The sequence below is a fragment of the Sphingobium sufflavum genome, assembly GCF_021403115.1.
Taxonomy (GTDB): Bacteria; Pseudomonadota; Alphaproteobacteria; order Sphingomonadales; family Sphingomonadaceae; genus Sphingobium; species Sphingobium sufflavum.
In genome coordinates, this window is sequence record NZ_JAJSSH010000005.1 from 56561 (window position 1) to 169485 (window position 112925).

Sequence of the window (112925 nt, forward strand, 5' to 3'; positions counted from 1 at the left end):
GCGCCGCTCGTGAACGCCATGGTGCCCGCATCGATGGCATACAGGCTTTTTCCCATCCCCATGGCTGCTCGCAACTGGGTGACGATCTTGCCGGAACGCGCGCCTTGCTGGCGGGCCTTGCCGCCAACCCCAATGCAGCGGGCGTGCTGCTGCTCGGCCTCGGCTGTGAATCGAACCAGTTGGACATGCTGACGGAGGCCGTGCCGGAAAGGCTTCGCGGCAAGATACGCACGCTGTCCAGCCAGGCGGTGGGCGATGAACTGGCCGTAGCAGGCGAATTGATCGACACGATGGTGGAGGAAGCCGCCACCGCCCGGCGCGAGTCGATGACGCTCGACGATCTGGCGGTTGGCCTGAAATGCGGCGGGTCGGACGGCTTCTCCGGGCTGACGGCAAACCCGCTGCTGGGGCGGTTCAGCGATACACTGTCCGCTGCGGGCGGGCGGGTGATCCTCACCGAAATTCCGGAGATATTCGGCGCGGAGAAGGCGTTGCTCGATCGCGCCGTCAGTGCGGATGTGTTCGATGCGGGCGCCGGTCTCGTGAACCGCTTCAAACGTTACTATCTCGATCAGGGACTGCCGGTGTCGGAGAACCCATCCCCCGGCAATCTCGCAGGTGGCATCACCACGCTGGAGGAAAAGTCTCTGGGCGCAGTGCAAAAGGCCGGCCATGCCCCGCTCGTCGACGTCATCGACTATGGCGAGCAGGCGGAAAAGCCCGGCCTCACCCTGCTGGAGGCCCCCGGCAATGACGCGGTTTCCTCCACCGCCCTCGCGGCGGCAGGGGCTACCATGGTGCTGTTCACCACGGGGCGCGGCACGCCGCTGGGCTTTCCCGTGCCCACCATCAAGGTCGCATCCAACCATGGCCTTGCCCAGGCCAAGCCGCGCTGGATCGATTTCGACGCGGCGCAGGTGCTGGACGAGGGACCAGCCGCAACCGACGCGACATTCCTCGCCCACATCCTTGGCGTCGCCAGCGGCGAGCCATGCGCGGCAGAGCGCAGCGGACAACGCGCCATTTCGGTTTGGAAGCGCGGCGTTACCCTCTGATGACCACGGCAAATAGCTGAGGCTTCTTGCCAATGACACCGGTTTCCATTACGCATTTTTGAAGAGTGGCAAAATGACAAGGACCATGAATTTGAGCGGAGAGGCCCAACCGATAGCCGAAGCCTTTGTGGCGGCACGACGCGATGCGCGCGCGCTGGAAAGCTATCCGGGGCAGCAGCCCACCGACCTTTCAGCAGCCTATCGGATTCAGGACATGGCGCTGGCCATCGACGGACGCGCCGTCATCGGCTGGAAGGTTGGCAGGATCAATCCGCCCGCCGACGCAGCACTGGGTGCCAACCGCCTGTCCGGCCCGATCTTTGCGGATAGCGTGGTCCACGCGGCAGATGACGATGGTCCCGACATGCCGGTGTTCACGGGCGGCTTCGCCGCGGCCGAGGCGGAAATATTGCTCCATCTCGCGCCCGGCTGGAATGGAGAGGTGCCGGAAACCGATGCGGACACGCGGGCGCTGCTGGACGATGTGCGGATCGGCATAGAGATCGCCAGTTCGCCCTACCCCGGCATCAACGCCGATGGCCCGCCGGTGACCGTCTCCGACTATGGCAATAATGCCGGTCTGGTGATCGGCGCGTCCCTCGACCAATGGCGGGAACTGGACCTGTGCGCCATTCTCGTCCGGATGATCATTGATGGAACCGTCGCGGGCGAGGCAACCGCCGCGACCATGCTCGACGGCCCCTATGGCGCTGTCCGCTTTCTGCTCGGTAACCTGAAGGCACGCGGCATCGATGCCAGCAAGGGCCTCTGGATCTCGTCCGGCGCGATCACGGGCGTCCATCCCGTTCTCGTCGGCCAGCATGTTACGGCGCAATTCGACGGACATGGCATCGTCACATGCAGGATAACGGCCGCGCAAGGCCAAAACGACTAAGAACCGGTACTGCCGGACCAAAGGGAGAGGCTCGGTCGATGAAGGAAAATATAAGCCAGTTGGCCAAACCGGCCGGGCGTTATCGGTGGGTCATCGTCGCCCTGCTTTTTACGGCCTGCGCCATCAACTATATCGACCGGCAGATGATCGGCGTGCTCAAGCCCACTCTGGAAAAGGAGCTGGGCTGGAGCGAGACGGACTATGCCGACATCGTCTTCTATTTCCAGCTCGCCTATGCCTTTGCCTATCTGGCCTTCGGCAAGATCGTCGATGTGCTGGGCGCGCGGCTCGGCTATGCCGTCGCGGTCATCATCTGGACGGCCGGGCATATGGCGCATGGTCTCGCCTCCACCGCCATCCAGTTCACTCTGGCCCGGACGGTGCTCGGCATCGGTGAGGCGGGCAATTTTCCCGGCGGCGTCAAGGCCGTAACTCTATGGTTCCCGCGTCAGGAACGCGCCTACGCCACCGGCCTGTTCAACGCCGGAGCCAATGTCGGCGCCATCCTGACCCCCCTGCTGCTCTGGCTGATCGTCGATTACTGGGGCCTCGGCTGGCGCATGGCCTTCTACCTTACCGGCATTTTCGGCGTCGCATGGCTCATCGCCTGGTGGACGATCTATCGCTCGCCCGAAGAGAAGCCACAGGTCAGCGCGGAGGAACTTGCCTGGATACAGCAGGACGGGCCGCAGACCACAACGCAGGTCGCGATTCGCCAGATTATCGGTCGGCGCGAAACATGGGCCTATGCCCTTGGCAAATTCTGCATCGACCCGATCTGGTGGTTCTTCCTGTTCTGGCTGCCCGGCTATCTGGGCGACCGCTATGGCCTCGACCTCAAGACCTTCGCGCTGCCGGTCGCGGCCATCTATCTCATCTCGGACTTCGGCAGCATCGCCGGCGGCTGGATGTCGTCTCGGCTGATCGCACGCGGCCATAGCGTGAATTTCAGCCGCAAGGTGACGATGCTGCTGTGCGCCCTCGCCATCCTGCCCATCTGGTTCGCGCAGGATGTGTCGAGCGTCTGGGGCGCCGTGTTGCTGATCGGACTCGCCACGGCAGGGCATCAGGCTTTCTCGGCCAATCTCTACACCCTGCCATCCGATATTTTCCCGCAGGCGGCAGTGGGTACCGTCATCGGCTTTGGCGGCACCGTGGGCGCCATCGGCGGCATGTGCATGGCCAAGTTCACCGGCTACATCCTCGACGCTACACATAGTTACGAACTGCTCTTCGCAATCGCCGCGAGCGCCTATCTCGTCGCGCTCCTGCTCATCCACCTGCTCAGCCCCCGGCTCGCGCCCATAAACCTGGAATGAACAGGCCCCGGAGCCGCCAGACGAAACAGGCGGCTCCCGTTCCATAGCAATTCCTGCATCAATCGATGCCATATCCAGTCTGGATGGCATCGGTCGTCAGCATTAGTCGAAAGACAGGACGCTGACGAAGAGGATGACCATGACGAAAATGACTCCCCGCGAAATGGCCGATGTCATCGGTCAGGGCCTGCTGACCTTCCCCGTCACCCATTTCGACGCGGACCATCGCTTTGCGGAAACGCCCTATCGCGATCATTGTGGCTGGATGCTAGAACATGAAGTGGCCGCGCTGTTTGCGGCCGGTGGCACGGGCGAGTTCTTCTCGCTGACCCCGACCGAGATCGACACCGTCGTGCGCGCCGCCGTTGAGGAGACCGCGGGCCGCGTCCCGGTCATCGCGGGCGCGGGCTATGGCACAGCGATGGCCATCGAGATGGCACAGGCCGCCGAGCGCGCGGGCGCCGACGGCATCCTGCTCCTCCCCCCATATCTCATCGGATCGAAGCAGGAAGGACTGGCCGCGCATATCGAGGCGGTGTGCAAGTCCGTCTCCATCGGAGTCATCCAGTATAATCGCGCAAACGCCATCCTTCAGGAAGATGAGCTGGCCAAACTGGCCGACCGTTGCCCCAATCTGGTCGGTTATAAGGACGGCGTGGGCGATCTCGAACTCATGATGCGCGTCTATGCCAAACTGGGTGACCGGTTGACCTATATCGGTGGCCTGCCCACGGCGGAAACCTATGCCCTGCCCTATCTGGAGATGGGCGTGACCACCTATTCCTCCGCCATCTACAATTTCATGCCGGCATGGGCGGTCGACTTCTACAAGGCCGTCCGCGCCAAGGATCAGGCCGCCGTGCTGAAAGGCCTCAACGATTTCGTGCTGCCCTATCTGAAGATCCGCGACCGGGGCAAAGGCTATGCGGTGTCGATCGTGAAGGCCGGACTGCGGTCGGTCGGTCGCGACGCCGGGCCGGTCCGCCTGCCGCTGACCAATCTCAACGAGGCGGAGCAGGCGGAGCTCGACGCCCTGATCGCCCGTGCCAATGCACCCTATGCAGGCGCAGGCCATGTCAGTGCAGCCTGAAGACGCCGTCTTCGCCATAGCGCCCGCCACCGGCGAGCGGCTGGAACCGGGCTATCCCGTCGCCAAGCCAGCGGACGTGGAGGCGGCGTGCATGGCCGCCGCCGCCGCCTTCCCCACCTATCGCGCCACCCGCCTCGAAAATCGGGCGATCTTCCTCGACGCCATTGCCGAAGAGATTATGGCGCTGGGCGACGATTTGATCCTGCGCGTCATGGCGGAAAGCGGCCTGCCGCGCGCCCGGCTGGAGGGGGAACGGGGCCGCACCTGCAACCAGCTTCGGCATTTTGCAGGCGTGTTGCGCGAAGGCAGCTTCCTGGAGGCACGGATCGACCCGGCACTGCCCGACCGCCAGCCCGCGCCGCGCCCGGACCTCCGGCTCCAGAATGTGCCGCTTGGTCCCGTCGCGGTCTTCGGTGCCTCCAACTTCCCGCTCGCCTTCTCGGTCGCGGGCGGGGACACCGCCTCCGCGCTGGCGGCGGGCTGCCCCGTCGTGGTGAAGGCCCATAACGCCCATCCCGGCACATCACGCATGGTCGCCGATGCCGTCCATCGCGCGGCGGTCCGTTGCGGCATACCGGCGGGCACCTTCGCCCTCATCTTCGGCCTGTCGAACGAAGTCGGCGGCGCTCTGGTCGCCGATCCCCGCATCAAGGCCGTGGGATTCACCGGGTCGCGGACAGGTGGCCTCGCTCTGATGCAGATTGCGGCCGCACGCCCCGAACCCATCCCGGTCTATGCGGAGATGAGCAGCATCAACCCGGTCCTGATCTTCCCCGGCGCGCTGGCCGAACGGGCAGAGGCCATCGGCACTGCATTCGCCGCATCACTGCAAATGGGTGCGGGCCAGTTCTGCACCAATCCGGGCCTCGTCATCGCGGTCGATGGCGCGGGCATCGACGCCTTCATCGCCAGCGCGAGAGCAAGCATCGAAGGGGCCGCACCGCAGACCATGCTGACGCCCGCCATCCATGCCGCCTATGGAGACGGCATCGCATGGCTCTCCGGCCATGACGAAGTGGAGACGCTGGCAAAGGGCGGCGCGGCATCGGGGCCGCATCAAGCCCGGCCGATGCTGTTCCAGACGGATGCCTGGTCATTCGACGCGGATGAGCGGCTTGGCACAGAGGTTTTCGGTTCCGCCTCTCTTCTCGTCCGCGCAGAAAGGCTGGACGACATCCACCACCTCATCGCGGGGCTGGAGGGCCAGTTGACCATCGCCATCCACATGGCGGACTCGGACAGGGATGCGGTCGCCGCGATCCTCCCTCTGCTGGAGACGAAGGCGGGGCGTATCCTCTTCAACGGCTTCGGTACGGGTGTCGAGGTGTCCCATGCGATGGTGCATGGGGGGCCATTCCCCGCCACCTCCGATGGGCGCAGCACCTCAGTCGGCAGCCTGGCGATCAAGCGTTTCCTGCGGCTGCTCTGCTATCAGGACATGCCCGTCGACCTTCTGCCCGAACCCTTGCGCGACGATAATCCCCTGGCGCTGTGGCGCATGACGGATGGAGCGATGGGCCGGGCATAAAACAAAGAGGAAGGGATGGCGGATCGTGCGGACGTCGCCATCCCTCCTCGTCAACGGGCAGACTTGAGAGAGAAGACATGACACAGGAAAAACGGGATGCAATGCCGCCCAAGGGCTGTGACTATTTCGGCAAGGAAATAGTGGATCGCATGATCCATCATGTCGACAAACGGACGGATTCGTCGCTCACCCATCACCTCGGCATCAGCTACAACACCTGGCGAAAATTGCTGAATGGCGAGCCTGTCAGAATTTCACTGGCGAACAGGCTGAAAGCTCGCCTCGACCTTCTCGAACAACGGCAACGTCCCTGAAAGCCCAAGGCGATGTTACCGAGCCGACATGCTATGAAGCGAAATGACGCATCCATAACTTCGACCCCGCGTCGAAATCCCATATATCCGCTCGCAGCCGGGCAGGGCCGGCGGCCTTCATTCCCCCTGTCGTTCGACCGATCGAGAATAAAGCGCGAACCCAGAAGCTTATCGATGGATGCCGATACCTCCAGTTAAGGTGCAACCATAGGTCGCGGTTACGACACAGCCGCAGTTCGCTCCCCATTGTGGTCCAAGGGAGGAGCAGCTTGATGTCATCAGCGATGCCGGGCTGCTCCAGTGGCTCAAATAGCCACGAAACAACGTCGATCGATCAGAGCCAGTATGCGACCATGGCCGGCACCCTTCCGCTTGAAGCCCGGCTCCTCGCTGCATCTTTCCGGGCTTGACGCGCCATGCCACTTTTTTGCATCGCTCATCGGGGGTTCACCTCACGACCCTGCTTCTGCCACAATCCCCGTGCAGGTTGACCTATCGTTACCGGCACCCTAACTGCCGCGCGGACAGGGATTAGTCAGTCGGACATCTGCCCAAGGGCCGGTGCGGACATGTGGAATCGGATGAACTACCAGCGGCGCAAGCTCCTTTTGTCGATCCATGATGTGGGTCCAGCCTTCGCAGACGAAGTCGGTCGCCATGCCGACCGGCTCGCCGCGGCGGGCGTCGCGCATCGCTATGCGATGCTCGTTGTCCCCAACCACTGGGGAAAGGCGCCACTGATGGGCAGCGATTTCGGCACGAAGCTGCGCGACTGGGCATCCGCCGGGGTGGAGATGTTCGTGCATGGCTGGTTCCACCGTGACGAGGCGCGCCATGACGGCGCCGCCGATCGCTTCCGGGCCAAGCATATGACGGCGGGCGAAGGTGAATTCCTGGGCCTGACCCGTACGGAGGCCGCGCGCCGCATGGCCGATGGCCGCAAGCTGATCGAGGACATCATCGGCCGCCCGGTCACGGGCTTCATCGCCCCCGCCTGGCTCTATGGCGACGGCGCGCGCGAGGCGCTTCGCGACAATGATTTCGCTTTGGCAGAGGATCATATGCGCGTCTGGTCCCCCCGCAGCAACGCCGTGCTGGCACGCGGCCCGGTTATCACCTGGGCCAGCCGCAGCCGCGCGCGCATCGCTTCCTCTCTGTTCGCCGCCGGGGCCTTGCGCTGGGCGCTGAAGCCTGCCTCGGTCGTCCGTGTCGCGGTGCATCCGGGCGATGTCCATGTCGACGCGCTGAACCGCAGCATCGACCGCACCATCCGCACCTTTACCCGATCGCATCGCCCCGCGCGCTATGCCGACTTGCTGGAGCGCGCCGCATGAGCGCCGAGACACCTGCCCCCCTCACCCCGGACATCGACCCTGCACCGTTGCAGGTCGCGTCGCGCAACTGGACGCGCTTCCTCGGCCCTACCATCTCTCTGCTGGTGCTGGCCGCCGTCGTGTACCAACTGCGGTTCCTCGACATTGGCGCGCTGTGGAAGCTGCTGCCGACCAGCATCGCCTTCTGGGCGGCTTTCCTCGTCGCCTATATGATTACGCCGCTGGCCGACTGGACGATCTTCCGGCGACTGTGGAACCTGCCCGCGCGCGGGATCGCCGCGCTGATGCGCAAGATGGTCACGAACGACCTGCTGCTCGGCTATCTGGGCGAGGTGTCCTTCTACGCCTGGGCGCGGCGCAATGCGTCGATCACGGCGGCCCCATTCGGCGCGATCAAGGATGTCGCCATCCTGTCCGCACTGGCGGGCAATCTGGTGACGCTGGTGCTGGTGCTGCTGTGCTGGCCCTTCATGGGATTCCTGCATCGCAATGTGCAGGACAACAGCATCGAATATAGCATCCTGTTCGTGCTGGGCCTGTCGCTGGTCATCACCTTCTTCCGCAACCGGCTCTTCTCGCTGCCCGCGCGCGAACTGTGGATCGTCACCGGCATCCATATGGTCCGCATCCTCGTCAGCCTGATCCTGACGGCCTATATGTGGTACTGCCTGATGCCGGACATCGACCTGGTCTGGCTCCTGCTGCTCAACACCATGCGGCTGCTGCTGTCGCGCCTGCCTTTCGTCCCGAACAAGGATCTGGCGTTTGCCGCGCTGGCGGCCTTCTTTGTCGGGCATGACAATGTTCTGGTCACGGCGATGACGCTGATGGCCAGCATCTCGCTTGCCGCCCATCTTCTGGTCGGCGCTGTTTTGGGGGCAATGGATCTGGTCACGGAAGGACGAAACGAGACATGATGTCGTTACTGATGCTTGCCGCCACCATCGCCAGCTCGCCGGACCTCGGCAAGGCGGAAGGGCAGTGCCGCGCGAATGAGGCTGGCCCGGCCTTTCTGGTCGACGTGACCGGCCTGAAGGATCGCAAGGGCAATCTGAAGCTGGAACTCTATCCGGCCAACGATCAGGATTTCCTGGCAGACGACAATATCCTGCTGATGGCGGGCAAGGCGTTCCGCCGGGTCGAGATGGAGGTGCCCAAGTCCGGCGCTGTCCAGATGTGCATCCGCGCGCCCGCAGCGGGCACCTATGCGCTCAGCCTGCTCCATGACCGCGATTCCAACCGCAAGATGGGCCTGTCGATCGACGGAATCGGCTTCCCCAGCAACCCCAAGCTGTGCTGGGGCCAGCCCAAGTCCGGCGATGCAAAGGCAGTAGTGGGCAATGGCCCGACGCGCGTGGCGGTAACAATGCAGTATCGCCGTAACCTCGTCTGCTTCGGCCCGGTCAAGAACTGATCGGCCGGTCCATGCGGCCCATGCGGATCGTCGATGTCTGTGCCTTCTACACACCCGCCGGCGGTGGGGTGAAAACCTATGTCGAGCAAAAGCTGCGCGCGGCCGAACGCTTCGGGCATGAGGTCATCATCCTCGCCCCCGGCGACACGACGGGCACGGTCAGCAGCAGCCGCCACGGCACGGTGGAGACGCTGGCCGGACCCCGCTTTCCGCTCGACCGGCGCTATGGCTATTTCAATGACGAGAAGGCCCTGCACGCCCGGCTCGACGCGCTGGCGCCGGATCTGGTCGAGGCCAGCTCACCATGGGGCAGCGCGGCGATGGTCGCCCGCTGGCAAAGCCCCACGCCCCGCGCCCTCATCATGCACGCCGACCCGCTGTCCGCCTATGCCTATCGCTGGTTCTCGCCGGTGGCGAGCGAGGCGATGATCGACCGGGGGTTCGACTGGTACTGGCGGCACCTGCGCCGTCTCGACAAGAAATTTGACATCATCGTCAGCGCCAGCCCCGGCCTGTCCGGCCGCCTGACCGCGGGCGGCCTGCACCGCGTCGCCACCATTCCCATGGGCGTGACCGGCGGCGTCTTCTCCCCCACCATGCGTGACACGGGCCTGCGCGAGCGGCTGCTGGAGCGGTGTGAACTGGGGCCGGACGCGCTCCTCCTGCTCGGCGTCGGTCGCCATGCACCGGAAAAGCGGTGGCCCATGGTCATCGAGGCCGTTACCGCCGCCAGCTACGACCGGCCCATCGGCCTGGTCATCATCGGCGACGGGCGGCATCAGGCGCGCGTGGTGAAGGCCGTGGCGCACAACCCCCACATCCATCTGATGGCGCCCACCAGCGACCGCGCCATGCTCGCCCGCCTCTACGCCAGCGCCGACGCGCTGGTCCATGGGTGCGAGGCAGAGACGTTCGGCATGTGCGCGGCGGAGTCATTGGCCAGCGGTACGCCGATCATCGTTCCCGACTCAGGCGGCTCCTCCGACCAGTGCGGAGAGGGGATGGGCGAACATTATAAATCGCGTGACGGGGCCTCCATGGCCGATGCGATCCGGCGCTTCTCCGACAATGGCCGGGGCTATTATATGCCCGCGACAAAGGCCGCCGCCGCGACTGTGCGGACGGAGGAGGATCATTTCCGTTCGCTGTTCGCCGCCTATGAGGAGATATTGTCACGCCCGGCACTGGCCGAACCGCCCCTCCCTGCCCATGTTTGATATGATGCCTGATATGCCGCCTGATCCGGGGCCTGACATCCCCGCCAAACCGTGACCAAGGAATAGCGCCATGCGTATCCTCCCTGCCGCCCTTCTGCCCCTTGCCGCCCTTGTCGCGCTCAGCGGCTGCGAGAAGGCACCGCTCTATGTCGATCAGGCGGTCGTCCGCCTCTCGCCCAACGCGGAATCGCCGTCCGCCGGTTACTTCACCGTCCATGCAGGCGCCGACCCCGTCACCCTGCGCGCCGTGACGTCGGAAGCCGCCGTGCGCGTCGAGATGCATGACAGCGTCGTGAAAAACGGGCTGATGACCATGCAGCAGATCGACCATGTCGATATTCCCGCCAAGGGCGTGTTGCGGTTCGAGCCGGGCGGTCGCCACCTGATGCTGTGGCAGGTCGATCCCTCAGTGGCACAAAGCGGCAAGGTGACGCTGACCCTGCTCTTCTCCAACGGCGACCGCATATTGGTGGACGCCGCCGTGCAGAAAACCGGCGAAGCCGCGCCCGCCCCGGCTTCTGCCCATTCGAACGGCATGCAGGGTCATGACATGATGAAAGACCATGACATGGCCAATATGGGCAATATGGCCCACTGACCGGCGCGGCCCTGTTTCCGCACCGGCGGGAGCAGGGCTAGCTATGGCTTTAGAGGCGCGCCCGATTTCGCCGCCGCACAAGCATCAGCCCGTACCGTCGCGGCCCACAGCCTCCCGACCGAGCGCCTCCCGAAACACCGCCAGCCGCTCCACCGCTGCATCCAGCACGGCGTCGCCCTTGACAAAGCAGAGCCGCAGATAGCCGGTACTCGCCCGGTCGGCGTAGAAAGCCGCGCAGGGGATAGACGCCACCCCCGCCTCCCGCACCATCCGCTCCGCCAGAGCGGCGTCCTCCACTGGCAGGCCCGACGCCGCCAGATCGACGGTGACGAACCATGTGCCGCTGGCGGGCAACAGCCGATAGCCCGCCCGCTCCATCCCCGTCACGAACCGCGCCTTGGCCCCGGCATAGATCGCCCGGTGCGCCCGATGCCAGTCCTCGTCCAGCGCTAGCCCCTCCGCCACCGCCCATTGCAGCGGCGTCGCAGTCGTGAAGGTCAGGAACTGGTGCTGGGCCGCAATCGCATCGGCCAGCGGTGGCGCGGCGCAGGCCCAGCCGACCTTCCACCCGGTGAGCGAGAATATCTTGCCCGCCGACCCGATCTTCACCGTCCGCCGCCGCAGCGCCTCGACCTGCATCGGCGCGACATGGGCGCTGCCGTCCAGCAGCATCGCCTCCCACACCTCATCGCAGATCAGGATGAGGTCATGGCGCTCACACAGCGCCCCCACCACCGCCAGTGTTGCCCTGTCGAGCAAGGTGCCAGTCGGATTATTCGGCGTGTTGAGCACGAGCACCCGCGTGCGTGGCCCGATCGCCGCCTCCAGCGCGGCGATGGACAGGCTCCAGTCCGGCGGCGTCAGTTCCACCAGCCGCGCGACGCCGCCCGCCCGCCGCACCAGCGGCAGATAGGCGTCATAGAGCGGCTGGACGAGGATCACCTCATCGCCCGGCTGCACGAGCGCCAGAAAGCTGGCCGCCAGCGCCTCCGTCGCGCCCGACGTGACCACGACCTCCTCCGGCTGGAGGTCCAGCCCCTGCGTGCGCGCATAATAGTCCGCAATGGCGTGGCGCAGGTCGGGCAGGCCCCGCATCGGCGGATATTGGTTCGACCGCTGGGTCACCGCCCGCGCCGCCGCCGCGATCAACTCCGGCGGCTCCGGGAAGTCAGGATAGCCCTGCCCCAGATTGATCGCGCCCAGTTCCTGCGCCAAGCGCGACATGCGTTCAAAGATCGTCGTCGCTGCCATGATTCGCGGTTCTCCGGGCGGAATGGGCCGCCCGTGTCTTAATCGCGCCCGAGCCGTCGGCAAGTCTCGCCGACGGTCATCCCTGCATCAGGGTCGCTCGACCGCGACAGGCAGGGCGACCCCAGTTCCCTCTCCATCCCGCGCCGTCGGAGCAGGCCGCTGCGGCAGGCGAATACGGGGGACCACCAGCATAACCCCCACGGCCAACACCGCAAAGCTCAGGAAGATCGCGTCATAATTGCCCGTCAGGTCGAAGATCAGGCCAAAGATCGGGGGCGTGGACAGCAACGCGCACAAGGTCACGAAGCTCATCAACCCGCCGACCCGGCCCGCCGCGCCCGCGCCATAGACGCGCGGAATGAACAGCCCCTGCGTCGGCACCATCAGGCCGCCGAACAGGCCGATCAAGCCCACGCCGGTCGCAATCACCGCATAGCCCATGTCGGCGCGGGTGAGCAGGATCGCGCCGGTCGCAAACCCCGCCAGACTGACGAACAACAGTGTCCGCATGTTCAGCCGGTCCGACACCACCGCGAAGGAAAATTTCGCCACGAATCCGCAAGCGGAATAGATGGAGATCAGCAACGCCGCGACGGTTGGCTTGATCCCCTCGTCCAGCGCCAGCGGCACCAGGTTCGTGACCATGCCCTTCATCCCCGACAGCACCACCGCGAACACCAGCGCCGCGCACCAGAAGGTCGGATCGGCCAACACCTGCCGACTCGTCAGGACCGGCTGTGCCGCCAGCGCCCGCACCGCCTCCGGGTCCGGCTCCACCCCATCGGGATGCAGCCCGCGTTCTGCCGGGGTGTTGATGACCAGCGCCACCGCCGGGAAGGTCATCAGGCCGATAATCAGGCCGAGCAGGCGAAAGGCGTCACGCCATGAGAAAAAGTCGAGCAGACCCTGAATCAGTGGCGGAAAGAAAAAGCCGCCCAGCGCCACCCCGGTGATCGCAATGCCGATCGCCGCCCCGCGCCGCCGGACGAACCAGCGGGAGATCAGCACCGACGCCGCCATCGGCCCGATCAGCACATTCGCCGGGGCCATGAACAAGCCATAGACGATCAGCACCTGCGTGAAACTGGTGGCAAAGGACAACGCCACGAATCCGACGGACAGCAGCCCCGCCCCCAAGAACATCATCCCGCGCAGCGACCGGCGGTCCATCTGGCTGCCCAGAATCGGTGACAGAGCGCCGCCAACCATCGACATGATTGTCATCGCCAACATCAGCACCATGCGACTGGGCTGGAACTCCTTTGCCAGCGGCACCGCGACCACGCTGTACACCGACGCGATCATTGCTCCCGCCGCCAGCAGGACCAGACAGGCACCCACCTGACGCCAGCCTATGATAAACTTCCTCACGGGCCGTCCTCTCCTGCCTCTTATGAAAGCGGCCTTATGACCCGAATCCCCCTTTTGGAAAAGCATGTCATATTCGGGAACGATAATTAGTCGCTGGGCGATGAGTTGGGCGGTTTACCTACGGCACGAAACGGACAGCATTTCCTGCGTTGAGGAGCAGACAGTCCCTCTTGTCCTGCAACGACAGGGCATCCCGCAAGGGCATGAGTCTGCCCGTCACTCCACACCCGATCCAGCGCAACGGTGATGATTGCGTTGCCGACCTTCCAATGACCACCAAGACATTATCCGGAAACGAGAGAATCGAGCCTGTCCGGCCCATAGCCTCAGCCGTACCCAACAGACCCCAAACAGCACAAAAGCCGCTGACCATTCCGGTGCAGCGGCGAAAGCCATTTCATAGCATGAAAAAGGAATTGGTGGAGCCTAGCGGGATCGAACCGCTGACCTCCTGCATGCCATGCAGGCGCTCTCCCAGCTGAGCTAAGGCCCCATCCATTCGTGCCGGTCTGGGTAGACCCGGCGGGTGAGGCGCTGCCATTAGTCAGCAGCGCCGAGGCTGGCAAGCCTCTTTTTCCGCCATTCGCAAAAAACTTTGCAAATGGCGGAAATTCTCAGACGTCGTCGTCGCCCTGCGCGTCGGACGCATCCACGCCCAGGTCGTCGTCGCCGCCCAGGTCCACGTCATTGTCCGGCGATGCCTCTTCGTCATCGACGTCGATATCAATGTCCAGATCGTCATCAACCTTTTCGGCCGCGACCACCTTCTTCTCTTCATAGGGCATCGGCTGCTTGGACTTCAGGACCGGCTCCGGCGTCCACTGGTTGCCGCACTCGATGCACGTAACCGGCTCTTCCTTTTGCAGATCGTAGAAGCGCGTGGCGCACTTCGGGCAGGTCCGCTTAGTTCCCCATTCAGGCTTCACCATGTGCCGCCTTGTCCTTTCAGAAAATCACATGCGGGCCACCGGGAACATCCCGGAAGCCGCGAAACGTGGCGCGCCTTGCCATAGCAGGCCCGCGCTGTCAAAAGCCGACGCGATTTTTTGCAAAAAGGACCGGCCATTCCACCGCCGGGCCGAACGACCGAAAGCCGGCAAAACCCCCATGAGCGCGCCCCATTCCTCCTCGTCACCCGCACCGGGTCATTTTTCGCCCGCCCCGCCCCTGTCCGGCACCGTCACTGTGCCGGGGGACAAGAGCATCTCGCACCGTTCGCTGATGCTCGGCGCGCTGGCGGTCGGCGAAACCCGGATCGCGGGATTGCTGGAGGGGGAGGATGTGCTGTCCACCGCCGCCGCCATGCGCGCGATGGGCGCGACCATCACCCGCGACGATGACGGCACATGGCGCGTCCGCGGCGTCGGCGTGGGCGGCCTGATGCAGCCGGTCGAGGCGCTCGACATGGGCAACAGCGGCACCTCCACCCGCCTGTTGATGGGCCTGATCGCCAGCCATGGCATCACCGCGACCTTCACCGGCGACGCCTCGCTCAGCAAGCGCCCCATGGGCCGCGTGACCGACCCGCTGTCGCTGATGGGCGCCGCGTTCATGGGCACGCCAGGGGCCAATGGCGCCCTGCGCCTGCCGCTCACCATGCGCGGCCTCTGCCCCGCCGTACCCATCGAATATCGCCTGCCCGTCGCGTCGGCGCAGGTGAAGTCCGCGATCCTGCTCGCCGGCCTCAACACCCCCGGCATCACCCGCGTCATCGAACCCGTCCCCACCCGCGACCATAGTGAACGGATGCTGCGCGGCTTCGGCGCCACGTTGGAGGTGGAGGTGCAGGACGACGGCACCCGCATCATCTCCCTGACCGGCGAGGCGGAACTAACCGCGCAGGACATCATCGTACCCGGCGACCCCTCCTCCGCCGCCTTCCCGGTCGTGGCGGCGCTGCTCGTCCCCGGCTCGCATGTCACCGTCACCAATGTCGGCCTTAACCCGACCCGCGCGGGAATTTTCGAGGTGCTGAAGGCGATGGGTGGCGACCTCACCTACATCAACGAACGCGAAGTGGGCGGCGAGCCGGTGGCCGACATCGTCGTGCGCCATTCGACGCTGACCGGCATCGACGTGCCGCCGGACATCGCGCCCAGCATGATTGACGAATTCCCTATCCTGTTCGTCGCCGCCGCGCTGGCGAAGGGCACGACGCGGACCAGCGGGCTGGACGAGTTGCGCGTCAAGGAATCGGACCGGCTCACCCTGATGGCGCAGGGGCTTGCCCGCATCGGCGCGCGGGTGGAGGAGGTCGAGGACGGCCTCGTCATCCATGGCACCGGCGGCCTGCCTCTGGGTGGCGGCAATGAACCACCAGTCATCGCCGCCTCGCTGGATCATCGCATCGCCATGAGCTTCGCCATCGCCGGGCTGGTGACGACGGGCGGTCTGACCGTGGACGACATGCGCCCGGTGGCGACCAGCTTCCCGACGTTCGAGCCGTTGCTGAGCAGCCTCGGCGTGGTTCGCGCATGATTATCGCCGTCGATGGTCCCACCGCATCGGGCAAGGGCACCCTCGCCCGCGCCCTGGCGGCCCATTATGGCCTGCCCTGCCTCGACACCGGCCTGCTCTACCGCGCGGTCGGCGCCCATTGCGCGGCGCTGGGCGGCGACCCGGACCGGGAGGAGGAAGCGTTGCGGGGGAGCACCTTCCCGGAGGCGTTGCTGGACGACCCCGCCCTGCGCACCGAAGCCGCCGGCGCGCTGGCCAGTCGCGTGTCGCGGCATCCGGCGGTGCGGCAGGCGTTGCTGGACCGGCAGCGCGCCTTTGCCGCCCAGCCGGGCGGCGCGATCCTCGACGGGCGCGACATCGGCACGGTGATCGTGCCCCATGCGGACGCCAAGCTGTTCGTCACCGGATCGCTGGAGGCGCGCGCGGGCCGCCGCCATGCGGAGATGGTCGCGCGGGGCGTCGACGTCACCCTCGCCGCCATCACCGCCGACCTCGCCGAACGGGACGCGCGCGATGCCGGGCGCGCCGCCGCGCCCCTCGTGCGCGCGGAGGATGCGGTCTTGCTAGACACCAGCAATCTCGGTATAGACGCAGCCGTCCGAGAGGCTATCGCGCTCGTGGACGCGCAGTTGGAACGTCACACAATATTGTGACCAGGGTTGAGGCGCCGGTGATTCCGTGCGCCCTTTTCCGTTTCCGGCCCGTGCGACCCCGACCTCGCCAGCCTGGAAGATGTCGCTCGTGACATACGGTCCGGGCGGCGGTTTGGCCACGGTTCCGACGCTTCATCCCCGATGCGGCCCGGAATCGAAAAGACCGCCGGAGACAACCGGTCGGCCAGCAAAACATGTGAAGGAAGAACTCTACATGGCCTCTACGGCATTCCCCTCGCGCGACGATTTCGCCGCGCTCCTCAATGATTCCCTCGGTGGCGCAGAAGGCGGCTTCGAAGGCCGCGTCGTTAAGGGCACCGTCACCGCCATCGAAAACGACATGGCCGTCATCGACGTTGGCCTGAAGAGCGAGGGCCGTGTTGCCCTGCGCGAATTCGCCGCCCCCGGCCAGAAGGCCGACCTGAAGGTTGGCGACGAAGTCGAAGTCTTCGTTGATCGCGTCGAGAACAGCCATGGTGAAGCGATGCTGTCGCGCGACCGCGCCCGCCGCGAAGCCGCATGGGACAAGCTGGAGTCGGAATTCGCCGAGAACAGCCGCGTCGAAGGCGTCATCTTCGGCCGCGTCAAGGGTGGCTTCACCGTCGACCTCGACGGCGCCGTGGCCTTCCTGCCCGGCTCGCAGGTCGACATCCGCCCTGTCCGCGACGTCACGCCGCTCATGGACATTCCGCAGCCCTTCCAGATCCTCAAGATGGATCGTCGTCGCGGCAACATCGTCGTTTCGCGTCGCGCCATCCTCGAAGAGACCCGCGCCGAGCAGCGTTCGGGCCTCATCCAGAATCTGGCCGAGGGTCAGATCATCGAGGGCGTGGTCAAGAACATCACCGATTACGGTGCGTTCGTGGATCTGGGCGGCATCGACGGCCTGCTGCACGTCACCGACCTCAGCTACAAGCGCATCAACCACCCGTCGGAAATGATCAACATCGGCGACACCGTCCGCGTTCAGATCATCCGCATCAACCGCGACACCCAGCGCATCAGCCTCGGCATGAAGCAGCTGGAGAGCGATCCGTGGGAAGGCGCATCGGCCAAGTATCCGATCGGCGCCAAGCTGTCGGGCCGCGTCACGAACATCACCGAATATGGTGCGTTCGTCGAGCTGGAGCCGGGCATCGAGGGTCTGGTTCACGTCTCCGAAATGTCCTGGACCAAGAAGAACGTCCACCCCGGCAAGATCGTTTCGACGAGCCAGGAAGTCGACGTCATGGTTCTGGAAGTCGATGAGGACAAGCGCCGCATCAGCCTCGGCCTCAAGCAGGCCCAGAGCAATCCGTGGGAGAGCTTCGCAGATCGTCATCCCGTCGGTTCGACCGTCGAAGGTGAAGTCAAGAACGCGACCGAATTCGGTCTGTTCATCGGTCTGGACGGCGACGTCGACGGCATGGTCCACATGTCCGACATCGCATGGGGCATTTCCGGCGAGGACGCTCTGAACCTGCACCGCAAGGGCGAGAGCGTGACCGCCATCGTTCTCGACATCGACGTCGAGAAGGAGCGCATCAGCCTCGGCATGAAGCAGCTTGAAAAGGGCGCACCCACGGTTGGCGGCACGGCCGTTGCCGGCGGCACCGGCGGCCTCAACAAGAACGCCACCGTCACTGTCACTGTCCTCGAAGTCCGCGATGGCGGCCTGGAGGTTCAGGCTGGCGAAGGCGGCGTGACTGGCTTCATCAAGCGTAGCGACCTCGGCCGCGACCGCGACGAGCAGCGCCCCGACCGCTTCCAGCCCGGCCAGAAGTTCGATGCGCTCGTCATCGGCTTCGACCGCAGCAAGAAGCCCAACTTCTCCGTCAAGGCGCTCCAGATCGCCGAAGAGAAGCAGGCTGTTGCCCAATATGGTTCGTCCGACAGCGGCGCATCGCTGGGCGACATTCTGGGCGAGGCCCTGAAGGCCAAGAACTAAGCTTTATGACTGTGTGAAGCCGTCCCGACACATGCTGTCGGGGCGGCTTTCGCCATGAGGGAGACGCCTGTCTCTTTTTGTGGCAGAAGGGCGAAATTCGGCCCGAATGATATGTGTAAATTCATACATTTACCGATTAGAACTTGGTATAGATTGACGCACCGTCCAGGGGACGGGTTTGGCATTGGTTATGGTCGGCTGGGGGGTCAGCGATAACCAATTTGGTTTAAGGGGTGGGAATAATGATCCGGTCGGAACTGGTTCAAAAGCTTGCGCAGGAAAATCCCGATCTGTCGTTACCGACAATCGACAAGCTGGTGGACCTTGTCTTCAAATCCATAGTCGATCGACTCGCGTCCGGAGGACGTGTCGAACTGCGCGGTTTCGGCGCCTTCACGACACGTGCGCGCGATGCCCGCATCGGCCGCAATCCGCGCACCGGCGACGAGGTTTCCGTCCCCGCCAAGCGCGTGCCGCATTTCAAGCCCGGCAAGGAAATGCGCGAACGCCTCAACGCCGACAGTTGAGTCGAGCGCCGTCCGTCGATAATCCGGCCAATCCTGCACAGGGGGCTTGGTTTCGGGGGCATGTGTTTCTATACGATCCCGGCCCATGTGCGGGCGTGGCGAAATCGGTAGACGCAACGGACTTGAAAGACGCCAACTAACGAGTGCGCGCGCGGAAACGCGCGATGTAGAACTGCTCAAATTCGGGGAAACCTTTGGCATGGCAATCCCGAGCCAAGCCCGGCGTCGTTTCGATGCCGGGAAGGTGTAGAGACTAGACGGGCAGCGCCTAAATCTGCGGGTTATCCTGCGGACAGGGCGAAGGGATAGTCCAGACCACGAACATGCCGGGATGCAAATCCGGCATGGCGGCGAAAGCCGTAGCGGTAAGAAAATCCGTCGGGCTTTGCCCGTGGGGGTTCAAGTCCCCCCGCCCGCACCATTTCCCGGACGAGCCGGGGCAGTTCCGCCGGACGCAGCGCTGCCCTGGCTATCCGGGGAGAGGGCCAAATCTTCCTGGCGCTGGCCATGCCGACAATCGGCGTCGCCAATAACCAGCGCCCCAGTCGCACCGGGACCGAGAGAACGCAACCATGCGCCCCGTCCCTTCGCACCCTATCCCTGATGGAGAGAGCCGACCGGCCCGCACAGACAAGGCGGACCGATCATGCCATGCCACCTCCCACGGATTGAACCGCGATGATGATGTTCCGATGCCCCGCCCTGTTCCGCTGATCCCGTCGCTGGGCCGCCACGTCACCGCGCGCACCGTGGACGAGGTGGAATGTGCGGTGTCCGTCCTGCTCGCCATTCTCGTCGCGCATCTGCTGGGCGCCAGCCATATCAGCTGGGCTGCCTATGCCGGCTATATGGTCATGCGCGGCCATGTGATGGACACATTGTCGCGCGGCATGCTGCGGATCAGCGGCACGTTGACCGGTGGGCTTCTGGCGCTCGCGCTCGCGCCCCTGCTCGTCGCCTCCATGCCCTTTGCCACGCTCGCGCTGTTCGTCGTGGGCGCGGGCAGCCTCTACGCGACATTGACGGCGCGGCGGGCCTATGGCTGGCTCTTCCTTGGCCTGACCTTCGCCATGGTGGCGCTCGACAAGATGGAGCATCCGGAGGTCGCCTTCGATGCCTTCGTCCAGACCCGGCTGGTGGAAACCATGGCGGGCACTTTTGCCTGTATGGCGGTCAGCCTCCTCTCCGCCATCACTCTGCGCCGTATCTGGCCTGCGCCCCGTGCGCCCAGCGAGCCATGGCTGGGCTGGCATGCCGACGCCTTTGCACTGGCGGTGCAGGGCGGTCTGGGGCTGGTCCTCCTCACGCTGATCGGCACATGGCTGTCTCTGCCCGCCCTCGCCCAGAGTGCGATCACCATCATGGCGGTGGTGCTGGTGCCCCTGAACCGCAATGGCGACCGCCGCGCGACGCCGGTGCGGGCGCGCATCCGCCACCGTTTCATCGGGTGCATCGCCGGGGCCATCGTGTCCGCCCCCATATTGGTCTTCGCCGCCGGGTCTCCCACCATCTTGATCCTCGGCACTGTCATCGGCGTAGTGCTGGGCCGCCATCTGGAGAATAGCGATCATCCGATGCGCTATGCGGGCATGCAGTTTGCGCTGGCGATCCTCGTGATCCTCGTTCCCGACAGCTATGCCGATGCCGCGCTGGAACCGGGGCTGGAGCGGCTGCTGGGCATCGTCATCGGCATGGCGCTCCTGGAGCCGGTGATGCTGACATGGAACCTGTTCGCCCGGCGCGGCGGCAGCGCACAGGTTGCGGGTGGCGACCGGCAGAGCGACATCTGATCGCCCGAAGCCGTTCTGCGGAATGGCTTGAGACGGTAGCCTAGCGCATCCCCTTCAGGGTGAGCACGATCTTTGAGAAGAATAGTGCGCGATCGGCCAGATGGAGAGGGCGATCGACGATTCAGGCCACAGCCCGCATCTGCGGCCGCGGTAATCGGCCCCAGCGAATGGCGACCTAAAAATACGGCCATCACAGGAAACGTTGCGCGGCTACCGGCTCCGCCTTCCTCCCTCGCCCCCCCCTGATCGCCCCGGCTCCATGCCGCTCGACGAGAACAATCTGCGTATCGTCAAGGGCCGTGAGTGGAATCCGCTCCTCCCGCTCTCTCACGGCGCCATCCCGCGCGCCCAAAGTGATGCCGTCGATCGCGATCCGCCCGGAAGCGGCCACAAGATAGGCGCGGCGGCCCGCCAGATCATGCTCTATCCTGTTCCCCCGCCCGAACGGTTGCGCCCAGCACGCAGGCATCGGCGTCGATGGGCAGGCCACCCCGGCCCACCCGTCCGCTTGCCACGGTCGCGAATCGCCCCGTCTGGTTCGCCTTTGGGAAAGCGGTTGAGGCCCAGCGAGGGCTGGCGTCGGGCGCGCGCATGTCTATCCACAGCTGGAACAGGCGGGTGGGTTTATCCTCCCTGTTGAATTCGCAATGGAAAATGCCGGTCCCCGCACGCATCACCTGCACATCCCCGGCGACGGTGCGTCCTTCATTGCCCAGGCTGTCCTTGTGCATGATCGCCCCCTCCAGCCATAGGTGATGATCTCCATGTCCCGATAGGGATGGAGCGGAAGGCCGCCACCGGATTAAAAATATCGTCGTTCCAGACCCGATGGGGACGATGGCCCGGTGCTTCGGGTTGCCCGCACCGCCGAGGTCCGAGAAAGGCCGAGGTTCGATCATATCGTCCAGCGCGTACGACTATGGCGCGCGCCTCTGTCGGTGACGCCCTATTAAATTGACTCATGGTCATGTTTTATGCGCACCGCAATCGGTGATCCGTACCGAAATCCGATGCCCCTCTCCCAAACGAAAAAGCCCGGCCGCAACGGGCCGGGCTTTCCTGTTCCTATCGCGGGGAGCCGATCAGGCGGCGTCGCTGGCCTTCTTGTCGGCGAAGACGCGGACCGGCTCCTTTTTGCCGTCCACCACTTCCCGGTCCACCACGACCTCGGCCACGCCACTCATCGAGGGCAGGTCGAACATGGTGTCGAGCAGGATCGCTTCCAGAATGGAGCGCAGGCCGCGCGCGCCGGTCTTGCGCTCGATCGCCTTCTTGGCGACCGCGACCAGTGCGTCGTCCGTGAAGCTCAGCTCCACATTCTCCATCTCGAACAGCTTGCGATACTGCTTCACCAGCGCATTCTTCGGCTCGGACAGGATCTGAACCAGCGCCGGAATGTCGAGGTCTTCCAGCGTCGCGATGACCGGCAGACGGCCCACAAACTCCGGGATCAGGCCGAACTTCAGGAGATCCTCCGGCTCGCTCTGCTTCAGAAGCTCACCCGTGCGGCGCTCCTCCGGCGCGGCGACATGCGCGCCGAAACCGATGGACTTGCCCTCCAGACGATCGCCGATGATCTTCTCCAGCCCGGCGAACGCGCCGCCGCAGATGAAGAGGATGTTCGTCGTATCGACCTGCAGGAACTCCTGCTGCGGATGCTTGCGGCCACCCTGCGGCGGAACGGAGGCGGTGGTGCCCTCCATCAGCTTGAGCAGGGCCTGCTGCACGCCCTCGCCCGACACGTCGCGCGTGATCGACGGATTCTCCGCCTTGCGGCTGATCTTGTCGATCTCGTCGATATACACGATACCGCGCTGCGCCTTCTCGACATTATAGTCGGACGCCTGGAGCAGCTTGAGGATGATGTTCTCCACATCCTCACCCACATAGCCGGCCTCGGTCAGGGTCGTCGCGTCGGCCATGGTGAAGGGCACGTCGAACGTCTTGGCCAGCGTCTGCGCGAGCAGGGTCTTGCCGCAGCCGGTCGGGCCGACCAGCAGGATGTTCGACTTGGCCAGCTCCACATCACCGGACTTGGTGCCATGGTTGAGGCGCTTGTAGTGATTGTGGACCGCGACGGAGAGGACGCGCTTCGCACGCATCTGCCCGATCACATAATCGTTCAGCACGTCGCAGATTTCCTGCGGCGTCGGCACGCCGCCATCTCGCCGTCCGACGAGACCGCCCTTGGTCTCCTCGCGGATGATGTCGTTGCACAGCTCGACGCATTCATCGCAGATGAACACCGTCGGCCCTGCGATCAGCTTCCTGACCTCATGCTGCGACTTGCCGCAGAAGGAGCAGTACAGCGTGCTCTTCGAGTCGGAACCGGTAAGCTTCGTCATTCATCGCCTTTCTTCGTCCGCTGCCCCGCCGCCGTGGCGGGGAGCGGACCGACTTGGCCAAGGTCATCCTAAACCGCGTCACATTCTTTTCACAAGGGTGCACTGCCTACGCAAGTCCCGTAAACAATTGCCCCTATCCCTGTCGATCATGCGTCAGCGGGGGCTTCCGTCACGGGACGGCGATCGAAAACCTGATCGACCAGCCCGAAAGCCTTGGCTTCGTCAGCCTCCAGGAAGGTGTCGCGATCCATCGCCCGCTCCACCTCCTCCAGCGACTTGCCGGTGTATTTGACGTACAGATCGTTGAGGCGACGGCGAATCCGCAGGATTTCCTTGGCCTGAATCTCGATATCCGACGCCATGCCCTGCGCGCCGCCCGATGGCTGGTGCACCATGATTCGCGCATTGGTCAGCGCGACGCGCATGCCCGGCTCACCGGCGGCGAGCAGGAAGCTGCCCATCGACGCGGCCTGACCGATGCAGACGGTGCCGACCTTGGGACGGATATATTGCATGGTATCGTGGATCGCCATGCCCGCCGTCACCACGCCGCCCGGCGAGTTGATGTACATCCAGATGTCCTTCTTCGGATTCTCCGACTCGAGGAACAGCAGCTGGGCGGTGATGACCGAGGCCATATGATCCTCGACCTGACCGGTCACGAAGATGATGCGCTCGCGCAGCAACCGGGAATAGATATCGAAGCTGCGCTCGCCCCGATTCGACTGCTCGATCACGATGGGAACGAGAGCAGCCATGGGGTCGGTCATAATATCGTGCATGATCGTCTTTCGATTGTTGCCCTTGCCGGGCTTACATCGGAGTTCTTGACGATCCCTTCAAGTGGTTTGGAATTTTCCGACGCCGCACAGACGTTCGGGGCGTCAGATTGTTCCAAATCCGCCCCGGCGATCACCGCCCGGCCGCCGATGCCGAGGGGGCGGGATGAGCCAGATAGGCCAGCCGCCGCATTTCCAGCCGCCCGCGCGTCACCGTATCGAGGATCAGGCCCGACATCAGGCTGAGGGCGGACAGGATCACCAGCCCCACGGTCAGCACCGCCGTCGGGAAACGCGGGACGAGTCCGGTGTGCAGATAGGTCAGCACCAGCGGCGCAGCGAGCAGCAGCGCCACCGCCAGCAACAGCCCCGAAATCGCGCCAAAGAACCATAGCGGCCGTTCCGTGCGATAGAGCTGCACCATCATGCTCAGGATGCGCCAGCCGTCGCGATAGGTGCTCAGCTTCGATTCGGACCCTTCCGGCCGCGCGGCATAGGCCGTCATCCGCTCGCCCACCGGCATCCGCAGTTCCAGCGCGTGGACGCTCATCTCCGTCTCGATCTCGAAACCGGCGGACAGGACAGGAAAACTCTTCACGAACCGGCGCGAAAAGACGCGATAGCCGGACAATATGTCGGTGAAACTGCGGCCGAACAGGCGGCGCAGCAGGCCGGTCAACATGCGGTTGCCCAGCACATGACCCCGGCGATAGGCGGCATCGACCTCGGACCGGCGCGCGCCGACCACCATGTCGAGGTCGCCCTCCAGCATCTCCGCGATCATCGCGGGCGCGGCGGCGGCCTCATAGGTCGCGTCGCCATCGGCCATGACATAGATGTCGGCCTCCACGTCCGCGAACATGCGGCGCACGACGTGGCCCTTGCCCTGCTGGCGGACGGACCGCACGACCGCGCCAGCGGCCTTCGCCACCGCGCAGCTATCGTCGGAGCTGTTGTTGTCGAAAACATAAATGGTGGCGTCCGGCAGGGCGGCGGCGAAACCCGCCACCGTCTGCCCGATCGCCACCGATTCATTATAGCAGGGGAGCAGGACGGCGATGCGCGGTCCCGCGCCTGCCGTCCCGGAAATGGTTCCTGACATTATCCGCTACTATGATGCGCGGATTATTCGGCGTCCGCCTTCTTCTTGGCGGGGGCCTTCTTGGGCTTGGGAGCCGCTTCGGCAGCGCCTTCCTCAGCCGGAGCGGCGGCAGCCTTCTTGGCCGGAGCCTTCTTGGGCTTGGCCGCAGCGTCGTCGGCCTTGGCTTCGCCCTCGGCTACAGGCTCCGCGTCCGCCTTCTTGGCCTTGGCCTTCGCCTTGGGCTTTTCGGCGGCATGGTCGTGGTGGTCATGGCCGCAGTTGGGGCCATGGACATGACCGCCCTCTTCGCCCTCGATCTCCGACTCCAGTTCCTCGCGGCTCACGGCGCGATCGGTGATCGCGGCCTTGCCGAACAGGAAGTCGACGACCTTGTCCTCATACAGCGGCGCGCGCAGCTGGGCAGCGGCCATCGGCTCGTTGCGGACATATTCCACGAACTGCTGACGCTGGTTGGGCTGGTACCGCTGGGCTTCCTGCGCGATCAGGCGGTTCATTTCCTGCTCGCTGACTTCCACGCCATTGGCCTGGCCGATTTCCGACAACAGCAGGCCGAGGCGGACCCGGCGCACGGCGATGCCGCGATAGTCTTCCTTCTCCGCTTCCATCTCGGCGAGGGCGGCGGCGGGATCTTCCTCATGACCGGCTTCATGCTGAAGCTGCGACCAGATCTGCTCGAACTCCGCCTCGACCATCGTCGGCGGCACGTCGAAGCTGTGCGCGTCGGCCAGCTGGTCGAGCAGCTTGCGCTTCATATGGGTGCGCGTCAGGCCGTTATGCTCCTGCTCGATCTGGGCCTTAAGCAGCTCCTTGAGCTTCTCCAGGCTCTCCAGGCCGAGCGACTTGGCAAACTCATCGTCCGGCGCGCCAGCCGCCTTCACCTTCACCGCCTTGATGACGAGGTCGAAGGTCGCGGGCTTGCCGGCGAGGTTGGCCGCGCCATAATCTTCGGGGAAGGTGACGGCGATCTGCTTCTCGTCACCGACCTTCACGCCGACCAGCTGGTCCTCGAAGCCGGGGATCAGGCTGCCCGAACCGATCACGACGGGCATGTCCTGGCCGGTGCCGCCGTCGAAGGCGACGCCATCGGCGGTCTTGCCGACGAAATCGGTGATGACCTGGTCGCCCTCGGCCGCGGCATGGCCCTCGGCGCTGTCCTCGAAACGGGGATTGCCGCTGGCAATGCGCTCGACAGCCTCATCGACCTGCGAATCGGTGACTTCGACGGTCAGGCGTTCCAGCGTGATGCCGTCGGTCGAGGGGGCCTCGATCACGGGCAGCACTTCCAGCGCGACCTTCAGCTCGACATCCTTGCCCAGCGCGATCTCACCCACCGGCTCGACCGAAGGCTGCATCGCGGGGCGCAGCTTGTTGTCCACAATCACCTGCTGAACGCCGGCCTGGATCGCCTTGTCCAGCGCCTCGCGCTGGAGCGATTCGCCGTGCATCTTGCGCACCAGATTGGCGGGCACCTTGCCGGGGCGGAAACCGGGCATCTTCATCTGGGGAGCCAGCGCCTTGACTTCGGCCTCGACGCGGGCGTCGATGTCCTGGGCGGTGACGGTCAGGGTATAGGCGCGCTTGAGGCCTTCGTTCAACGTCTCGACAATCTGCATCTTTTTCGTTCCGAACTTCCAGAAAGGCTGAATTGCGTTGGCGCTGCACGAGGGCAGGCGACACTGGTGCGGGCGAAGGGACTCGAACCCCCACATCTTGCGATACCAGAACCTAAATCTGGCGCGTCTACCAGTTTCGCCACGCCCGCATCGGTCGCCGGTCGGCGCGTCCTATAGCAAGGCGAAACAAAGGGCAATCCCGGTGATGCGTAGCAGCCCGCCACAATATGGGAAGCATATCATGACCGCCTGATGACAGCCATGGGACGGGTCAGCGCCGACGACATCGCTTCCCCCGCCATCATGCAGGCTGTCTCACCCCCACCCCGCACCACCGGAGCGAAGGAACCTTTACCGCCCGCACCCGATTGAGAGCAGGGACAAGGAGACAGATATGGCCAGCCAGCCCGAAATCCCGCCGCCCGACACCATTCAACCCCAATCCCCCCCGGAAACCCCGCCGATCGAGACGCCGGACGAGGCCCCCTATCGAGATCCGCCGGAGATCACGCCGGAGACGCCCAATGTGGACAATCCGGGGCGCGGACCGGACGAACTGCCGCCACCCCTGCCCGACTGATGTGACCTGAAGCGTTTTCGAAGCAGAGGCAGGTGAAATCATCGGCCGCCTCGGAAAACGCGGAAAATCAAAAGATTAGAGCGCGGAGGCGATGCAATCGGGTCGGAACCTGCCCTAAAAGCGCGCGGATTCCATGATCGCCTCGGCCTGTGGCAGGCCGGTGGGGAAATAATGCAGTTCCGGGCCGTAGAAATTGCCCACGAACAATTGCTTGCCGACTACTGCCAGCCGGGCGACGCCGCGCCGCTTCAGTTCGTCGTTCGGCAGGCTGTAGCGATAGCGCACGACGACGCCTGCATGTCCGCCAAAACTGGCCGGTTCGCTGCTCTCCACGGCAAAATCGGTCAGGTTGTTCTGCACCCGAAAACTGCGTTCGAAAAAGTCGGTCAGGTCGGGAAGCAGCATGGTGCTGTCGAAACGCGGCATGGGATTCTGCTTCGCGCTCCGCTCCCGATACAGGGGCAGGCCGCTCGGAACCGCCGCGAAAAACTCCAGCCCGTTGAGACCAAAGCCGTCCTGCGTCCAGGCGACCCCCTGCTTGCCCGGTCGCGCGCCCGCCTGATTCCAGTCTGCCGTGGGCGTCACCACCATCGTGCCAACCTGCACGGGCTGCTTGGCCGCCAGCAACTTCCACCCCGCCGGCGCCGGTGTCGCCATCGCGAGAGAGAAAAGTCCCAGCAGGGCCGTGTAAAGTCCAGCACGCACCATCAATTCTCCACCAAAAGCCGGATCGCGGCGGCATCGCCTGCATTCGGGCTGCGTTTCAGATATTCGGCAAGGGACGCCTGCCCGTCTGTCCTGTCACCTAGTCGCATCGCGCACAGGCCCAGCCCCCGCCAGGTTTCCGGCGGCGCCAGCGGCTGGACCACAGCCTGCTGGAAGAATCCGCGCGCGGTCGCCAGGTCGCGGGGATTGCCCCGCAAACGGTACAGTTCCCCGCGCAGGAAATAGAGTTGCGCGTCCCAGCCCAGCGCATCCCCGCGCGACCGGATCACATAGTCGGCGCCCGCAAAGTCATTGCCCTTGATGAGGGGATCGAAAAGATCGCGCAGGTACGGCGCGGTCGCCTCCTTATAGGGGTCGCGGCGATCCTCCCCGACATCGCCCGCTTCGCCCTCCTGCTTTGCGAAGAAGGCGAACCGCTGCATTTCCGGCGGATGACTGTCGAGAAGGCCGGGCGTCAGATGCTTGATCTTGCGCAGGCCCCGCTCCTTGCGCAGGGCATCCTGTTCATCCACCAGCCGTTTCCAGATGCCGGATGCCCGCAGGCGATAGGGCGATGCCCGCACCAACTGGGCCGACAGCGCATCCGCCTCGCTCTCCTGATCCCGGCCATAGCTGACGAAGCCGATGATCAGGCTGTTGCCTGTACTGGCGAAGCTGGTCCTCGAAACCGCTCCGGCAAGGCTGATCCACGCGAGCGCATCCGCCGTGCTCCGTCCCTTGCGAAACCGGCCTAAGGAATGCCGCCGCTCGAAATGGGCGAATTCATGCCCCAGCACCGCCGCCAGTTCCGCCTCGGAATGGACCCGCGCCAGCAGACCTGTATGCACGACCATCAGGCCGTTGGGCGCCATACTTGCGTTGAAGCTCTCGTCCCTGACGATATAGGTGCGCATCGCCCCGCATCGGTCGGCACCCACGGTCCGGCACAATATGCCATGGACATAGGCGGTCAGCGTCTCGTCGCGCAATATGGCGGGCGAATCCCGAAACCGCCGTTCATATTCGTCAAGCTGCATCCACAGGCCACGCTCATCCACGCCCTGCGGCTCATAGGCCCCGGCATAGGGCGGCCGTGTAAACTCCCCCGCCCCCGCAACAGCCCCCGCGCCAGAGGACATCATCGCCGCCAGACCAAGGCCGAACACCGACAGGGACGCCATCCAGCGATGGCCCCGCGTCATGGCGCGGCCGCCACCTGCACGCCCGGCTTCAGGCCGGGAAAATCCTCCAGCAACTGCCCGACACGCTTCTGCATGCCCAGCGCATCACGAACATCACCGCCCATCTGGCCATCGGCGTTCAGCCAGACCAGATCGCCCGTCTCCAGATCGACCAGCCCGGCATAGCCCAGATGCACGCCGGACTGCACACCCACGCCGACCAGCCCCGCCGCCAGAAACTGGAACATCTTGCGGCCCAGCGAGCCATATTGGTCCTCGGTCGTGATGAACAGGCCATAGCGGGCGCCGGTCAGTTCGGCGATCTGCTTGGTCTCCTTGCCCAGCGTCCATTCGAACGGCTTGTTCTTGCGGGTGGGCAGGCGGTTGCCGGGGAAAAACTGATAGACCATGACCGAATTGGCGACCGCGCTGAACAACGCCCGATGCGCCGCCACCGAATCCGCCGCCGCACCGACCAGATCGGGTTCCTCGACAATCTCGTTCGCAAAGTCGCTCTGCCGACGCCGCAACTCGGTCACGAACAGGTCGCGCGCCTTGGCCGTCCAGTCGGCATTGGATTCAGGCGTGCCGCCGGTCCCCTGCTCACCAACCTGGATGGTCGGGCGAAAGAGCAGGATTTTCTGCCCCTTCAATGCTTCCGCCGAAAAATTCGGCCGGACGGCGCCCCGCTCCTGCGCGAACGCCATCGGACCGGTCAGGCCCGTCCAGGCGAGCAGGATTGCGATTGTGAGATTGCGTTTCATGATTCCCCCCTGGGAGGAGAAACCAAAACGCCAAAGCCTTCGCAAGCCTAGCCTTTTCAATTCACATCCGAAACGGATAAATCCCGTCGGATCAACCCAGCGCCTTCTTCAGCAATTCATTGACCACGCCCGGATTGGCCTTGCCCTGCATCGCCTTCATCGTCTGGCCCACGAAGAAGCCGAACAGGGCTTCCTTGCCGCCGCGATACTGCTCGACCTTGTCCGCATTGTCGGACAGGATTTTCGCGATGACGGCGTCGATCGCGCCGGTGTCGCTGGTCTGCTTCAGGCCTTTTTCCTCGACGATCTTGGCCGCCGGCTCGCCGGTTTCCAGCATGATCTCGAATACCTGCTTCGAAATGGTGCCGGAAATCGTGCCGTCCGCGACCAGCGCCAGCAGTTCCGCGCCCTGCTGCGGCGAGACGGGGCTGTCGGCCAGTTCGCGGCCCAGCCGGTTCAGCGCGCCATACAGCTCCGACATCAGCCAGTTGGCCGACGCCTTGGCCACCGCCGCCTCGTCCTTCTTCTGGATGGCCGCGCCCGCGGTCAGCAGCGCCTCGAACCAGCGCGCCGTGTCCGCCTCCGCCGTCAGCACCGCCGCATTATAGGCGGACAGGCCCAGCACCTGCTCATAACGGGCGCGCTTGGCGTCCGGCAGTTCGGGCAGGCTGGCGCGACATTCCTCGACAAAGGCGTCGTCCAGTTCCAGCGGCAACAGGTCGGGGTCGGGGAAATAGCGATAGTCGTGCGCGTCCTCCTTGGACCGCATCGACCGCGTCTCGTTCCGGTCCGGGTCGTACAGGCGGGTTTCCTGCACGATCGTGCCGCCCGCCTCGATCACGTCGACCTGACGATTGGCCTCATGCTCCACCACGGCCATGACGAAGCGGACGGAGTTGACGTTCTTCGTCTCCGTGCGCGTGCCAAATTCCTCGCCGGGGCGACGGACGGAGACGTTCACGTCCGCCCGCATCGACCCCTGGTCCATATTGCCGTCGCACGACCCGACATAGCGCAGGATCGTCCGCAGCTTCGCCAGATAGGCGCCAGCCTCCGCCGGGGACCGCATGTCGGGCCGCGACACGATCTCCATCAGCGCCACGCCCGACCGGTTGAGGTCGACATAGGAGCTGGTCGGATGCTGGTCGTGCATCAGCTTGCCGGCATCCTGCTCGACATGGATACGCTCGACGCCGATGCGCTTGACGGCGCTGTCCGGCTTCTTGTCGTCCAGCGTGATCTCGATCTCGCCCTCACCCACCAGCGGGTGGTAGAGCTGGCTGATCTGGTAGCCCTGCGGCAGGTCGGCGTAGAAATAATTCTTGCGGTCGAAGCGCGACCATTTGTTGATCTGCGCGCCGATGGCGATGCCTGTGCGCACGGCCTGACGGATGCACTCGCGGTTGGGCACGGGCAACATGCCGGGCATGGCGGCGTCGACCAGGCTGACCTGGCTGTTGGGTTCCGCGCCAAAGGCGGTGGCCGCGCCGGAGAAGAGCTTCGACTGGCTCGTCACCTGGGCATGGACCTCCAGGCCGATCACGACCTCCCACTCACCGGTTGCGCCCTGGATGCGATAGCTTGATTCGGTCACGTCAATTCCATGCGATTGAAGTTGTCGGCATTTCTGCATCCCCTAGGGCCATATGACCCCGGCCCGCAACAGACATGTCGCCTGTCCCGTTCATGGACCATGGGGCCGCGCCGCCCTCCTCCACCCATCGTCACCCGATTGTCATGCGCCCGACAGGCGTATAGGACGGGGATGAGCCAAAGTATCCGCCACCATTTGGGGAAGCATGCAGGGAATTGCCGCGCGCACTGGGCGAAGCCTGATCGTCTTTACCTGGGATGGTGGATCGCTGGACCATATCGGTCTGGACGCGGACCCCCGTTTCGACATTCTGCTGTTCGACTTCACCGGCCGCGCGACACCGCCGGACCGCGACTGGCCGTTCCTGTCCCACCGGACGGAGTGCAAGGGCGACGTGCTGCGCGTCGTCAGCCGCTACCTGCGCCAACAGGGGGGCAGCCCGGAATATGTCGCCCTGTTCGACCATGACATCCGCACCAGCATCGGCGGGATCAACCGGCTGCTGGACATAGCGCGGCGGGAGAAGCTGGACAGCTTTGCCCCCGCGCTCAGCCCGGACAGCTATTTCTCCTATCCCCGCTTCCTCGCCTGCCCGCAGAGCAGCGTGCGCAAGACCCGGTGGGTGGAGGTGATGATGCCCTTCTACCGCACCGAACTGTTCCTGGCGGCGGGGGATTTCTACGAACGGTCGATCACCGCCTATGGCATCGACAGCTTCGTGATGCCGATGTTCCAGAAGATATTGGGCATGGACAATGTGGCGATCATCGACCTCGTCACCGTCACCCATATGCATCCGGTGTCGAGTGGATCGCGCTGCTGCTCCAACGGCCTGACCCCCTATCGCGAGCGGATATTGGCGCGGCGGCAATGCCTGTCCTGGCTGAAGGCGAACCGGCCCGACCTGATCGGGACGGCGTGGTTCTACGCCACCTTTGCGCCGCTGGATGGCCCGGCGCGATTCTGGCTGCTGCGACTCGGCTGGCCCTGGCATCAGGCGTGGCGACTCCTGCGGTCGCTGCCCTCCCCGCAACGGCGGACCCGCGCCCATGCGCTGCCGCCGGTAACCCCCTCCTGACCTGACCCTACCCCGCGTCGGCCTGCACGGGACCATGTACGGGGCCACGCGCGAGACCCCGTCCGAGACATTGCTCCACAAAGGCCAGGTAATCGCGCGCGATCTGTGGTGAGGAGAAGCGTTCCATCGACTGCGCGACCTGATCCGCCGGCGGCGCCACCAATTCCCCCGCCACCATCGCGCGCAGGGCGTCCGCCACACCCGCGACATCGCCGGGCTGGAGCAACAAGCCCAGCTTGCCCCCCTCCAGCACCTCACACGGGCCGCTGGGGCAATCGAATGTCGCGACGGGCACACCCGCCATCAGCGCCTCGGTCAGCACGATCGCGAACCCCTCGAACACCGACGTCAGCGCAAAGCCGCAGGCGCGGGCCAGATAGGGGCGCACATCCGGTTGGAACCCGCCAAAGATGACATCGTCGCCCAGCCCCAGCCGCTGCACCAGATCCCGCAGCCTGCCCTCCAGTTCCCCCTCGCCCAGGATCAGCAGCCGCGCACGACCCGCCAGCCCCGACCGGGCAAAGGCGCGAATCAGGGTCGCATGGTCCTTCTGCCGGGTCATCCGACCCGCCGTCATGACGACCGGCCGGTCGAACCATGCCTCATGCTCCACCGGCAGGGGCAGCGGCGGCTCCCGCTCCGGTATCGGGTTATAGACGAGATGGGTGCGGTCGGCGGGAATGGCGAAATGCGCCTGCACCTGTTCGCCCAGCGCCCTGGACACCACATGGCAGCCCAGCACGTCGCGATACAGCCAGCGTTCGGGACCATGGCCGAACCAGCGCCGGACCCAGAACCGATGCGCGCGGGGAATGTCGAGCGCAGCATGGACGCTCAGTGCCAGCGGGATCTCCGGCACCCATTTGCGCGCCAGCCCCGCCATGATCTTGGCCGTGTGGACAAAGGCGATCAGCAGGTCGGGCCGCGCCCGGCGGCAATAGCGCACGATATGCGGACCGCACAGCATCTCGTTCGGCGCGCGCAGGTCCACCCGATATTGCCGGGCGATGGGATGATCGACCAGCGACCCCTCGTTCACCGCGACCAGCAGGTCGACGGCATATCCCGACCGGGCCAGCACATCGACCAGAAACAAGGCCACCCGTTCCGCACCGCCGCCGTTGAGGGAAGGCAGCAGGACGGCAATCCTGCGCGGTTGATCGGGCGGGTCTGTCTCTACCACCAACGCTCCGGCCTTGCCGAGAAAGCGGCCCGCTCCTCGATCGCCAGCGCGGCGTTCAGCACGCCCTGCTCGTCCAGCGCCCGGCCGATGAGCTGGAGGCCCAGCGGCAGGCCCTGCGAATCCAGGCCAGCGGGCACCGACATGGCGGGCAGGCCAGCCAGGCTGGCGGGCACCGTGAACACGTCGTTGAGGTACATGGCCAGCGGATCGGCCTGCTTCTCGCCCAGCGCAAAGGCCGCACTCGGCGCGGTCGGGGTCAGCAGGATGTCGCACTCGGCAAAGGCCCGGTCGAAATCGCGGGCGATCAGCGCGCGCACCTTCTGCGCCTGCGTATAATAGGCGTCGTAGAAGCCCGCCGACAGCACATAGGTGCCGATCATGATGCGGCGCTTGACCTCCGGCCCGAAACCGGCAGCGCGGGTCGCGGCATACATGTCCTGAAGACCGGCGCCATCCGGCAGGTCGCGCAGGCCATAGCGCACGCCATCATAGCGCGCGAGGTTGGAGGAGGCCTCCGCCGGCGCGATGATATAATAGGCGGGCAACGCATATTCGGTGTGCGGCAGGGAGACGTTGACGATCTCCGCCCCGGCATCCTTCAGCCAGGCGATGCCCTGCTCCCACAGCGCGTCAATCTCCTGCGGCATACCGTCGACCCGATACTCCTTGGGAATACCGATCTTCTTGCCTTTGAGATTGCCGGACAATCCCGCTTCCCACTGGGGCACTGGCAGGTCGAGCGAGGTCGAATCCTTGACGTCGAAACCGGACATGGCTTCCAGCAGGATCGCATTGTCGCGCACCGTGCGCGCCATCGGCCCCGCCTGATCCAGCGAGGAAGCGAAGGCGACCACGCCCCAGCGCGAGCAGCGGCCATAGGTCGGCTTGATGCCCGCAATGCCCGTAAAGGCGGCGGGCTGGCGGATGGAACCGCCGGTGTCCGTACCGGTCGCCGCCGGGCACAGCCGCGCGGAAATGGCCGACGAACTGCCACCCGACGAACCACCGGGCGCCAGCGTCGCATTGTCACCGGAACCGCGCTTCCACGGGGAAATCACATTGCCGAAGAAGCTCGTCTCGTTGGACGATCCCATCGCGAACTGGTCGAGGTTCAGCTTGCCCAGCATACCCGCCCCCGCATCCCACAATTTCTGGGAGACGGTCGATTCATAGGTCGGCACGAATCCTTCCAGCATGTGGCTCGCGGCGGTCGTCTGCACGCCCGCCGTGCAGAACAAATCCTTCATGCCGATCGGCACGCCCGACAAAGGCTTGAGGTCGCCCGCCGCCCGCGCGGCATCGGCGGCGTCGGCGGCGGCCAGCGCCTTTTCCGGCGTCTCCACGATGAAGGCGTTCAGCGCCTTCGCGGCGGCAACATTGGCGTTGAAGCCTTCCGCCACTTCGCGCGCGGTGAATTCGCCCGCACGGAAACCGTCACGGATTTCGGCGACGGTCAGGTTGGTCACATCGCTCATTATTCGATCACCTTGGGAACCGCGAAGAAGCCATGTTCGGCTTGCGGCGCATTGGCCAGCACCTTCTCCCGCACATTGCCGTCGGTCACGGCATCCTGGCGCAGGCGCAGGTGATTGGGAATGACGGCGGTCATCGGCTCCACGCCGCTGACATCCACATTCCCCAACTGCTCCACGAATCCGAGGATATTGTTGAGTTCCGGCACCAACGCCTCTGCCTCTCCGTCGGTAACGGCAAGGCGAGCCAGGCTGGCGATTTTCTTCACTGTTGCAAGGTCAACGCTCATGCCCAGCGCGCTAGCATCGGCGGGGGATTGCATCAAGGCACGTCGTCAGGCGCAGCGATATTCTCCGTCACCTGAGTGAGACGCCCCTTTGGCCAAGGGACGCTCCGGCCAAGGCCCCTCTGGTCAAGCAACACCGGGCGCGCTATCCGCCGCCATCGCCTTCGCTGGCCCGGCTCTTGCGGGAAGACACCCCTTGGCACGCAAATTCCTGTTCCTCTTCGCGGGGCTGATCGTCCTCGTCATTGTCGCCGCCTCCACCTATCGCCTGTGGGGCGACCGCCTGCTCCGCGTCGCGCTGGTGCCCGGCGCACCGTTCAGCGCGCCCGCGCCGCGCACCGCCGCCAGCTACACCGGCCCGGCGCTCTGGTATGACCATGGCACAACCGGCGCGGCCCAGCCCACGGGCGCCGACGTCTGGCCCGCCCGCCCGGCGGAGCGGCAGGCCGCGACCTTCTTTGTCCACCCGACCAGCTATATCGACCGCGGCCAATGGAACGCCCCCGATGGCGACAAGGGTGCGGACGACCTCGCCCGCACCTTCATCGGCGTGGACAAGGGCATCTTCGCCGCCGTCGGCCCGTTCTGGGCGCCCCGTTACCGGCAGGCGACCTTCGGCAGCTTCCTGACCGAAAAGCCCGAAGCGGAGCAGGCGCTGGACGCCGCCTATGGCGATGTCGCCGCCGCGTTCGACGCCTTCCTCGCCGCCAATCCCACCGGGCCGATCATCCTCGCCGGGCATAGCCAGGGCGCGCGGCACCTGATGCGCCTGCTGGCGGACAAGGTCGCCGGAAAGCCGGTCGCGTCGCGCATCGTCGCCGCCTATCTGGTCGGCTGGCCCATCTCCACCACGGCGGACCTGCCCGCCCTCGGCCTGCCCGCCTGCACCCGCGCCGACCAGCCGGGCTGCATCCTGAGCTGGCAGAGTTTCGCCGCTCCCGCCGGCGCCGACTATATCCTCAAACCCTATGATGCCGGACGCGGCCTGACGGGACAGCCCCGGCGCGGATCGCCGATGCTGTGCGTCAACCCGCTCACCGGCACGTCCGGCCCCGCCCCGGTCCCTGCCGCCGCCAATCAGGGCATGGCGAAGCGGGAGCAGACGAAGGACGGTAAGGACGGCGCGCTGACCCTCGTCCGCCCCGGCGTGGGCGCGACCTGCAGCGGGGCGCAGGACTGGCGCGGCCTCCTCCTCATCGACGGGGAACCGGACCTTGGCCCCTATGTCCTCCCCGGCAATAATTACCATGTCTATGACTATATGCTGTTCTGGGCCAATGTGCAGACGGACGCGGGGCGGAGGCTGGACGCATTTTGGAAACGCTGATCACCACGGATAAGGAGGCTTTTCGTCAGGCGCTGCCCAACGGCGGGCGGCTGGCGGGGCTGGATGTCGGCACAAAGACCATCGGCGTCGCTATCTGCGACGCGGAATGGATGATCGCGACGGGGTCGGAGACGATCGCCCGCACCAAATTCTCCAAGGACAAGGGCAAGCTGAAGGAGATATTGGCCGCCCAGTCGATCCGCGGTCTGGTGATCGGCCTGCCGCTCAACATGGACGGCACCGACAGCCCGCGCACCCAGTCCAGCCGCGCCTTCGCCCGCAATGTCGCGGACCTGAACCTGCCGATATTGCTGTGGGACGAACGCTGGTCCACGCAGGCCGTGACCCGCGCGATGATCGACGCGGACACCAGCCGCGCCCGCCGCGCCGTGCTGGTCGACAAGCTGGCGGCCAGCTATATCCTGCAAGGCGCCATCGACGGGCTGGGCATGGGCAGCCTCGGCGCCTTCGACCCGCTATAAGCGACCGGGGTCGTCATGGGCGGGGGCCGTTCGCCCCGCGCTTGCACCGTCATTCCAATGCAGGCCGGAACCTCCCCCGGCCTGCACAAAACAGGGCCAGGACCAGGGCGGGACATGCCCCGCCCTGCCCTGTCCCCCTCAGAACAGCGGCGCGATGTTCGGCAGTTCGAAGTTGGTGCGGATGCCCGGCGCGGCGGCGACGACGGCCGGGATGGCGTTGACCGGGCGATGCGCGGTCAGGCCCGGCGTGAAGGCCGCATAATCCTCCAGCTTGACCGGGAAGGTCAGGCGCAGCTCCATCGGCGCGTCGCCCTCCACCTTCACGTTCCAGCCGGAATAGAGCATCTCGCCCCAGTCCTGATCCAGATCGGTGGTGCAATACCAGTGCGCGCGGAACCGCAGCAGCGGCTTGCCATCCTTGACGCCCGTGACCGTGATACGCAGGCCCGCGACGGTCCCCGCCTCGATCTTGCCCGCCGCAATCTCCACATCTTTGTTCGCGACCGCCGTGTCACCCTCGACGGTGATGTCGTCCAGCGTCAGGTTCATCGCCTCCGCCAGACCGATCAGCGATCCGCTGAAATCTTGCTTCACATGGGCCAGCATATGCTGGTTGAACTGGCCGGGCGAGACGCCATAGCCCATCTGCTGGAAGATCATTTCCGGTGAATTGCGGCTTTCCATGTTCGCATATTCATTGATGGTCAGGCAGTCGAGCCGCCGTTGCTGCGCCAGCAGCGGCAGCGGCAGCGCGTCGGAGATGAAACCGGGGCTGCTGCCCGAACTGTGGATCGACGTGCCCCCCTCGATACAGGCGGCCTGCACCTCGGCCCGCCGTTCCGGGTTCATCGCGGCGGGGTGCAGGAACTCCCCGCGCGGCGTCACGATATTCTTGCCGGACGCCAGCAGGCGGCAGACCTGATCGTAATCGGTGAAGGCGGGCATGTAGAGGACAGCGTCGGCGTCCAGCGCCATGATCGCCTCCACCTTGTCCGTCGCCTTCACGCCGGTAACGGGGCCGAGGCCGCACAGCTCCCCCGCATCCTTCCCCGCCTTCGCCGCAGAGGTCACATAGACGCCGACCAGATCATAGAGCGGATGCTCGATCACCGCGCGCAGCGAGCGCGACCCGACATTGCCGGTCGCCCATTGAACGACACGATACCGCTTGTTCTCCGTCATACTCTCTCCCAGATCCGGTAATCGCCTTGCTGCGGCGGAGAATGTCGCAAGCGGCCCATGGCACTATCCCCGTGTGGGGACATGATCCACTTGACGCCCCGGCGATCCCCCTCCGCACCGGCGGCTGGCCCAAAGCGGGCGGCCAACGAAAAGGGGGAGGCGGCATCGCGCCACCTCCCCCTCCTGTCACCCCCGTCGAGGGCGCATCAATATTTGAAGCCGACCTGCACGCCATAGGTGGCGGGCTGCGCCCAGACGCTGCCGATGCCGGTGGTCGCATAGTTGACCGCCGCCCGATACCGCCGATCGGTGACATTGTCGCCAAACACAGCGACCGTGAAATGCTCGCTCGGATCGACCCATTCGGCGCGCAGGCTGAGCTGCTCATAACCCTTCTGCCGGAACTGCTGCGCCACGCCAAAGAAGAAGCCGGACGTGTAGTAGAGGTTGCCCGACAGGTTCAGGCGACCGCCACCCAGGTCGAGGCCATAGCTGGCCGCGACATTGCCCGTGAACTTGGGCGACCGCTGCATCTGGAAACCGCTGGCGTCGATCAGATTCTCGTTGATCGTGCTGGTGCCGCAGGGGCCACCCGCCGTGGTGCCGCAATAGATGTAGAAGGGCGCCTGCTGGAAATTCTTATATTTCGCATGCGTCCAGGCCGCACCGCCGGACAGGGTGAAGTCGGAGGTCATACGATAGCTGACCTGCCCCTCCAGACCATAGATTTCCGAACTGGCGGCGTTGGTGATCTTGGCCGTGCCCGCCTGGAAGCTGGACACCTGAAGATCCTTATAGTCGTAATAGAAGCCGGACAGGTCGACCGAGACACGGCGGTCGCTGTATTTATAGCCCAGTTCATAGGCCGTGATCTTCTCCGGCCGGACGGGCTTGTAGCTATAGCCGCCGACGTTCAGCAGCCCTGCCTTATAGCCCATGCTGAACGAGCCATAGACGCTCGACCGCTCGTCGGGCTTGTAGCGGACGACGACGCGCGGCGTGACCCGCTCGTTGGTCAGGTCGGGCACGTTTAACTGCGAATAGAGCGGCTGGGTCGTATAGGGGACGAAGGTGCCATTGGCATTTTCATAACCACCGGCCGTCAGGGCGCGCAGGAAATAGGCTTCCTTGACCTTGTCATGGCTGTAGCGCGCGCCTGCCGTCACGAACAGTTGCGGCGTCACTTCATAGGTGGCGTCGGCAAAGGCCGCGATCGATTCCGTCACCGTGCTGGACGCGCCATTATAGGTCAGCGGCCCGCCGCCCAGAATGGCGCTGGTGTTCCAGGTGTCGCGGTTGCGGAAATAATAGGCGCCCGTCGTCCATTGCAGGCGCGACCCCGACTTGGAACTCAACAGCAGTTCCTGCGTGAAGGTCCGGTTCTTGGCCACGATGTTGATGGAGAAATAGTTGAGCGCGGTCGCGTCCAGGTCCTGGAGATTGTCGACATTCTCGTCGCGATACTGGGTGTAGGAGGTCAGGTTCGCAAAGCCCAGGTCCGCCTTGATCGTACCTTGCACGATGTCCGCCTTGGTCCGGTTGTACAATCGGTCGGTAAAGGCCACCTTGTCCGGGTCGGTCGTGTAGAGCGACGGCGGCGTGAAGGTTTGCACGAAGGGCACGCCCTTCTCGACAAAGGCGTTGTGCATCAGCGCAGTCGGATCGTCGGATTCCGAATGGATGTAGCGCAGCAGGACGCTGACATTCTCGGACAGTTCGGCTTTCAGGCCGGTGCGGATCGACCAGCGTTCATACCCGCCGACCTTCTTGTCGCCATTGATGATGTTGGTCTGGAAACCGTCGCTGCGGCGATACAGGCCCTCCACGTCGAAGGCCAGACCCTGCCCCAGCCCGGCGGTGCCATAGCCCTGCACCTCGACCGTGTTGAAATTGCCATAGGACGCCTTGAGCTGCGCGCCCGGCGTCTCGCTGGGTTCGGCGGTGGTGACGAGGATCGCGCCACCGGTCGTGTTGCGGCCGAACAATGTGCCCTGTGGCCCCTTCAGCACCTGAATATTCTGCACCTTCATCAACTGGAAATCGGTCGTCGCGGCGCTGGGGGTGAAGAAGCCGTCGACATAGGTCGCGACGTTGGGACCGCCGCCCGACGTGGTGATCGCCGTGCCTACGCCGCGAATGGTCGGCTGGGTAAACACGCCCGCCTTGTCGAAGCGCAGGGCGGGGACGACGCGGGCCAGATCGACCAGCTGCCGGACGCCCGCATTCTCCAGCGCGGTTTCGCCGACCGTGGTGATGGTGATCGGCACGTCGACCGATTTTTCCTCACGGCGCTGCGCGGTGACGACGATGTCGGCATTGTCGACGACCAGATCGCCGGTCGCGGCGGCGGGCTGCGCCCAGGCCGGGGATGTGGCAGCAAGCCCGGCGGCCAGCGCGGCAATAGACGCAAAGCGACCGTAAGATGCTAAAGTCATGGCAATCCTCCCACTATGATCGGTGACCGCCTCCTTATGATTGTGCGGTCGTTTCGCGCTCAGCCTATCGGAAAATCGCTCGCTTCCAACAGCAAAAACCGTGGGTCAGTCATTTTAGTGCCCCCCGTGGCTCCATTGCAACGGTGACGCGCGGGGCAGCACAGGGGGTCAGGGCGTGAAGATGCCGATGGTGTCCTGCCGGGGATCGGGCGTTTCCGCGCGCCAGCGCACAGAGCCGAACGGCCGGGCCAGTTGCCGCCGCACGCGCGGCGCCTCCCGGTCGTGGTGATAGGCATCGGCCTGCGCCTGCACCTCCCGGTCGGCATGGGTGTTGCGGTCGCGCAGGCGCAGATAGTCACCCCATGTCGGGCACTCGAACCGCTCCGTCCACGCCCAGGGATTGCCGATGGCGCGCGACAACTGCCAGCTAAACCCGCCGTTGCGCTGGCGGATGCGCTGGACCTTCAGCATGACGCCATAGAATTCGCGCGCCTGCGCCGGGTCGACGTCATAATCGACCTCGATCACGATCGGGCCGGACCGCAGCGAAATGTCCAGCGCGACATCCGGTTCATAGCCGAACTCGACCAGTTCCAGGTCGCTGTCCTGGCTCTCCGTGTCGATCAGCGGCAGCGCGAAGCCGACCACGCCGGTCAGCAGCAGCGCGCCGCCCGACACGACCATGGCCACCTCCACGCTCCATGCGGACGCGAACTCGCCCCACAGGATCGCGCCGATAGCGATGCCACCGGTCAGGGCGGAGGTGAACAGCGACAACGCCCGCGCCGTGACCCAGCGGGGGGCGGCCAGCTGCACCGCGACGTTCATCAGCGACACGGTCAGAATATTGACCCCGCCCGCAAAGAAAAAGGCGACCGCCGTGATCCAGACATTGGTGCTCAGCCCCATCGCCGCCAGCGCGCCCGCGGAAATCAGCGCGCTCCAGCGCAGCGCATTTTCGGTGCCCATGCCGTCGCGGATCGGCTGAATCGCCAGCGCGCCCACGACCGCGCCCACGCCGCTCGCCCCCAGCAACAGGCCATAAGTGCCCGCATTGCCGTGCAGCAGGTCGCGCGCGATCAGCGCACCCAGCGCGGAATAGGACGCCGTCGCCAGACCGAACAGCAGCGCCCGGCCCAGCACGCGGCGGATCGGCGGCGAGTGAAAGGCATAGCGCATACCGGACAGGATCGCCCGGTCGATACGTTCGGGCGGCAGGCGGGATGGCACATGCGCCCGCTTCCACAACCAGAAGGTGATGAACAGCGGGATATAGCTGACCGTCGTCAGGTTGAACGCGGCCTTCGCGCCCCATGCCAGCACGATGACGCCGCCCAGCGCGGGACCGAAACTGCGCGCGATATTATAGCTGATCGAGCCCAGCGCGACGGCGGCGGGCAATTGCTCCGGCTCCACTTGTTCGCGGATCGACGATTGCCAGGATGGCGCGAAAATCGCCACGCCCGCGCCGATGATGACGCAGAACAGCAACAGAACCCAGGGGGAGGTATAGCCCAGATAGGCCAGCACGGTCAGCACCGCCGCACCCGCGATGGAAAAGGCGAGGCCCGACATGGCGATTTTCCGCCGGTCGAACATGTCCGCGATGGCCCCCGCCGGCACCGCAAAGATCATCATCGGCACCATCAGCGCGGTCTGCACCGCCGCCACCATGCTGGCGGAGGTGGTGAGATGCGTCATCTCCCACGCCGCGCCCACGCCCAGGATCAACTGCGCCAGATTGGAGAAGAGGCTGGCGATCCAGATGTTGCGGAACACGGGCTGGCGCAACGGCGCGAACGCGCCCGTCCCCCCTGCGCTGGCCGATCCGCTTGCGTCCGTCACTCGCCCGTCTCCCCGTTTACCATGTCACTTCCCCCATCGACCGCAGTGACGGCAGATGCGGCGTTAGGCAACCGTCTCGGCCCTTTCGCACGAAATATCGCCCGGATCGTTCCAATTGTTCCCGCATCCCACGGGCCAGCCGTTTCGCCAACCCATTCGACAGCCCATTCGACAGTATCGCGAAAATCGCCGGGGCGGCTATTGCCACCGGGCGATTGAAAGTCGCCGCGCGCTGATTACGTCCATAGAACAATCGCGGGAGCGATACGATAGGCCCTTCGGTGGCATCGGCATCGCCCCCATGTCATAGCCCCCCATGTCATAGCCGTGGCATAGTGGCAAAGTTCAGTGAGTCCTGCGCAGGGACGACGCTAGGGAGATAGAGATGGCCGACGCATTCATCATCGACGCCGTGCGGACACCGCGCAGCATCGGCAAAGTGGGCAAGGGCGCCCTGTCCGCCATGCTGCCGCAGCATCTCGCCGCGACCGTGCTGAAGGCGATCAAGGACCGCAACAATATCGACACCGCCGACGTGGACGATGTGATCTGGGGCGTCAGCGCGCAGTTCGGCGCGCAGGCCGGCGACATGGGCCGCATGGCCGCGCTCGACGCGGGCTATGACGTCAAGGCCAGCGGCATGACGCTCGACCGTTTCTGCGGCTCCGGCCTGACCGCCGTGAACCTCGCCGCCGCCAACATCATGGCGGGCATGGAGGATTTGGTGGTCGCGGGCGGCACGGAAATGCTGTCCTACATCAACAGCTATGGCGCGGAACTGCGCGCGTCGGGCCTGCAAAAGGGCGGTCTGGGCAGCAACAATCCCCGCCTCCAGGCCAAATATCCGCAGAGCAACCAGGGCGTCGCCGCCGACGCGATCGCCGCCATCGCCGGGATCACGCGCGAGGACATCGACAAGCTGGGCGCGGAGAGCCAGCGCCGCGCCGGCATCGCCATCAAGGAAGGCCGGTTCGCCAAATCGACCGTGCCCGTCTATGACGAGGATGGCACGCTGCTCCTCGACCATGAGGAATTCCCCCGCCCCGGCACCACTATCGAGGCGCTGGCCCAGCTCAAGCCCGCGTTCGAGGCGATTGCCGACATGCCCGCCGATGCGGAGGGCAACACGTTCAAGGGTCTGGTCAACAAGGTCTATCCCGATGTGGAGATCAAGGCGCTGCACCATGCGGGCACCTCGTCCGGCGTGGTGGATGGCGCTGCGGCGTTGCTGCTCGCCTCGGCAGACTATGCCGACAAGCATGGCCTCAAGAAGCGCGCCCGTGTCGTCGCCACCGCCAACATGGGCGGCGACCCCACGCTGATGCTCGACGCCCCCGTCCCCGCCGCGCAGAAAGTGCTCAAGCGCGCGGGCCTGACCGTCGCGGACATTGACGTGTTCGAGGTGAACGAGGCCTTTGCCGTGGTGGTGGAGAAGTTCATCCGCGAACTGGGCATCGACCGGGAGAAGATCAACATCAACGGCGGCGCCATCGCGCTGGGCCATCCCATCGGGGCCAGCGGTGCGGTGCTGATCGGCACCGCGCTGGACGAGCTGGAGCGCAGCGGTGGTCGCTACGCCCTCATCACCATGTGCGCGGCGGGCGGCATGGCCCCGGCGATCATCATCGAGCGCGTCTGAACCGGCATTTCTGCGGCGCTCGCCCTCATGCAGGGCGGGCGTCGCCGCTTCCCTTTCCCGCAATCCACGCTAAAGTCGGCTCTTTAACGGAGTGCGGGAATGAAGCCGGTGACGCTGGACAAGGACGACGACCCTGATCGCAAACGCGACCTGTCGCGCAAGCTGACCGTCATCGCCCGCCATCTGCGCAACCGTTTCGACCAGAGCGTGACCAAGCTGGGCGTCACTCGCTCGCAATGGACCTTGATCGCGGTGGTCGCGAGCCGGCCCGGCCTGACCCAGCGCACCATCGCCGAAGTGCTGGAGATTTCGGAGGCCGCCGCGGGCCGCCTCATCGACCGGCTCTGTGCGGAGGGCCTGCTGGAGCGCAAAGCCCGCAGCGACGACCGCCGCGCCTACAGCGTCTATCTGACCGACGCCGCCGCCCCCTATCTGGAAACGCTGGGCGGCATCGCGCGGCGCAATGAGGAGGAGACATTCTCCGGCCTCAGCGAGGAGCAGCTCGAACAGCTCGATACGCTGCTCGCCCTCGTCTACACCAATGTCGCGGCGCAACGGGATGCGTTGAAGACGCCGGTGTGAACCGGGCATCCCTCGCCGTCACGGGGGAATACGAGCCGTCCCCGCCGTCCCCATGACGCCATCCTGCCCCGCCCCCGGCTGACCGCGCCTGTCTCCACCGCGGACCGGGGCAGTCGCTTATTTCGAGGTCTGCCGTGTCCGATCGCCTGAAAGTCCTGCTGCAATATCTGCTGCCCAAGCAGGCCCTGACCATCCTCGCCGGTCGTCTGGCCGGGGCGCGGGCGGGCGGTGCGACGACGGCGGTGATCCGCTGGTTCGTCGGCCGATATGGCGTGAACATGGATGAGGCCGCCGACCCCGACATCGCCAGCTACACCAGTTTCAACGACTTCTTCACCCGTCCACTCCGGCCCGGCGTCCGCCCCCTCGCCCCGGCGGATTTCATCTGCCCGGTGGACGGCGCGATCAGCCAGTTTGGCGCGATCGACGATCATCATATCGTGCAGGCCAAGGGGCACCGCTTCACCACGACGCAGCTTGTCGGCGGCGATGCCGGTCTGGCGGCGCAGTTCCGCCACGGCAGCTTCGCCAACCTCTATCTGTCGCCCCGCGACTATCACCGGCTGCACATGCCCTGTGACGGCACGCTGACCCGCATGATCTATGTGCCCGGCGCGCTCTTCTCCGTGAACCCGGTGACCGCCCGCGGCGTCCCCAATCTGTTCGCGCGCAACGAGCGGGTGGTGTGCGTATTCGATTCACCAGAGCATGGCCCGTTCGTCATGGTGCTGGTCGGCGCCACCATCGTCGGCAGCATGGCCACCCCATGGCATGGCGTGGTCAATCCCCGCCGCACGGGCCGGATGGCCGAATGGACCTATGCCGACGGGGCCGTCGCGCTGAAAAAGGGCGAGGAGATGGGCCGCTTCCTGCTGGGATCGACCGTCGTGATGCTGTTCGGGCCGGACGTCATCGCCTTCAACCCCGACTGGTCGCCGGAACGCTCCGTGCGCCTCGGCGAAGCGATGGGCGACCGTCCGGGTTGACGTGTTTGAAAGCCGATGAAATCGGCTGCCGACCCGAAAAGCGCGGCAAATCAACAGGCGGGGGCGTGTTGCCTGTTCCGGGAATCATCATCCCGCTCCGGACCAACCGGAACGCTCCAGCGGGCGAAGCCGCCAGCCCCTGCCGCCATCGCCCCACCGCTCAGTCGAGGTTAGGCCGCAACCACCGCTCCGCCGTGTCGAGGTCCACGCCGCGTCGTCCGGCATAATCCTCCAGCTGGTCCCGCCCGACCCGCGCCACGCCGAAATATTCCGACTGGGGATGGCCGAAGTAGAAGCCGCTGACCGCCGCCGTGGGCAGCATCGCGAAATGCTCGGTCAGGGTGATGCCCGTCGCGTCCGTCGCCTTCAGCATGTCGAACAGGATCGGCTTCAGGCTATGGTCCGGGCACGCCGGATAGCCGGGCGCCGGCCGGATGCCGCGATACTGCTCCTTGATGAGCGCCTCGTTGGTCAGTTGCTCCCCCGTCGCATAGCCCCACAGCGTGGTGCGGACATGCTGGTGCAGCCGCTCCGCGAACGCTTCCGCAAAACGGTCGGCCAGCGCCTTCAGCAATATGTCCTGATAATCGTCATGCTCCGCCTTGAAACGGGCCAGATGCACGTCGATGCCCTGCCCGCCGGTCACGGCGAAACCGCCGATCCAGTCGCCGTCCGGGCTGATGAAGTCGGCCAGGCACATGTTCGCCCGCCCTTCCCGCTTGGCGATCTGCTGGCGCAGCATCGGCAGGCGCGTTTCCTCGCCATGACCGAGGTCCACCACCACATCGTCGCCATCGCGGCGGCACGGCCACAGGCCCGCCACGCCGCGCGCGGTCAGCCATTTCTCCGCGATGATCTGGTCCAGCATCGTCTGCGCATCGGCGTAGAGGTTGCGGGCGCTCTCCCCCACCACCGCATCGTCGAGGATTGCCGGATAATTACCCGCCAGCTCCCACGCGCGGAAGAAGGGCGTCCAGTCGATATACTCGCGCAGGTCCGCCAGATCCCAGTCCTCGAACACATGAACGCCCGGCTGCACCGGCGCGGCGGGCTTCAAAGCCTCGTCGATCACAAAGCCATTCGCGCGTGCGTCGGCCAGCGGCACGAGCGCGCTCTGTCCCTTGTTCGCACGGGCAACCCGGATCTTGTCATATTCATCCGCCACACCCGCGACGAACGGGTCGCGCTGTGTCTCGGACAGCAGCGCCGTCGCCACGCCCACCGCCCGGCTGGCGTCCAGCACATGCACCACCGGCCCCTTATATTCCGGCTCGATCCGCAGCGCGGTATGCACCTTGGACGTGGTCGCCCCGCCGATCAGCAGCGGCATGGTCATGCCCGCCCGCTGCATCTCGTTCGCCACCGTCACCATCTCGTCCAGAGACGGCGTGATGAGGCCGGACAGGCCGATCATGTCCGCGTCATTCTCGTTCGCGGCTTGCAGGATCGTCGTCCACGGCACCATGACGCCCAGGTCGATCACCTCGAACCCGTTGCACTGCATGACCACGCCGACGATATTCTTGCCGATGTCATGCACGTCGCCCTTCACGGTCGCCATGATGATCCGGCCCTTACCCTTTGCATTCGGGTCTTTTTCCGCCTCGATATAGGGGAAGAGGTGGGCGACCGCCTTCTTCATCACGCGGGCGGACTTCACCACCTGCGGCAGGAACATCTTGCCGGACCCGAACAGGTCGCCGACGACGTTCATGCCGTCCATCAACGGCCCCTCGATCACCTCGATCGGACGGCCGCCGCGATCCCGGATTGCGAGGCGCGCTTCCTCCGTATCGTCCACCACATAGGTGTCGATGCCCTTGACCAGCGCATGTTCGATCCGCTTGGTCACGGTCCAGCCGCGCCATTCCTCCGCCGCCTTTTCCGTCGCCGCGTCGGTGCCGCGATAGCTTTCGGCCAGCTGCACCAGCCGCTCGCCCGCGTCCGGGTCGCGGTTCAGGATCACATCCTCGCACGCGGTCCGCAGCACGGGATCGATCGTGTCATACACGTCGAGCTGACCCGCGTTGACGATGGCCATGTCCAGCCCGGCGGGAATCGCATGGTAGAGGAAGACGCTGTGCATCGCCCGGCGTACCGGCTCGTTACCGCGAAAGCTGAACGACAGGTTCGACAGGCCGCCGGAGAAATGGACGTGCGGGCAGCGCAGCTTGATTTCCTTCACCGCCTCGATGAAGTCGACGCCATAATTATTATGCTCCTCAATGCCCGTCGCCACGGCAAAGACATTGGGGTCAAAGATGATGTCTTCCGGCGGAAAACCGATACCGACCAGCAGCTTATAGGCGCGTTCGCAGATTTCGACCTTGCGCGCGCAGGTGTCCGCCTGCCCCACCTCGTCGAACGCCATCACGACCGCGGCGGCGCCATAGGCCATGCATTTTCGGGCGTGCTCCAGGAACGGCTCCTCGCCTTCCTTCATGCTGATGGAGTTGACGATGGGCTTGCCCGACACGCATTTCAGGCCCGCCTCGATCACGCTCCATTTGGAGCTGTCGATCATCACCGGCACCCGGCTAATGTCCGGTTCGGCGGTGATGAGTTTCAGGAACTGCTCCATCGCCGCCTGACTGTCGAGCAGGCCCTCGTCCATGTTCACATCGACGATTTGCGCGCCATTCTCCACCTGTTGCCGCGCGATGTCGACAGCGGCGGCATAGTCGCCCGCCATGATGAGCTTCTTGAACTTGGCGGAGCCGGTGACGTTGGTGCGTTCACCGATGTTGACGAAATTGGCGGAGGAGGTTTGTTCAGTCATGTCTGTTTTCCGTCACCCCGGCGCTGGCTGGGGTCTCCCGTTACTAGAGCGTTTTCCAAGCCGGTGGAATCACCCGCTGACTCGGAAAACACGCCAAACCAAAAACGTAGAGCATCCGGTCCGATGCAATCGGATCGGGAACGGCTCTAGGTCGTCGCTTGAGGCCCGCGATCCCAGCCTTCGCTGGGATGACGGTCCATTTTACGCCCCGATTACCATCGGCTCTAGCCCCGCGAGCCGCGTCACCACCGGAATCTCCGGCACGATGCGCGGCGGCAGGTCCGCCAGCGCACGCGCCGTCGCGCCGATATGCGCGGGCGTGGTGCCGCAACATCCGCCGACCATATTGACCAGCCCTTCGCGCTGCCATTCCGCGATCAGGCTGGCGGTCTTCTCCGGCAGTTCGTCATATTGCCCCAGTTCATTGGGCAGACCCGCGTTGGGATAGGCCAGGATCAGCGTGTCCGCACTCTTGGAAAGCTCCGTGAGGTACGGCCGCAAAAGGTCTGCACCAAAAGCACAATTCACGCCGATGGTCAGCGGCTTGAGGTGGCGCAGCGTGTACCAGAAGGCGGTGATGGTGTGGCCGGACAGGTTGCGCCCGGACATGTCGGTGATGGTGAAGCTCAGCATCAGCGGTACGGACCGGCCCGCCGCTTCCTCCGCCTCCCGCGCGGCCATGCCCGCCGCCTTGGCGTTCAGCGTGTCGAAGCAGGTCTCGACTAGGATGAAATCCACCCCGCCCTCGATCAAGGCGTCGCATTGCTCGCGATACTGGGCTTTCAGCGTGTCGAAGTCGATCTCGCGAAAGCCGGGGTCGTTCACCTGCGGGCTGAGCGACAATGTCTTGTTCGTCGGGCCGATGGACCCCGCCACGAACCGGCGGCGACCGTCCTTCGCCTCCGCCGCCGTGCAACATTCGCGCGCCAGCCGGGCCGCCGCCAGGTTCAGCTCGCGCACCAGATGCTCGCAGCCATAGTCGCTGAGCGCGATGCGGGTGGAGGAGAAGGTGTTCGTCTCGATCATGTCCGCGCCATTGTCGAGATAGGCGGTGTGGATCGCCTTCACCACGTCCGGCCGGGTCAGGCACAGCAGGTCGTTGTTGCCCTTCTGGTCATGATCGAGGTCGAGGGTGCCGCGATAATCCTCCTCCTTCAGGCCATAGCCCTGGATCGACGTGCCGTAGCCGCCGTCGAAGATCAGGATGCGGTCCTTCGCCGCGGCGCGCAGCGCGGTTTCGGCTTCCGATACGGGAAAGGTCATGCTGCTGTCTCCTGCACCGCGCCCACGGGCCTTTTGCCAAGGATATGGCAGACCGCATAGGCCAGTTCCGCCCGGTTGAGCGTATAGAAATGAAATTGGCGCACCCCGCCCGCATAGAGGCGGCGGCATTGTTCGGCCATCACCGTCGCGGCGACCAGCGCGCGCGATTCCGGGTGGTCGTCCAGCCCGTCGAACAGGCGCGGCAGCCAGGCCGGAATGGCGGTGCCGCCCAGCTTGGCCATCCGCATGACGCCCGCCAGGCTCATCACCGGCATCATGCCGGGCAGGATTTCCGTGTCGATCCCCGCCGCCGCGACCTCGTCGCGATAGCGCAGGAAGGTGTCCGGCTCGAAGAAAAATTGCGTGATCGCCCGGTCCGCGCCCGCGTCGATCTTGCGTTTCAGATTGTCGAGGTCGGCCGCCCTGTCCACCGAATCCGGGTGGCTTTCGGGATAGGCCGCGACCGAAATCTCGAACGGCGCCACATCCTTCAGGCCGCGCACCAACGCTTCCGCATTGGCGTAGCCGTCGGCGTGCGGCACATAGGGGCCACCTGTCGGCGTGTCGCCGCGCAGCGCGACGATATGGCGCACGCCCGCCGCCCAGTAAGCGCGGGCGACCGCGTCGATCTCCTCCCGCGACGCCTCGACGCAGGTCAGGTGCGCGGCGGCGGGGATGCTCGTCTCCCGCACGATCCGCTCCACCGTGGCATGGGTCCGCTCGCGCGTCGATCCGCCCGCGCCATAGGTCACGGAGACGAAGCGTGGTGCCAGCGGCGCCAGCGTCTCGATCGCGGACCACAGCGTCGCCTCCATCTTCTCCGTCTTGGGCGGGAAGAATTCGAAGCTGATCTCGGCATCGCCGGGCAGGGTATCGAGCAGCGGTGTCTCCGCCGGCGTGATTGTCATCGAGATGTTCCCAAGTTGCGAAGGGCGCGGACATTGCTCTCCTGCTGTCCGCCCTTCCAGATTTTCACCGTCAACGCATCGCCCGACAGGGTTTCCACCGCCGTCAGGGCGAGGCCGTTCTGCCGGAACCAGCCCGCCATCTGCTCGTCGGAGAAGCCCAGCCGCGCATGCGCCGCCTGGCTCCGCAACTCCTCCCGGTCGTGCGCCGCGAAATCCGCGATCACCACCACGCCGTCCGCCGACAGCACGCGCGCCAGTTCCGCGATCACCGCTTCGGGCGCCTGCGCATAATGCAGCACCTGATGCAGGATGATCGTGTCCGCCGACCCGTCATCCAGCGGCAGGGCGTTGAAGTCGCCGATGGTCAGCCGATATTTGCCGGGATCGTCGGTGGGCAGCTTGGCACGGGCCAGCCGCAGCATGTCCGGACTGCGGTCCACCGCGACCACCGCCGACGCCGCACCCCCGAACAGTTCGACCATGCGCCCCGTCCCCGTGCCCACGTCCAGCAGCCGCCCGATGGGCCGGTCGCCCAGCAGGCGCGCCATCGCGCCCTCCACCTCGGCCTCCGGCACATGCAGCGACCGGATCGCATCCCACTCGCCGGCATGGTCGGCAAAATATTGCGACGCAGCAGCGGCCCGGTCGGCCCGCACCGCGGCCAGCCGGGCGCGATCCGCCGCGATCCACAACTGCTCCTCGTCCTGCGGCGTGATCCGGTCGAACCAGTCCAGCATCGCCCGCGCCTCTTCGCCCTGCCCCGGCATCAGGAAGACCCAGCTCCCCTCCTTGCGCCGGTCGACCAGTTCGGCCTCCACCAAAATGCGGATATGGCGGGAAACGCGCGGCTGACTTTGCTCCATGACCTGCGCGACCTCGCCCACGGCCAGCTCCATCGTCCGCAGCAGATGGAATATCCGCAGGCGTGTCGGGTCCGCAAGAGCGCGGAAAATGTCGAGTGAGGCGGCCATGGCCTCCCTATATAAAGAATTCTTTATATCCGTCAATGGGCGCGCCCGGCCCGGCGACTCCACCACCGGTTTACGCTGCACTGCACTACAGGGATTGCACATATAGGGTGAACAGGGTACGAATTCGCTCCGCAGGCTATCGGGGGGAGAGCGGTTCTCCAAACCGCCTGCTCTTATCAAACCTGTATAGGGGTTAGCTCATGACCAAGACCATCACTCTGTCTCTCGTCCTTGCTGCGTCGCTCGGCCTGGCCGCCTGCTCCAAGACGGAGAACAGCAACGCCGCCAACGCGATCGACAACTCGGCCGCCAATGCAGAGGCCGCTGCCGACAACGCGCTGAACGCCGCCGGCAACCTGCTGGACAACAGCGCGAACGCGACGAGCAACGCCGTCAACAGCGTGAGCAACACCGCCAACGCGATGTAATCTTCCGATTGTTCGGAAGGTCGAAACGGGCTGCCGCGCCATGCGCGGCGGCCTTTTTCATGTCCGGGATGACTTGCCCGTGCGTCCCGCGTCATGCCGCCCCATTCGTCCTTGCGGGCGCCAGCCGCAACACTTCAACCCCGCCGGCTCAGCGAAACACCCATTGCCGGTTCAGCACGAACACGATGCCGGGCGTCACCACGCCCATCAGCGGTATGGGCGACCACACGGGATAGCGCAGCACCGCCACCATCAGCCACACCCACAGCGCATTGAGCGCGAGGCTGAGCAGCGACACCGCCACGAACCGCGCCATGCGCGCCATCGGGCCGCCGCCGCTCTCCTGCCCGCCGCCATCCTGCCCTTTGAACGTAATCGCCCCGTGAAGGACATAGCCGGAGACGACCGCGCAGGCATAACCCGCCAGATTGGCGACCTGTGGATGCCAGCCCAGCCGGTCGGCCAGCGCCCAGTACACCGCCGCCTGAAACGCGGTCACGGCCCCGCCCACGACGCCATAGCGCGCAATCTGCCAGACCATCGCCCGGTCGATCATGCGCGCGCGCTCCCGTCCCGATGCCGCCCCGGCCATCCGGCCAATCCACCAGCCTGTGCGCCTGCCGTCCCACCCCCCGCTTTGCCCGTTGCGGTTTTCCGCGACCGGACTAGAGCGGAGCGCGAACGGGCCAGCCCGGCCGCGCCACGTCCGGCGCGGCCACTCGCTGCCGGACAGGCCGGACGACCGGCCGAAAGATAGGACTGCGCGCATGCCATGTTGTGACTGTTCCCTGGGACAGCGGCTGATACCCATCCCGATGCGCCGGGTACAGGCCCAATCATGACCATGGACCCGTCACCCCCCGCGCCCCACACCCCATCCGTCACCCTGCCCGCCGCCCCGCAAACGGGCGCGCGCTGGCGCAGGATTCAGGCGATCTATGCGGGCGCGGACCGGGAATGGAGCTGGTTCGTCTTCGTCGCATGGGCCATCATCAGCGCCATCTACCTGTCCCGCTACGCGCCGCAGATGCATTGGATGTCGTTGGGCGATACCGACGACAATATGCGCTATCTGCAAGTGCGCGACTGGCTGAACGGGCAAAGCTGGTGGGATTTGCGCCAGCATCGCATGGACCCGCCGCACGGCGCGAACATCCATTGGAGCCGCATCGTCGATCTGCCCATCGCGGCGCTGATGCTGACGCTCAAGCCATTGTTCGGCGCGGTGCGGGGGGAACAACTCGCGCTCGGCATCGCGCCGCTGCTGCCGCTGTTTCCGCTGATGCTCGCCCTCGCCTTCGCCACGCGCCGCCTGTCCGACGGCGGCATCGGCTGGCTGGTCGCCGCCCTCCTGCCCCTCTCGGCGGAGATGGCGCTGGGAATGTATATGCCGATGCGGGTGGACCATCATGGCTGGCAACTGGCGCTGACCGCTATCACGCTGGCGGGGATCGTGGACGACCGGGCCGTGCGCGGCGGCATCGTCGCGGGGGTGGCCAGCGCGCTGTCCATCGCCATCGGCATGGAGATGATGGTTTATCTGGCGGCGGGCGGCGCGATCATCGTGCTGCGCTGGATCGTCGATGACGGCGCGGGGCGGCGCATGGTGCCCTATGCCATTGCCCTCGCGGGCACCACGGCGCTGGGCTATCTGCTCTTCGCCAGCGAGGCGAACCGGCTGCCGATGTGCGATGCGCTGTCGCCGGTCTGGACGACGCTGCTGGTGATGGCGGGGGCGCTGATGCTCCTGCTCGCCTTCGCGCCCCTGCCCCGCTGGCCGCTGCGCCTTGCCGCCGCCATGGTGGGGGGGGCGGGCCTCCTCCTCTTCGCCTGGTCGCTCTGGCCGCAATGCCTCACCGGCGCCTATCAATTGTCGCCGGAATTGCAGGCCAAATGGCTCGTCTATATTCGGGAGGCGAAACCGATAACCCAACAGGCGCGCAATGTCTGGCTGCCCCTGGTATCCTTGCCTTTTGTGGGTGGAATCAGTGCGTTAGTCGCCTGTTGGATTCTCCGGCGCGACAGGGACAGGCTCTGGGCCATAACAGCCTTTTGGTTGGTCATCCTGTTATCCACCGCCCTTCTTTTCTGGCAGATCCGCGCCGGTCCCGCCGCGCAATTGCTCGCCATCCCCCCCGCCGCCTGGGCCGCGGGCGCGCTGCTCAACCGGATCGTCCGGGGGCCTGCCCTGCATCGCCTCGGCGCGGCCCTCTTCGTCCTGCTCCTCGCCCTCCCCTTCTGCGCCTACCCCCTCTACCCCCACTTCGCTCCCTTCATCGGAAATTCGAAGGAACTGGCAAAGGAGAAGGCAAAGGCCGCCGCCAAGCCCAAGGGCAAGAAGAAAGCCAGCGCCACCGCCCTGTGCCGCACCCAGCCCGCGCTACAGGTGCTGGACCAGTTGCCGCCCGCGCTGATCTTCACCATGGTCGATCTTGGCCCGCGCATCCTCGCGACCACCCATCACAGCGTCGTCGCCGGTCCCTATCATCGCAATGAAAAGGCGATACTGGACGTCCACCATGCGATGGACGGCCAGGCGGACGGGTTCCGCCCCATCGCCGCCGCCCATGGTGCCCGCTACCTGCTGATTTGCCCCGGCTTTGCGGAGGGCACCATCTATCAGGCGCGCAGTCCGCGCGGCTTCTACGCCCAGATGATCCGCGGCAACGTCCCCGCATGGCTGGAGCCGGTGACTCTCAAGGCTGGCGAGGTGCTACCCTATTCCCTCTACCGCATCGACTATACCGTGCAGGCGAAAGCGCCTCAGGATCGCCGAGCGGCAAAGAACTGACGCAGCAGCGCCCCGGCCTCGCCTTCCCCGACACCGGGGAACAGGTCGGGGCGGTGGTGGCATTGGGGCTGGGTAAAGACGCGCGCGCCATGCTCCACGCCGCCGCCCTTGGGATCGGACGCGCCGTAATAAACGGCGTCGATCCGGGCGTGGGAAATGGCCCCCGCGCACATCGCGCACGGCTCCAGCGTCACCCACAGCACATGGCCGGTCAGGCGAAAGTCCCCCGCCGCCCGCGCTGCCGCCCGGATCGCCACGATCTCCGCATGGGCGGTGGGATCGCTATCCCGGCGGTTACGATTCTGCCCCTCGCCCACGATCCGCCCGTCCAGCGTGACGACAGCGCCAATCGGAACTTCGCCCATGACCTCCGCCTCCCGCGCCAAATCCAGCGCGCGCCGCATGGGCAAGGGAAGCGGGAAAGGAGAGGCCATATGACGCCCCTAGCGCAGGAGAGGCCGGGCATCAAAGGCCGTGGCAAGAGAAGCGGCTACTTCGCCGGCTTCTCCACGCTGATGGCGGGGACTTCGACGGTCTTCTGAGCCGTGCCCACATCGACCTTGGGTACCTCGACCGTCTCCGTTTTTGTGCCGACCTGCACATTGGCGACGTCGGCGTCGAACTTCGGCATCTGACCGCCCTGCACCGAAACGGTCGGCAATTGCGCATCACGAGTCTGCTGCAAATTGACGAAGCCAAAAGCCCATGCCAGGCCAAAGACAATCACGACCAGCAGGACGATACTTCCCAGAACGCGGCCCATTATCACTCTCCTGTAACGCCATGCCGAAAAGACATGACGCAAACGAACTCTTTGCCGGAAAGTTGCCGATTCCTTTACCAGAAGCGCCCCGCCGGGTTGACGTCGGCGGCCATAAACGGTATCGGCGCCGCTTCCCGAGCTTCAGCACCATTACAGGGTACAACGAATCATGTCGCGCATCTGCGAACTCACGGGCAAGTCCCGCCAGGTCGGCCACAATGTGTCCCATGCCAACAACAAGACCAAGCGTGTCTTCCTGCCCAACCTGCAGAACGTCACGCTGCTGTCCGAAGCCCTTGAAAAGGGCGTGAAGCTGCGCGTTTCGACGAACGGCCTGCGGTCGGTCGAGCATGTCGGCGGTCTGGACAACTGGATCCTGAAGACCTCTGACGAGAAGCTCTCGCTGCGCGTTCGCCGCATCAAGCGCGAGATCGTCAAGAAGCAGGCTGCTGCCGCAGCCTGAACCGATTTTTCGGTTTGCATCAAAAAAGGGCGACCCGGATGGGTTCGCCCTTTTTGGTGTTGTTTCGGATACATGATAGCCTCCCTTCGTTGCACAGATAAATGCACGAGAGGAGAGAGTCGCCATGCATCACATCGCGATCATCGGTTCAGGCCCCGCCGGCTATTATACTGCAGAGGCTTGCCAGCAACTGTTCGGCGACTCTGTCCATGTCGACATCATCGACCGATCCCCGGCCCCCTTCGGCCTGATTCGCAACGGCGTCGCGCCCGATCATCAAACGATCAAGGGCGTCTCCCATCGCTATGAGGCGATCGCGCTGAGCGATACTGTCCGCTTTTGCGGTCATGTGTCGGTGGGGCAGGATGTCACCATCCCCGAATTGCTCGACATGTATGACGCGGTAGTCCTTGCGACCGGCGCGCCGAGCGACGCCTCCCTCGACATCCCCGGCGCGGACCTGCCGGGCGTGATCGGCAGCGCAGCCTTCGTCGGCTGGTACAACGGCCATCCCGACCATGCGGGACTAACCCCTGACGTGGATGGCAAGGCGATCGCGGTCATCGGTAACGGCAATGTCGCGCTGGACGTCGCCCGTATCCTGGCCAAGAGCGCCAGGGAGTTCGAAGGGTCGGACATCGTGGCCCATGCCCGCGAAGCTCTGACCCACGCCCAGCCCCGGCGCATCACCATCGTCGGTCGACGCGGACCGCATCAGGTGACGATGACCAACAAGGAACTGGGCGAACTGGGCAAGCTGGATCGCGCCAGCCCGCTGGTGTCACCCGCCGACCTACCCCCCATCGAGGAGGACGCCGTACTCGACCCCAGCCACCGCAAGTCTGTGGCCCATCTGCGCGAATTCGCCCTGTCCCGCGCGACCAAGCCCATCACCATAGAATTTGATTTCTTCGCCATACCCGTCGCAGTGGAGGGCAATGGCAAGGCCGAACGGCTGATCGTGGAACGTTCGACACTGGACGCGGACGGCCACGGCGTCGGCACGGGCGAACGCTACGCTATTCCTGCCGATCTTGTGGTCAGTTGCATCGGCTATCGCACCCCGCCGATAGCCGACGTTCCCTATGACGAGGGACTGGGCCGCTTCGCCAATCAGGACGGGCTGATCGCCCCCGGCCTCTATTGCGTCGGCTGGGCGCGGCGCGGGCCGACCGGAACCATCGGCACAAACAAACCCGATGGCTTCATGATCGCGGAACGAATCGCGGCGGATATTCCCCAGGGCGCGGGCAAGGCCGGGCGTGCGGGGCTGGACAGGCTGCTGTCCGACCGGGGCGTCGATGTCGTCACCTTCCATGACTGGCAGAAGATCGACCAGGTCGAGATCGACCGTGCCCGCAATGGCGCCCCCCGCGAAAAGTTCGTCGATGTGGACTCCATGATAGCCGCGAAGAATGGCTGACGCTCAGCAGGGGCGCCGAGGCCGCTTTCAGGCTGCCCGTAACTCCATCAACAGGTCGCGCACCGCCTGATCCAGTTCGCTGGACCGGGCGGTCACAGCGGTCGCAATGACGGAGGTGTTGTTCATCGCCTCCCGCGCCTGAAGGATAACCTCTTCCAGCGCATCCGCATCTATCGACGTCTGGCCAATATGCTCCGCCATCGCCTCGGTCGCGGCCGCGATATCGCCTGTCTGGCGGATCTGGCTGTCGACCAGTTCTGCGATCCGCCGGGACGAATCGTCGATCGTACGCACTTTCAGCGTGGCGATGGAGATCGCCTGTGACACGCTCTGCGTGGCGAAGCGTATGCCACCCAGTTGCGCCTCAATCTGGCGGGTCGCCTCTCCGGTCTGGTTGGCGAGTTGCTTCATCTCCCCGGCGAGCACGACGAATCCCGACCCCTCGGCATAGCGTGCCGCCTCCAGCGCGGCATTAAAGGACAGCGTCCGGCTCTGCGCGGCGACGTTGGCGACGATGGCGAGGATCTGGCTTGCCGAATCCACCGTCGCACCTAGCGCGGCAATCTCCGGCCCCAGCTTGCGCGTGGCGAGGTCGGCCTCGTTCGCCGCCGATCGCGCCAGCGAACTATGCCTACCTACCCCGCTGATCGCCGCCACCAGTCCGTCCGTATCCGCCGCCACTGTACGCGCGCCGCGCTCGGCATGACCTTGGGACTGGCGCATCTGGACGAAACGCACCTCCGTCGACTCCAGCATGGTCAGCAACTGCCCCCGGCTGCCGTCCAGCAAAGTTCCCATCCGCCGCAATTCCGTGACGATCAGGCCCAGCCGCGCCTCCAGCGCATCCGCCACCAGCCGCCGCCGCTGCGTCGCCTCCTCCGCGTCGCGCACTGCCGCCATGGCGCTGCGATGCCGCTCGGCCTCTTGCTGCGCCAGGCTGAGCGCCGCCATGGCACTTTCCGCATCGGCTCGCGCCGCATCGGCCTCCTCGCGCAACTGCACCTGTCGCTCCGCCTCCTCACCCTTGCCCTTGATCAGGCTGGACAGGCGGGAGACCAGCCACAACAAGGTCGCGCATTGCAACACCACGATCAATGCGTGGAGCAGGACACGCGGCACATTCGCACCACCCGAAAAGACCCAGCCCGGCGCAATGATGGTCAGTAGCAGGTGGTGCAGCGCCGTGACACCCGCCGCCGCCAGTATCGCCCGCCGGTCGCACAGCACCGTCAGCGCGGCCAGCGTGGCGAAGAAATACATATGCATGTCCATCTGCCAGCGATGGCCCTCGAACAGCAGCACGAACAGGCCGGGAAAGGCTGTCGCGGTCATTGCCAGCGCGACCCGCGTGGGCGCATCGATCCGCCGCCGGACAAACACCCATATGGCGGGCAGAATGGACAGCAGCGCCGCGATCATCGTGACCAGATGGCGGGATGGTGCATGGATCGCGCTCCCCGCGACCGCCAGCACGACCGTATTGGCCATGAACATGCCGACCAGCACGCGCGCGCCAGCATAACGCAGGGGCCTGAGATGCGATTCCTTCACGCTTCAGCCCTTCGCCTTCGTTGCGGCCGAGCATCCGGCGACGACCGTTGGCAGAGCCAGCACGCCCAGTGGCGCCAACGCCCGCACGATGCGATCCCGCCGCCCCGTCACGACCAGCCCATCCTGCCCCCGCGCAGCCACGATCCGGCCATCGACTGCGATGACGGCATTGACCATGGCGGCAAGGGAGACTGTGCGCGGCGTGACCGTTCGCATCGCCCCTTCGGTCGGAGCGAGTACCGCCAGTGCGGGCAAGAGCAGGACGAGCAGGCCCTGCGCAACGACAGCAAAAGGGACGAAAGACGTAAGGGGCATGGCCATCGTCCAGTTCCTGGGATCAGTGTCCCAGACTAGGAAGGCGCGCTTAAACCCGCGTTAGGCAAAATCGGCGGCAAACAGGTGGAATTATCCCCGTTTTCCCGGCCAAACTCATGAAATTCTGTACTGCGCGGGCAAGATTACATCGTCCCGCGATTCGGAGCGGCATTTACGCTCCAGCCCCACTGTCCATCCTGGGCCCAGCCATGGACCGAAGAGAAACCGGCGGACCCTGATGCCGACATCCAAACGAACCGAATGGTAAGGGCGGCACAAGCCGCCCCGCCCGAATCAGACCCGCATCGGCATCAAGACATAGAGCGCGGGCGAATTGTCATTCTCCCGGATCAGCGTCGGTGCAGCGGCATCGGCCAGATGCAGTTCGACATTATCGCCCTCAATCTGGTTGAGGATGTCGAGAAGATACCGCGCATTGAAGCCGATCTCGAAACCATCGGCATCATAATCGCCCGACACTTCTTCCGCGGCGGTGCCATTCTCGGGGCTGGTCACGGACAGGGTGATCTTGTCCCGCTCCAGCGCCATCTTGACCGCACGGGTCTTGTCCGTCGCGATGGTCGCGACGCGGTCCACGCCTTCCTCGAAACTGCGCGGATCAATCTTGAGCAGCTTGTCGTTCCCCGTGGGGATTACGCGGCTGTAGTCGGGGAACGTCCCGTCGATCAGCTTCGAGGTGAGGATCGCATTGCCCAGGCCAAAACGGATCTTGGTCGGCGAGAGGTCGATGCGAACGCTGCCCTCCACCTCGTCCAGCAGCTTGCGCAGCTCGCCGATGCACTTACGCGGGATGATGATGTCGGGCATGCCCTCCGCGCCGTCCGGGCGGGGGAAGGTGACGCGCGCGAGGCGGTGGCCATCGGTCGCGGCGGCCTTCAGCGTCGGTTCCGGGTCTTCGGACACATGGAAGAAGATGCCGTTGAGATAATAGCGCGTCTCCTCCGTCGAAATGGCGAAGCGCGTCTTGTCGATGATCTGGATCAGCGTGGTTGCGGGCAGTTCGAACGCCGTGGGCAGCGCGCCCTCCGCGATCATCGGGAAATCGTCGCGCGGCAGCGTCTGAAGATTGAAGCGCGCACGCCCCGCCTGCACCAGCATCTTGCCCTCCGCCGCATCGAGCAGCACCTGGCTACCCTCCGGCAGCTTGCGGACGATGTCGTGGAAGGTATGCGCGGGCACGGTGATCGCCCCGGCCCGCTCGACGGTCGCCTGCACGCTCTCCACGATCTGGAGATCGAGGTCGGTCGCGGTCAAGCGGATGCTGCCATCGGCCGCAGCCTCGATCAGCACGTTCGACAGGATCGGGATCGTGTTGCGCCTCTCGACCACCGATTGCACATGGCCGAGGCTCTTCAACAGAGTCGCGCGTTCGATGGTGGCCTTCATCCCTGATCCCGCTCTTCTTTAAGGCTTGCCTGACGGGCTGGCCCGGTCGGGTGCCCGCGATGTCTGATAAGAAGCCTATTCCTTACCGCAATCGTCGCGCGTAGCAAGGGGGAGAGCCATGCCAGACGGCCCTTAGCCACGCCGTGCTTGCAAAGATGTGCACGATGGGCTTTGCGTCGGGTCATGAAGGGCACATACTCCGTCCCATATAGGACCATGGCCATACTTGCGGCTGTTCTGGCGACCGCGATGGCCGGTGGAACGCAGGCACGCGATTCGCTGGGTGTGTTCGAAAGCTGGGGAGCCTTTCGCGACCCGCAGACCCCCCGTTGCTTTGCCATCGCCCAGCCCGCCCGCGTGGGAACGGAGGGCCGCTGGAGTCCCTTCGCCGCCATCGGCTACTGGCCACGCGCCAATGTGCGGGGCCAGGTGCATATCCGCCTGAGCCGCGAAATCGCCGCCCGCTCCACCCTCTCACTCACCATCGGAGAGCGCCGCTTTGCCCTGACCGGCGGTGGCGCGGACGCATGGGCCCCCAATCGCCAGGTGGATGCCGCGATCGTCGCGGCCATGCGGTCCGCCACAAGCATGAGCATCGCAGCGCAGGCCAGGACGGGCGCAGGCTTTGCGGATACCTATCGGCTGCGCGGTGCCGCCACCGCGATTGACGCCGCGGCGCTGGGATGCGGCCGATTGCGCTGAACCGCCCACCGCCTTCGGACCAGCGCGTTTTGCGCCCGTCGTTTACCTTTCATTAACCTGTTGCACCGCATCAACGGGTTAACCTATTGTCAATGAAAGTTAATACTGATGCAACGATTGCTCACCATCGCCGCCACCGCGATGGCCCTGTCCGGTTGCACGCCCGTGTCGAAACCCCGCTCCGCCGCTGTTTCACTGGTGGAGGAACCGGGCTGGCGGGCGCTTGTCTCTACGCAGGACGAACAGCGCATCACCCACCTTCCCGACGAATGGCGACGGCTGCTGGCATCGGTGCCCGTAAGCTACCGGCGCGCGGTGGAGCGCGAAGGAGCCCTTCTCTCGCCCGATGCTGGCCGCGATCATCCAACACCACCGCCCGGCTCCTATCGCTGCCGCCTCGTCAAATTGACCCCACCCGCCACCGCTGGCGTCCGGCGGCGTGAGGCGCCGGTCAGGAGCTTCCCGGACTTCTTCTGCTACATCCGGGGTGAGAAGGACAATGAGCTGTCCTTTACCAAGCAGACCGGCACGGAACTGCCGCGCGGCTGGCTGCATCGCGACGGCGAACACCGCCTGATTCTGGTCGGCGCAAGGCAACGGGAGGTCGGCGGCGGCGCCCTCGCCTATGGCGACGAGCCGGCCCGCAATGTGGTCGGCGTGGTGGACCGGATTGGTCCGTTCCGCTGGCGGCTGGCGATCGCGGGCCGCGATGCTCAGGCCGGTCTGGACATCTACGAACTCACCCCCGTCCCCAGCGACCAGCAGGTGGAGGAGCCGCGTCCGGCCGCCCCTTCCGTCCCTGCCCCGGCCACCACGACATCCGGCGCTGTTGGCAGGCGCCCAAAGACCTGATCGCCCCGGAAATAGCCGCACCGCGCACCCGCCAGCCCGCTCTGGCGTTTTTGGGCCAATTCCCCTATAGGCCCGGCCATGCAGATACCCGGACTTATCGACCCCGTGCCCGTCCCGCGGGCGATCACGCCGCGCGAGGATGGCCGTGTGGACCTTCTCGGCCTCTCCGCCCTCCAGATCAGGGCAGAGCTGGAGGAGAAAGGGCTGGACATCAAGCAGGCGAAACTGCGCTCCAAGCAGCTCTTCCACTGGCTCTATCACCGCGGCGAAACGGATTTCGCGGCGATGACCGACCTCGGCAAGACATTGCGCCCCTGGCTGTCGGAGAAGTTCGTGGTTGGGCGGCCGCATGTGGTGGAGGCGCAGGTCTCCAGCGACGGCACACGCAAATGGCTGCTCCGTTCCGACGACGGGCAAGATTATGAAATGGTGTTCATCCCCGACGCCGACCGGGGAACGCTTTGCGTCTCGTCGCAGGTCGGCTGCACACTCAACTGCCGCTTCTGCCACACCGGCACGATGCGCCTTGTCCGCAACCTGACGCCCGGCGAAATCGTCGGGCAGGTCATGCTGGCCCGAGACGCGCTGGGCGAGTGGCCCAAGGGCACCATGGCGGCCGATGCTAGTGTTGAGGACGAGGACATCGACGCCCCGCAATATAGCCCGGACGGCCGCATGCTGACCAACATCGTGATGATGGGCATGGGCGAGCCGCTGTATAATTTCGACAATGTGCGCGATGCGTTGAAGGTGGTGATGGATGGCGCCGGCCTCGCCCTCTCCCGCCGCCGCATCACTCTGTCGACCAGCGGCGTGGTGCCGATGATGGAGCGCGCCGCGCAGGAAATCGGCGTCAACCTCGCCGTCTCGCTGCATGCGGTGACCAAAGAAGTGCGCGACGAGATCGTGCCCATCAACCGCAAATATGGCATCGAGGAACTGCTCCAGGCTTGTGCGGACTATCCCCGCGCCAACAATGCCCGCCGCATCACCTTTGAATATGTTATGCTGAAGGACAAGAATGACAGCGACGAGGATGCCCGCGAACTGGTGCGCCTGATCCGCCATTACAAACTGCCCGCCAAGGTGAACCTGATCCCGTTCAACCCCTGGCCCGGCGCCAATTATGAATGTTCGACGCCGGAGCGGGTGAAGCGTTTCTCCGAGATTATCTTCGAATCCGGCATCTCCGCCCCCGTCCGCACCCCACGCGGGCGCGACATCATGGCGGCGTGCGGACAGCTCAAATCTGCGAGCGAGAAGAAGAGCCGCGCCGAGCTGGACCGGCTGGCGGAGGAAAAGCAGGCGGCGCTTGGCTGATTTCGTTGCCGGAGCGGTCATTGCGGCTGTCGCGGGCGTCATCGGCGGCGCGATGAACGCGCTGGCGGGCGGCGGCACCTTCGCTACCCTGCCCGCCCTCATCGCGCTGGGGCTGCCCGCCAACATCGCCAATGCGACATCCAATTTCGCGCTGCTGCCCGGAGCCTGCTCCAGCGCCTTCGTCTATCGCGACGAACTGCGGCCGCTCGGCGGGGTGAAGGTCGGCTGGCTGGCCTTCATCACCTTCCTCGGCGGACTGGTCGGCGGCATATTGCTGGTCGTCACGCCGACGCGCGCCTTCGATCTCATCATCCCCTGGCTGTTGCTGTTCGCGCTGGTCGTCATGCTGTTCGGGCAACGGGCCAGCCTGTGGCTGCGTTCGCGAGTGAGCATCGGCGCCCGGACGCTGATCGGCGCGCAGGTGCTTCTGGGCATCTATGGCGGCTATTTCGGCGGCGGGGTCGGCCTCATCACGACGGCCCTTTACGGCCTGCTGGCGGGGATCAGCGTGCGGGAGATGTTCGCGCCGCGCACCCTGATGCTGGCGATGGCCAATCTGGCGGCGGCGCTCATCTTCCTGTGGTTCGCGATGATCGACTGGCGTGCGTTCCTGCCGATGATGGTCGGCGCGGTCGTCGGCGGCTGGCTCGGCGCCCATGTCGGCAAGAAACTACCCGCGCGCGCGGTGCGGCTCTGGACCCTGTGCGTGACGGCGGCGACGACGACGGTGTTCTTCGCAAGGGCCTATGGGTAGGATTCAGCCTTTCAGGCTATTCCAATGCCGCTCCTCGTAGGCAATGGACGCCTCCACCAGTTGCTCCCATAGATCGGCAATGGAATCGGCAGGCAGATCACGCTCCTTTGCAAGAGCACGGGCATTGGCGACAACCTGCGCTTTGCGCGGCTCGTCCCGCACCTGCCCCCGCTCCGGCTTAATCCGGGCTGCGGCACGCATATAGGCAAAGCGCACCTCCAGCAGTTCGATCAATGCGCGGTCGGTCGCGTCGACCCCGCGCCGGACATCGGCCATGGTCTGACAGTCATAGGGGAGAGGCATATCGTCCATGGTTCGCCCCTAGGCCCGCGCGGCGGCGCTGTCGAGGGCTTGACTCCTGCCGCCGTGCCGCTAATAGCCGCCGCTTCGCAATTGGCCCCACATCCCGGTGAAGTGGTGGCCCGGCTCCTGCATGTCAGGGGTCGAGCGGTTCCGGGTTAACGTCGGCAACGACACGCAATTGAAAGACAGATCATGACGAAGCGTACCAGCTCCAAGTATAAACTCGACCGCCGCATGGGCGAGAATATCTGGGGCCGTCCCAAGTCCCCGGTGAACAAGCGCGAGTATGGCCCCGGCCAGCACGGTCAGCGCCGCAAGAGCAAGGCGACCGATTACGGTATCCAGCTGCGCGCCAAGCAGAAGCTCAAGGGCTATTATGGCGACGTGACCGAGAAGCAGTTCAAGAAGAACTATTTCGAAGCCAGCCGCATCAAGGGCGACACCGGCCAGAACCTGATCGGCCTGCTGGAGCGCCGCCTCGACGCGGTCGTCTATCGCGCCAAGTTCGCGCCGACCATCTTCTCGGCTCGCCAGATCGTTTCGCACGGCCACATCTATGTAAACGGCGTGAAATGCAACATCGCGTCGCGTCTGGTGAAGCCGGGCGACGAGATCACGCTGGGCAAGAAGGCGCAGGAAATGGCGCTGGTCATGGAGGCACAGAGCCTGCCGGAGCGTGACATCCCCGACTACATCTCGGTCGATGGCGCTGCAAAGGTCGTCTATGTCCGCATCCCGACGTTGGACGAAGTGCCCTATCCGGTGAAGATGGAACCGAATCTGGTCGTCGAATTCTATTCGCGCTGATCCTTCGGGTTTCGATCGAACAAAAAGAGGCGGTCCGGTTTCGGGCCGCCTTTTTTGTTGTTCGCGCCGCTTTTCCAACGCTCTGGTCTTTCGATGCCGCATTTTCCAAGCTGTGGGCCGTGAACGGTCCATTGCGCGTGATGACTTTTCCCTGAAACGCCCCTGCAAGCGCAGCGAGCTAAGGGCGGGCGAAGTAAGTCAATCCACTGCGCCGCTCCATGGATTGCTTCACTGCGCTAGCAATGACGAGGCGAGTCCAGCTAACGCACAGGCTCCGGGAAAGGCGCCAGACCTGCCCTTTGCGTATTCCGCCTGACAGGCACAGTCCGGTGCACCAGCCGGGGCATCGGCACGGCACCGTCCCCCCAAGCCTATTGCGGCTGGTGGAACCCCATGCAGACATCCACCGAAATGATGCGATCCGCCTCGTCAAATTCATAGATGGAGACGGAACGGAGCGTGCTTTCCTGCCCATCGCTGGCAACGGATCGCTCATCCAGATCGAGATAGACGACAGGCCCGGCCTCGGTCGCGCGGAACAGGTGCTTTTCATAGACGGTGCTGTGCCCATTCCACTGGTCCAGCATCGCACGATAGGTCGGCCAGTCCATTTCCCGGTCACGCTCATTGCCGCGCCGCACGAAGCGTTCCGTGTCGATCATCGGCAGCAGGGCGTCCCAGCCCTCCTCCGTCTCGCCATTCACGATCTGGGCCAGCGTGTCGCCAAAGGCGACCGCCCGCTTTGCCCGGACGCCCGTAATCTCGTCTCGCTTCGTCCAATGCCCTGCCATTGCCTGCACCTCTTCCCATGGTCTGTTTGGTCGGGATAGTTCACCGCGCCGCGCGCCGGGGCAAGCCCCTTTGTGCCGCCCACCCTATTCCGTAAGGGGAGCGATGACGCGGACCCCGCGTTGGTGCAGGATGGCGGCGCAAGCGAAGGAGCCATTGCCCATGACCCGCCCACTCCAATCCCTCTCCGTCATCACGCTGGGCATCGACGATCTTGCCCGGTCGAAGCATTTCTACGCCACCGGGTTCGAATGGTCGCCAGTGTTCGACAATGGGGAAATCGCCTTCTACCAGATGAACGGTTTCGTGCTGGGCACATGACTGAAAAGCGCGCTGGCGGCGGACATGAACGCGCCCGCCCCGCTGCCGTCCGGCGGCTTTGCGCTGGCGCATAATGTTGGCGATGCGGCGGCGGTCGAACCGTTGATGGACAGGCTGGTGGCGGCGGGCGGACGGCTTCTGCGCCCCGCCGACGATCCACCCCATGGCGGGCGGCGCGGCTATGTCGCCGATCCCGATGGCCATGGCTGGGAAATCGCGTTCAATCCGGCATGGCCCATCGACGCACAGGGGCATGTGCGCTTCGCCCCCTGAAAAGCGCCCTTCCCCGCTTGCGGTCGGGACCATATCGCCATAGCCTGCGCGCCATGCACCCGCTGTCCTGCCTGAGCGCCACGCTCCTCGCGTCCCTTGCCCTCTCCACTCTTTCGGCAGCACCCCAATCCGCCGCGCCGCAACTGCCGCCCACCGCCCAGTCCCGGCCCATTTCGGTCGCCACGCTGAAAAGCGTCACGCGAACCCTGTCCTCCGATGCGTTCGAGGGGCGCGCGCCGACCACCGCGGCGGAACAGAAGACCGTCGCCTATATCATCGACCAGATGAAGCGTGCGGGCCTGAAACCGGGCAACAGGGGCCAGTGGACGCAGCCGGTTCCGCTGGTGGAGCTGACCCAGAGCAACATCAGCCCGCTGACCGTCACCGGCGGCAAAAAGCCGCTCAGCTTCGCCTATAAGACGGACATGGTGGCGGGCAGCTATCGCGTCGAGCCGCACACCGCCCTGACCGACAGCGAGATGGTCTTCGTCGGCTTTGGCATCAACGCCCCCGAAAAGGGCTGGAACGATTATGCGGGCGTCGATGTGCGTGGCAAGACGGTGGTCATGCTGGTCAACGACCCCGATTATGACATGCAGGGGCTGGACGGCCCCTTCGACGGCCGGGCAATGACCTATTATGGCCGCTGGACCTACAAGTTCGAGGAAGCGGCGCGGCAGGGCGCGGCCGCCGCCCTCATCATCCACGACACCTATCCCGCCGCCTATCCGTGGAGCGTCGTTGTCTCCTCCTGGACCGGTCCGCAACTGGAACTGGACGCGCCCGACGGCCACAGAGACCAGACGCAGGTCAACGGCTGGATCACCGGCCCGTCCGCCCGCGCATTGTTCGACGCGGCGGGCAAGCCGATGGACAAGTTGATCGCCGCCGCCAAGCAGCCGGGATTCAAGGCGGTGCCGCTCGGCGTGAAGGCCAGCCTGAGTTTCGACAGCGCGATCCGGCGGCAGGCGTCGCAGAATGTCATCGGCATCCTGCCCGGCAAGAGCGCGCCGGACGAGCATGTCCTCTACACCGCCCATTGGGACCATCTGGGCCGGTGCGAGCCGGTGGACGGCGACGACATCTGCAACGGCGCGGTGGACAATGCCAGCGGCATGGCGGGCCTGATCGCGCTGGCCCGCACCCATGCCCGCGCGGGTCCGGCGCGGCGCAGCATCGTGTTCCTGGCGGTGACGGCGGAGGAGTCCGGCCTGCTCGGTTCGCGCCATTATGCGGAAAATCCCGTGTTCCCGCTGGGCACCACGGCGGGCGGCGTGAACATGGACGGCCTCAACATCCATGGCCGCACGCGCGACGTGACACTGGTCGGCGGCGGCAAGTCGGACCTGGAGGCGTGGCTGGTTCGCGCCGCCACGGCGCAGGGCCGGGCGGTGAAGCCGGAGCCGACGCCCGAAAAGGGCAGCTATTACCGTTCCGACCATTTCAGCTTTGCCCGGCTGGGCGTGCCGATGGTCTATGCGGAGAGCGGCGACGATCTGGTCAAGGGCGGGGTGACGTCGGGCCGGGCGGCGGCTGACGATTATACGGCCAACCGATACCATAAGCCCGCCGACGAATATGATCCGGCATGGGACTGGTCCGGCGCGTTGCAGGATCTGGACATCAATTACCGGGTCGGGCGAGAACTGGCCAACAGCACGTTATGGCCCAACTGGTATCCCACCGCCGAATTCCGCGCGATCCGGGACAGGAGCCGGGCGAAACCCTGACCCGGCCTATGGTGCGTCCTGCTTCATAACGGCCCGGAGTGGCCAAGCCGCATTGCCTCCCCCCGCCAGCCGTGCAAAAGCCAGCCATCATGCCCGCACCCTTCCTGACATTGTTGCGCTGGCCGTTGTGGATCGCGGCGGTGGGGACAGGCGCGAAATCCTTTGCGGACAATCCCTTGCTGGGATCGCGGCGGTTGAACCGGTGGGGCCTGCACCGGCTGCGCGTGCGGGCCGCCGGGGCGATGACGCGGTGGCGGCGCGGGCGGCTAGCCGCCGGACTGTCGCGGGAGGATCGCGCGGCGTTCGAGCGGCAGGGCTATGTCGAGTGGCCGAACGTGCTGCCCGCCGACGCGTTCGAGCGGATGCGCGACGCCATATTGGGGCAGGCCTGGCCCGCCCGCGATATGGCGCAGGGGCATACCATCACCCGCCGCATCCATGTCGACCCCGCCATGCTGCGCGCCGCGCCGGACCTCGCCGCGCTGCTGCGCCATCCGCGCTGGCGGGGCCTGCTGCGCTATGTCGCCGGATCGAAGGCGGAGCCGCTTTATTATATTCAGACCATCCTGACCCATCATGAGGGCCTGACGCATCATCAGGACTTCCCCCATGATGGCGGCACCGGCGCGGCGGCGGACGCCTACGACCCGCAGAACGACATTCACGCCGACGCCTTCCACCCCAGCATGAAGGCATGGCTGTTCCTAACCGACGTGGCGCTGGAGGATGGTCCCCTGACCTATGCGGCGGGGTCGCACCGCCTGACGCCGCAGCGGCTGGCGTGGGAGCATGAGCGCGCCCTTGCCGCGCCCGGCCTCGATCCGCTGTCGGCGCGCGGCTCCTTTCGCCTCACGCCGGACGAGCTGGCCGCGATGGGCCTGCCCCAGCCGACACCCTTCGCGGTGCCCGCCAATACGCTGGTCGTGGCGGACACCTTTGGCTTTCACGCCCGCGGCCATGCGACCCGGCCCAGCGTGCGGGTGGAGCTATGGGCCTATGCCCGGCGCAACCCCTTCCTGCCATGGACGGGCCTCCATCTCGGCAGCCTGCCGGGGCTGGCGCATCGCCGCGCCGACATACTCTGGTGGCTGCGCGCACGGCTGACCCGGTTCGGCGGACTGGTGATTCCGCCGACCACGCCCAAGCGACCCGACGACCGATGAGCCTGACCGCCGCGACGCTGTTCACCGTCCCCCCCTTTCCCGGCGCGTGTCCCGCCAGCATCGTCCGCCCCGCTCCTGCGCCGCGCACTGTGGAACGCGGCGTGGCGGAGGCGCTGGTGGCCGCGATCCGGCGGGAACGGGTCGGCGGAGCCTTTTGGGCACCGCAAGACCCATGGGCGCGGTTCACGGGCAGCGCCGCGCAAACCCTACCGGGCAACGATCCCCTCACCCTCCTCGCCGCCATGGCCGGATGTCCTGTGCGCTGTACGGGAGCGGGCGCCTTCGCCGCCCTGTCCGACCTGCATCCCGGCAGCGCGGTGCATAGCGACACATTGCACGCCCTTGTCACCGCCCATCTCCTCGCCCCCGTCACATGGCATGACCCCTATACGGGTGCGGAGACGGGCCCGATCCGCCTCGTCGCGCAACTGGGCGCATGGCGGCGGCTGATCGAGGACAACCGCCACATCGGCGCGGCCTTGGGCTTTGCCGCGTGGAAGCAGGACACGGTCGCCGCGCTGCTATGGGGTGGCGATGGCCCCACGCCCTTTGCCGCACCCACCATCGCCACCCTCGACGCCCTGCCCCCGCAAGCCGCCGTCGCCGTGTGGAAGGCGCGCGTGCCCGCCCCCTTCCTCGCCCGGCTGGAGCAATCCGGTCGCCCGCTGCTGGAGGTGGAGGATGGCTTCATCCGCTCCATCGGGCTGGGCGCGGACTGCGTGCCGCCGCTGTCCATCGTGGTGGACGATCTGGGCGCGCATTACGACCCGTCGCGCCCCTGCCGACTGGAACAGAGGTTGCTCATCGACGACCCCGATGCCGGGATTCTGGCCCGCGCCCGCGCCTTGCTCGACCTGATCGCGGCGTCCGGCATCAGCAAATATGGCACGGGCAGCGGCACCCGCCTGCCGCGCCCCGCCGGGGAACGACGCCATGTCCTCGTTACCGGGCAGGTGGAGGACGACCGGTCCGTGCTGCTGGGCGGCGGTGGCCTCGCCTCCAACCATGAACTGCTTCGCCGGGTGCGGTCGCTCTGCCCCGACGCCTATATCCTCTATCGCCCCCATCCCGATGTGGAGGCAGGGCATCGCAAGGGCTTCGTCGCGCCGGAGGAAGCGCTGGCGCTGGCCGACGCCATCGACCCCGGCAGCCCGATCAGCGACCTGATCGCCATGGTGGACGAGGTGCATGTTCTCACCTCCCTCGCCGGGTTCGAGGCGCTGGTGCAGGGCAAGCGGGTGGTGACGCATGGCGTACCCTTCTACGCGGGCTGGGGCCTCACGACTGATCTTGGCCCTGTACCGGATCGTCGCGGACGCCATCGTAACATGGATCAAATGGTCGCTGCGGTCCTGATTGATTATCCACGATATATCGACCCGGTAACGGGCCTGCCCTGCGATGCGGAATTGGTGATCGCGCGCATGGGGGCTGGTGTGCACCGCGAAAACAAGGCATTAGTTGCGCTGCGAAGGGGCTGGGGCCGGTTACACCGGACCCTGACGCGAGTACGGCACAAGATATGAAACACAAACCGATACCGCAGCGCAACATACTGTTTTTGCAGGGGCCTCCGGGACCATTTTTCTGGTTGCTGGCGCAGCGGCTGGAGCAGATGGGTCATGGCATCCACCGAATCAACCTGAACGGTGGCGACCAGGGCGACTGGCCGGGCGAGGCGGTGAACTATCAGGGCACGCGACGCCGCTGGGTGTTCTTCGTCGACCAATATATGCGCGACAACGCCATCACCGACATCATGCTGATGGGCGATTGCCGACCCTGGCACATGGCCGCGCACCAGATGGCGACCCTGCGCGAGATCAATGTCCATGTGTTCGAGGAAGGCTATATCCGGCCCGACTGGGTGACGCTGGAGCCAAGCGGGGTCAATGGCCGCTCCTCCCTGCCGCGCGACCCGCAATGGTATCGCGATCAGGCGCGCGACCTGCCGCCCGTCCCCGAACGGCCGACCATCACGGCCAGCTTTGGCCGGCGCGCGCATGACGCCTATTGGTATTATCACCGCACGTTCATGACGCAGCCCGCCTTTCCCTTCTATCGCTCGCACCGCCCCGGTTCGATCGTGATGGAGGGTTTCGGCTGGCTGTCCATGCTCGCCCGGCGCAAACCGATGGCGGAAAAGGCGGAGGCGACCATCGCCGCCTTGCAGGATGTGCCCTATTTCCTGTTCCCGCTCCAATTGACCAACGATTACCAGATCCGTGCCCATTCCCCGTTCGAATCAATGGTGGAAGCGGTGGAATATGTGATGGGCAGCTTTGCCCGGCGCGCGCCCGCCAACGCCGTGCTGCTGGTCAAGGAGCATCCGCTCAACTTCAGCTTCCGAAGCTGGGCCGGGACGCTGACCCGTTTCGAACGGCAGTTCAAGCTGGCGGGGCGCGTGCTGCATATCGGCGGCGGCGACCTGGAAAGCCTGGCGCGCGGATCACGGGGCATGGTGACGGTCAACAGCACCTCCGCCACGCTGGCGTTGCGCAGCGGCGTGCCGACGATGGCGCTGGGCACCGCCATCTATGACATGCCAGACATCACCCATCAGGGTAAGCTTGATGATTTCTGGTCCAAGCCGCAGGCGCCCGACCCGGACACGTTCGAGGCGTTCCGCCGCGTGCTGCATGAACGCTGCATGGTCTATGGCGGTTTCGCCAGCAAGTCGGCGGTCGAAACGCTGGTGGATTCCACCGTGGAGCGGTTGATGAGCCAGGGACCGGAACCGCTGGTGCCGATGGACATCGTGGCTTTCGGCTAAAGCATTTTCGAAGCGGGTGGCTTATCTGCTGGTTCGGAAAAGGCAGAAAACAAAAGACAAATAGGGCATGATCGGATCGTGCCCTAGGTTTTCGGCCTACGCCGCCACAGCCTCCAGCAGCCCGTCGACCCGCGCGAAATGGTCCGCCCAGCTCGGCGGATGATAGGCCGCTGCCTGCATCCGCTCCAGTTGGGCATGATGCTCGCGGGAGGCCGGCTCCATATAATCGCGCACCGCGCCATACCAGGCCAGCATGTCATGTGGGTCGAGATAGGTGACGATGTCGCCCGCAATCTCCCGGAACACGTCCAGCCGACTGGCGATCACCGGCGTCCCCACGGCCAGCGCCTCGATCAGCGGCAGGCCATAGCCCTCCGCGAAGGAGGGGAACAGCAGCGCCCGCGCGCCCGCCATCAGTGACAACAGCGCATCGTCGCCGCAATCGGCCAGTTCGGTGACGTGGGGGCGCAGCACCGGGCTGTTGTCGAGCAGCGCCGTCGCCTCCCCGCATTGCCATCCCCGCTGGCCGACGATCACCAGACGCGGGCATCGCTCGCCCAGCGCCGCGGCCAGATCGCGCCACACCTTCAGCAGCAGGATATGGTTCTTACGCCCCTCGATCGTGCCCAGCGTCAGGAAATAGGGGCGGCCATCGTCGTCGATGTGGAGCCGGTCCGCCGCATGGTCCGGCGGGGCCAGCCACAGCGGCTCCAGCCCCAGCGGCGCGACGACGCTGTGCGCGGGCATCGCAAGGCCATGCGTCCCGGCGAACTGGCGCAGGCTGGCGAGCGTACAGGCGCTGTTGGCGATGACGCCCGCGCCGCATCGCAGCAGCGTCTCCACCCGCAGCCCATGTTTCTCATCCTCCCCTTCCCGGCAATATTGCGGATGGGTGATGGGGATCAGGTCATGGACCAGATAGACCGGCCGCACCCCCGTGCGCGCCACCCACCGGCCATGGTTGGGCCGATGGAGACCCGTGTGCCCGACATTCAGATAGGGCTGGCCCGCCGTGCCCCGCGCCACCGGGGTATAGAAGGAGGCGGTGAGGATCGCCGAAATCTGCGCCCGCCGCCGCTGCCGGCCGCTGGCCAGCAGGATGTCGAACAACAGGCGGGACAGGCGGCCCGGCAGGATGCGGCTGTAATTCTTGCCATGCACCACCGCCCGCGCCCGGTCACGATACCGGGCGACATAGGCCAGCATCACACGGTCGATGCCGGTCGGCAGCCGCCCGGCCCAGGCGCGCCACACCAGCCGACTCACATCGAGCAGGACGGGGGAGGACTCAGGCGAAGGCATCGCAAGACCAGCGTCCGTCAAACGTGCGGCTCCACCACCGGGTCATGCACCAGTCCCATTGTCATGCCGGAGCGTTAGCAGAGGCGAGGCCCGCTTCCAATGGCCGCGTCCAATGCCTGCTTGCCGGGGCCGCCCGCGCCCTTTATTGCGCCCCTCATGACCTATCGCATGCCTGCCGAATGGGCGCTTCATGACTGGCTCTGGATCGGTTTTCCGGGCGATCCCGCCGAATGGCCGCAGGGCCTTGCCGAGGCGCAGGCCCAGGTGGCGGCCTTTGCCCGCGCCGTCCACGCCGACGGCCGGGGCGAATCCGTCCGCCTCGTCGCCCGGACGGAGGGGGACGCCGCCCATGCCCGCCCCCTTGCCGGCCCCGGCATCGACGTGATCGTCGAACCTTTTGGCGACATATGGCTGCGCGACACCGGCCCTATCGGCACGCTGTCGGGCGCCCATCGCGCGCTGGCGGGATTCGGCTTCAACGGCTGGGGCGGCAAATATGACATGCCGGGCGACCAGGACATTGGCACCCGCCTCGCCGCCAGCACCCCCCTGCCCTTTCGCCAGCAGCCCTGGGTGTGCGAGGGCGGCGCGCTGGACACGGACGGCACCGGCCTGTTCGTGACGACGGAGCAATGCCTGCTGAACCCCAATCGCAATCCGTCGCTGGACCGGGGACAGATCACCACCCTGCTGACCGGCGCGCTGGGCCTGTCGGACATGCTGTGGCTGGGCGATGGCCTGCTCAACGATCATACCGACGGCCATGTCGACAATCTGGCCCGCTTCGTCGCGCCCGGCGTGCTGGCCGTGCCGCAGGCGACGACGCCCGACGACCCCAACACCGCCATCTATGACGATGCCGCCGCCCGCGCGGCCGCCCATGGGGTGGAGGTGGCGCGCCTGCCCTCCGTCGGCCTCCACCGGATAGACGGGGATATCGTCCCCGCCAGCTATATGAACTTCCTGATCGGCAACGCCGCCGTGGTCGTCCCCCTCTATGGCGCGCCCAATGACGGTGCGGCGGTGGAGGCGTTGAAGCCCTTCTTCCCCGGCCGGGACGTGGTGGGCGTGCCCAGCTTCGCCCTGCTGCGCGGCGGCGGCAGCTTCCACTGTTGCAGCCAGCAAATGCCCTCCGCTTCATAGGTTTGCGCCCCATGTCGTCCGCCCCCACGAAAGTCACCGTCGCCGCCCTGCAACTTGCCTTTTCCGATGACGAGGCGGCCAATATCGCGCTGGTCGAGGATCATGTGCGCAAGGCGGCGGCGCGCGGCGCCAAGATCATCCTGCCGCCGGAACTGTTCGAAGGCCCTTATTTCTGCACGTCGCAGGACGAGGCCCTGTTCGTGAACGCGCGTCCCGTGGCCGAGCATCCCGCCGTCACCACCATGCAGGCGGTGGCAAAGGATCTGGGCATCTATATCCCCACCAGCTTCTTCGAACGGGACGGGCAGCAATATTATAACAGCCTCGCCATGATCGACGATCAGGGCGAGATCATGGGCGTCTATCGCAAGAGCCACATCCCTGACGGCCCCGGCTATCAGGAGAAATATTATTTCCGGCCGGGCAACAGCGGCTTCAAGGTGTGGCCGACCCGCTATGGCACCATCGGCGTCGGCATCTGCTGGGACCAATGGTATCCGGAGGCCGCGCGCGTGATGGCGCTGATGGGGGCGGAGATGCTCTTTTACCCCACCGCCATCGGCTCCGAACCCTATGACCCCGACCTCGACACCAGCCGCATGTGGCGGCGCGCGATGCAGGGCCATGCCGTGTCCAACTGCATGCCGGTGGTCGCCGCCAACCGCATCGGCGAGGAGGAAGGCGTATACGGATCCCAGAAATTCTACGGCCACAGTTTCATCACCGACCAGTGGGGCGACCTGCTGTCGGAGGTGGAAGACTGGCAGCATGGCGCGATCGTCGCCACGCTCGACCTGGAGCAGGCGCGCATGCACCGCGCCGGCATGGGCTTTTTCCGCGACCGCCGGCCCCAGCTTTATGGCCGGATCGCCGAAGACATCTGACGTCCCCGGCGATCAGTATCCTCAGCCGATCAGGAAATGCTCCATCTCGCCGCCCACCGTATAGGGCGCGAGCAGGGCGCGGAACTCCGCCATCTCCGGCGCTTTGGTAAAGGCGATATGGGCGTCCATATCCTCCCACTCGATCAGCAGGATGACCTTGGTGGGATTTTCCAGTCCGGGACCAAAGCTGACCGCATTAGCGCCGGGCAGCGCGCGCAGCAACGGCCCCGCCTTGTCCGCCAGCACGCCCAGAAATTCGTCCACCAGCCCGTCTCTGATGTGCAGATAGGATCGTTCGACCAGCATTTGCATCCTCCCTTTATCGCGATGGCCACTATGGGGGTGGCCTCGAACCATGACCCCCATGAAGGGCTTTGCGCCATGCTATCCCCGGCGATAGGACGCACGCCACACCGCCGCCTTGACAATGGCGGACAAAACACAGCCGCCCGGCCAGGAACGGCATCGGGCAGAGGGGGGCTGCATCCGGTGGGAAGACAGGCTACCGCGTCGCCAGACTCCACGGGACGCAGATATGACCGACGACGACGACACCCTCTCCCTCAGCCGACCGCAACGGCGTCTGCTGCGGCGCATCTACAATGGCCGCACCATTCCCATCATCGCGGATGGCAGGCCCTTCCTGACCTACAAGGACGCCGCCCGTTACCTGCAATCGCTGACCGTGGACGCGCGCGACGCCGCCTATGACGAGATGAAGGCCTTTGCGAAGGCGGAAGGCGACAAGGCATAGCGCCCGCCAGCCTGCCACGCCGCGCGCCCAAAAAACTGGCGTCCGCCCCTGTCCCCTTTTAAGGATGCGCCCCCATGGGACATTCCGGCAAGCAGCGCCTGCGCAAACCGAAAAAACAACTCTACGCCATCGGCATCGGTTCCAACCAGCCATTGTCCCGGCGGCTGGGACCACGGGCCATCGTGATGGCCGCGCTGCTGGAACTGGACCGCAAGCCGCTGAAGGTCAGGGCGCTCGGCCCCATCATCCGGTCTCGCCCGCTCGGCCCCAGCACCCGCGACTATGCCAACAGCGCGGCGGTGATCGCCACCCGCCTGTCCCCGGCGGCGCTGCTCGACCATCTTCAGGCGCTGGAAGCGCAATTCGGCCGCCGCCGCCGCCGCCGCTGGGGCGCGCGCACGCTCGACCTCGACATATTGCTGTGGGAGGGTGGCCCTGTCCGCTCCCCCCGCCTCGCAATCCCGCACCCCGGCCTCGCCGCCCGCGCCTTCGTGCTGGAACCGCTGCGCGCCATCGCTCCGGGCTGGCGCGATCCGGCCAGTGGGCTGCGCATCGCGCACCTCGCCGCCCGCAATGCGCGCGCCCGACGAACGGAGCATGGCAAAGCCGGTTGACCATGGCCGGTCACGCCGGTAGGGACGGCGCCTCACGGCATGCACCGCAGGCCGCAAGGGGGTCCATAGCTCAGTCGGTAGAGCAACTGACTTTTAATCAGTAGGTCGCTGGTTCGAACCCAGCTGGACTCACCATATCACTTGGAAAAGCACAGGTCAGGCGGCCCCGCCCTCCCCATGGCTCGCCCGATTCGGCAAGGATGCACGCCTTCCCTACGGCCTCCGATCGCCCTGCCCGCCGCCGCGCACGCCCGATGCTGCAACGATTATCCCTGAAAGCTGTCGTTCCGCCTCATTATGGCATACGGTCCGTCAAACCCGCCGCATAGGCCGGGCAAAATCGAAGGTTGCACATACCGATCATGAAATTTCCTCGCCTGCCGGGCCTGACCGGATATGACCTTGCCGTCGATCTGGGCACTGTGAACACGCTGGTCCATGTGGGGGGCAAGGGCATCGTGCTCAACGAACCCTCCGTCATCGCCATCGAACTGCGCAACGGCGTCCGCAAGATCAAGGCGGTCGGCGACGAGGCGAAGCTGATGCTGGGCAAGACGCCGGAGGGCGTCCGCGCCATCCGCCCGCTGCGCGACGGCGTGATCGCCGACATCGACATTGCCGAGCAGATGATCCGCCACTTCGTCGAAAAGGCGCTGGGCGGGGTCGGCCTGCGCCATCGCGCCAACAAGATCGTGCTGGCCGTGCCGTCCGGTGCGACCATGGTGGAGCGGCGCGCAATCCGCGACGCCACGGCAGCGGCGGGCGCATCCGAAGTCCATCTGATCGAGGAACCGATGGCCGCCGCGATCGGCGCGGGCCTGCCGGTGAAGGAGCCGGTCGGCGCGCTGGTGGTCGACATCGGCGGCGGCACTACGGAGGTCGCCGTGCTGTCGCTGCGCGGCCTCGCCTATAGCGGGTCGGTGCGCGTGGGCGGCGACAAGATGGACGAGGCGATCATGGCCCATATCCGTCGCCACCATAACCTGATGATCGGCGAAATCACGGCGGAGCGGGTCAAGCATGTCATCGGCCGCGCCACCCGGCCGGATGATGCGGGTGAGCGTATGACCGTCAAGGGCCGCGACCTGATGACCGGCCGCCCCAGCGAGATAGAGATTACCGAGGCGCAGATTGCCGAAGCCCTGCGCGAATCCGTGGCGCAGATCGTCGGCGCGGTGATGAACGCGCTGGAGCAGACCCCGCCCGAACTGTCGGCGGACATCATCGACGAGGGAATCACCCTGACCGGTGGCGGCGCGCTGCTGGGGCGGCTGGGCGAAGCGCTGCATGATGCGACCGGCCTGCATGTGAAGATCGCCGACAATCCGCTGATCTGCGTCGCGTTGGGCGCGGGTACGGCGCTGGATGACGAGAGTTTTGCGGGTGTGCTGACGCGGGCTTGATCCGAGAGTGGGGGAACAGGGGTTAGCGACGGGTTGGCCTGTCGCTCCATCCCACCCGACCCGCGCACTGGGTTTCCCTCGCGCCTTGCATAGGGAAGCCGCCCGCGCAAAAGCGCCCTACCCGCGCAGCGCCACCAGCGCAGCGGCGGCCGCCAGATAAAATTCCCCGACGTCGATCAGGGACAGCCGGGTGACCTCGATCCGCTCCCCCACGCCCGCGCGCAGCAGGGGCAGGCCGGCGGGCGGTTCCCCTGTCGTCCGGCACCCGGCACCTGACCCGCCACCCTCTGTCCCAACGCCCTGCGTCCAGCCCCCCGCCGTCCAGCCTAAAGTCAGATAGGCCGCATCCGGCCCGTCGCCGCGCTTCACCAGCCCGTCGCAATGGACCATGCAGTCGCGGCTGCGCCCCAATGCCCGCAACCGGTCATGGTCCGGGCTGGCCAGTCCGCGCCGTCCGCGCAGCCCACGTATCTTGTTCGCCGTATTATGCTCGCGCCGGATCGCCCCCATGTCGGCGGCGGAGCGGGCCATGGTGCGCCCCACCTCATCCGCCAGCAGGTTCAGGAAACGGTCCAGTTCGCGCAGGCTGTTACCGATCACCTTGGCGCGATAGGGGCCTGTCACGGTCGTGCCCATGCCGCCGCCCGGTGCTTGGCACCCGCTGGCGACGAACAGGGCGCCCCGCCGCACCGTCGCTAGCCGCACCGCGAACGGCTCGCTCACCGCCGCTGCCCCGTTCCGGGCAAGGCTGGGGTGCAGTCCGATGGACAAGGGGGACAGCGATGCCGGAATAGGGAAGCTCCCGTCTGCGAGGATGAGCCTCTGCCACGGCTGTAGGGAGAACGCATCGCCCGGTCGAGCCATTCCGCCCGGCCACGGCATGGTACTGCAACCGCCTCAGTCGCGGGCCTCGGCGATCAGCACTTCGGCCAGCGCATGCGGGCGGGTCATCATGCCCTGATGCCCGGCGTCGATGCGAATGACCCGGTCGGCGTGGAAACGCTCCGCGAAACGCTCCTGCCACGCTGCGGGCAGCGCCTGATCCTGCAACAATATCACATAGCTGGTCGGCACCGTGGCGAGATGGTCGTAGGACCAGTCGCGCGCCAGATAGGAACTTGTCGGCCAGACATCCCCATCCAGCCGCGCCAGCAACGCCACCGTCTCCCCCTCGTCCATGTCGTTGCAGAACATCGGCCTGTACCGCTCGTCACGGGTCGATGTGGCGGGATCGACCGGCCAGCCGACCTGATCCGCATGTTGCCCCTGTACCCCCTTGCCGATCATCTCAGGCACGGTCACGCCGGGCAATGGGGAGGAGCAGCTGACATAGACCAGCCGCCGAAACAGGCCGGGCCGCGCCGCCGCCAGTTTCGGCATCACCGTGCCCGCCTGCGAATGGCCCACCAGGACGATGTCGCGCAGGCCCGTCGCCTCGATATCGGCCAGCAGTTCCGCTACGATCCCGTCGAAATCCAGCGCGCTGGTATCCCGCCCGCGCTTGGTCCCGCACCCCGGCACGTCCAGCGCCCTCAACGCACCGCCATCCTCGCCCGATTGCAGGCGCAGCGCGTTGATCAGCCGGTCCCATACCCAGCCGCCCTGCCCGCCACCGTGCAGGAACATGAAATTCGCGCCCATTGCAGCCCTCTCCCGATCCCGTGTCTCTGTCTCATGCCCCTATCACGCCCCTTGGACGGCATCCATGCCGGGGTGCCTATGCGGTGGACTGTCCGAACGGGGCCAGTTACGACATGACTGGCCAGAATGGCGCGCGCACCGCGCGGTTCCGGCAGGACGGGCGAGCGACCGGATGATAGCCCATCGCGATTGAGAGAAGAGCAGGAGAGCCGAATGTCATCGACAAAAGCACGGGTCGCCGTGGTCACGGGGGCCAGCAGCGGCATCGGCAAGCAGGTGGCCCTGGCATTGGCGGCGCAGGGCTGGCGCGTGATCGGCACCGGCCGTGACCCCGCCCGCTCGACTCTCGCGGAGGCGGAAGTGCGCGCGGCCTCGCCCGGCGGCGCGGGCGTCCTGCTGCGCGCCGACCTGTCGCTGATGGCGCAGGCGGAGCGGCTGGCGCAGGATATTGCCGGGCTGACCGACCATGTCGACCTGCTGGTCAACAATGCCGGCGGCATGACAGACAGGCTGGTGATGACGGCGGAGGGGCTGGAGCAGAATTTCGCGGGCAACCATCTCGGCCCCTTCCTCCTCACCGACCGGCTGCTGCCCCTGTTGCGCGCCGCCGCCGCGGGCAAGCCGCATGGCACCGTCCGCATCCTCAACACCGCGTCGGACGCCAGCGAGATGGTGCCCGCCATCAATCTGGACGATCTCCAGAATCTGGAGAACTGGAGCACGGGCCTGGCCTATTGCACCGGCAAGCTGGCCAATGTCCTGTTCACGCGCGGCTTGGCGGATCGGCTGGCGGCCGACGGCATCGTCGCCCATGCCGTGCACCCCGGCCCGGTGGATTCCAACTTCTTCACCTATGCCCCCACCGACACGCAGGAGCGGACGCGCGACATCCAGAAGTTCACCGAAGTCGAGGGCGCCGACACGCTGGTCTGGCTCGCCGATGCCCCGGAAGCGGCCCAAACCAGCGGCGCCTACTGGTTCCAGCGGCAGGTCCGCCCGCCGAATCCGCTGACCGAAGACAAGGCGGTCGTGGAGCGATTCTGGGCTGAGTCGCAGCGCCTCGTCGCCCACACCGGCCGATAAAGAGCGCATTTCGGCGGCGGTAAGCATAAAAAACCACCAAATGAAGGCATTTAGGGGCGTCTGGGTGATGGACGTTCCCGCAAAGGCACGCTAGCCAAGCCGCCTCATCAATTAAAGGAAGCCTGATCTTATGAACAACAGCGATCTTGCCGACAGCCTGGCTGCTGCCCATGGCCTGACCAAGACCGATGCCCGCAAGCTGGTTGACGGCGTTTTCACCGCCATCGCCGACGCGGCTGCAAAGGGTGAGGAAATCTCGCTGAACGGTTTCGGCAAGTTCAAGGTCAAGGACACGCCCGCTCGTGAAGGCCGCAACCCGGCCACCGGCGCGACGATCCAGATCGCAGCCTCCAAGAAGCTCGGTTTCACGCCTGCGAAGGCCGTGAAGGACAAGCTGAACGGCTGATGGGGACACCGGCCATTGTCGGAGGCTACCAGGCTTCCCGGCAATGGCCTGCCCCTTTCGGACACATAATACGACTTGTCTCGGTGGCCCTGTGACGGTTCCTTCCGAACAGCGCCCCGAACAGCCTGCCTGACGGCACAGCCCGTATGAGGCCTCCCGGCCCGACGCCGGACATGGGGAACGCCCTGCCGCCCGCGCTGGCCCTGCCGCCTGCGCTCCTTCTCGCGGATCAATAACCCCTAACACCGCGCCTGGCGAACTCCAGGGTGACTTTGCCTTGAATCGTCATGGAGAGCGCAGCGGAGCAAACCCCATGAGCGCTGCAATAGATGGTTGGGCGTCGCCCGCCTGCGGCTCACCACGCTCGCCATGACGAGGTGGGTCAATCTAACGTCATCACGCTCTAGACCCTGCCTTAGACCCGGTTCGCCTTCCGCCGCGATTCCCGCTGACGCTTTTTCTCCAGCAGCGCCCGGCTCGCCTCGTCCACCACCACGCTGTCCGCCATGGCCGCCCCGCGTTGCCCGATGGGCCGGTCCGGCCCGACGGTCGAGTCCACCATCGTCTGCCGTTCCATCTCCGCATTGACCTCCGCGCCGATCAGCACGGCATAGGCGGACAGGAACAGCCACATCAGGAAGATGACGACCGCCGCCAGCGATCCATAGGTCGCGTTATAATCGGATATGTCGGACACATAGAATCCGAAGCCCGCCGTAATCGCCACCCACAACAGGGTCGACAGCACCGACCCCACCGACAGCCACCGCCATTTCGCCGCCCGCCGGTCCGGCGCGTAGCGGAAGAAGATGGCGAAGGTGAAGCTGACCAGCGCCCCGGCAAACGCCCATGTGGCGAGTTGGATCAGCAGCGCCGTGCCCGTCCCCAGCCAGGGCGCGAGAAAATTGCTGACATAGGTGAAGACGGAAATGGACAGCACCCCGACCAGCGCAACCCCCACCATGCCGATGGTGATGAGCGCCGCGACCGCCGTGGTGCGAAAGACACTGCGCGTTTCCGGCTCCTCGTTGATGATGTTCAGCGCCGCGATCATCGCCGTCGCCGCCCGCATCGCGCCATACAGCGCGACGAAGATCGCCAGCAGCAGGCCAAAGCCCTGCGCCGTCTTGCTGCTGGTCACGATGGCCAGCAACTGGTCGCGCAGGATCGTCAGCACCTCCGACGGCGCCAGCCCTTTCAGCAGGTCGATGCTCTGCGCCACCGTCTGCGGATCGCCGACCAGCCCATAGAGCAGCACGATGGACGCGATCAGCGGCACGAACGCCAGAAAGGCGTAAAAAGCCACCCCCGCCGCCAGCAGGCTGAGGTTATGGAAGCCCGTCATCACATAGACGCGTTTGACGATGGCCCACCATGCGGCGCGGGGCAGCGCCAGCGGGCTGCTCCCCATCGCACCGGGCACCGTCTCCGCCACGGCGTCCAAGGTGGCGGGGGCGACCGCTGCGCCCTCCATCGGTCCATCCTGCGGATCAGTCATCAGGGCACAGCCGCATTGGAAATCTCCCGCTCCGCCCGTGCGGCGGCGTCCGCCCCGCTGATCTGATTGGCGAGCTCCCGCTCGATGCTGTTGGCCGATCCCTTCAATGTCGCCGTCTGCTCCTCATACCGCTTTTCGAAACTGGGCGTACGGTCGCAGGCCGCCAGCAGGCAGAACGGGATCATCAACGGAAGGAGGGCGGAACGTGGCGGCATGGTTCGTCAATAATCCTTGCGATAGCGCAGGTTCACGCTCTGGCCGCCAAAGCTGCCCGACGAACTCAGCAGCGACAACGCCTTCGACAGGGCGATCTCCAACTGGGTCTGCGTGTAGCCGCGCGTATCGGTCACGATCTCCACATAGACATCCTTGGTGATATACTGCCCGACCGCCACGGATGTTCCCCGCCCGGTCTTCTCGTCCGCGCCCAGCACGCGCAGCCGGTCGATGCCCGTAGAGCTTTGCAGCACGCCCAGCGGGTTGAGGCCACCCTTGCCCCCACGCAGGCTGTTGAGCGAGGACGCCAGCTGCACCGCCTGTATCGCGGACAGCTCGCCCACCGAACTGCCGAACAGGATGCGCGCCATCAGTTCATCCTGCGGCAGACTGGGCGTGGAGGAGAAGACGATCTGCGGATCGCCGGCCGACCCGGTGATGGTGATGGCGATCGTCACATCCTCCACATCGCCCGACGCGACAATGCGAATGTCCGGGTTGAACATGTCGCCGCCGTTGAAGCGGATGCGCCCCTCCGACAGGGTGAAGCTCTTGCCCGCAAAGCCCAGCGTGCCGCGCACCAGATCGACGCCGCCGGTGATGACCGGCGCGCCGCTGGTCCCGCCCATATGGATGTCGGCCGCCCATTCGGACTCCAGCCCCATACCGCTGACATAGATTTTGTTCGGCGCCACCACGTCCAGGTCGAGCGCCCAGTTCGACGGCAGGCTGCTGATCGGTTCCGGCGCGCCGGAAATACGCTCACGCCCCGGCACCGGCTTACGCCGCACCCCGGTCAGCGTCGCGACCTCCGCACTGCCCTGCCGCACGATCTTGTACCGGGTTTCGGGCAGGGTGATGCGTCCGCTGACCGTCGCGGGCTGGTTGGGGCCGTTGACCACCTTGATCTGTCCCGTCACCTGCGCCGCCAAATCCTGCCCGCTCGCCATTTGCGCCCGGTCCATGTCGAGGCCCAGTTGCAACGGAAAGCCCTGCTCCGCGCTCAACGACACGAACCCCTTGGCGCTGACCGTGCCAGCACCCGCCCGCGCGGTCAGGCTCTCCACCTGCAAGCGGTCGTTGGTGAAGCGGCCCTGCACCTTCATGTCGGTCAATCGCGTGCCATAGGCGGCATTTTCGTAGATCAGATTGTTGGCCCGCACCACGCCCGTCAGTTGCGGCGCGGCCAGCCTACCGGAAAAATCCGCCGCAACGCCGACCGCCCCCTTCAAACTCTGGTCGGGCAGCGCCGCCAGCGAGAAGAGCGTGTCCGCCGGGCCGTTATAGCGGAGGCCTCCCGACAGGGGGGCCGCCATCAGCCGCGTCATCCATGGTCCCGATCCGGGCGGCAACGGCTTCAGATCCACCTGCATCCGCCCGATGGCCGCCCCGCGCCGCCGGATAATCGCCCGCGCATTGCCGCCATCGGGCAACAGGCGCCCGACGAGGTGAATATCCACCGGCTGCGAGACGGAGGCGAGGCTGGTCCGCGTGAAGCGGGTAATCGTCATCCGCGCATCCGCGCTGGGGAAGGCAGACGGCGCCGCTTGTGCGAAATCCAGGCTGCCCGTCGCCACCCCGCCCAGGCCCAGGCCCGGCATGAAGGGGTTGAGCAGCGCCAGATTGACGGCGTTCAGGCGGCTCTGCACCTCCATCCCCCGGCCATAGCGCCCCGCAAGCTGGATCGCGCCCTGCCCCGTCTTGCCGCTGGCCGTGGTGATCGTCGCGGGCAACAGCGTATAGCCGCCCTTCTCCGGTATCACCCGCATCGGCCCCTTGGTGGCGAGGTCGATGCCGTTGAAGCGCCCGTTCAGCGCCAGCCGCCACAGTTTCGGCTGCAACAGCGCATTGGCGGCCATGCGGAAGGGATAGCGGGTGCGCCCCTCGACCAGCAGCTTCGCCTGCCCGTTGCCGCCGCGATAATTCACATTCGCCCGCGCCCCCGCGATGGTCAGTTCGCCCATCCGCACGCCCGCCGCCTGCACGTCCGCGACGATCTGCGGCTGGTCATAGAGGATGACGTCCGCGTCCACGATGGCCCGATCCGCCCGGAAACCGACCGTGCCCGGCAGGCTGGCGTCGCGCGCCGTCGCCTTCACCACCGCGCGCTGCTTGCCAGAGAAAGCCGACAGCATCACCTGCCCGTCGATCCCGGAACCATGGGCGTTGAGCGTCCCGCTGAACGGCCCCGCGCCCGTCTGCACGATGCGCCCGACCATGCCGACACCCGCGAAATCCGTGCCCGGCTTTACGTCCACGACCAGCGCACGGCCCAGCGCAACCGCCACATTGGCGTTGAACGGGCCATAGTCGCTGTCGCCGCGGCCCTTGACCGCATAGACATTGTTGGCGCCGGTGATCGTGGCGACCACATTGGCCAGCCCGATGCCCATGCCGGGCCGCGCCGCCGCGATGCGCGCCACAGGCCGCGCCACCGTGCCGGTCACATCGACACCCAGCGGCCCATATTGGTCACTGCTGCCCCGCCCGGTAAAGCGGATCGCCCCGTCGCTGCGATAGCTGCCCCGTCCCCCGCTCATGCGGAAGGACGGCGCGGCGACGTTTAGCCGATCGATGCTCGCCACGCCATTGCTGTCATAGCCGACATCCGCCACGATCAGCGCATTGCCGCCCAGAAAGCCCTTGATCCCATCGTTGAGCAACCGCGTCGAGCGCGCCGTCACCCGCCCGCCCAGCTTGAAATAGCCGTTCGCCCCGGTCTTGAGGTCCATGTTGGTCGACAGGTTGAAGATGCCGACGCTCTCCACCTGATAGCCATTGACCTGCCCGTTCAGCGCGCCGGTATAAAGCGCCGTGTTCATATCCGCGACGATCACCGCCGTCGCGTCGATCCGGTCGGACCGGATCTTCATATTGTCCGACAGCAGGCGACCCTTGGCATAGGCAAAATCGCCGTTCAGCCGGACGTTGGTCAGCAGCGGCGCGACGCTCTCTATCCCCGTGATGCGCGCCGCGCGCCCATCGACCGGAATACGCCACTGGTCCTTGTCCAGCGCCGCACTGCCCGAAACCGCCAGCCCCTGAACCACCGTCCCGCTGAACCCGATGGACTGGGCGTTGACGGCATAGGTCACGTTAGGGGCAACAAAACTGCCGTTCAGCGTCGCCACCGCCGCAATCGCATTACCGGTCAGGTTCTGCGCGATCACGCTGGGTTTCAGCAGGCGGAAATCCAGCTTCAGGTCGCGCAGGCTGCTCTGGCCTAGGTCGACCAGCCCCTGCGCGTTGAAGGTGAAATTGTCGCTCGCGACGCCGCCGGAAATCTGCACGCGCCGGTCCTGCGCCCGCCCTTTCAGGTCGATCTTCGTCACCGGCTCCAGCATGTTGCGGCCGGGTCCGGTCAGGAACAGGCCGGGCCGCGTATCGCCCTTGACCGCGAACGCCCCGTGGCGCGCCGCGATCGCGACGTCGGCCAGCCGGTCGGCACCGACGGACCCGCTCAGCCGCCCGTTCCATGCAGCCCAGTCACCCTTGCCGGTCAGCGCCACGTCCATCGGCTGCGCGATGCCGCTGAACCCCGCGACCAGTCCCTTCGCCGGGGCGTTGACCTTGAGGTCGATGTCCAGCCGGTTCGCCTCCGGCACCGCGTCGAGCACCAGCGCCAGCCGGTCCCCGCCCGCCACGCCCGGTCCCACGAGCGCCCGGCCATCGGCCCGCACCTGCGCCCGCCGGTCGGCGATATGCACCTGCCCCGACAGGCTGACGAGGTGACGCTGACCCGTGACCGGCGGGTCTATGGCCAGCCGCCCGATCTCCAGCCGGTTCACGTCAATGTCGAGGTCGGGCAGCAGCGGCCCCTCGCTCGGCGGCACCGCCTTGAACAATGGCGTCCGATACAGCCGCGCCTCCGGTATCACCAGCGAGCGTATGTCGAGATGATTGCGGGCATAGGAGAGTGGCCGCCAATCGAGGTCGACCCCCGGCGCGGTCAGGAACACGCCCTTGGTATCGCGGATCGCCAGCCCCCTGATCCGCATCGCGCCGAATATCGACCCTTCGATCCTGTCGATCCCGATGGTCATGCCATTGTCGAACGACAGCCCCGCGACCTGCCGCGCCACGAAGCCGCGCCCATTGTCGGTGCCCAGCCAGAGATAGACGCCCGCCACCACGACCAGCAGGAAAGCGATCACGCCCGCGATGCCGATGGCGATCCGTCGTCCCCAGTGCGCGCGCGGTGCGGGCGTGGTTTCCACCGGCGCCGGGACCATGTCCTGTTCCTCGCCCGCCATCAAAAGGCCTGCCCGATGGAGATATAGACCGACACGCGCGATTCCCCCGCTTGCCGGTTGATCGGCGTTGCCACATCCAGCCGCATCGGCCCGAAATTGGTGTAGAAGCGCCCGCCCACACCCACGCCATAGCGCAGGTTGCTGAACGTCGGCGCGCTGCCGGTATAGACTTGCCCGGCGTCCAGGAACCCGACCACGCCATAATTGCCGAAGCGATAGCGGACCTCCGCCGCCGCCTCGACCAGGCTGCGCCCGCCGATGGGCCGCGCATCGGGATCTTTCGGTCCCAATTCCTGATAGCCAAAGCCGCGCACCGATCCGCCGCCACCGGCATAGAAGCGCCGCGACGGTGCGATCTGTTCGCGCGCCGCGCCGCTGATCGTGCCGACCCGCGCCCGGCCCGCCAGCACGATGCCGTCGGACACGGGGTAATAGCCCGTCGCCTCGAACAGGCCGCGCCCATAAATCTGCCCGCCGCTGCCCAGCGAGCCCTCCGGCGCGACCTTGGCCGACAGGCGGAAACCCTTGGTCGGGTCGAGCAGCGAGTTGGACGTGTCGAACTTCACCTCACCCGGCAGCGACAGCACATAGAAGGTCCGCCGACGCCGCAAACCCGCCGCGAAATCATAATCCTGCTCATTGGTGCCGAGCAACTCGAACCCGTAATTATAGGTCCATCTCTTCTGCCAGATTGGCGTGCTGTCATAGGAGATGCGCCCGTACAGACGGCCCGTAAACGCCTCAAACGCATCGAAACGGCTGTGCAGCGCATTGACGCCGAACTCCACCGTCCGGTCGCGCCTGCCCGCGTTGGAACGGCGGAAGGTGACGCCCGCGCCCTGCTCCTGCGTGCCCGCCGTCAGGCTGCCGATCAGCGCGCCCTCGTCCGGGAACAGGTTGCGGTGGGTCCAGCTTCCCTCCAGCTTGAAGCCTTCGCCCGTGCCATAGCCTGCCTGCCCGGCCAGCGTGCGCGCCGGACCGGCCTCCTGCTTGACCAGCAGATTGGCATAATCAGTGCCCGCCACGCCGTCGGTGCCCACCGCCGTCCCGGTCGCCTGCGGCTCGATGGCGATGACGGAGAACAGGCCCGTCGCCACCAGCGCCTGCCGCAGGTCGTCGACCTTGCGGCTGTCGTACAATTCGCCCTTCCTGAACCGGGCGATGGTCGCGACATGTTTCGCGCCGAAAACCGGTTTCTTGCCGGTCGGCACGATGTCGCCAAAGCTGCTGCGCGGTCCCGTCGCCACGGGCAGGGTGTAATCCCCCGTGCGCGTCGCCGCATCGAGCAGGATGTCACGCTGCCCGACCTTGGCAAAGGGATAGCCATTCTGCGGCAGCACCACCGCCACATTCGCCTCCGCCGACAGGATGCGCTCCGCCACGATCGGCTCGCCCGGTTTGGGCACGAAAGCGCGGGTGATGAGGTCGCCCGGCACCACCGGCCCCGCATCGAACGCGACCGTGCCCAGCGCATAGCGCGGCCCCGCGACCGTATCGAGGATGACGGTGATCGCGTCCTTGCTCCCCTCCTCCGGCAATTGCAGGCTGGGGCTGACCGTCGCGTCGAAATAGCCCTGCCCCGACAATATGTCGGTCAGCAGCTTGGCATCCTCCGTCATGCGCGCGTTGATCATCGCGCCATTGGCCGCCTTGCCGTCGCCATCCTCCAGCGCGGACAGGTCGCCGAACAGGCCCAATATGTCGCCACCGTCGATGGGCGACACCGCGCTGGCGTCGGACAGCGTGTCCAGCCCCTCCACCCGATAGCGATAGGTGGTGGTCGTGGTCGTCGGCCTCTCCTCCGCCTCGGTGTAGCGGCTCTCGTCGAACGGCTCCACGTCGAAGCCCGCCAGCGGGACCAGCGGCGCGTCGATCTCCGGGTCGTTCACCGGCGCATCGGCCAGCGTCTCGGTCGCCGTGCCATCCTGCCCGGCTGGGATGGCCGCCACCCCGGTGCGCGAATCCTTCGCTTTTGTCTCGCTATCCAGCTTGCGTTGCTGCGCCTGCCAGTCGGCGACCGATCCCATGGGGGCGTTCGGGTCGGTATCGATGGCGGGAATGGCCGCGTCGAACTCCGCATCGGGAATGATCGGGCTATTATCGACCGGGACGGCATCGACCGGGGCAGCCGTGGATGGATTCGCGACCGGCGCGGGCGCGACGCCGGCTTTCTCCTGCGCATGAACAGGCCAGGCGACGGCAATCGCCGACCCCGCACAGCATAGCAAAAGCATATGTCGCTTGCCCCGCGACCCAGACCCGAACTGCCCGGCAGAACCCAAAACCAAGCAATACCCCCTTGCGGCGCGGAACCCTGTCACCCGGCTGGATCGATCCTCCGGTTATGATGCGCCGGGGTGGGTAACGCATGAGCGACGCGCAGGTTTCGCGACGTTCACACCGGATGCAGGATTATGTCCGCCACCCTGCAATCAAACCCTATATCTTCGCGCCTATATCTTCGCAGCGTAAATCAGCCGCCCCGGCCCCAGCAGGTCCAGCACCTGCCCGATCAGGTGCGGCGCGACCACGAAGCATCCCTCGCTGCGCCCCACCTTGCCCCATGCTGCGATATGGTCCTCGCTGACATAGGGTGCGCCATGCACGACGATGGCGCGCATATCCGCGTTGTCGTTCGTGGGGTCCAGCCCGACCAGCCGCATCGACGCGCCATGCACGCCGACATAGCGTTCCCCGGTCAGGAACGCCCCTTCGCACGTCGCCAGCGATCCCGGCTCGTTGGAAAAGCTCTGGAGGAAACCGCTATGCTCCGGGTCCGACCCACGGCCATGCGCGACCAGATAGCTGATCGTCTGCCCGCCGTTCAGGTCGACGATATGGAAACGATGCTCCTTCGACCCCTTGCTGAAGTCCGCCAGCGCCACCCGATCGCGCAGCACCAGCCGGTCCTTGTGCGTGTCCAGCGCGGCGCGCGCCCGGTCCAGCAAGGGGCCGAGTTCCGCGCGCGTCGCAATCCCCGGCAGGGCGGCGGATGGCACGACCGGCGCGGGCGCCGCTGGAGGAGTCGGCGGTGGCGGCGGGACGACCGGCATCAGCCCGGCCTTTCTGGCCCCCAGCGTGGAGGAGGATGTGGCCGCCATACCCAGAACGGACAGGCCATATCGCACGAAATCGCGGCGTTTCATGGTGTTAATGTGGGGCGCGGCCGACACAAATCCAGTGGCGGCGCTTATCGCGGCGTGCCGCTCGCTAGGGGCGGCTGCGCATCCTCGTCGGGCAGGCGGCTGGTCATGCCGGTCGCCTCGGCATCGTCCTGCATTTGCTGCTGCTCGCTGATTTCGGGCGGCGCCACCTTGTTTTCCACCGGCTTGGCGCTGTTATCCTCTTCCGGCAGGACGACGGACGGCGGCGGCGCGTCCGTCACATTCTCGACCTCGTTCACCACGATGTCATTCTCAACCGGCGTTTCCTCCGGCTTCTTGCCACAGGCCGACAGGGCGAGCAGCGCGGCAAACGCGCCGAGCGGATAGCGGATACGCATGGGTCTTCAGTCCTTCGAGGCAATAGTCGGCGCGGCGGCCTGTCCGGGAGCCGGGGCCAGCGCGCGATTGGTGGAGGCGTCGATCTTGTCGGCCAGCAGCTTGTCCCAGCCATAGGGATCATCGCGGAAGTTCAGCGTACCATTGGCGCTGGCAAAGGCGGTCCAGTAGAGCAGATAGACGCTGACCGGCTTGGGCAGCGACACGCGCTGCGTCTTGCCCGTGTCGATCAGATCCTGCACCGTCGCGCTCGCCAGCGCGGGCGATCCCTCCAGCATCCGGTCGGCCAGCGGCACCGGCCGCTCCAGCCGGATGCAACCATGGCTCGCCAGCCGGTCATAGCTGGAGAATTTCGCGCGCGACGGCGTGTCGTGCAGATAGACGGCAAAGGGATTGTCGAAGTCGAACTTCAACCGGCCCAGCGCGCTGCCCGGCCCGGCGGGCTGCACGATGCGCTCGCCGCCATCGGGCGTCTTGACGATCTTGTACCCCTGCCGCGCCAGCGCCGCCCGCCCCTTGGGCCACAGTTCCTTCTTGGCGATGGACGTGGGCACGTTCCATGGCGGATTGACGACGATGCTGTGGATGGTGGAGGTCAGCATCGGCGTCTCATTGCCCACGCTGCCGGTCACGCCGCGCATCGTCATCGCGACCTTGTCACCCTCGAACACGCTCACCACGGCGGCGGCGATATTCACCTGCACCCGGTCGACGGGCAGTTCGGCGGGCAGCCAGCGCCACCGCTCCATATTCGCCATGATCGCGGCCACCCGGTCGCGCACCGGCACGTTCAGCGCCGCCAGCGTCCGCGCGCCCAGCGTGCCCGTCGGCTCCAGCCCATAGCGGCGCTGCGCCCGCTGGATCGCGGCGGACAGCGGCTCGCCCGCCGACACCGCATCATCCTCCAGCTTCAGCCGGGCGCGGACATCCGCCGCCGGGGACTGCGCGGTCAGCGCCTTCCACCCGCCCGCATCGCGGATCTTCTCATATTTGGCGAGGCCGACGCGCAGGCCGTCATAGCCCGCCCAGCGCGGGGTCAGGCTGTTGGTCCATTGCGGCAGCCGGTCGGCGCGCACCGCCTCCGTAAAGCCGGGCAGCGGGTCGAACGCCGCCGGGCGCAGCGCCCATACCTGGAGAAAGTCGGCGGTATCCACACGGCCACGGCGCAACGCCGTCGCCCGATCGAGCGCCGCGCGCACCAGCGCATCGCCGGACAGGCCAGCATAGCTTTTCATCGTCCCGCTGGTCAGCCCCTGCCGCGCGCCATCGGCCAGCCAGCCGCGCAGCAGCACGGCCTGCGATTCGCTCACCCTGGGCAGCGGCTGCGGCGGCACGACCGGCAACGGCGGCGCCACGGCGGGCGGCGCGACCGGCACGCCGGGCGCAGGCGCGGGCAGGATCGATTCCGGCTGCGCGAACAGCGGGGATGACGCCAGCATCGCGGATGCAAGCGCCGAAGTCAGGGCGATGGAGTGGGAACGAAATGCCATTGGCCCCTCTCTACCGGCCGTTGGCCCCACGTTCAAACCCTGTTTGCCCCTTCCAACATATTGTAACGTTTCGGGGCCGCGCCGCCGTGCGCTCTTCGCGGTTGCATCCGCCCCGCCCCCTGCCGTAGGGCGCTTGCCACGTCATATCGCCTGTCAATCATGGGGAATCACATGTCCAAGCCCATCAAGCTCACCCTGTCCGAGGACGAGGTCGAAATTCTCGTCGACGCCCTCGAAACGGACATGGAGGGCTATCTGGAGTCCGCGAAGGAAGCTCGCGGCAACAACAATCGCGAGGATGTGAAGACCTTCACCGAAGCCGCCGAGCGTATCCAGGCCGTGATGAGCAAGTTGCAGGCGCTGCTGCCCGACGCCTGACCGGGGCGGGCGACGCATCGCCCGTCTTTCGCTCCGTTCGTCCTGAGCCTGTCGAAGGATCACTCTTGCCTGGAGCGTTTTTCAGGCAGGTGGAATCACCGGCTGACCCAGAAAACGCGCAAAACCAAAGACGTAGAGCAGCCGGTCCGACGCAATCGGATCGGAAACGGCTCTATGAGGGTCGGTGCCAGAGGAAGAGCAGCCCTTCGATCGAGCCACCGCCGCCGGTCAAACCCGCCCCAGCCGCATCGTGATCGGCCACTCGACCGGCCGCAGCCGCGCCGCATCGCCCCACAGTCGCGCCATATCCTCGCCGAAGCGGCTGACGACAACCCCCTGCCCCGCCTCCTCCACCCGGCGCAGCGCGGACCATGTGGACACATAGCCCATAAACGCCGCCAGGTCCCATGCGCGGCGGATCGTCATCGCAGGCCACGCCAGTTCGGCAAAGGGAAACTCGATCCCGGCATAGCCACTCTCGACCAGCCGTCGTTCCGGCGGCCAGTATCCGCCGATTTCCTCCCAGTAAAATTGCCCGAAACGCGCCGCTATCTCCCCATCGAAGACCGGCACGCCATAGCTGACCAGCGCCACCACCGCCCCCGGCGCGGCCACCCGCCGCACCTCGGCATAGAAGCGCGACAGGTCGAACCAGTGCGCCGCCTGCGCCGCCGTCACCAGCGACGCGCATCCATCCGCCAGCCCCAGCGCCTCGGCGGGCGCGCAGGCATAGCGCACTCCGGCATGGGGCGCGGCATGGGCGATCTGGTCCGCGCTGGAGTCCAGCCCGACAACAGCCTCGAAATGCGCCGCCAGTTGCGCGGTAAACTGCCCGTTGCCGCAGCCCACATCGACCGCCAGCGCCCTGTCCGGCGCGGCCCCGGCCAGAAAGGCGGGCAGTTCGTCGGGATAGGTCGGGCGATAGCGGGCATAGCTTTCCCCGCCGGATGCGAACCAGTTTCGCGGGGCGGGCGATGCCGGGGGCGGTGTCTCGATCGTCATGCCCCCTTATCAGGACGGCCTTCTGCATACGCAACTCTTTGGCGGCGGAGAACAATGCAGGCCGCGCGATCCGCGCGCCGGCCTTATCCCGGCCGCATCCCGATCCGATCAGGCGTTCCTGCGTCAGCCGCCGAGCCGAAACCCTCACCCCAATGGCGGAACGAAACGATCGCGCTTGTTCAGGAACGGCCGGATGTAGGAAATATCCTCCGGCCCCCGCGCCACCACGCCATTGTCGTTGATCCCCGGCACGGCGGTCAGCGGATTGTCGAGCGCGGGCTGCACGATGGACCATTCGATCACCGTGTTGCGCGCCGCCACCCGCCATTCGCCGTCCCGTCGCTCGAACCGGTCGATATAGCGCCCCGCCGCCAGCAGATTGGTGTCGTCGGGGTTGGCCGCGATATAGAGATAATAGGTCTCCGTATGCGCCGTGTCGCCGTCCAGCTCGCAATGATGGTTCAGCAGACTGTGCAGCGTGCCCTTGTGCATCATCGCCTGCAATTGGGCGGACCAGTCATACAGTTCGTCCGCCGTGCCCACGAACGGCCCCGCTGCGATGATCGCGTCGGGGTGAAAGGCCGACAGGAACAGCGACTTGTCGAACCGGTCCGTGCCGCGCTGCATCCGCGTCAGGCAGTCATAAATGCCCTGCCGGTCCAGCAGCGCGTCGATCCGCGCGTCCCGGTCGCGATCATGCGCCACGATAATTGACCTCCGCAATCGGCTTCCAGATCGGGTCGCCACGCGATGCGCGGGCCGACGCGATAACCGCGCCATCGACATCGGTCAGGCCATAGTCCTGCGCCAGTTCGGCGGTGATATATTCCGCGCCCGACCGCTTCATGATGTCCGGGTCGGCGGCCAGCGCGGCGACGACGCGACCCGGATGCTCCACCGTGCTGCCCTGCATGCTGGTGATCGACTTGGTCATCTTGTCGCCCATCTTGGCCAGATTGTCCTGCGCCTTCTCGGTCAGGGTCAGGCCCTGCCACAGGGTCAGCGACGCGACATTGTGCGGCTCCAGCTCGATGGCGAAGTCGCGCGCCATGCGGTCCACCGCCGACTTGGACGTGCCGAATATTGTGCCATAGGTATAGGTCACGGCCGCAAAGCCGGAAATGGCGACGATCAGGCCCGACTTTTGCGGCGCCATGATCTGCGCCGCATGCCAGGCCGCGACATAGTTGGACCGCACGCCCACGTCCCACATCTCCAGATTGGACAGCGGCTTTTCCCAGAACCCCTTCGGCTCCAGCAGGTCGTCGGACAGGGTGAAGGCATTGTTGACGAGGATGTCGAGCCGACCCTGCTCCGCCTTCACCTTTGCAAACAACGCCGCGACCGCCGCATCGTCGCCATGGTCGCAGGCGACGGCGATGCCCGATCCGCCCTCGGCCTTGCCACGCTCGCTACACTCGGCGGCGGTTTCGCCCACCGTGCCGGGCAGATAATAATCGCCGGGATTGACCGTGCGCCCGGTCACATAGACGGTCGCGCCCTGCTCCGCCAGGACCAGCGCGATGCCCCGGCCGATGCCCCGGCTCGATCCCGTGACGACGGCTACCTTGCCTGTAAGCGATCCCATCCCGATGTCCTGTCTTGTTCAAATCCGGTGAGTCGCGCACCCTATGGCATCCGCGCGCGTACCGCCATCTGGTGCCAGAGCGTCGCCGGACGGGACTTGACCTTTTCGGACAAATTGCCGCGCCCTGGCGCGCTTTCCAAGCCGGTAGAATCCCCTGCGAACTCGGAAAACGCGCCAAACCAATAATGCAGAGCAGCCGGTCCGATGCGATCGGATCGGAAACGGCTCTAGCGCACGTTCAGCCCCAGTTCGCCCAGCAACTGCCCGGCCTGCTCGCGGGAGATCGTCGCCCCGCGAAACAGCGCCGCATCGACCAGCCGCAAACCGCCAAGGTCCGCCCCGCGCAAATCCGCGCCCTCGAACCGGCATCCTACCATATGCGCGTCGCGCAGGCTGCAATCCTCGAACACCGCATGGCGAAAATCGCTTTTCCGCACGTCCGCCTGCCCGAAATCCACCTTGCGCAGCACCTGCTTCAGAAAGCTCTGGCTGGGCAGCCGGGCGTTGATGAGCAATGTCTCCTCATACCGGGCGTGCAGCATCCGCGCCTCCGACAGGTCGGCCCCGGTCAGCTTGCATCCGGTAAAGACGGCGGCGTTCAGGATCGCCCGGCGGAACAGGCCATTGTTGAAATCGCAGGCGGTGAACAGCGCGTCGGTCAGGTCCGCCGCCGAAAAATCGGCGAAGGCCCCGCGGCACCCCTGCCACTTCACCCCCTCCAGCCGCGCGGCCTTGAAATTGGCCCGGCGGAAGGAGCAACGCTCGAACGTCCAGCCCCACAGGTCGAGGTCGGACAAGTCCACCTCGTCGCCGTCGCACTCCACCAGATGGCGCGGTCCCGGCTGCGCGGCCAGCGCCTGCACCGCCGCACGGGTCAGCGCTTGCCCACGCACCATGGAGTCAGGAGCGGCGGGGTCAGGGGCGGCGGGGTCAGGGGCGGGCGGATCGGCAACAGGGCGCGCGGCAAACAGATCGTCGGTCATGCCCCCTCATAGCCGGGGGGACGATGGCTGCCTATCGCTTCGACCCGTCATGACCGCTGCCGGTTCAGCGCCCCGTCCACTCCGGCTTGCGCTTCTCGGCAAAGGCGCGGGGGCCTTCCTGCGCGTCATGGCTCTTGTACGTCGCTTCATGCGCCGCGCGGGCGGCCTGCAACGCGGCGCCGCGGCCCATCTCGGTCGCCAGCATCACCGTCTCGCGCCCCGCCTTCACGGACAGCGGCGCGCCCTCCAATATCTCCTGCGCCAGCGCGAGGGCCACCTCCATCAGCGCCTCCGGCTCCGCCAGCCTGTTGACCAGGCCGATCTCATAGGCGCGCTGCGCCGTGATCGGCTTGCCGGTCAGGATGATCTCCATCATGATCCGCTGCGGGATCATGCTGATGAGCGGCGCAGCCCAGGGCGATCCCCGGCCCACCTTCACCTCGGTAATCGCGAATTTCGCCGCCGTGCTGGCGACGCACAGGTCGCATGCCTGCGCGATCATCCACCCGCCCGCAAAGGCCACGCCGTTGACCGCCGCGATGGTCGGCTTGGTCAGTTCGATGGTGTCATAGGGCAGCGGGAACATGTCGCGCGGTGGCACCTGCATCCCCGTCTCGACCATTTCCTTCAGGTCGCCACCCGCGCAGAACGCCTTTTCCCCCGTACCGGTCAGGATGGCGACCCGCGCCTTCGGGTCGGCCTCGAATCGCTCCCATGCGCTGCGCAGCCCCTCACGCACCTCACGCCCCAGCGCGTTGCGCTGTTCGGGTCGGTTGATGGTGATGATGGCGATGCCGTCTTCGCGGACATCGAACAGGACGGCGTCGCTCATGGACTTTCCTTTCAGCCTTCGGACTGGTTCACGCGCAGGCGCGGCGACACCGGGGCATCGTCGGCGACCCGCCACCACAGGTTGCGGCGCGACGCGGCGGAATAATGGACATGGTGCGACCGGCGCATCGGCGCGGCTGCCGGCTTCCTGACTCCGTCCATCAAAACCCACGCTGCCGGATGACATGCGCCGCCCGGTCCAGTTCCTCGCGAAAGTCCGGGTGGGCGATGGCGATCAGGCGGCGCGTGCGCTCCGCCAGCGTCTGGCCCTTCAGCTCCGCCGCGCCAAATTCGGTGACGATCACGTCCACGTCGGACCGCGCCGTCGTCACCGGTCCCGCCAGATCGACCACGATCTTGCTGATCGTCCCGCCCTTGGCCGTCGCGGACAGGGCGATGATCGACCGCCCCCCCGGCGAGCGCGCGCCCGCCCGCACGAAATCCACCTGGCCACCCGTGCCGCCCAGATAGGCCGCGCCCGATTGCTCGGCGTTGACCTGACCCGTCAGGTCGACCTCCAGCGCGCTGTTGATCGTGACCAGCCGCTCCAACTGACCCAGCACCGCCGCATCATGGGTATAGGCCGTGCTGCACAGCCGCACCGCCTTGTTGCCGTTCGCCCAGTCATACAGCCGCTTCGTGCCGATGAACGCGCCGTTGACCGACATGCCCCGGTCGATGGCCTTGCGCGCATTGGTCACGACTCCCGCCTCGACCAGTTCGACCAGCCCGTCGCCCAGCATACCGCTATGCACGCCCAGATCCCGCCGGTCGCCCAGCAGGCGCAAGATCGCATCGGGCACCGCACCCACGCCCGTCTGGATGCAGGAACCGTCGCCGATATAGGCGGCAGCGAACCCGGCGATGGCCTCGTCCGTCGCGCCGATCCGGGGCGCGCCGACTTCCACCGGCGTGCGCGACACCGGCACCGCCACGTCGATCGCGCTGCCCTTGATCCGCTCGCCCGGCACATAGGGCACCTGATCGTTGACCTCCGCGATCACGACCCGCGCCTTGTCCACCATCGCGCGGGTATGGTCGCCGATCAGGCCAAAACTGTGGTTGCCATCCGCATCCGCCGGGCTGACCTGTATCATCGCCACGTCGCAACCGATGATCCCCGCCTCGATAAACGGCCCGATCTGGCTGACATGGGCGGGGATGATGGACAACTTGCCCACCTTGGTCATCGACCGCAACTGACCGATGGCCCCCATGGACGACAGCGCGAAACTGCCCGCGCTGTCCGGCGTGAACAGCCCCGAAAAGCTCGTCGCGATGAACGCCGACAGCCCGCCGATCGCCCCGCCCTGCGCGATCAGCGCCTCGACCAGGGTTGTCGGCTCGCCGCACGCCTGCCCAAAGACGATGCGGTCGCCCGCCTTCAGATAGCGGCCAAGGTCCAGGTCGGCGGCGTCCACCACTGCGCCCATGATTACCGCCCTGCCTGCTTCAGCAACTGCTGCGCGCGCGACAGATAGGGACGGTCGAGCATACCGCCCTTCCACCCGATTGCGCCCACCCCTGGGTTGGCGGCGAAGACGTCCACGATCTCCTGCGCTTCCGCAATCTCCGCCTCGGTCGGGGTGAAGGCCGCGTTGATGACATCGACCTGCGCCGGATGGATGGCCAGCATCCCCCGGAAGCCATCGCGCCGCACGCCCTCGGCCCGCTTGCGCAGCGCGTCGAGATCCTTGAAGTCCGCCGAAATCGTCTCGATCGCCGTCACGCCCGCCGTCGCCGCGCCCAGCACGGTCAGGCTGCGCGCCAGTTCATAGGTAAAGCTGTAGCTGCCATCGGGATTGCGGTTGGACGACGCGCCGATGCTGTCCGCCAGATCCTCCGCGCCCCAAGTCAGCGCCACGACGCGCGGCGCGCCCTTGTAGCTGCCGGTGTGGAACATCGCTTCCGCCGTCTCGGTGATCAGGACGATGACCTTGGTCGACCCTTCCTCGATGCCATTGGCGACCTCCAGAGCGGACAGCACATGGTCCAGCTTCTCGACTTCGGCCCGGCTATACACCTTGGGCAGCATGATGCCGCCGGGGTTGGCGGGCATGACGGCCGCCAGGTCGCCCAGCGTGTACGGGCCGTCGAACGGATTGATGCGGACCCACAGCCGCTCGCGCTGCGCCGGGTTCGCCTTGATGAAATCATGCACGGTGGCGCGCGTCGCGATCTTGTTTTCCGGCGCAACGGCATCCTCCAGGTCGATCAGGACGATGTCGGCTACGCCCTCCATCGCCTTGGTCATCTTCTTCTCACTGTCGCCCGGCGCGAACAGCCAGGAGCGCGCGCGGAAACCTTCGACCTGTGCTGCCATGATAGTGCATTCCTTCCTGAAACCGTCGCATGCCCATCCAACAGGGATGTTGATTTGGCAAGCCCCGCCACATCCGCCACCCTTCGCCCTGCGACGGGGTCCGGGCGAACCGGCAGGGCTGCCCTCAATAGGACTTCGGCAATTCCAGCACCTTCTCCGCGATGAAGTTCAGGATCATATGCGGGCTGACAGGCGCGGTGCGCGGGATCAGTATCTCGCGGGTCAGCCTCTCAACATGATATTCCTGCGCATAGCCCATGCCGCCCAGCGTCAGCATGGCGGTGTGACATGCCTCGAACCCGAATTCAGCGGCCAGATATTTGGCGCTGTTCGCCTCCACGCCGCACTCCTCGCCCTTGTCGAACAGGGTCGCGGCCTTCATCACCATCAGATTGGCGGCCTCCACCTGCATCCAGCATTTGGCGAGCGGGTGCTGGATGCCCTGGTTCATGCCGATGGGCCGGTCGAACACGATCCGTTCCTTGGCATAGCGGGCGGCGCGGGCCAGCGCATTGCGCGCAATGCCCACGGACTCGGCGGCCAGCAGGATACGCTCCGGGTTCAGGCCCTTCAGCAGGATGCGAAAGCCCTGCCCTTCCTCACCGATCCGGTCTTCTTCCGGGATGAACAGGTCGGTGATGAACAGCATGTTGGACCCGACGGCATGGCGGCCCATCTTGGGGATGATCTGATGCTCGATATGGGCGCGGTCCAGCTTGGTGTAGAACAGCGAGAGGCCGTGCGTCTTGTTCTTCACATCCTCCAGCGCCGTCGTGCGCGCGATCAGCAGCATCCGGTCCGCGACATGCGCGTTGGTGATCCAGATCTTCTCGCCATTGACGCGGTATCCGCCGTCGACCTTCTTCGCGAAGGTTTTCAGCTTGGTGGTGTCGAGGCCGGTGTTCGGCTCCGTCACCGCAAAGCACATCTTCTCCTCACCCGCCAGCACGGGGGGAATCATCCGCTGCTTCTGCTCTTCCGTGCCGAACAGGGCGACCGGCTCCAGCCCGAAGACAGGACCATGGATGGTGGACGCGGCGGTCATGCCGCCGCCCGCCTCCGCCACCGCCTGCATCATGATCGCGGCCTCGGTGATGCCCAGCCCGGCGCCGCCATAGGCTTCCGGCATGGCCACGCCCAGCCAGCCCGCGTCCGCCATGGACGTGTAGAAATCGAAGGGGAACTCCGCCTTGTGATCCTGCGCCAGCCAATATTCGTCGGAAAATTGCGAACAATGTTTCAGGACCGCATCGCGGATGTTCTGCTGGTCCTCTGTGAACGCATATTCCACGATGCTGCCCTCGCCTGACTGGTCTGAAATCCCGGCCGCCATAGCAGTCGCGCCCCGCCCGCACAACAATTCTCATGCCGATAACCGTTCACTAGACCGAAATACGAATGGATTTTCGCTGCGGGATGGGGTAGCGAAAACACCCATTCGGTTGTGCAACTTGAAAGATTCACATGACGGGCAAGAAGCAGGGACCGCTTTCGGGCGTTCGGGTGGTGGACCTCACCAGCATGGTCTTCGGTCCCTATGGCACGCAGATCATGGCCGACATGGGCGCGGACGTCATCAAGATCGAACCGCCCGCCGGCGACAACACCCGCTTCATCAACGCCGGCCCCACGCCCGACCTTGGCGGCGTCTTCATGAATGTGAACCGCGGCAAGCGCAGCGTCGTCCTCGACCTGCGGGTGGAGAAGGACAAGGATGTCCTGCGCGCCCTGATCGCCACCGCCGACGTCTTCATCCACTCGATGCGCGGCAAGGCGATCGCCAAGCTGGGTTTCGACTATGCGGCAGTCAAGGCGATCAAGCCGGACATCGTCTACACCAATTGCTACGGCTATTCGCGGCGTGGCCCGGACGGGGACAAGCCCGCCTATGACGACACGATCCAGGCGGAGGTCGGCTTGCCCCATTTGCAGGGACTGATGACCGGCAAGCCCGATTTCGTCGCCACCATCATCGCCGACAAAGTGGCGGGGCTCACCGGCCTCTATGCCACCATGATGGCCCTATTCCACCGCGAACGCACCGGCGAGGGGCAGGAAGTGGAAGTCGGTATGTTCGAGACGATGGCGTCCTTCGTTCTGGCCGAGCACGCCTCCGGCAAGCTGTTCGAGCCGCCACTCGGCCCTGCGGCCTATCACCGCGTCGTCGCCCGCAACCGCAAGCCGTACAAGACGAAGGACGGCTATATCGCCGCGCTCGTCTATAACGACAAGCATTGGAACGCCTTTGTCGAGTCCGTGAAGCCCGTCTGGGCGACCGCCGAGTTCGACACGCTGGCCAAGCGCGCCGCCCGGATCGACGAGGTCTACGGCCTGCTCGGCGGCACCTTCCTCGAAAAGACGACACAGGAATGGCTGGAGTTGCTGGAGGAACTGCACGTCCCCGCCGCGCCGCTGCGCACTACGGACGAACTGTTCGACAACGAGCATCTCAACGCCGTCGGCTTCTTTGAAACGGTGGAGACGAAGGAAGGCCCGATCCGCTTTCCCGGCGTCCCCACATGGTTCTCCGCCACCCCCGGCAAGGTGCAGGGACCGACCCCGCATCTGGGCGAGCATACGGCGGAAATTCTTGCCGAACTGGGACTCGCCGCCAACGACGCCTGACCGGCGTTCATCGGCATCTTCGGCCTTTATCGTCATCCCGGTGCAGGTCGGGGTCTGGTTCGATCATATGCTTTTCTATCGCTGGACCCTTAGCGATCCACGCCTGCGCCAGCCGGACCTGTGCCTAGATGCCGGGGAGAGGCCAACGCCTCCCCCGGCACAATCATTCTGCACTGGTCCACACGCTCGTCATCGCGCGCGGTGAGAGATATTTGGTCTTCGTCCAGCCGCCATCGACCACGATCGACTGGCCGTTGATCATCTCGCTGCCGGGCAGGCACAGAAAAGCGATGACGCTCGCCACATCCTCCGGCTCGGCCAAACGCGGATAGGGCGTTGTCTCCACATTGGCGCGCTTGAAGCCCTCATCCTCGAAACGGTGGCGCACCATGTCGGTCATCGTCACGCCCGGCGCGACATTGTTGGTGCGGATGCCCTGCGGCCCATATTCGCACGCCATATGTTCCGACAATGACTTCAGGCCACCCTTGGCCGCCGAATAGGCACCGCCACGCCGTCCGCCAATCATGGCGAAGGTGGAGGTAACGTTCACGATGCTCGACCCCGGAGCCATATGCACCACCACGTCGCGGCACAGCCGGAACGGCGCGCGCAGCATGATGTCGATGAAGCCGTCCAGCGTGGCGTCGTCCGTCTCATGCAACGGCTTGGGGCTGCCTACGCCCGCATTATTGACCAGATGGTCGATCCGCCCGAAGCGCTCCAGCGCGCCCTGCACGATGGCCTGCGGCGCATCGTCGGCGGTCACGTCGACGGAGATGGTCAGCAGTCGCTCGGTCCCGCCCAGTTCCTGCTCCAGCGCCGCCAGCTTCGCGGTATCGCGGCCTACGCCGACGATCGCCAGCCCCTCGGCATGCAGCATCTTCGCCGTCGCCAGGCCGATACCGCTGCCCGCACCCGTAATGATGGCCGTCTTCATGGGAGCATCCTCTCTTCAACATCCGAAAAACTGCACGGCCAATAGACGCATCGGACCGTCCACGTCGAGATCAAGCAGGACCGCCGTCCCGCACCTGCGCCCGCAACCGCCGGGGCGATGCGCCGAACCACCGCTGGCAACTGCGCGACAGCACCGACGTCTCCGCATAGCCCAGTTTCTCCGCGATCCGCGTGACCGGCATATCGGTTCGGGCCAGATAATAATGAGCCACATCCCGCCGCACCTCGTCCTTGACCTCCTCGAACGTCTTGCCCTCCGCCTGCAATCGGCGATGCAGCGTGCGCGGATGCAGGCACAGCGCGTCCGCAATCTGGCCGATACCGCAATCCGACAAGCCCAAATGCCGCATCAGCCGCCCCCGCACCCGCGCATGCATCGGCGCCAGCGTGTCCGGGAAAGCCGCCTCGATATGGCGCGCGGCGGCGGCGTGCTGCTCCGCATCGCTGTCCACCACCGGGGCGGCCATGTCCTTCTCGGTAAAGACAATGCCGTTGACCTGTTGGTCGAACAGCACTTCGCATCCGAAATATTGGCGATAGACGCGCAGAGGCAACACCGGTCGATAGCGCAGATACACCCGCCGCACCCGCGCTCGACCGCCAGTAATCTCGACCGCGTTGAGATGGGCGAGCAACAGCACCTGCTCCACCGCCTGCGCGCACAGCGGCACATTATCGAGGAGGAAGTCCATCCCCACAAAGACCCGGCGGCTTTCCCGGTTGCGCTCCATCGGCATCGCACCCGCAAGACTATAGGCCTGCATATGCGTCGCGGCATAACGCAGCGCAGCGCCCAGTGTAGCCGCGTTGCGCATCACCACGCCCAATGGGCCGAACACTTGCGCCCCCCGCTGCCGCACTGCCAGTCGCATGCCGAAATCGGGACAGGCCAGTTCCGCCGCCGCCAGTTCCAGCAGGGCAATCATCGCGCGAAACCGTACGCGCGGCTCCACCCCATCCAGCGTGGCCGGGTCGATCTCCACAGCCTGCATCATGGCATCGGGATCACCACCCAGGTCGCGCACCAGTTCGGGGAACAGCGCCAACGTCCGCGCCTGCACCATCTCAAAGGCGCTGTCGTCACCCTGCTCCGTCATGCCATCTCCTGCTCTTCCCCGGCGTGCCACCCTGTCGGCAAAAGTCAAGACGATCCCACACCCCGGACCTACCCTTCTGTCCAGCGCACAGGACCGTTGCCCCAAAAGACCGGCACCGGCCAGCAGGACAGGAGAGCAATGTGACTGGCCAGATCAGGTTCGGCTATCTCTATGATTTCAGGAATCCGGCGCAGTGGCAGCGTCCGTGGCACGAACTCTATGCCGACATATTGGATGCGGTCGTGGCGACCGAGGCGCTGGGATTCACCGGCGCGTGGGTGCCCGAACATCATGGGGCGGAGGACGGCTATATGCCCGCCCCCAATATCGCGCTAGCCGCCATCGCCGCGCGGACGAAGACGATCCGCCTCGGCTCCGCCGTGGGCCTTGCCCCGCTCTATCATCCTGTGCGCTTTGCGGAGGAATGCGCGATCCTCGACATCCTGTCCAACGGCCGCCTCGAAATGGCGCTGGCTATCGGCTATCGTCGACGGGAAACGGAGGGCTATGGCGTCGATTTCACCCGGCGCGGCAGCCGCTTCGACGAATTTCTGCACATCGTCCAGCGGCTGTGGGCGGGCGAAAGCGTGACCTTCGAGGGCAAGCATTTCACCATCACCAACGCCACCATCGTGCCGCCACCGCCGCGCGGGCGCGTGCCCCTCTATATCGGCGGTTTCGCGGACAAGGCGCTGGTCCGCGTCGCCAGATATGCCGACGGCTATTTCGGCAACGAGGAAGTGTGCGGCCTCTACGCCGACAAGCTGCGCGAGGAGGGCAAGGATCCCGCCGCCGCGCGCATCCGCATCCAAGGCCTGTTCCTGGCCGTCGCCGATGACCCCGCCGCCGCGATGGAGGAACTGGCCCCCTATTATCATCATGTGAACAACAGCTATGGCGCGTGGCTCAACGAGGACAAGGCGATCGGCCTCGACTCCCCTCTCCTCGCGCCGATGACGCTGGACAAGTTCAAGGCCAGCGGCATCCTCGAAATCCTGACCCCGGATCAGGCGATCGCCAAGTTCAAGGCGATGCAGTCCCGCATCCCCGTCGAGCATTTCATGATGATGATGCCCCCCGGCCTGCCCGCCGAACGCTTTCTGGCCTATGCGCAATTGTTCGCGAGGGAGGTTGCGCCCGCGTTTCGCTGAAGGGAAGAGCGGCGGGACGATGATGGCTCGTCCGTTCGTTATCAGCCAGTCGGAGGGCCGCGTTTTTCGGGCCGGGACGGGGAGAGGAACGCCCTTTGACATTCAAGGAGGAGCCATGCCCCGTTTGCACATTACCAACCGAATGGCACAAATGGGGCGCACTGCTTTAGCCCGCCCCTTTGATGCCCCCCCATTCCAACAGGCGCGCACCGGGAGCATACAACAGATACCGCCGCACCCCGGAATCAAAAGGGCCGCCCTGAACGGACGGCCCTTTTCTGAAACCGGCCTGTTACGGCCAGGCGCTATCAGCGCGAAGAGATCAGTTCGTTCTTGGTCAGGCTGGTCGCGATCTTGCCGTCGGCGGCGGAGATCGTGTTGCCCGGAACGGTCACGAGGCGGCCGTCGAGGATGATCTGGGCCGAACCATCGGCCGTGACCTTGTAGATGGCGCCGAGGCGGACACCGCCGTTGGCGTACAGCATCTTGCCCTTTTCAGCGGCAGCCTGTGCATTCGCGGCAACCGGCGCGAGCGCAAGTGCAGCAAGGACAACCAGACCGGAAAGCTTCTTCATAAAACACTCCATTCGTTACCGGACGTCGACCGAATCAGGATCACTGACCGGCTTATACTAAGTCAGGTTAGTATGTTGCGCCTGCGAAAGTCAATAGTTTTCGTAGAGACATTTGGCTCGTACCTGCCTGAGTTCCCTAAGAATTTGTTGTCACAGCCCAAATTTTTCTCAGGGTGCCGGATAGTGTGTATTTTCAGCGGTGAGCCGTCGGAATGGCGACACCGCTCCGCCATGGGCAAGACAGCGTGCGCTATCAGCCCTGTCGGCACGCGCCGCGAGCGCCGGAAATGGCCGATGCGAGTGGCGTCCCGGCGGCGAGTCGCGACGGTTGCAGGTGCGAGATGAGGAGACCCGCCTGACCCACCGCAGGCGATTCTGCCGACTCTTCTCTTCTCTTCTCATCTCATCTCTTCTCTCCCGCTTACCGCCGGTCCCGCCGCCATCCGGTCAACATGCCGCTTGAACAGGCCCGCCCGTTCGCCCTGTTCAAACCGGCCGCGTAACTCGCGTGAATGTCGAAGGTCTGCCCTTCATTCGTGAAGCCACAGTAACAGGGAAAGCACAGCCGTTCGGCTTCGCCCGCCCTTTGGGTCGACAAGCGCAGACCTCCATGAGGATAATCCACGCGATGGCGGCCCGCACCGCACATCCCCACCATGGCATCAAGGGCCGAGGCGCCACCCCAACCCCCTCCACAAACCGCCCCATCGCGGAGGGGATCGGGGCCAGCCGCCATCGTCGCGGCGATGTGCGGGGCGGGCCTGCATGTTCGGCTTGCGGCCCGGCGTGGCGACCCTATTTTACCGGCCTTGGATTCCCGGTAATTGTGACGACACGGCACGCCCCGACGGGGCGAGGGATAAACATAAAGGTGATGATGCGATGACTCAGGTTATGAAGGGTGTGCGGGTTCTCGAAGTGGCCCAGTTCACATTTGTCCCGGCAGCGGGCGGCATCCTGGCCGACTGGGGCGCCGACGTCATCAAGATCGAGCATCCGGTGCGCGGCGACACGCAGCGCGGCTTCCTCAACATGGGCGGCGTGACGCTCGATCCGCAGCGCCACACCCTGTTCGAGCATCCCAATCGTGGCAAGCGCAGCGTCGGCATCGACATCTCCACGCCCGAAGGACAGGAAGTCCTGTATGAACTGGCGAAGACCGCCGACGTCTTCCTGACCAACTACCTCCCGCAGGTGCGCCAGAAGAACAAGTTCGACGTGGAGCATATCCGCGCGATCAACCCCAACATCATCTATGCACGCGGCAGCGCCTTTGGCGACAAGGGACCGGAGCGCGAAGTCGGCGGCTTCGACGGCACCGCCTTCTGGGCGCGCAGCGGCGTCGCCTATTCGATGACGCCGGAGGAACTGCCCGGCCCGCTGAACCAGGGCATCCCCGCGTTCGGCGATTCCATCGGCGGCATGTTCATCGCGGGCGGCATCTCCGCCGCGCTGCTGCACCGGGAAAAGACCGGGGAGGCGACCGTGATGGACGTCTCACTGCTCAGCTCCGCCATCTGGGCTTCGGGCGCGCTGATCGCGCAGGTCGCCGAGACGGGCGTGCTGTCGCGCAACCCCATGCCGGGTAAGGGCGGCGCGGCGCGCAACCCGTTGCAGGGCAATTACCAGACGTCCGACAACGGCACGATCAACCTGTGCACCCTGTCGCCCACCGGCCATATCCAGAATTTCTTCGACCATATCGGTGAGCCGGACGCCGCGAAAGACCCGCGCTTTGCCGACGCGCGCGCGCTGTTCGAAAATGCCGGTGCGGCCAGCGACATCATCGTCAAGGCGATCGGCGCAAAGCCGTTCGAATATTGGCGCCAGCACCTCAAAACCTACACCGGCCAGTGGGCGCCGATCCAGTCCTTCGCGGACCTGCTGACCGACGAGCAGGCGCTGGCCAACGACATGATCGTGGAAGTCGAGGCCGCCGACGGCAGCGACAAGCCGCTCAAGCTGGTGCGCGGTCCCGTGCAGTTCGACGGCGCACCCACCGTCACCACCCGCTCGCCCTCCGCATCGGAGCATACCGAGCTGGTCCTGATGGAACTGGGCGTCGAGTGGGACAAGATCGAGGCATGGAAGGCCGCGGGCGCCATCGCCTAACAAGACAGGCGCATAACAGGACAGGACGCCTGTCCGACCACCCGAAGGACGCGGCCCGATGACTCAGATTCTGAAAGGCATCCGCGTCCTGGAGGTGGCCCAATATATGTTCGTGCCGACCTGCGGCGCGATACTGGCGGACTGGGGCGCGGACGTCATCAAGGTCGAGCACCCGCTGCGTGGCGACACGCAGCGGGGCTTCGTCACCATCGGCGGCATGACCTTCGACCCGACGGTCAACCCGATGATCGAGCATCCCAATCGCGGCAAGCGCAGCGTGGGCATCGACATCTCCACGGCGGAGGGGCAGCGGCTCCTGTATGAACTGGCCGCCACCGCCGACGTTTTCCTGACCAACTACCTGCCCGACGCACGGGCGAAGCTGAATATCGACGTAGCGCATATCCGCGCCGCCAACCCCGCGATCATCTATGCGCGGGGTAGCGCCTATGGCGACAAGGGACCGGATCGGGAGCGGGGCGGATTCGACGGCACCGCCTTCTGGTCGCACAGCGGAATCGCGCGCGCCCTGTCCCCGGCGGACATGGAAGTGCCCCTGATGTGCAATATCGGCGCGTTCGGCGACTCCATATCGGGCATGAACCTGGCGGGCGGGATCATGGGGGCGCTGTTCCACCGCGACCGCACGGGGGAGGCGCTGGAGGTGGATGTGTCGCTGCTCGGCTCCGCCGCCTGGGCGTCCGGCTCCGCGATCAACACCTTCACCCATGGCGGGCGCATGACGGTGGCGCAGATGCCGCGCGCGGGCGCGTCCGCTGTCAATCCGTTCATGGGCAATTTCCTGACGTCCGACGGCGGCACGATCAGCCTGTTCATCATGGCGCCCGGCCCGGTGATCCGCGACACCTTCGCCCATTTCGGGCTGGAAGAGGCCGCCGACGACCCCCGTTTCGCCGATGCGCGTGCGCTTTTTGCCCATGCCGGACCCGCCGGCGCGATGATCGCCACGGCGATAGCGGCCAAACCCTTCGCCTATTGGCGCGATCATCTCCGGACGATGAAGGGGCAATGGGCGGCGGTGCAAAGCTTCCTCGACCTCGCCCAAGACGCGCAGGCATTGGCCAATGACCTGTTCTTCGAGGTGGAGACAATTGACGGTAGCGGCCCGATGCGGATCGTGCGTGGACCCGTGCAATATAATCATCAACCCACCGTATCGACCCGCGCACCGCAGGCGTCGGAGCATACCGAGACGCTATTGCTGGAACTGGGGCTTGAATGGGACAGGATCGAACGCCTAAAGGCGTGTGGTGCAATCGCCTGAAGGGCGACAGTGGAGGATGAAGCGGAATGAAGCCAGGAACGAAGCTCAAGAGCACCGTCTGCGACACCGAAGTCATGGTGATCAAGGCCGGTGAGGGCACGATCGAATGTGGCGGCGCGGCGATGGCCGAGGCAAAGCCTGCGGAACTGGGCGCTCTCTCCGCCGATTTTTCGGCCGGTACGCTGATGGGCAAACGCTATGTCGATGCGGCCGGCACGTTCGAGCTGCTGTGCGTCAAGCCCGGCAAGGGCAATCTTTCCGTCAGCGGCGCGGCCCTGTCCATCAAGGACGCCAAGCCCCTTCCCGCGTCGGACTGAACGAAAGGAGTTCGGGGGCGGCCCATGAACATCTCGCTGATTCTCGAAATGGCGGCCGATGCCGCTCCCGACCGTGTCGGACTGGTCTGCGACGGCCAGCGCTGGACCTATGGCGACCTGCTCTCGGCGGCGCGCGGCGCGGCGGAGGCGATCCGTGCGGCCAAGGTCGAGCATGTGGCCCTGCTGGACGAGAGCAGCGAGGCGGGCGCCATCGCCCTCTTCGGCGCCGGTCTGGCGGGCGTGCCCTATTGCCCGCTCAACTATCGGCTGGCCGATGCGGACCTCGCCGCCCTGCTGGAGCGCATCACGCCTTCCGTCATCATCGGTGACGTGGCGCGGGTGAAGCGCCTGTGCCCGGACGAGCGCAACCTGGTGCTGTCGCGCGCGGACTTCGTGGCGGCGGCGCAGGCTGCCGCAGCCAGCGCCGCGCAAGAGGGCGACGAGGGGGAAGGCATCGCCATCCAGCTGTTCACCAGCGGCACGACGGCGGCGCCCAAGGCGGCGATCCTGCGCCATTCCAACCTGCTGTCCTACATCCTCGGCACCGTCGAGTTCGGATCGGCCGAGGAAACGGACGCCGCGCTGGTCAGCGTTCCACCCTATCATATCGCGGGCATCTCCGCGCTGCTCAGCTCCATCTACTCGCTGCGCCGCATCCTGCTGCTCCCCGCGTTCGAACCGGAAGCGTGGATCAGGCTGGCGTCGGCCGAGGGCGCGACCAACGCCTTCGTCGTGCCGACCATGCTCCAGCGGATCATCAACAAGATCGACGAGGGCGCATCGCACGACATCTCCACCCTGCGCGCCATCGCCTATGGCGGCGGCAAGATGCCGCTGGAGATCATCGACCGCGCGCTGGACCTGTTCCCGACCGCCAGCTTCACCAACGCCTATGGCCTGACCGAAACCAGCTCGACCGTCGCCCTGCTCGGCCCGGACGAGCATCGCGCCGCGCACAAGGCGACGGACGAGAAGGTGCGTGCCCGCCTCGCCTCCGTCGGTCAGCCGCTGCCCACCATCGAACTGGAAATCCGGGACGAGGATGGCAAAGTCCTGCCCGCCGGCGAACGGGGCGAAATCTATGTTCGCGGCGATCAGGTGTCGGGCGAGTATAAGGAGCGTTCCGCGCTCACCGCCGATGGCTGGTTCCCGACCCGCGACGCGGGCTGGCTGGACGAGGAAGGCTATCTCTTCCTCTCCGGCCGGGCCGACGACGTGATCGTGCGCGGCGGCGAGAATATGTCGCCGGGCGAGATCGAGGATGTGCTGGCCACCCACGCCGCCATCGCGGACAGCTGCGCCGTCGCCGTTCCGTCGGTGGAATGGGGCGAGGCGGTGGGTGTCGCCATCGTCGTGCGTCCGGGCCATGACACGCCGGACGTAGCCGACCTCAACGCGCTGATCCGGGGCCGCCTGCGCTCCAGCCGCGTGCCGGAGAAGACGCTGTTCGTCGCGGAACTGCCCTATAATGAAATGGGCAAGCTGCTCCGCCGCGAGGTCAAGAAGCTGTTTGCCGACTGACCCCAGCCTTCCCGGCCTCCACCCCGCCAGTCATCGCCCCCTGTTGACGATGCCGCTGGCGGGATGGGCCGAGCATCAATTCGCCAGCTTCATGGCCCTGACGGGATCGCCCGCCCTGCACAGTCTGAGCGGGGCGGGTTTTCTTGTCGAGCGGGCCGCGATCAACGGCTTTGCCGTGCCCGGTGCGGTGTCGGCGGGCGGTGGTTGCCGCCTGATCGCCACGCGCGACAATTGGGTGGCGCTGAACCTCGCGCGCGGCGACGACCGCGACCTGCTGCCCGCGCTGTTCCGGGACGAAACCCTTAACCCCCGCGACGACGCCGCCATCGCGGCCCGCATGGCGGGGTGCGACGCGGCGGACATGGTGGGCCGGGGCCGTGAACTGGGCCTCGCCCTCGCCGCGATGGACGAAGCGCCTGTCAGCCCCGCGATGACCGTGACCACCACCGGCATTCGCCGCGCCGCGCCCACCGGCCGGGCGCCACGGGTGATCGACCTGTCCGCCCTGTGGGCCGGGCCATTGGCCGGGCACCTGTTCTGGCTGGCCGGGGCCGAGGTGGTGAAAGTGGAAAGCCGCACGCGGCCCGACGCCATGCGCGACGGCGACCCCGGCCTCTTCGCCCTGCTCAACCAGGGCAAAGCGAATGTCGCGCTGGACCTGCACGATTCGGCGGACCGCGCCGCGCTGATCGCGCTGATCGAGCGGGCCGACATGGTGATAGAGGCGGCCCGCCCCCGCGCCCTGCTCCAGTTCGGTATCGACGCGGACGCCCTTGTCGCGCGGGTTCCGGGCCTCGTCTGGCTGACCATCACCGGGCATGGCGTCAGCGACGGGGCGGCGGGAGACGCGGCCCATTGGGTCGGCTTTGGCGACGATTGCAGCGTCGCGGGCGGCCTGAGCGCCGCGCTGCGCGAGGCGACCGGGCGGATCGGTTTCGCGGGCGACGCGCTGGCCGACCCGATCACCGGCATCGCCGCCGCCCTTGTCGCCTGGCACCGCTGGACCGGCAGAGAGGGCGGGCGCATCATCTTCTCCATGGCGGGGACAATCCGTGCCGCGCTGAAGCGGGAACAGGACGCCGAACCCGCCCGGCTCTACACCAGCCTCAAGCGGTGGGCGGCGGCAACGGGGCGCCCCATGGCGGAGGTTTTCGGCGGCACGCCGCTGCGCTCCCCCACCGCGCCGGTGGCGGCGCTGGGACAGGATAGCGCGCCATGGCTGGGCGGCACGCTATGATGG

General features: G+C 65.8%; 107 protein-coding genes and 3 tRNA genes (1 of these 110 cut by a window edge). 54 read left to right on the forward strand and 56 right to left on the reverse strand.

Annotation, left to right across the window (positions count from 1 at the left end):
* From LWE61_RS09345 to LWE61_RS09395, 11 genes are all read left to right on the forward strand, one after another.
* Positions 1-1055, forward strand: partial view of a UxaA family hydrolase gene (locus LWE61_RS09345; RefSeq protein WP_234149791.1) — the 3' portion only. 424 nt of this gene lie to the left of the window's left edge; 1055 of the gene's 1479 nt are visible here — the last part of the coding sequence; its start codon lies beyond the left edge, outside the window; it ends in the stop codon at positions 1053-1055.
* Positions 1056-1140: 85 nt separating this feature from the next.
* Positions 1141-1950 carry a 2-keto-4-pentenoate hydratase gene (locus tag LWE61_RS09350; RefSeq protein ID WP_234149792.1) on the forward strand — a complete coding sequence of 270 codons (810 nt, stop codon included), beginning with the start codon at positions 1141-1143 and terminating at the stop codon, positions 1948-1950.
* A gap of 38 nt (positions 1951-1988) precedes the next feature.
* Entirely contained in the window at positions 1989-3269 is a 1281-nt protein-coding gene (locus tag LWE61_RS09355; protein ID WP_234149793.1) for an MFS transporter, read from the forward strand.
* A 139-nt stretch (positions 3270-3408) separates the two neighbouring features.
* The gene (kdgD, locus tag LWE61_RS09360; protein WP_234149794.1) at positions 3409-4359 is read left to right on the forward strand and encodes a 5-dehydro-4-deoxyglucarate dehydratase; all 951 of its coding nucleotides are present in this window, start codon (positions 3409-3411) and stop codon (positions 4357-4359) included.
* The gene (locus LWE61_RS09365; RefSeq protein ID WP_234149795.1) at positions 4343-5887 is read left to right on the forward strand and encodes an aldehyde dehydrogenase (NADP(+)); all 1545 of its coding nucleotides are present in this window, start codon (positions 4343-4345) and stop codon (positions 5885-5887) included. Before kdgD ends, LWE61_RS09365 begins: the two co-directional genes overlap by 17 nt.
* Positions 5888-5964: 77 nt before the next feature.
* On the forward strand, positions 5965-6201 hold the full coding sequence (locus LWE61_RS09370; protein WP_234149796.1) for a hypothetical protein: 237 nt from the start codon (positions 5965-5967) through the stop codon (positions 6199-6201).
* Positions 6202-6782: 581 nt separating this feature from the next.
* Positions 6783-7535: a DUF2334 domain-containing protein gene (locus LWE61_RS09375; protein ID WP_234149797.1), complete on the forward strand. Its 753-nt coding sequence runs from the start codon at positions 6783-6785 to the stop codon at positions 7533-7535.
* Positions 7532-8452, forward strand: coding sequence for a hypothetical protein (locus LWE61_RS09380; RefSeq protein ID WP_234149798.1), 921 nt, complete (start codon positions 7532-7534; stop codon positions 8450-8452). The genes LWE61_RS09375 and LWE61_RS09380 overlap by 4 nt, the downstream gene beginning before the upstream one ends.
* Complete coding sequence (locus LWE61_RS09385) at positions 8449-8949, forward strand: DUF2141 domain-containing protein (RefSeq protein ID WP_234149799.1); 501 nt, start codon at positions 8449-8451, stop codon at positions 8947-8949. The genes LWE61_RS09380 and LWE61_RS09385 overlap by 4 nt, the downstream gene beginning before the upstream one ends.
* 20 nt (positions 8950-8969) lie before the next feature.
* Complete coding sequence (locus LWE61_RS09390; protein ID WP_234149800.1) at positions 8970-10166, forward strand: glycosyltransferase; 1197 nt, start codon at positions 8970-8972, stop codon at positions 10164-10166.
* 70 nt (positions 10167-10236) lie between these two features.
* Positions 10237-10764: a copper chaperone PCu(A)C gene (locus tag LWE61_RS09395; protein ID WP_234149801.1), complete on the forward strand. Its 528-nt coding sequence runs from the start codon at positions 10237-10239 to the stop codon at positions 10762-10764.
* 84 nt (positions 10765-10848) lie between these two features.
* Here the strand turns inward: LWE61_RS09395 and LWE61_RS09400 are convergent, their stop codons facing one another.
* From LWE61_RS09400 to LWE61_RS09415, 4 genes are all read right to left on the reverse strand, one after another.
* On the reverse strand, positions 10849-12015 hold the full coding sequence (locus LWE61_RS09400; protein ID WP_234149802.1) for an aminotransferase: 1167 nt from the start codon (positions 12013-12015) through the stop codon (positions 10849-10851).
* 87 nt (positions 12016-12102) lie between these two features.
* Positions 12103-13386 (reverse strand): MFS transporter, encoded by a 1284-nt coding sequence (locus LWE61_RS09405; protein ID WP_234149803.1) that lies wholly within the window; start codon positions 13384-13386, stop codon positions 12103-12105.
* Between the two features lie 417 nt (positions 13387-13803).
* A tRNA-Ala gene (locus LWE61_RS09410) sits at positions 13804-13879 on the reverse strand.
* Between the two features lie 121 nt (positions 13880-14000).
* Positions 14001-14315: a TIGR02300 family protein gene (locus LWE61_RS09415; RefSeq protein WP_234149804.1), complete on the reverse strand. Its 315-nt coding sequence runs from the start codon at positions 14313-14315 to the stop codon at positions 14001-14003.
* A gap of 178 nt (positions 14316-14493) precedes the next feature.
* Here LWE61_RS09415 and aroA point away from each other — a divergent pair, with 178 nt between their 5' ends.
* The 5 genes from aroA to LWE61_RS09440 all read left to right on the forward strand — a co-directional run bounded on the left by aroA (position 14494) and on the right by LWE61_RS09440 (position 20740).
* The gene (gene aroA, locus LWE61_RS09420) at positions 14494-15864 is read left to right on the forward strand and encodes a 3-phosphoshikimate 1-carboxyvinyltransferase (RefSeq protein ID WP_234149805.1); all 1371 of its coding nucleotides are present in this window, start codon (positions 14494-14496) and stop codon (positions 15862-15864) included.
* Positions 15861-16496, forward strand: a complete 636-nt coding sequence (locus LWE61_RS09425) for a (d)CMP kinase (protein ID WP_234149806.1) — start codon at positions 15861-15863, stop codon at positions 16494-16496. The genes aroA and LWE61_RS09425 overlap by 4 nt, the downstream gene beginning before the upstream one ends.
* A 214-nt stretch (positions 16497-16710) precedes the next feature.
* Positions 16711-18423, forward strand: a complete 1713-nt coding sequence (rpsA, locus tag LWE61_RS09430) for a 30S ribosomal protein S1 (protein ID WP_234149964.1) — start codon at positions 16711-16713, stop codon at positions 18421-18423.
* Positions 18424-18665: 242 nt separating this feature from the next.
* Entirely contained in the window at positions 18666-18950 is a 285-nt protein-coding gene (locus LWE61_RS09435; RefSeq protein ID WP_234149807.1) for an integration host factor subunit beta, read from the forward strand.
* Positions 18951-19642: 692 nt separating this feature from the next.
* Positions 19643-20740: an FUSC family protein gene (locus LWE61_RS09440; protein ID WP_234149808.1), complete on the forward strand. Its 1098-nt coding sequence runs from the start codon at positions 19643-19645 to the stop codon at positions 20738-20740.
* 190 nt (positions 20741-20930) lie between these two features.
* Here the strand turns inward: LWE61_RS09440 and LWE61_RS09445 are convergent, their stop codons facing one another.
* The 7 genes from LWE61_RS09445 to LWE61_RS09475 all read right to left on the reverse strand — a co-directional run bounded on the left by LWE61_RS09445 (position 20931) and on the right by LWE61_RS09475 (position 26728).
* Positions 20931-21209, reverse strand: coding sequence for a pirin family protein (locus tag LWE61_RS09445; RefSeq protein ID WP_234149809.1), 279 nt, complete (start codon positions 21207-21209; stop codon positions 20931-20933).
* Positions 21157-21471: a pirin family protein gene (locus tag LWE61_RS09450; RefSeq protein WP_234149810.1), complete on the reverse strand. Its 315-nt coding sequence runs from the start codon at positions 21469-21471 to the stop codon at positions 21157-21159. Before LWE61_RS09450 ends, LWE61_RS09445 begins: the two co-directional genes overlap by 53 nt.
* A 351-nt stretch (positions 21472-21822) precedes the next feature.
* The gene (gene clpX, locus LWE61_RS09455) at positions 21823-23085 is read right to left on the reverse strand and encodes an ATP-dependent Clp protease ATP-binding subunit ClpX (protein ID WP_234149811.1); all 1263 of its coding nucleotides are present in this window, start codon (positions 23083-23085) and stop codon (positions 21823-21825) included.
* Positions 23086-23231: 146 nt separating this feature from the next.
* Positions 23232-23867, reverse strand: a complete 636-nt coding sequence (gene clpP / locus LWE61_RS09460) for an ATP-dependent Clp endopeptidase proteolytic subunit ClpP (RefSeq protein ID WP_234149812.1) — start codon at positions 23865-23867, stop codon at positions 23232-23234.
* 130 nt (positions 23868-23997) lie between these two features.
* Entirely contained in the window at positions 23998-24966 is a 969-nt protein-coding gene (locus tag LWE61_RS09465) for a glycosyltransferase family 2 protein (RefSeq protein ID WP_234149813.1), read from the reverse strand.
* Positions 24967-24989: 23 nt separating this feature from the next.
* On the reverse strand, positions 24990-26579 hold the full coding sequence (gene tig, locus LWE61_RS09470) for a trigger factor (RefSeq protein ID WP_234149814.1): 1590 nt from the start codon (positions 26577-26579) through the stop codon (positions 24990-24992).
* A 64-nt stretch (positions 26580-26643) separates the two neighbouring features.
* Positions 26644-26728: transfer RNA gene (locus tag LWE61_RS09475), tRNA-Leu, on the reverse strand.
* Positions 26729-26973: 245 nt separating this feature from the next.
* Here LWE61_RS09475 and LWE61_RS09480 point away from each other — a divergent pair.
* Positions 26974-27159, forward strand: coding sequence for a hypothetical protein (locus tag LWE61_RS09480; protein WP_234149815.1), 186 nt, complete (start codon positions 26974-26976; stop codon positions 27157-27159).
* Between the two features lie 114 nt (positions 27160-27273).
* On the opposite strand, the gene LWE61_RS09485 is transcribed toward LWE61_RS09480, so the two are convergent.
* From LWE61_RS09485 to gatB, 4 genes are all read right to left on the reverse strand, one after another.
* Positions 27274-27867, reverse strand: coding sequence for a hypothetical protein (locus LWE61_RS09485; protein WP_234149816.1), 594 nt, complete (start codon positions 27865-27867; stop codon positions 27274-27276).
* On the reverse strand, positions 27867-29066 hold the full coding sequence (locus LWE61_RS09490; protein WP_234149817.1) for a M48 family metallopeptidase: 1200 nt from the start codon (positions 29064-29066) through the stop codon (positions 27867-27869). Before LWE61_RS09490 ends, LWE61_RS09485 begins: the two co-directional genes overlap by 1 nt.
* Positions 29063-29809 carry a hypothetical protein gene (locus LWE61_RS09495; RefSeq protein WP_234149818.1) on the reverse strand — a complete coding sequence of 249 codons (747 nt, stop codon included), beginning with the start codon at positions 29807-29809 and terminating at the stop codon, positions 29063-29065. Before LWE61_RS09495 ends, LWE61_RS09490 begins: the two co-directional genes overlap by 4 nt.
* 91 nt (positions 29810-29900) lie before the next feature.
* Positions 29901-31403 carry an Asp-tRNA(Asn)/Glu-tRNA(Gln) amidotransferase subunit GatB gene (gatB, locus tag LWE61_RS09500; protein WP_234149819.1) on the reverse strand — a complete coding sequence of 501 codons (1503 nt, stop codon included), beginning with the start codon at positions 31401-31403 and terminating at the stop codon, positions 29901-29903.
* Between the two features lie 205 nt (positions 31404-31608).
* Between gatB and LWE61_RS09505 the strand changes: the two genes are divergently transcribed.
* Positions 31609-32481 (forward strand): hypothetical protein, encoded by an 873-nt coding sequence (locus LWE61_RS09505; RefSeq protein ID WP_234149820.1) that lies wholly within the window; start codon positions 31609-31611, stop codon positions 32479-32481.
* A 7-nt stretch (positions 32482-32488) separates the two neighbouring features.
* Here the strand turns inward: LWE61_RS09505 and LWE61_RS09510 are convergent, their stop codons facing one another.
* The 3 genes from LWE61_RS09510 to gatC are packed head-to-tail and all read right to left on the reverse strand — an operon-like array spanning position 32489 to position 35426.
* Positions 32489-33664 carry a glycosyltransferase gene (locus tag LWE61_RS09510; protein ID WP_234149821.1) on the reverse strand — a complete coding sequence of 392 codons (1176 nt, stop codon included), beginning with the start codon at positions 33662-33664 and terminating at the stop codon, positions 32489-32491.
* A complete protein-coding gene (gene gatA / locus LWE61_RS09515) occupies positions 33658-35139 on the reverse strand; it encodes an Asp-tRNA(Asn)/Glu-tRNA(Gln) amidotransferase subunit GatA (protein ID WP_234149822.1) in 1482 nt (493 codons plus the stop codon). Before gatA ends, LWE61_RS09510 begins: the two co-directional genes overlap by 7 nt.
* Positions 35139-35426, reverse strand: a complete 288-nt coding sequence (gene gatC / locus LWE61_RS09520) for an Asp-tRNA(Asn)/Glu-tRNA(Gln) amidotransferase subunit GatC (RefSeq protein ID WP_234149823.1) — start codon at positions 35424-35426, stop codon at positions 35139-35141. The genes gatA and gatC overlap by 1 nt, the downstream gene beginning before the upstream one ends.
* A 193-nt stretch (positions 35427-35619) precedes the next feature.
* Between gatC and LWE61_RS09525 the strand changes: the two genes are divergently transcribed.
* Together LWE61_RS09525 and ruvX are read left to right on the forward strand one after the other, a co-directional pair.
* Complete coding sequence (locus LWE61_RS09525) at positions 35620-36750, forward strand: DUF3089 domain-containing protein (protein ID WP_234149824.1); 1131 nt, start codon at positions 35620-35622, stop codon at positions 36748-36750.
* Positions 36747-37232 (forward strand): Holliday junction resolvase RuvX, encoded by a 486-nt coding sequence (gene ruvX, locus LWE61_RS09530; RefSeq protein ID WP_234149965.1) that lies wholly within the window; start codon positions 36747-36749, stop codon positions 37230-37232. The genes LWE61_RS09525 and ruvX overlap by 4 nt, the downstream gene beginning before the upstream one ends.
* Positions 37233-37370: 138 nt before the next feature.
* On the opposite strand, the gene LWE61_RS09535 is transcribed toward ruvX, so the two are convergent.
* The 3 genes from LWE61_RS09535 to LWE61_RS09545 all read right to left on the reverse strand — a co-directional run bounded on the left by LWE61_RS09535 (position 37371) and on the right by LWE61_RS09545 (position 42694).
* On the reverse strand, positions 37371-38414 hold the full coding sequence (locus LWE61_RS09535; protein ID WP_234149825.1) for an NAD(P)H-dependent amine dehydrogenase family protein: 1044 nt from the start codon (positions 38412-38414) through the stop codon (positions 37371-37373).
* Positions 38415-38620: 206 nt separating this feature from the next.
* Positions 38621-40849 (reverse strand): TonB-dependent receptor, encoded by a 2229-nt coding sequence (locus LWE61_RS09540; RefSeq protein ID WP_234149826.1) that lies wholly within the window; start codon positions 40847-40849, stop codon positions 38621-38623.
* A gap of 168 nt (positions 40850-41017) precedes the next feature.
* On the reverse strand, positions 41018-42694 hold the full coding sequence (locus tag LWE61_RS09545) for an MFS transporter (RefSeq protein WP_234149827.1): 1677 nt from the start codon (positions 42692-42694) through the stop codon (positions 41018-41020).
* A gap of 385 nt (positions 42695-43079) precedes the next feature.
* Between LWE61_RS09545 and LWE61_RS09550 the strand changes: the two genes are divergently transcribed.
* From LWE61_RS09550 to asd, 3 genes are all read left to right on the forward strand, one after another.
* Positions 43080-44333: an acetyl-CoA C-acetyltransferase gene (locus tag LWE61_RS09550; protein ID WP_234149828.1), complete on the forward strand. Its 1254-nt coding sequence runs from the start codon at positions 43080-43082 to the stop codon at positions 44331-44333.
* 99 nt (positions 44334-44432) lie between these two features.
* The gene (locus tag LWE61_RS09555) at positions 44433-44915 is read left to right on the forward strand and encodes a MarR family winged helix-turn-helix transcriptional regulator (protein ID WP_234149829.1); all 483 of its coding nucleotides are present in this window, start codon (positions 44433-44435) and stop codon (positions 44913-44915) included.
* Between the two features lie 134 nt (positions 44916-45049).
* Positions 45050-45901 (forward strand): archaetidylserine decarboxylase, encoded by an 852-nt coding sequence (asd, locus tag LWE61_RS09560; protein WP_234149830.1) that lies wholly within the window; start codon positions 45050-45052, stop codon positions 45899-45901.
* Positions 45902-46061: 160 nt separating this feature from the next.
* Here asd and metH read toward each other — a convergent pair whose 3' ends face one another.
* The 4 genes from metH to LWE61_RS09580 form a co-directional block, all read right to left on the reverse strand.
* A complete protein-coding gene (gene metH / locus LWE61_RS09565; protein WP_234149831.1) occupies positions 46062-48680 on the reverse strand; it encodes a methionine synthase in 2619 nt (872 codons plus the stop codon).
* A 201-nt stretch (positions 48681-48881) separates the two neighbouring features.
* Positions 48882-49943: a homocysteine S-methyltransferase family protein gene (locus tag LWE61_RS09570; protein WP_234149832.1), complete on the reverse strand. Its 1062-nt coding sequence runs from the start codon at positions 49941-49943 to the stop codon at positions 48882-48884.
* On the reverse strand, positions 49940-50851 hold the full coding sequence (gene metF, locus LWE61_RS09575; RefSeq protein ID WP_234149833.1) for a methylenetetrahydrofolate reductase [NAD(P)H]: 912 nt from the start codon (positions 50849-50851) through the stop codon (positions 49940-49942). The genes LWE61_RS09570 and metF overlap by 4 nt, the downstream gene beginning before the upstream one ends.
* Entirely contained in the window at positions 50848-51822 is a 975-nt protein-coding gene (locus LWE61_RS09580; RefSeq protein WP_234149834.1) for an ArsR/SmtB family transcription factor, read from the reverse strand. The genes metF and LWE61_RS09580 overlap by 4 nt, the downstream gene beginning before the upstream one ends.
* A gap of 200 nt (positions 51823-52022) precedes the next feature.
* On the opposite strand from LWE61_RS09580, the gene LWE61_RS09585 reads away from it, so the two are divergent.
* The gene (locus LWE61_RS09585) at positions 52023-52250 is read left to right on the forward strand and encodes a circumsporozoite protein (protein ID WP_234149835.1); all 228 of its coding nucleotides are present in this window, start codon (positions 52023-52025) and stop codon (positions 52248-52250) included.
* A 148-nt stretch (positions 52251-52398) separates the two neighbouring features.
* Here the strand turns inward: LWE61_RS09585 and LWE61_RS09590 are convergent, their stop codons facing one another.
* Positions 52399-52842 carry a GtrA family protein gene (locus LWE61_RS09590; protein ID WP_234149836.1) on the reverse strand — a complete coding sequence of 148 codons (444 nt, stop codon included), beginning with the start codon at positions 52840-52842 and terminating at the stop codon, positions 52399-52401.
* A 246-nt stretch (positions 52843-53088) separates the two neighbouring features.
* Between LWE61_RS09590 and LWE61_RS09595 the strand changes: the two genes are divergently transcribed.
* Positions 53089-55041: a hypothetical protein gene (locus tag LWE61_RS09595; RefSeq protein WP_234149837.1), complete on the forward strand. Its 1953-nt coding sequence runs from the start codon at positions 53089-53091 to the stop codon at positions 55039-55041.
* Here the strand turns inward: LWE61_RS09595 and LWE61_RS09600 are convergent.
* A complete protein-coding gene (locus tag LWE61_RS09600) occupies positions 55014-55475 on the reverse strand; it encodes a nucleoside deaminase (RefSeq protein WP_234149838.1) in 462 nt (153 codons plus the stop codon). The two genes, LWE61_RS09595 and LWE61_RS09600, sit on opposite strands and share 28 nt — an antisense overlap.
* Before the next feature lie 56 nt (positions 55476-55531).
* Positions 55532-55804 carry a hypothetical protein gene (locus LWE61_RS09605; RefSeq protein WP_234149839.1) on the reverse strand — a complete coding sequence of 91 codons (273 nt, stop codon included), beginning with the start codon at positions 55802-55804 and terminating at the stop codon, positions 55532-55534.
* A gap of 169 nt (positions 55805-55973) precedes the next feature.
* On the opposite strand from LWE61_RS09605, the gene rpmB reads away from it, so the two are divergent.
* Positions 55974-56267, forward strand: a complete 294-nt coding sequence (gene rpmB / locus LWE61_RS09610; protein WP_234149840.1) for a 50S ribosomal protein L28 — start codon at positions 55974-55976, stop codon at positions 56265-56267.
* A gap of 124 nt (positions 56268-56391) precedes the next feature.
* Complete coding sequence (locus LWE61_RS09615; RefSeq protein WP_234149841.1) at positions 56392-57690, forward strand: FAD-dependent oxidoreductase; 1299 nt, start codon at positions 56392-56394, stop codon at positions 57688-57690.
* Positions 57691-57717: 27 nt separating this feature from the next.
* Here the strand turns inward: LWE61_RS09615 and LWE61_RS09620 are convergent, their stop codons facing one another.
* From LWE61_RS09620 to dnaN, 3 genes are all read right to left on the reverse strand, one after another.
* A complete protein-coding gene (locus LWE61_RS09620) occupies positions 57718-59241 on the reverse strand; it encodes a methyl-accepting chemotaxis protein (protein WP_234149842.1) in 1524 nt (507 codons plus the stop codon).
* A gap of 3 nt (positions 59242-59244) precedes the next feature.
* Positions 59245-59562 carry a hypothetical protein gene (locus LWE61_RS09625; protein WP_234149843.1) on the reverse strand — a complete coding sequence of 106 codons (318 nt, stop codon included), beginning with the start codon at positions 59560-59562 and terminating at the stop codon, positions 59245-59247.
* A gap of 288 nt (positions 59563-59850) precedes the next feature.
* Positions 59851-60963 carry a DNA polymerase III subunit beta gene (dnaN, locus tag LWE61_RS09630; protein ID WP_234149844.1) on the reverse strand — a complete coding sequence of 371 codons (1113 nt, stop codon included), beginning with the start codon at positions 60961-60963 and terminating at the stop codon, positions 59851-59853.
* Between the two features lie 216 nt (positions 60964-61179).
* Here dnaN and LWE61_RS09635 point away from each other — a divergent pair, with 216 nt between their 5' ends.
* The 4 genes from LWE61_RS09635 to LWE61_RS09650 all read left to right on the forward strand — a co-directional run bounded on the left by LWE61_RS09635 (position 61180) and on the right by LWE61_RS09650 (position 64591).
* Entirely contained in the window at positions 61180-61665 is a 486-nt protein-coding gene (locus tag LWE61_RS09635; protein WP_234149845.1) for a hypothetical protein, read from the forward strand.
* 108 nt (positions 61666-61773) lie between these two features.
* Positions 61774-62517 carry a DUF4893 domain-containing protein gene (locus LWE61_RS09640; protein WP_234149846.1) on the forward strand — a complete coding sequence of 248 codons (744 nt, stop codon included), beginning with the start codon at positions 61774-61776 and terminating at the stop codon, positions 62515-62517.
* A 78-nt stretch (positions 62518-62595) separates the two neighbouring features.
* Entirely contained in the window at positions 62596-63837 is a 1242-nt protein-coding gene (gene rlmN, locus LWE61_RS09645) for a 23S rRNA (adenine(2503)-C(2))-methyltransferase RlmN (RefSeq protein WP_234149847.1), read from the forward strand.
* Positions 63830-64591 carry a sulfite exporter TauE/SafE family protein gene (locus LWE61_RS09650; RefSeq protein WP_234149848.1) on the forward strand — a complete coding sequence of 254 codons (762 nt, stop codon included), beginning with the start codon at positions 63830-63832 and terminating at the stop codon, positions 64589-64591. The genes rlmN and LWE61_RS09650 overlap by 8 nt, the downstream gene beginning before the upstream one ends.
* Before the next feature lie 3 nt (positions 64592-64594).
* Here LWE61_RS09650 and LWE61_RS09655 read toward each other — a convergent pair whose 3' ends face one another.
* On the reverse strand, positions 64595-64903 hold the full coding sequence (locus tag LWE61_RS09655) for a chorismate mutase (protein ID WP_234149849.1): 309 nt from the start codon (positions 64901-64903) through the stop codon (positions 64595-64597).
* 183 nt (positions 64904-65086) lie between these two features.
* Here LWE61_RS09655 and rpsD point away from each other — a divergent pair, with 183 nt between their 5' ends.
* Entirely contained in the window at positions 65087-65701 is a 615-nt protein-coding gene (rpsD, locus tag LWE61_RS09660; protein ID WP_234149850.1) for a 30S ribosomal protein S4, read from the forward strand.
* Between the two features lie 371 nt (positions 65702-66072).
* On the opposite strand, the gene LWE61_RS09665 is transcribed toward rpsD, so the two are convergent.
* A complete protein-coding gene (locus LWE61_RS09665; RefSeq protein WP_234149851.1) occupies positions 66073-66492 on the reverse strand; it encodes a hypothetical protein in 420 nt (139 codons plus the stop codon).
* A 160-nt stretch (positions 66493-66652) separates the two neighbouring features.
* Here LWE61_RS09665 and LWE61_RS09670 point away from each other — a divergent pair, with 160 nt between their 5' ends.
* The 6 genes from LWE61_RS09670 to LWE61_RS09695 all read left to right on the forward strand — a co-directional run bounded on the left by LWE61_RS09670 (position 66653) and on the right by LWE61_RS09695 (position 72750).
* Positions 66653-66811, forward strand: a complete 159-nt coding sequence (locus LWE61_RS09670; protein ID WP_234149852.1) for a VOC family protein — start codon at positions 66653-66655, stop codon at positions 66809-66811.
* A 24-nt stretch (positions 66812-66835) separates the two neighbouring features.
* Positions 66836-67084: a VOC family protein gene (locus LWE61_RS09675; protein WP_234149853.1), complete on the forward strand. Its 249-nt coding sequence runs from the start codon at positions 66836-66838 to the stop codon at positions 67082-67084.
* 53 nt (positions 67085-67137) lie between these two features.
* Positions 67138-68814 carry a M28 family metallopeptidase gene (locus LWE61_RS09680; protein ID WP_234149966.1) on the forward strand — a complete coding sequence of 559 codons (1677 nt, stop codon included), beginning with the start codon at positions 67138-67140 and terminating at the stop codon, positions 68812-68814.
* An 89-nt stretch (positions 68815-68903) separates the two neighbouring features.
* Entirely contained in the window at positions 68904-69977 is a 1074-nt protein-coding gene (locus LWE61_RS09685; RefSeq protein WP_234149854.1) for a phytanoyl-CoA dioxygenase family protein, read from the forward strand.
* Complete coding sequence (locus LWE61_RS09690; RefSeq protein ID WP_234149855.1) at positions 69974-71503, forward strand: capsular polysaccharide export protein, LipB/KpsS family; 1530 nt, start codon at positions 69974-69976, stop codon at positions 71501-71503. The genes LWE61_RS09685 and LWE61_RS09690 overlap by 4 nt, the downstream gene beginning before the upstream one ends.
* A complete protein-coding gene (locus tag LWE61_RS09695; RefSeq protein WP_234149856.1) occupies positions 71500-72750 on the forward strand; it encodes a capsule biosynthesis protein in 1251 nt (416 codons plus the stop codon). Before LWE61_RS09690 ends, LWE61_RS09695 begins: the two co-directional genes overlap by 4 nt.
* A gap of 96 nt (positions 72751-72846) precedes the next feature.
* On the opposite strand, the gene LWE61_RS09700 is transcribed toward LWE61_RS09695, so the two are convergent.
* Positions 72847-74052 (reverse strand): glycosyltransferase family 4 protein, encoded by a 1206-nt coding sequence (locus LWE61_RS09700; RefSeq protein ID WP_234149857.1) that lies wholly within the window; start codon positions 74050-74052, stop codon positions 72847-72849.
* Positions 74053-74208: 156 nt separating this feature from the next.
* On the opposite strand from LWE61_RS09700, the gene LWE61_RS09705 reads away from it, so the two are divergent.
* A complete protein-coding gene (locus tag LWE61_RS09705; protein WP_234149858.1) occupies positions 74209-75195 on the forward strand; it encodes an agmatine deiminase family protein in 987 nt (328 codons plus the stop codon).
* An 11-nt stretch (positions 75196-75206) separates the two neighbouring features.
* Positions 75207-76079, forward strand: a complete 873-nt coding sequence (gene aguB / locus LWE61_RS09710) for an N-carbamoylputrescine amidase (protein WP_234149859.1) — start codon at positions 75207-75209, stop codon at positions 76077-76079.
* Between the two features lie 21 nt (positions 76080-76100).
* Here the strand turns inward: aguB and LWE61_RS09715 are convergent, their stop codons facing one another.
* A complete protein-coding gene (locus LWE61_RS09715) occupies positions 76101-76385 on the reverse strand; it encodes an antibiotic biosynthesis monooxygenase family protein (RefSeq protein WP_234149860.1) in 285 nt (94 codons plus the stop codon).
* A gap of 229 nt (positions 76386-76614) precedes the next feature.
* Between LWE61_RS09715 and LWE61_RS09720 the strand changes: the two genes are divergently transcribed.
* The 4 genes from LWE61_RS09720 (at position 76615) to LWE61_RS09735 (ending at position 78850) form a co-directional block, all read left to right on the forward strand.
* The gene (locus tag LWE61_RS09720) at positions 76615-76833 is read left to right on the forward strand and encodes a hypothetical protein (RefSeq protein WP_234149861.1); all 219 of its coding nucleotides are present in this window, start codon (positions 76615-76617) and stop codon (positions 76831-76833) included.
* A gap of 74 nt (positions 76834-76907) precedes the next feature.
* Positions 76908-77447, forward strand: coding sequence for a 2-amino-4-hydroxy-6-hydroxymethyldihydropteridine diphosphokinase (gene folK / locus LWE61_RS09725; protein ID WP_234149862.1), 540 nt, complete (start codon positions 76908-76910; stop codon positions 77445-77447).
* A gap of 59 nt (positions 77448-77506) precedes the next feature.
* Positions 77507-77582 (forward strand) — tRNA-Lys (locus LWE61_RS09730).
* Positions 77583-77809: 227 nt separating this feature from the next.
* Positions 77810-78850, forward strand: coding sequence for a rod shape-determining protein (locus LWE61_RS09735; protein ID WP_234149863.1), 1041 nt, complete (start codon positions 77810-77812; stop codon positions 78848-78850).
* Positions 78851-78967: 117 nt separating this feature from the next.
* Here LWE61_RS09735 and LWE61_RS09740 read toward each other — a convergent pair whose 3' ends face one another.
* Both LWE61_RS09740 and LWE61_RS09745 read right to left on the reverse strand, forming a co-directional pair.
* Complete coding sequence (locus LWE61_RS09740; protein ID WP_234149864.1) at positions 78968-79573, reverse strand: hypothetical protein; 606 nt, start codon at positions 79571-79573, stop codon at positions 78968-78970.
* 174 nt (positions 79574-79747) lie between these two features.
* Complete coding sequence (locus LWE61_RS09745) at positions 79748-80491, reverse strand: alpha/beta fold hydrolase (protein ID WP_234149865.1); 744 nt, start codon at positions 80489-80491, stop codon at positions 79748-79750.
* 213 nt (positions 80492-80704) lie between these two features.
* On the opposite strand from LWE61_RS09745, the gene LWE61_RS09750 reads away from it, so the two are divergent.
* Both LWE61_RS09750 and LWE61_RS09755 read left to right on the forward strand, forming a co-directional pair.
* On the forward strand, positions 80705-81574 hold the full coding sequence (locus tag LWE61_RS09750; protein WP_234149866.1) for an SDR family NAD(P)-dependent oxidoreductase: 870 nt from the start codon (positions 80705-80707) through the stop codon (positions 81572-81574).
* A gap of 130 nt (positions 81575-81704) precedes the next feature.
* Complete coding sequence (locus tag LWE61_RS09755) at positions 81705-81980, forward strand: HU family DNA-binding protein (protein WP_234149867.1); 276 nt, start codon at positions 81705-81707, stop codon at positions 81978-81980.
* A gap of 415 nt (positions 81981-82395) precedes the next feature.
* On the opposite strand, the gene LWE61_RS09760 is transcribed toward LWE61_RS09755, so the two are convergent.
* The 7 genes from LWE61_RS09760 to LWE61_RS09790 all read right to left on the reverse strand — a co-directional run bounded on the left by LWE61_RS09760 (position 82396) and on the right by LWE61_RS09790 (position 92937).
* On the reverse strand, positions 82396-83478 hold the full coding sequence (locus tag LWE61_RS09760; protein WP_234149868.1) for a YihY/virulence factor BrkB family protein: 1083 nt from the start codon (positions 83476-83478) through the stop codon (positions 82396-82398).
* Positions 83478-83693 (reverse strand): hypothetical protein, encoded by a 216-nt coding sequence (locus LWE61_RS09765; RefSeq protein ID WP_234149869.1) that lies wholly within the window; start codon positions 83691-83693, stop codon positions 83478-83480. The genes LWE61_RS09760 and LWE61_RS09765 overlap by 1 nt, the downstream gene beginning before the upstream one ends.
* A gap of 6 nt (positions 83694-83699) precedes the next feature.
* Complete coding sequence (locus LWE61_RS09770) at positions 83700-87926, reverse strand: translocation/assembly module TamB domain-containing protein (RefSeq protein WP_234149870.1); 4227 nt, start codon at positions 87924-87926, stop codon at positions 83700-83702.
* A 20-nt stretch (positions 87927-87946) separates the two neighbouring features.
* Positions 87947-90181: an autotransporter assembly complex protein TamA gene (locus tag LWE61_RS09775; RefSeq protein WP_234149871.1), complete on the reverse strand. Its 2235-nt coding sequence runs from the start codon at positions 90179-90181 to the stop codon at positions 87947-87949.
* A 219-nt stretch (positions 90182-90400) separates the two neighbouring features.
* The gene (locus LWE61_RS09780; protein ID WP_234149872.1) at positions 90401-91093 is read right to left on the reverse strand and encodes a murein L,D-transpeptidase catalytic domain family protein; all 693 of its coding nucleotides are present in this window, start codon (positions 91091-91093) and stop codon (positions 90401-90403) included.
* Positions 91094-91137: 44 nt separating this feature from the next.
* Complete coding sequence (locus tag LWE61_RS09785) at positions 91138-91449, reverse strand: hypothetical protein (RefSeq protein ID WP_234149873.1); 312 nt, start codon at positions 91447-91449, stop codon at positions 91138-91140.
* 6 nt (positions 91450-91455) lie between these two features.
* Complete coding sequence (locus LWE61_RS09790; RefSeq protein ID WP_234149874.1) at positions 91456-92937, reverse strand: L,D-transpeptidase family protein; 1482 nt, start codon at positions 92935-92937, stop codon at positions 91456-91458.
* Between the two features lie 171 nt (positions 92938-93108).
* Here LWE61_RS09790 and LWE61_RS09795 point away from each other — a divergent pair, with 171 nt between their 5' ends.
* Positions 93109-93315, forward strand: coding sequence for a hypothetical protein (locus LWE61_RS09795; protein ID WP_234149875.1), 207 nt, complete (start codon positions 93109-93111; stop codon positions 93313-93315).
* Between the two features lie 228 nt (positions 93316-93543).
* Here LWE61_RS09795 and LWE61_RS09800 read toward each other — a convergent pair whose 3' ends face one another.
* The 9 genes from LWE61_RS09800 to LWE61_RS09840 form a co-directional block, all read right to left on the reverse strand.
* Positions 93544-94317 (reverse strand): class I SAM-dependent methyltransferase, encoded by a 774-nt coding sequence (locus tag LWE61_RS09800; RefSeq protein WP_234149876.1) that lies wholly within the window; start codon positions 94315-94317, stop codon positions 93544-93546.
* Positions 94318-94461: 144 nt separating this feature from the next.
* Positions 94462-95022 carry a nuclear transport factor 2 family protein gene (locus LWE61_RS09805; RefSeq protein ID WP_234149877.1) on the reverse strand — a complete coding sequence of 187 codons (561 nt, stop codon included), beginning with the start codon at positions 95020-95022 and terminating at the stop codon, positions 94462-94464.
* Entirely contained in the window at positions 95012-95905 is an 894-nt protein-coding gene (locus LWE61_RS09810) for an SDR family NAD(P)-dependent oxidoreductase (RefSeq protein ID WP_234149878.1), read from the reverse strand. The genes LWE61_RS09805 and LWE61_RS09810 overlap by 11 nt, the downstream gene beginning before the upstream one ends.
* 227 nt (positions 95906-96132) lie before the next feature.
* Complete coding sequence (locus LWE61_RS09815; RefSeq protein WP_407696221.1) at positions 96133-96888, reverse strand: pentapeptide repeat-containing protein; 756 nt, start codon at positions 96886-96888, stop codon at positions 96133-96135.
* Between the two features lie 64 nt (positions 96889-96952).
* Positions 96953-97720 (reverse strand): enoyl-CoA hydratase/isomerase family protein, encoded by a 768-nt coding sequence (locus LWE61_RS09820; RefSeq protein WP_234149879.1) that lies wholly within the window; start codon positions 97718-97720, stop codon positions 96953-96955.
* 11 nt (positions 97721-97731) lie between these two features.
* Entirely contained in the window at positions 97732-97881 is a 150-nt protein-coding gene (locus tag LWE61_RS09825) for a hypothetical protein (RefSeq protein WP_234149880.1), read from the reverse strand.
* Entirely contained in the window at positions 97881-99152 is a 1272-nt protein-coding gene (locus LWE61_RS09830; RefSeq protein WP_234149881.1) for an acetyl-CoA hydrolase/transferase family protein, read from the reverse strand. The genes LWE61_RS09825 and LWE61_RS09830 overlap by 1 nt, the downstream gene beginning before the upstream one ends.
* Positions 99153-99154: 2 nt before the next feature.
* Complete coding sequence (locus LWE61_RS09835; RefSeq protein WP_234149882.1) at positions 99155-100042, reverse strand: HpcH/HpaI aldolase/citrate lyase family protein; 888 nt, start codon at positions 100040-100042, stop codon at positions 99155-99157.
* Between the two features lie 124 nt (positions 100043-100166).
* On the reverse strand, positions 100167-101333 hold the full coding sequence (locus LWE61_RS09840; RefSeq protein ID WP_326490630.1) for an acyl-CoA dehydrogenase family protein: 1167 nt from the start codon (positions 101331-101333) through the stop codon (positions 100167-100169).
* 173 nt (positions 101334-101506) lie between these two features.
* Between LWE61_RS09840 and LWE61_RS09845 the strand changes: the two genes are divergently transcribed.
* A complete protein-coding gene (locus LWE61_RS09845; RefSeq protein ID WP_234149884.1) occupies positions 101507-102667 on the forward strand; it encodes a CaiB/BaiF CoA transferase family protein in 1161 nt (386 codons plus the stop codon).
* A 163-nt stretch (positions 102668-102830) separates the two neighbouring features.
* Here LWE61_RS09845 and LWE61_RS09850 read toward each other — a convergent pair whose 3' ends face one another.
* A complete protein-coding gene (locus LWE61_RS09850) occupies positions 102831-103607 on the reverse strand; it encodes an SDR family NAD(P)-dependent oxidoreductase (protein ID WP_234149885.1) in 777 nt (258 codons plus the stop codon).
* Positions 103608-103677: 70 nt separating this feature from the next.
* Positions 103678-104724, reverse strand: a complete 1047-nt coding sequence (locus tag LWE61_RS09855) for an AraC family transcriptional regulator (RefSeq protein ID WP_234149886.1) — start codon at positions 104722-104724, stop codon at positions 103678-103680.
* A gap of 140 nt (positions 104725-104864) precedes the next feature.
* Here LWE61_RS09855 and LWE61_RS09860 point away from each other — a divergent pair, with 140 nt between their 5' ends.
* Positions 104865-105875: an LLM class flavin-dependent oxidoreductase gene (locus LWE61_RS09860; protein WP_234149887.1), complete on the forward strand. Its 1011-nt coding sequence runs from the start codon at positions 104865-104867 to the stop codon at positions 105873-105875.
* Between the two features lie 308 nt (positions 105876-106183).
* On the opposite strand, the gene LWE61_RS09865 is transcribed toward LWE61_RS09860, so the two are convergent.
* A complete protein-coding gene (locus tag LWE61_RS09865) occupies positions 106184-106450 on the reverse strand; it encodes a hypothetical protein (protein WP_234149888.1) in 267 nt (88 codons plus the stop codon).
* An 882-nt stretch (positions 106451-107332) separates the two neighbouring features.
* Between LWE61_RS09865 and LWE61_RS09870 the strand changes: the two genes are divergently transcribed.
* Genes LWE61_RS09870 through LWE61_RS09890 form a run of 5 tightly spaced genes read left to right on the forward strand, consistent with a single transcriptional unit; the run spans position 107333 to position 112922 of the window.
* The gene (locus LWE61_RS09870) at positions 107333-108562 is read left to right on the forward strand and encodes a CaiB/BaiF CoA transferase family protein (protein WP_234149889.1); all 1230 of its coding nucleotides are present in this window, start codon (positions 107333-107335) and stop codon (positions 108560-108562) included.
* A gap of 58 nt (positions 108563-108620) precedes the next feature.
* Complete coding sequence (locus LWE61_RS09875) at positions 108621-109847, forward strand: CaiB/BaiF CoA transferase family protein (RefSeq protein ID WP_234149890.1); 1227 nt, start codon at positions 108621-108623, stop codon at positions 109845-109847.
* A 26-nt stretch (positions 109848-109873) separates the two neighbouring features.
* Positions 109874-110164 carry a hypothetical protein gene (locus LWE61_RS09880; protein ID WP_234149891.1) on the forward strand — a complete coding sequence of 97 codons (291 nt, stop codon included), beginning with the start codon at positions 109874-109876 and terminating at the stop codon, positions 110162-110164.
* A 24-nt stretch (positions 110165-110188) separates the two neighbouring features.
* The gene (locus LWE61_RS09885) at positions 110189-111685 is read left to right on the forward strand and encodes a class I adenylate-forming enzyme family protein (RefSeq protein ID WP_234149892.1); all 1497 of its coding nucleotides are present in this window, start codon (positions 110189-110191) and stop codon (positions 111683-111685) included.
* Positions 111675-112922, forward strand: coding sequence for a CoA transferase (locus LWE61_RS09890; protein ID WP_234149893.1), 1248 nt, complete (start codon positions 111675-111677; stop codon positions 112920-112922). Before LWE61_RS09885 ends, LWE61_RS09890 begins: the two co-directional genes overlap by 11 nt.
* Positions 112923-112925: the final 3 nt, after the last annotated feature.

What these genes read in the sequence shown, in the direction of transcription:
- LWE61_RS09350 (WP_234149792.1), top strand. Translation starts at nt 1,141, where the DNA reads ATGAATTTGAGCGGAGAGGCCCAACCGATAGCCGAAGCCTTTGTGGCG.
- LWE61_RS09355 (WP_234149793.1), top strand. Translation starts at nt 1,989, where the DNA reads ATGAAGGAAAATATAAGCCAGTTGGCCAAACCGGCCGGGCGTTATCGG.
- kdgD (WP_234149794.1), top strand. Translation starts at nt 3,409, where the DNA reads ATGACGAAAATGACTCCCCGCGAAATGGCCGATGTCATCGGTCAGGGC.
- LWE61_RS09365 (WP_234149795.1), top strand. Translation starts at nt 4,343, where the DNA reads ATGTCAGTGCAGCCTGAAGACGCCGTCTTCGCCATAGCGCCCGCCACC.
- LWE61_RS09370 (WP_234149796.1), top strand. Translation starts at nt 5,965, where the DNA reads ATGACACAGGAAAAACGGGATGCAATGCCGCCCAAGGGCTGTGACTAT.
- LWE61_RS09375 (WP_234149797.1), top strand. Translation starts at nt 6,783, where the DNA reads ATGAACTACCAGCGGCGCAAGCTCCTTTTGTCGATCCATGATGTGGGT.
- LWE61_RS09380 (WP_234149798.1), top strand. Translation starts at nt 7,532, where the DNA reads ATGAGCGCCGAGACACCTGCCCCCCTCACCCCGGACATCGACCCTGCA.
- LWE61_RS09385 (WP_234149799.1), top strand. Translation starts at nt 8,449, where the DNA reads ATGATGTCGTTACTGATGCTTGCCGCCACCATCGCCAGCTCGCCGGAC.
- LWE61_RS09390 (WP_234149800.1), top strand. Translation starts at nt 8,970, where the DNA reads ATGCGGATCGTCGATGTCTGTGCCTTCTACACACCCGCCGGCGGTGGG.
- LWE61_RS09395 (WP_234149801.1), top strand. Translation starts at nt 10,237, where the DNA reads ATGCGTATCCTCCCTGCCGCCCTTCTGCCCCTTGCCGCCCTTGTCGCG.
- LWE61_RS09400 (WP_234149802.1), bottom strand. Translation starts at nt 12,015, where the DNA reads ATGGCAGCGACGACGATCTTTGAACGCATGTCGCGCTTGGCGCAGGAA.
- LWE61_RS09415 (WP_234149804.1), bottom strand. Translation starts at nt 14,315, where the DNA reads ATGGTGAAGCCTGAATGGGGAACTAAGCGGACCTGCCCGAAGTGCGCC.
- aroA (WP_234149805.1), top strand. Translation starts at nt 14,494, where the DNA reads ATGAGCGCGCCCCATTCCTCCTCGTCACCCGCACCGGGTCATTTTTCG.
- LWE61_RS09425 (WP_234149806.1), top strand. Translation starts at nt 15,861, where the DNA reads ATGATTATCGCCGTCGATGGTCCCACCGCATCGGGCAAGGGCACCCTC.
- rpsA (WP_234149964.1), top strand. Translation starts at nt 16,711, where the DNA reads ATGGCCTCTACGGCATTCCCCTCGCGCGACGATTTCGCCGCGCTCCTC.
- LWE61_RS09435 (WP_234149807.1), top strand. Translation starts at nt 18,666, where the DNA reads ATGATCCGGTCGGAACTGGTTCAAAAGCTTGCGCAGGAAAATCCCGAT.
- LWE61_RS09440 (WP_234149808.1), top strand. Translation starts at nt 19,643, where the DNA reads ATGCCCCGCCCTGTTCCGCTGATCCCGTCGCTGGGCCGCCACGTCACC.
- LWE61_RS09445 (WP_234149809.1), bottom strand. Translation starts at nt 21,209, where the DNA reads ATGCCTGCGTGCTGGGCGCAACCGTTCGGGCGGGGGAACAGGATAGAG.
- LWE61_RS09450 (WP_234149810.1), bottom strand. Translation starts at nt 21,471, where the DNA reads ATGCACAAGGACAGCCTGGGCAATGAAGGACGCACCGTCGCCGGGGAT.
- clpX (WP_234149811.1), bottom strand. Translation starts at nt 23,085, where the DNA reads ATGACGAAGCTTACCGGTTCCGACTCGAAGAGCACGCTGTACTGCTCC.
- clpP (WP_234149812.1), bottom strand. Translation starts at nt 23,867, where the DNA reads ATGCACGATATTATGACCGACCCCATGGCTGCTCTCGTTCCCATCGTG.
- LWE61_RS09465 (WP_234149813.1), bottom strand. Translation starts at nt 24,966, where the DNA reads ATGTCAGGAACCATTTCCGGGACGGCAGGCGCGGGACCGCGCATCGCC.
- tig (WP_234149814.1), bottom strand. Translation starts at nt 26,579, where the DNA reads ATGCAGATTGTCGAGACGTTGAACGAAGGCCTCAAGCGCGCCTATACC.
- LWE61_RS09480 (WP_234149815.1), top strand. Translation starts at nt 26,974, where the DNA reads ATGGCCAGCCAGCCCGAAATCCCGCCGCCCGACACCATTCAACCCCAA.
- LWE61_RS09485 (WP_234149816.1), bottom strand. Translation starts at nt 27,867, where the DNA reads ATGGTGCGTGCTGGACTTTACACGGCCCTGCTGGGACTTTTCTCTCTC.
- LWE61_RS09490 (WP_234149817.1), bottom strand. Translation starts at nt 29,066, where the DNA reads ATGACGCGGGGCCATCGCTGGATGGCGTCCCTGTCGGTGTTCGGCCTT.
- LWE61_RS09495 (WP_234149818.1), bottom strand. Translation starts at nt 29,809, where the DNA reads ATGAAACGCAATCTCACAATCGCAATCCTGCTCGCCTGGACGGGCCTG.
- LWE61_RS09505 (WP_234149820.1), top strand. Translation starts at nt 31,609, where the DNA reads ATGCAGGGAATTGCCGCGCGCACTGGGCGAAGCCTGATCGTCTTTACC.
- gatA (WP_234149822.1), bottom strand. Translation starts at nt 35,139, where the DNA reads ATGAGCGATGTGACCAACCTGACCGTCGCCGAAATCCGTGACGGTTTC.
- gatC (WP_234149823.1), bottom strand. Translation starts at nt 35,426, where the DNA reads ATGAGCGTTGACCTTGCAACAGTGAAGAAAATCGCCAGCCTGGCTCGC.
- LWE61_RS09535 (WP_234149825.1), bottom strand. Translation starts at nt 38,414, where the DNA reads ATGACGGAGAACAAGCGGTATCGTGTCGTTCAATGGGCGACCGGCAAT.
- LWE61_RS09540 (WP_234149826.1), bottom strand. Translation starts at nt 40,849, where the DNA reads ATGACTTTAGCATCTTACGGTCGCTTTGCGTCTATTGCCGCGCTGGCC.
- LWE61_RS09550 (WP_234149828.1), top strand. Translation starts at nt 43,080, where the DNA reads ATGGCCGACGCATTCATCATCGACGCCGTGCGGACACCGCGCAGCATC.
- LWE61_RS09555 (WP_234149829.1), top strand. Translation starts at nt 44,433, where the DNA reads ATGAAGCCGGTGACGCTGGACAAGGACGACGACCCTGATCGCAAACGC.
- metH (WP_234149831.1), bottom strand. Translation starts at nt 48,680, where the DNA reads ATGACTGAACAAACCTCCTCCGCCAATTTCGTCAACATCGGTGAACGC.
- LWE61_RS09570 (WP_234149832.1), bottom strand. Translation starts at nt 49,943, where the DNA reads ATGACCTTTCCCGTATCGGAAGCCGAAACCGCGCTGCGCGCCGCGGCG.
- metF (WP_234149833.1), bottom strand. Translation starts at nt 50,851, where the DNA reads ATGACAATCACGCCGGCGGAGACACCGCTGCTCGATACCCTGCCCGGC.
- LWE61_RS09580 (WP_234149834.1), bottom strand. Translation starts at nt 51,822, where the DNA reads ATGGCCGCCTCACTCGACATTTTCCGCGCTCTTGCGGACCCGACACGC.
- LWE61_RS09585 (WP_234149835.1), top strand. Translation starts at nt 52,023, where the DNA reads ATGACCAAGACCATCACTCTGTCTCTCGTCCTTGCTGCGTCGCTCGGC.
- LWE61_RS09590 (WP_234149836.1), bottom strand. Translation starts at nt 52,842, where the DNA reads ATGGCCGGGGCGGCATCGGGACGGGAGCGCGCGCGCATGATCGACCGG.
- LWE61_RS09595 (WP_234149837.1), top strand. Translation starts at nt 53,089, where the DNA reads ATGACCATGGACCCGTCACCCCCCGCGCCCCACACCCCATCCGTCACC.
- LWE61_RS09600 (WP_234149838.1), bottom strand. Translation starts at nt 55,475, where the DNA reads ATGGCCTCTCCTTTCCCGCTTCCCTTGCCCATGCGGCGCGCGCTGGAT.
- LWE61_RS09605 (WP_234149839.1), bottom strand. Translation starts at nt 55,804, where the DNA reads ATGGGCCGCGTTCTGGGAAGTATCGTCCTGCTGGTCGTGATTGTCTTT.
- rpmB (WP_234149840.1), top strand. Translation starts at nt 55,974, where the DNA reads ATGTCGCGCATCTGCGAACTCACGGGCAAGTCCCGCCAGGTCGGCCAC.
- LWE61_RS09615 (WP_234149841.1), top strand. Translation starts at nt 56,392, where the DNA reads ATGCATCACATCGCGATCATCGGTTCAGGCCCCGCCGGCTATTATACT.
- LWE61_RS09625 (WP_234149843.1), bottom strand. Translation starts at nt 59,562, where the DNA reads ATGGCCATGCCCCTTACGTCTTTCGTCCCTTTTGCTGTCGTTGCGCAG.
- dnaN (WP_234149844.1), bottom strand. Translation starts at nt 60,963, where the DNA reads ATGAAGGCCACCATCGAACGCGCGACTCTGTTGAAGAGCCTCGGCCAT.
- LWE61_RS09635 (WP_234149845.1), top strand. Translation starts at nt 61,180, where the DNA reads ATGGCCATACTTGCGGCTGTTCTGGCGACCGCGATGGCCGGTGGAACG.
- LWE61_RS09640 (WP_234149846.1), top strand. Translation starts at nt 61,774, where the DNA reads ATGCAACGATTGCTCACCATCGCCGCCACCGCGATGGCCCTGTCCGGT.
- rlmN (WP_234149847.1), top strand. Translation starts at nt 62,596, where the DNA reads ATGCAGATACCCGGACTTATCGACCCCGTGCCCGTCCCGCGGGCGATC.
- LWE61_RS09655 (WP_234149849.1), bottom strand. Translation starts at nt 64,903, where the DNA reads ATGGACGATATGCCTCTCCCCTATGACTGTCAGACCATGGCCGATGTC.
- rpsD (WP_234149850.1), top strand. Translation starts at nt 65,087, where the DNA reads ATGACGAAGCGTACCAGCTCCAAGTATAAACTCGACCGCCGCATGGGC.
- LWE61_RS09665 (WP_234149851.1), bottom strand. Translation starts at nt 66,492, where the DNA reads ATGGCAGGGCATTGGACGAAGCGAGACGAGATTACGGGCGTCCGGGCA.
- LWE61_RS09670 (WP_234149852.1), top strand. Translation starts at nt 66,653, where the DNA reads ATGACCCGCCCACTCCAATCCCTCTCCGTCATCACGCTGGGCATCGAC.
- LWE61_RS09675 (WP_234149853.1), top strand. Translation starts at nt 66,836, where the DNA reads ATGAACGCGCCCGCCCCGCTGCCGTCCGGCGGCTTTGCGCTGGCGCAT.
- LWE61_RS09680 (WP_234149966.1), top strand. Translation starts at nt 67,138, where the DNA reads ATGCACCCGCTGTCCTGCCTGAGCGCCACGCTCCTCGCGTCCCTTGCC.
- LWE61_RS09685 (WP_234149854.1), top strand. Translation starts at nt 68,904, where the DNA reads ATGCCCGCACCCTTCCTGACATTGTTGCGCTGGCCGTTGTGGATCGCG.
- LWE61_RS09690 (WP_234149855.1), top strand. Translation starts at nt 69,974, where the DNA reads ATGAGCCTGACCGCCGCGACGCTGTTCACCGTCCCCCCCTTTCCCGGC.
- LWE61_RS09695 (WP_234149856.1), top strand. Translation starts at nt 71,500, where the DNA reads ATGAAACACAAACCGATACCGCAGCGCAACATACTGTTTTTGCAGGGG.
- LWE61_RS09700 (WP_234149857.1), bottom strand. Translation starts at nt 74,052, where the DNA reads ATGCCTTCGCCTGAGTCCTCCCCCGTCCTGCTCGATGTGAGTCGGCTG.
- LWE61_RS09705 (WP_234149858.1), top strand. Translation starts at nt 74,209, where the DNA reads ATGACCTATCGCATGCCTGCCGAATGGGCGCTTCATGACTGGCTCTGG.
- aguB (WP_234149859.1), top strand. Translation starts at nt 75,207, where the DNA reads ATGTCGTCCGCCCCCACGAAAGTCACCGTCGCCGCCCTGCAACTTGCC.
- LWE61_RS09715 (WP_234149860.1), bottom strand. Translation starts at nt 76,385, where the DNA reads ATGCTGGTCGAACGATCCTATCTGCACATCAGAGACGGGCTGGTGGAC.
- LWE61_RS09720 (WP_234149861.1), top strand. Translation starts at nt 76,615, where the DNA reads ATGACCGACGACGACGACACCCTCTCCCTCAGCCGACCGCAACGGCGT.
- folK (WP_234149862.1), top strand. Translation starts at nt 76,908, where the DNA reads ATGGGACATTCCGGCAAGCAGCGCCTGCGCAAACCGAAAAAACAACTC.
- LWE61_RS09735 (WP_234149863.1), top strand. Translation starts at nt 77,810, where the DNA reads ATGAAATTTCCTCGCCTGCCGGGCCTGACCGGATATGACCTTGCCGTC.
- LWE61_RS09745 (WP_234149865.1), bottom strand. Translation starts at nt 80,491, where the DNA reads ATGGGCGCGAATTTCATGTTCCTGCACGGTGGCGGGCAGGGCGGCTGG.
- LWE61_RS09750 (WP_234149866.1), top strand. Translation starts at nt 80,705, where the DNA reads ATGTCATCGACAAAAGCACGGGTCGCCGTGGTCACGGGGGCCAGCAGC.
- LWE61_RS09755 (WP_234149867.1), top strand. Translation starts at nt 81,705, where the DNA reads ATGAACAACAGCGATCTTGCCGACAGCCTGGCTGCTGCCCATGGCCTG.
- LWE61_RS09760 (WP_234149868.1), bottom strand. Translation starts at nt 83,478, where the DNA reads ATGACTGATCCGCAGGATGGACCGATGGAGGGCGCAGCGGTCGCCCCC.
- LWE61_RS09765 (WP_234149869.1), bottom strand. Translation starts at nt 83,693, where the DNA reads ATGCCGCCACGTTCCGCCCTCCTTCCGTTGATGATCCCGTTCTGCCTG.
- LWE61_RS09770 (WP_234149870.1), bottom strand. Translation starts at nt 87,926, where the DNA reads ATGGTCCCGGCGCCGGTGGAAACCACGCCCGCACCGCGCGCGCACTGG.
- LWE61_RS09775 (WP_234149871.1), bottom strand. Translation starts at nt 90,181, where the DNA reads ATGCTTTTGCTATGCTGTGCGGGGTCGGCGATTGCCGTCGCCTGGCCT.
- LWE61_RS09780 (WP_234149872.1), bottom strand. Translation starts at nt 91,093, where the DNA reads ATGAAACGCCGCGATTTCGTGCGATATGGCCTGTCCGTTCTGGGTATG.
- LWE61_RS09785 (WP_234149873.1), bottom strand. Translation starts at nt 91,449, where the DNA reads ATGCGTATCCGCTATCCGCTCGGCGCGTTTGCCGCGCTGCTCGCCCTG.
- LWE61_RS09790 (WP_234149874.1), bottom strand. Translation starts at nt 92,937, where the DNA reads ATGGCATTTCGTTCCCACTCCATCGCCCTGACTTCGGCGCTTGCATCC.
- LWE61_RS09795 (WP_234149875.1), top strand. Translation starts at nt 93,109, where the DNA reads ATGTCCAAGCCCATCAAGCTCACCCTGTCCGAGGACGAGGTCGAAATT.
- LWE61_RS09800 (WP_234149876.1), bottom strand. Translation starts at nt 94,317, where the DNA reads ATGACGATCGAGACACCGCCCCCGGCATCGCCCGCCCCGCGAAACTGG.
- LWE61_RS09810 (WP_234149878.1), bottom strand. Translation starts at nt 95,905, where the DNA reads ATGGGATCGCTTACAGGCAAGGTAGCCGTCGTCACGGGATCGAGCCGG.
- LWE61_RS09815 (WP_407696221.1), bottom strand. Translation starts at nt 96,888, where the DNA reads ATGACCGACGATCTGTTTGCCGCGCGCCCTGTTGCCGATCCGCCCGCC.
- LWE61_RS09820 (WP_234149879.1), bottom strand. Translation starts at nt 97,720, where the DNA reads ATGAGCGACGCCGTCCTGTTCGATGTCCGCGAAGACGGCATCGCCATC.
- LWE61_RS09825 (WP_234149880.1), bottom strand. Translation starts at nt 97,881, where the DNA reads ATGGACGGAGTCAGGAAGCCGGCAGCCGCGCCGATGCGCCGGTCGCAC.
- LWE61_RS09830 (WP_234149881.1), bottom strand. Translation starts at nt 99,152, where the DNA reads ATGGGCGCAGTGGTGGACGCCGCCGACCTGGACCTTGGCCGCTATCTG.
- LWE61_RS09835 (WP_234149882.1), bottom strand. Translation starts at nt 100,042, where the DNA reads ATGGCAGCACAGGTCGAAGGTTTCCGCGCGCGCTCCTGGCTGTTCGCG.
- LWE61_RS09845 (WP_234149884.1), top strand. Translation starts at nt 101,507, where the DNA reads ATGACGGGCAAGAAGCAGGGACCGCTTTCGGGCGTTCGGGTGGTGGAC.
- LWE61_RS09850 (WP_234149885.1), bottom strand. Translation starts at nt 103,607, where the DNA reads ATGAAGACGGCCATCATTACGGGTGCGGGCAGCGGTATCGGCCTGGCG.
- LWE61_RS09855 (WP_234149886.1), bottom strand. Translation starts at nt 104,724, where the DNA reads ATGACGGAGCAGGGTGACGACAGCGCCTTTGAGATGGTGCAGGCGCGG.
- LWE61_RS09865 (WP_234149888.1), bottom strand. Translation starts at nt 106,450, where the DNA reads ATGAAGAAGCTTTCCGGTCTGGTTGTCCTTGCTGCACTTGCGCTCGCG.
- LWE61_RS09870 (WP_234149889.1), top strand. Translation starts at nt 107,333, where the DNA reads ATGACTCAGGTTATGAAGGGTGTGCGGGTTCTCGAAGTGGCCCAGTTC.
- LWE61_RS09875 (WP_234149890.1), top strand. Translation starts at nt 108,621, where the DNA reads ATGACTCAGATTCTGAAAGGCATCCGCGTCCTGGAGGTGGCCCAATAT.
- LWE61_RS09880 (WP_234149891.1), top strand. Translation starts at nt 109,874, where the DNA reads ATGAAGCCAGGAACGAAGCTCAAGAGCACCGTCTGCGACACCGAAGTC.
- LWE61_RS09885 (WP_234149892.1), top strand. Translation starts at nt 110,189, where the DNA reads ATGAACATCTCGCTGATTCTCGAAATGGCGGCCGATGCCGCTCCCGAC.